Here is a 113,455-nt window from a genome sequence, read left to right as displayed (position 1 = left end):
GAGGCCTTTAGGGCCCGATCCGCAACCCATCGGAAACGCCATGTCGCCGCATTCGGACCGCACCCGCCTGATCGCCGCCGCAACACGTCGGGGGCAAGGGCGGCGGGGTGTGAACCCGCCCATCGAACGCGCCTCGACCATGCTCAGCGACACGGCCGGCGTCATGCGCGACGAGACAGGCGGTCCGAGCTATGGGCTCAGCGGCACCAGTGCGGCGCGCGATCTCCGACGGGCTCTGGCCGATCTGGAGGGGGCGAAGGACGCCTTTCTGGTCCCCTCCGGCCTGGCGGCCGTCACCGTTCCGCTCCTGGCCCTGCTGCGGCCGGGCGACGAGGTGATCACCACGGACGCCGTCTATGGCCCCACGCGCCGCTTCCTCAGCCGCTATCAGGCCGCACGCGGCGTCACGACTCGGTTCCTTCCTGCCGATGCAGATGCTTCCGCCATTGTCGCGGCCCTGGGCGACCAGACCCGACTGGTGTTGATGGAGTCGCCGTCGTCCCTGACGTTCGAAATGGTCGATGTCGTCGCCGTGGCCCGGGCCTGCCGCACGCGCGGCATCCTGACGGTTGTCGACAATACCTGGGCCGCCGGTCTGGCCTACCGCCCGCTGGCCCATGACGTGGATGTCAGCGTCCAGGCCGTCACCAAATATGTCGGCGGACACTCGGACGTGCTGATGGGCAGCATCGCCGCCAATGATCCCGCCTGCCTGCGCGCCATAGGCGACACGATCGAGGACCTGGGCTGGCATGTGTCGCCCGACGATGCCTGGCTGGCGCTGCGCGGCCTGCGGACCCTGCCGCTGCGCTATGCAGAACAGGCGCGGTCAGGCCTGATCGTCGCGGAATGGCTCCAAACGCGGCCCGAGGTTTCCCGCGTCCTCTACCCGCCCCTGCCCGGCTCGACCGGCCATGATCTGTGGCGGCGGGATTTCACAGGCGCGGCGTCCCTGATGGGCTTGGTCATGAAGGGCGGCGACAAGCCGGCGGGCGAGGCCTTCCTGAACGCCCTCACCTTGTTTGGGCTGGGCTATTCCTGGGGTGGGTTCGAAAGTCTGATCACCCACGAGACGCATCAGATGGCCTATCGCGACCACCCGCCCGTGCTGGAGGGCGAACTGATCCGCATTCATGTCGGACTGGAAGACCCCGCCGACCTGATCGTCGATCTGGAACGGGGCCTCGCCGCTTTCAACGCCGCACTCACGGTTCCTTAAGCGCCGTAAAGGACTGTGCGCCGGTGCGCGAACCGCCCGTTCAGATTCAGGATGATTCGCCGCCGCTGTGGGAACAGTGGGCGGCCGGCTTCGTCGTCTTCATGCTGACCGGCGCTCTGATCGCCCCCGTCATCGCCCCGACCCAGGTCGAGACGCCGATCCTGCGGTTCATCTGGTTGCCGGTCTACGCCGTCATCGCCGGCCTGATCGTGTTTCGCTTCGACAAGGTCATTCGGGCCTGGCCGGCCTGGCTGATGATGTTCGGCCTGGTCGCCCTGTGTTTCGTGTCGAAATACTGGTCCATCGACCCCGGCGTGACCGAGCGCCGCGTGATCGCCATGGCCATCAACAGCGCCTTCGCCATCTATCTGGGCGCCCGATTCCGCGACGACGCCCTACCGCGCGTCCTGATGTACACCGGCCTGGTGATGGCGATCGGCAGCCTTCTCATGGTGTTCGGCTATCCCAAGGTGGGCGTGCATCAGTTCGACAACGCCGGCCTTTGGCGCGGCCTCTGGTACGAGAAGAACCAGATGGGTCTGGTCATGGTGATCGGCGCCGTTTCGGCCGCCGCGACCCTGGCCGCCGATCATATCGCCGGGCGCAGCAACCGTTTCTGGGTTTGCCTGCTGACCTTGGGCCTCACCACGCTCCTGGTGCTCGCCACCCAATCGAAGACATCGCTGCTGTGCTGGGGCCTGGGCCTGGGCATGGTGGGGGGCTGGTGGACGCTGAAACAGGGCGGCGCGGTGATCACGGTCGCCGGGATCTGGTTGGGCGTCGTGACAGCGGCGGCAGCGACCTGGCTGTGGAACTCGGATTCGGCGGCGATCCTGGAAGCCCTGGGCAAGGACCCATCACTGACCGGCCGCACCCTGATCTGGGAAGCTTTAATGCGAAAGGTCGCCGAGCGTCCCTGGACCGGCTACGGCTTCAGCGCGTTCTGGGGCGTGGACTCCATCCCCGCACGCGAAATTCGCATCGAGACCCAGTGGCCCGTGCCGTCCGCGCACAACGGCTGGATCGACCTGCTGGTCCAGTTGGGCTGGCCCGGCGCGGTTGCTGTCGGCGCCGTCATGGGAATCTCTGCGATCCTGATCGTCGCGCGGCTGAACGGCCAGGGCGCGCGCGAAGGGTATTGGAGCATCGCCTATCTGACCGTGTTCACGGCATTGAGTCTGTCGGAGAGCGTCCTGCTGACCCACGCCAACCTGCCGTGGATCCTGATGCTGGCGATCATGGCCCGCGCCGTGACCTTCGATCCGGCCCCTGTTCGCGCGCCGCTTGCTCGACCGGCCTCACGGGCCTACCAGACCCGGTCCCGAATCGCCTCAGACTATGTGAATGGCCGCCGACCTCTTCGCTTTTGATGACGAACCCGAAGCTCGCAAACCCGAGCCTCCCAAACCCGTGGCCGTGAAACCGCCCGAGGCGCCGCCCGCGCCTGCGCCATCCCCTACCCCGACCGCAGCCGCTGCGCCGACGGCCGGCAGCGCCAACGCCTATTCGGCCTCCTCCATCGAGGTGCTGGAGGGGCTGGAGCCCGTCCGCAAACGCCCCGGCATGTATATCGGCGGCACCGACGAGCGCGCCCTGCACCACCTGTTCGCCGAAGTCCTGGACAACGCCATGGACGAGGCGGTGGCCAAACACGCCAAGCTGATCACCGTGGATCTGGACGCCGAGGGCTATCTGTCGGTGCGTGACGACGGCCGCGGCATCCCGGTCGATCCGCACCCCAAACACCCCGGCAAGTCGGCGCTGGAAGTGGTCATGACCGTCCTCCACTCAGGTGGCAAGTTCTCCGGCAAGGCCTATGAAACTTCAGGCGGTTTGCACGGCGTCGGCGTCTCGGTCGTCAATGCGCTCAGCGAAAGCGTCGAGGTCACCGTCTGGCGCGACGGCTTCGAATGGAAACAGGCCTTCAGCCGCGGCGCCGTCCTGGCCCCCATCCAGCAGATCGGCCCATCCAAGAAGCGCGGCACCCTGATCCGCTTCAAGCCCGACGACGAAATCTTCGGCATGGGCGCGGCCTTCAAACCCGCCCGTCTGTTCCGTATGGCCCGCTCCAAGGCCTATCTGTTCCGTGGCGTGGAGATCCGGTGGACCTGCGCGCCCGAGCGGATCACCGACGCCACCCCGACCCAGGCCAGCCTGCACTTCCCCGGTGGCCTGGCCGACGCCTTGGTCGACCGGATCGGCGAATTGGACACCGTCACCCCCACCTTCGCCGGCCGCGCCGAGCGCCAGGGCGAGGCGGGCGCCTTCGAATGGGCCGTCACCTGGTCGCCCATCGGCTTCGGCGAATCCGACGGCTTCATCCAGTCCTACTGCAACACCGTCTCCACCCCCGACGGCGGCACGCACGAGGCCGGCTTCCGCGCCGCTCTGGTCAAGGGTCTGAAATCCTACGGCGAACTGACCAACGAGAAGCGCGCCGCCATCATCACGGCCGAGGACGTCATCGCCAACGCCGGCGCCCTGATCAGCGTCTTCATCCGCAATCCCGAGTTCCAGGGCCAGACCAAGGACCGTCTATCCTCGCCCGAGGGCACGCGCATCGTGGAGCAACTGCTCCGTGACCCGCTGGACCACTGGCTGACCGAAAGCCCCAAACAGGCCAACGCCCTGCTTGGATTCGTCGTCGACCGCGCCGAGGACCGCCTGCGTCGCCGCAAGGACAAGGAGGTCCAGCGCGCCGCCGCCACCCGCAAGCTGCGCCTGCCGGGCAAGCTGTCGGATTGCAGCCGCCAGTCGGCCCAGGGGACCGAGCTCTTCATCGTCGAAGGCGATTCGGCCGGCGGCTCGGCCAAACAGGCGCGCGACCGCACGACCCAGGCCATCCTGCCCCTGCGCGGCAAGATCCTGAACGTCGCCTCGGCCACGGCGGACAAGCTGCGCCAGAACGTAGAACTGTCCGACCTGGCGCTCGCCATGGGCGTCCAGCCGGGCAATCGGTTCAATATCGACGACCTGCGCTACGAGCGGATCGTCATCATGACCGACGCCGACGTGGACGGCGCCCACATCGCGGCCCTCCTGATCACCTTCTTCTACCGCGTCATGCCCGAAACCATCCGCCAGGGTCGGGTCTTCATGGCCCTGCCGCCGCTCTATCGCATCAGCGCCGGCCCCTTGAGCGAATACGCCCGCGACGACGCCCACCGCGACGAGCTGATGGCCACCGTCTTCAAGGGCAAGAAGACCGAGATCGGCCGGTTCAAGGGCCTGGGCGAAATGATGGCCTCCCAGCTGAAGGAGACCACCATGGACCCCAAGAAGCGCACCCTGGCCCGGATCACCGTGCCGGACGCCGAGACCGACATTGAGGACCTGGTCGAACGCCTGATGGGCAAGCGCGCCGACGCCCGTTTCCAGTTCATTCAGGAAAACGCGCAGTTCGTGAAAGAAGAACTCGACGTCTGAGGCCTTCGCGGCTCTTCCACCGAACGACGCCGCCTGACAAAAGGGGGCATGCAGACGCCCGCCCCCTCCTCCGCCGTGCTCGATGAACTGAAGGCCGCGCTGGGTCCGGGCGGCTGGACCCAGGATCCCGACGTCATCGCCCCGTCGCTCACCGAATGGCGCAATCGCTGGACCGGCAATACGCCGATCCTGCTGACCCCGCGTTCAGTCGAGGAAACGGCGAAGGCCGTGACGATCTGCGCGCGCGAAGGCGTCGCCATCACACCTCATGGCGGAGGAACGGGCCTGGTCGGCGGCCAAATCCCCTTCGGCGAAGTTCTGCTCTCGACGCGCAAGATGCGAGCCGTCCGCGACGTGACCCCGCTGGACGACGCCATGACGGTCGAGGCCGGCCTGACCCTGTTCGAGGCGCAACAGGCGGCGACGGCGGCCGGCCGCTATTTCCCGCTCAGTCTGGCGGCCGAGGGGTCTGCCACCATCGGCGGCGTCATCTCCACCAACGCCGGCGGCACCCAGGTGCTCCGCTACGGCATGATGCGCGATCTGGTCCTGGGCATCGAGGCTGTCCTGCCCAACGGCGAAATCTTCCGCGGCCTGAAGCGGCTGCGCAAGGACAACACCGGCTATGACCTGAAACAGCTGCTGATCGGCGCCGAGGGCACGCTAGGCGTCGTCACCGCCGCCACCCTGAAACTGTTCCCGATCATGCGGTCGCGCGCCGTCGCCATCGTCGGCCTGGAGACGGCCGCCGCCTCGGTCGAACTGCTGGCCCGCGCCAAGGCCGAGACCGGCGGCGGGGTCGAGGCCTTCGAGCTGATGAAGCGTCTGGGCATGGCGCTGGTGCTCAAGAACATCCCCGACACCCGCGAACCTCTGGACTCGACGCCCGACTGGTATGTTCTCATCGAGATCGCCTCGGGCACGCCGGGCGGCGCCGAGGCCCAGATGGAGGCCTTGCTGGAAGTCGCCTTCGAGGAAGGCCTGATCACCGACGCCGCCATCGCCCAGAACGACGCCCAGCGCGCCGCTTTCTGGCGTCTGCGCGAAGAACATTCGGCGGCCCTGAAGCCCGAGGGCGGCGGCTGGAAACACGATGTCTCCGTCCCCATCAGCCGCATCGCCGAATTCATTGACGAAGCCTCGGCCGCCGTCGAACGCTTCCACCCCGGCGCCCGCATCTCGGTCTTCGGCCACGTCGGCGACGGTAATCTGCACTACGACATCCTGCCGGGCTTCGGTCAGGACATCCCCGCCTTCATCGGTCTCTGGAAGGAAGGCTCGCAAGTCGTTCACGACGTTGTCGGAACCTACGACGGCTCGATCTCGGCCGAACACGGCCTGGGCCGGCTCAAGACCGAAGAGGTCAAACGCTACAAATCCCCCGTTGAGATCGAAACCATGGCCGCCATCCGCCGCGCCATCGACCCCAAGCGGATCATGAACCCGGCCGTTCTGTTCTAACGCTCCCGTCTCCTCCCCGCTTTGCAGGGAGTGGGACCGCGTAGGGGCGAAGGGGGCCTCAAAGTCCCACAGGAGGCGCCTCGCCCTCTTTTCATCCTCGGCCTTGTGCCGAGGACCCACGGTAAGGCGGAATCGAACGTGAAAAGAAGGCGCATAACGCTTCGTGCGCCCCGCCTGTTGATCGCGCAGCGGACGGGTGGGTCCTCGGCACAAGGCCGAGGATGACGGGTGTAGAGAGACGTGAATCGCGCGCCAGCCATCACAATGATGCTAGTTCATTCCCAGCGATTTCAATCGCTTGCCGAATTATGTCCCCCTTCTCCCATTCCCCCTTGGAAACGCGCGTATTCTACACCCGTCCCGTCGCCCGGAGGGCTCGCTTGGCCTGCGACCTTGCGGCGGCGGGAGCGGATGGAACGGGAGCGGGTCTGAAACGGCTCGCGCCGGCGGCGAACGCCGTCGGAGCGTCGAGGGGGATACTCGATCGCACTCGGGACGGGGTTTCGCAGACCTCGCCGACCCGTCGCAGGCTTATGGGGTTAGGCGATAAGACCGCCACCACTCGACGCCCCGAGCTTGCAGGCCAACCTTCCGCGCGGAGCGTCATACCCTTCGTCGAAACGGTACTTACAAACTCACATTCCGGGCGAAGGCCCGGCGCTCCGCCCAGCCCTCCAATAACTTCGCAGCGAAAGCGCGAGGCCGAACACGCTTGTCCTAAATCCCGTTCTGCAAGACGCGCCCTATGTCCACGCCGATCTCATCGTCTCCGATCCACAAGCTCGCGCCTTGCGCAGGCGTCGCACCCCGTTCAAATCCTCGCCGAAGCGGCCTATGTCAGCGGCGCTGCAACGGAGCCGCCAATTGCTGATCGTTCTCTCTCCCGCCAAACGGCTCGACTTCACCGAGGCCGATCCAGCGCTTCCCGGCACTGAGCGTCGATTCGCCGAAGACACCGCCAGCCTGGCGACGACCGCGCGGCGTCAGACAAAGGCCGATCTTCGCCGCCTGATGGGCATTTCGGACGACCTGGCGACGCTGAACGTCGCCCGATTCAAGGCCTTCGATTCCGAATCGACCGATGGCGTCCAGGCCGCCTTCGCCTTCGCCGGCGACGTCTATGAGGGGCTGAAAGCGCGCGAACTCGACGCCAAGGCGCTCACCTATGCCCAGGATCATCTGCGCATCCTGTCGGGCTTCTACGGCCTGCTGCGTCCGCTGGACCGGATCCAGCCCTATCGCCTGGAGATGGGCACACGGCTGAAAACCCGGCGCGGATCCAGCCTCTACGACTTCTGGGGCGAGCGGATCTCCAAGCAGTTGAACGCCGATGCTGAAGGTCAGGCTGATCCGACGTTGGTGAACCTGGCCAGCCAGGAATATTTCGGCGCCGTGGACGCCAAGGCGCTTAAGCTGCCGATCGTCACGCCGCAGTTTCGCGAAGAGAAGAACGGCGAGAGCCGCATCATCTCCTTCTTTGCCAAGAAGGCGCGCGGCGCCATGGCGCGCTTCGCTATCGACGAGCGCGTGGAACGCGTCGTGGACCTGAAGGCTTTCGACCGCGACGGTTACAAGTTCGACAAGGCCGCATCCACCGAAAGCGAATGGATATTCATCAGATCGGGAAATTCTTGATCCCCGACCCGTCCTGACGCTAATCTCCCCACGACGAACCTAAGGGCGGACCCATGTCGCAACGGCCTAATGCATCCACGGACGCCGACGGCGAGACGCCGACGTTCCGCAACATTGGCGACCTGAAGGGCCAGGTTGCAATTGTGACCGGCTCGACCTCCGGCATCGGCCTGGCCCTGGCGCGAGCCGTAGCGGCGGGGGGTGGCGACGTCGTCCTGAACGGCCTGGGCGATCCGGCCGAGATCGAGCGCACGCGCGCCAAGTTGGAAGCCTCGTCTGGGGTCCGTGTCCACTATCATCCCGCCGACATGACGCGCGGCGAAGAGATTGCGGACATGGTCGCCTTCGCCCAAAGCGAGCTGGGCCGCCTGGACATTCTGGTCAACAACGCCGGCATCCAGCACGTCGAATCGGTCGAGAAATTCCCCACCGACCAGTGGGAGAAGATCATCGCCATCAACCTGTCGTCGGCCTTTTACGCCACGCGCGCCGCGATCCCGATCATGAAGGCGCAAGGGCACGGCCGGATCGTCAACATGGCCTCTGCCCACGGGCTGGTCGCCAGTCCGTTCAAGTCCGCCTATGTCGCAGCAAAGCACGGCGTCATCGGCTTCACCAAGACGGTGGCGCTGGAACTGGCGCGGGACAACATCACCTGCAACGCCATCTGCCCCGGCTTCGTAGAGACGCCGATCGTGACGAAACAAATCGCGGACCAGGCCCGCACCCGCAACATGACCGAGGAGCAGGTGCTGACCGACATCATCCTGGCCGCCCAGCCGACCAAGCGATTCGTGACCACGGACGAACTGACCGGCATTTTCCTCTATCTGGTCAGCGATCTCGGCGCCTCGGCGAACGGGGCCAGTTTCTCCATCGACGGCGGTTGGACCGCTCAATAATTTCAGACTGGGGCGACCATGGCGATCTTCAAACGCAAGACCGCCCAACCGGCGGAAGATCTGCCTGATCTCACGGGCCGTCGCCCCGTCTGTCTCGCTCTTCAGGGGGGCGGCGCGCACGGCGCCTTTCAGTGGGGCGTGCTGGATCGACTGCTGGAAGACGACCGACTGGATGTCCGTGCGGTGTCCGGCGTGTCGGCCGGCGCCATGAACGGCGCGGCGCTGGTGTCCGGCCTTGCGACCGGCGACGCCCGTGCAGCGCTGGACAAGCTGTGGCGCGAGGTGAACCAGTCTGGCGGCCGAAACGTCTTTGGCGACAGCGCGATGTGGAACGCCGCCCAGCCGCCCGACTGGATCAAGGACAACCCCTTCTGGCGCGCCGGCGAGACGTTGGCGATGTCCATGAGCCCCTATGAATTCAACCCGCTGAACCACAATCCTCTGAAACGGGTGCTGAAGGCGGCGGTCGATTTCGGTGCGGTCCAGGCCTCGGATATACGGCTGTTCGTCGCCGCCACCGCTGTCCGCCAAGGCAAGACCCGGCTTTTCGAGACGTCCGAGATCAACGCCGATGTCCTGATGGCTTCTGCCTGCCTGCCCCATCTGTTCCAGGCGGTCGAGATCGACGGCGAGCTCTATTGGGACGGTGGCTATCTGACCAATCCGCCGCTCTGGCCTCTGACCGGCGAGGATACACCGGATGACGTGCTGCTGGTGACGCTGAACCCCTTGGCGCGCGATGAGACGCCCCGCAGCGCCGGCGACATCGTGGATCGGCTGAACGAGATCGTCTTCAACGCCCCCCTGGTCGCCGAACTGCGCGCCATCGCCCTGGCCGGCGAGATGATCGCCCACGGCCAGCTGAAGGGCGGCGGATCAGGCCCCTATCGCCACGTCCGCCTGCACGCCATCGAGGCGGACGGCTGGCTGTCGGACCTGTCGCTGCGATCCAAGTTCAATACCGAATGGAGCTTTCTTAACGACCTGAAGGCGCGCGGTCGGGCCGCCGCCGACGATTGGTTGCAGACCTGTCTGGCAAGCGTCGGCCGCCAGTCCAGCGTCGATCTACAGGCCCGATTCGGCTAGCCGACGAAGCCGGCCGCCCGCCTCAGCCGATCATTGATGGCCTCGCCCAGTCCCGTCATCGGGATAGGCGAAACGGCGATCCCGACCGGCTCGGTCCGGTCCGCCTCGCGCAACAGCCGAAACAGATTGGCCGCCGCTTCCCGCAGGTCGCCAGACGGACTCAGACTCCAGCGCGGATCTCCGACGCCGGCGCCGAACCCCAGCAGGATTTCGCCGCTCTTCGCCTCATGCGCCTTGATCCTGACCGGGGCATTCGGTGCGTAATGCAGAGCCAACCGTCCAGGTGAGCGATGCCCCTCCCCGCTGTCCGCCAGCAGACCGACCAGAGCCTCGATCTCGGACCGGGTGACAGCGCCCGGCCGCAGCAGGGCGACACGTCCGCCCAGCACCGACACGACCGTGCTCTCCAACCCGACCTGGCAAGGGCCGCCATCGACCGCGGCGGCGACCGCGAAGCCGGTCTCGTCCACCGCATCGAAAAACGTCGTCGGGCTGGGCCTTCCCGAGCGATTGGCTGACGGCGCCACGACCGGACCACCGAACGCCGCCAACACCGCCCTCGCCATCGGATGGGCCGGCACGCGGATCGCCACGCTGTCCAACCCGGCGCGGGCCAGATCGCAGACGCGCGTAGCGTCCCGAACCGGCGTGACGAGCGTCAACGGACCGGGCCAGAAGGTCTCGGCCAAGGCGCGTGCCGCCGGACCGAATACTCCGATGGCAGCCGCCGCATCTGCATCGACGACGTGGGAAATCAGCGGGTTGAACCTCGGCCGTCCCTTGGCTGCGAAGATGGCCGCGACCGCTTGGGCATTGCCCGCATCGGCGCCCAGCCCATAGACCGTCTCGGTCGGCAGCAGGATCAAATCGCCGTTCGCCAGCGCCTGCGCCGCCTGATCCGGGGTCTCGCTCACGGTCGGCGAGGGATGATCGGGATCATCCGGTGCAGCACATTGTCCCGGTCGATGAACTGATGCTTCAGCGCCGCCAGAACATGCAGCGCGATCAGGACATACAGCCCCTTCACCGCCAGCCCATGCAGCCCCATCAGGCTGCGCGCCGCATCGCGCCCGCCGCCGATGGGCAGCAGCGGCCAGGCGAACAGGCCGAACCATTCGATCGCACGCCCGCCGGCCGAAGACGCCAGCCAGCCGGTCATGGGAATGAAGATGAGCGCCAGATAGAACAGCACATGGCTGACGCGTGCGCCGATGCGCTGCCAGCGCGGCAGACCGGAGGGCAAAGGAATGGCCGGATGGGCCAGCCGCCAGCCGATCCGCGCCAGGGTCAGCGTCAGGATCGTCAGGCCCAGCGACTTGTGCAGCATCACGAACTGGCCCGAAATCGGCCCTTCCGTATTCTCATGCGCCGTGATCAGCAGCACCTGGATCAGAACGGCCAGAGCGATACCCCAGTGAAACAGCAGGGAAACTGTCGAATATCGATTGCGGGGCTCGCCCATGTCTTCCCTTCCGTCACGGCACTACGTCACCTTGTACCTAGATGGGGCGCGTCGCCAAGACGCTTGCAGCGACCGGCCCCGACGCGGCACTTAGGCCGCAACGACGATTGAGGAAACCCATGACCTACCGCGCCCCCGTTCGAGACCTGGCCTTCACCCTGGAGGCGGTGGCCGGCATGGCCGATGTGGCGGCGACCGGCGCCTTTCCCGACTATGACGCCGATGTCGCTTTGGCCGTGCTGGAAGCGGCGGGCCAGTTCTCGGAAGAGGTCCTGGCGCCGTTGAACCGGATCGGCGACCAGAAGGGTTCGACCTACGCCAATGGCTCGGTCACCGCCGCGCCGGGCTTCGCCGACGCCTATCGCCAGTTCGCGGCCGGCGGCTGGACCGGCCTGTCCGCCTCGACCGAGGCCGGCGGTCAGGCCCTGCCCAAGGCGCTGGAACTGGCAGCATATGAAACCGTCCATGCCGCCAACATGGCGTTCGGCCTGTGTCCCATGCTGTCGCTGGCCTCCATCGAGGCTCTGGAACAGGTGGGAACGGAAGAGCAGAAGGCCAAATATCTGACCAAACTGGTCAGCGGCGAATGGACGGGCGCCATGGTCCTGACGGAGCCGGGCGCAGGCTCCGATCTTGGCTCTTTGATCACCACGGCGACGCCGAATGGCGACGGCACCTACGCCCTGAATGGCCAGAAAATCTACATCACCTGGGGCGATCACGACGCTACCGACAACATCGTCCATCTGGTGCTGGCCCGCCTGCCAGACGCACCCAAGGGGCCGAAAGGCATCAGCCTGTTCCTGACGCCCAAATTCGCGGTCAATGACGACGGGACCCTGGGGGACCGCAACGCCTTCCGCCCGGTCGGGGTCGAGCACAAGCTGGGCATCCACGCCTCGCCCACCTGCGTCATGAGCTATGAAGGCGCGACCGCCGAACTGGTTGGTCAACCGAACCAGGGTCTGGCCCATATGTTTGTGATGATGAACGCCGCCCGCCTGGCCGTCGGCGTCGAGGGCGTCGGCATCGCCGAACGCGCCTACCAGCACGCCCTCGCCTATGCGCTGGACCGCCGCCAGGGCCGTTCGGTCTGGACCGGCGAAGCCAACGCCCCGATCTTCGACCATCCCGACGTGCGCCGGATGTTGAGCGTGATGAAGGCCAAGATTTCGGCTGCCCGCGCCATCTGCCTGGCCACAGGTGTCGCCGCCGACCTGGCCAAGCACGCCGGGACCGAAGAGGAGCGTCGTCGCTGGAAGGGTCGCGAAGACCTGTTCACCCCCATCGCCAAGGCTTGGTCCACCGATGTCGGCTGCGAAGTTACCTCGATGGGGATCCAGGTCCACGGCGGCATGGGCTTCATCGAGGAGACCGGCGCGGCCCAATACTATCGCGACGCCCGCATTGCTCCGATCTACGAAGGCACCAATGGCATCCAGGCGATGGACCTGGTCGGGCGCAAGCTTTCGATGGACGGCGGCGAATCCGCCAAGGCGCTGATCGCTGACATGAAGGCGACCTTGGTCGATCTCGGCGGTCTCTACAGCGGCAAGCCGGTCGAACGGTTCGCGACGGCCATCGAGGCGGTTCAGGACGCCACCCTTTGGCTGCTGGATCAGAAGGCCGATCCAAATGCAGCGGCAGACGTCTTGGCGGCGGCCGACGCCTATCTGAAACTGCTGGGCGACGTCGTCGGCGGCTGGATGCTGTCCAAGGGCGCGCTGGCGGCCAAGGCGAAGCTGGATGCGCAGGACGGCGATCCGGCCTGGCTGCAAGGCAAGCTGGATCTCTACGAAGTCTATGCCGCCAATGTGCTGGGCCATGTCTCCAGCCGCCTGGCGGCCATCGGCCAAGGCGGCGAACTGCTGCAACGGATGACGGTGGACGCCTTGGCGGGCTGACGGGTCGCTGCTTTTCTTCATTTGACGTTCGCCGCCCGCCGCGCCCAAACTCGGCCCTTCGACTATCCAGGGGAGCGACCGATGAATCGTCGGCAATTGATAATGTCCACCGCTGCGACGGCGCTTGCCGCCTCGGCCTCCCCCGCGCTCGCCCGCCAGTCCACCGGATCTCCCATGCCTCAACCGCCCGTCGCCAAGAAGATTCCCGTCGTCACCGAGCAGCTGGGCCGCACCCGGACCGACGACTATCAGTGGATGAAGGACGATAACTGGCAGGCCGTGCTGCGCGATCCGACCCTGATCAAGGCCGAGGTCAAGGAGCATCTGACGGCCGAAAACGCCTATCGCGAGGCCATGATGGCCTCCACCCTGCCCCTGCAGCAGACGATGTTCACCGAGATGCGAGGCCGCATCAAAGAGGACGACAGCTCGGTTCCGGCCCCGGACGGCGGCTGGAACTACTACGTCGAATACCAGACGGGCGATCAGCATCCCCGTTACATGCGCGTCGAACGCCAGGGCACGTGGATGGTCGATGGTCAGCCGGTGACGAAAAACTTCGTCATGGCCCCCACGCCCCAACTGCTGCTGGACGCCAACGAACTGGCCCAGGGCAAGGCCTATTCCGAAGTCTCGGCCGCGAGCCACAGCCCGGATCACAGCCTGTTCGCCTATTCCGAGGATGCGCAGGGTTCCGAGGTCCACAAGATATACGTCAAGGATCTGGCGACCGGCGAAGTCCTGCCCGCCGTGATCGACAGCGCCACCGGCGACTTCGTCTTCTCTCCCGACAGCCAGTGGATCTTCTGGACCAATCGCGACGACAACGGCCGCCCCGACAAGATCTTCCGTCGCCCGGCTCGCGGCGGCGAAACCACCCTGGTCTATGAAGAGGCCGACGACGGCATGTTCATCGGCGTCGGACGCACGGCCGACGATCAATTCATCGTCATCGGCATCCAGAACCAGGAAACGTCCGAGGCGCGCTATATCCCCGCCGCCACGCCGATGGCCGAACCCGTGGTGCTGGAGCCGCGCGTGGTCGCCATTCGCTATGACGCCGATCACTGGGGCGACCGCTGGGTGATCCGCACCAACGCCGACGACGCCATCGACTTCAAGATCGTTCAGGCTCCGACGGCGACGCCGTCGAAGGCGAACTGGACCGACCTGGTCCCGCACACGCCCGGTCGTTTCATCGAAGGCCTGGATCTGACCAACGACCACCTGGCGCGCCAGGAACGCGCCGACGCCAACACGCGCATCATCATCCGCGACCGCGCCGGCGAGGAGCACGAGATCGCCGTCGACGAACCCGCCTTCGCCCTGTCGCTGGCCGGCGCATCCGAGTTCGAGACGACGAACACTCGCTACGCCTACAACTCGCCGTCAACTCCGACCCAGACCTTCGACTACGACATGGCGACGCGCGAGCGGACGCTGCGCAAGACGCAGGAGATTCCGTCTGGCCACAACATCGCGGACTATGTCGTCGAGCGGCTGAACGCCCCCGCTTCGGACGGACAACTGGTGCCAGTCACGGTGTTGCGTCGCAAATCGACGCCGGTCGATGGCTCCGCACCGCTGCTGCTCTATGGCTACGGCTCGTACGGAATCCCCATGCCGGCCAGCTTCTCGACCAATCGGCTCTCGCTGGTTGATCGTGGCTGGATCTACGCCATCGCCCACATTCGTGGCGGGTCCGACAAGGGCTGGGGCTGGTTCCTCGATGCGAGGAAGATGACGAAGAAGAACACTTTCACCGACTTCATCGCCGCCGCCGAACATCTGATCGACCGCAAATACGCCGCGACCGGAAACATCGTCGCCCAGGGCGGATCGGCGGGCGGCCTCTTGATGGGGGCCGTCAACAACATGCGGCCCGACCTGTGGGCCGGAATCATCGGTCAGGTGCCGTTCGTCGACGTCATCAACACGATGAGCGACACCTCACTGCCGCTGACGCCGCCGGAATGGCCTGAATGGGGCAATCCCATCGAGGATCCGGCGGCCTACGATTATATGCTCAGCTACAGTCCCTACGATCAGGTCGAGGCCAAGGCCTATCCGGCGGTGCTGGCCACCGGCGGCCTGTCTGATCCGCGGGTCACCTACTGGGAGCCGGAGAAGTGGGTCGCCAAGCTGCGACCCGCGACCACCTCGGGCAAGCCGGTGCTGCTGAAGATCAATATGGAAGCGGGTCATGGCGGCGCCGCCGGCCGGTTCGACTATCTGAAGGAAGTCGCCCACGACTACGCCTTCGCCGTCTGGGCCATCGACAAGGGCTGGGAGAAGGCGTGAGCGCACCGACGGTTCGCGACGCCCGTCCTGACGACATCGCCGCTATAACGGCCATCTATGCCGAGAGCGTCGCCAATGGTCGCGGCACCTTCGAGCTGGAGGCGCCTGACGAGATCGAAATGGCGTCCCGGCTAGCCGGGGTCGAAGCTCTCGGCCTGCCGCGACTTGTGGTCGAGATCGACGGCGCGGTCGCCGGCTACGCCTATGCCGGCCCGTTTCGAACCCGTCAGGCCTATCGCTACATGGTCGAGGACTCGATCTATGTCGCGCCCTGGGCCAGGGGACGCGGCGTCGCCGGCGCCCTTCTCGATGCGCTGATCGCGCGCTGCGAGGCGATGGGGCTTCGTCAGATGGTGGCGGTGATCGGCGATTCCGAGAACACAGGCTCCATCGCCCTGCATCGCACGCGCGGCTTCACCGACGCGGGCGTGTTCAAGGCGGCAGGATGGAAGCATGACGACTGGCGCGATGTCGTCTTCATGCAGCGGGCGCTGGGCCAAGGGGGTTCGGTCGCACCCGACGCGCCTGGTCTGCCGCTGGTGGACAAGAAGCCGACCCGTTGACGCATTGCGACGCATCGCCCCGACGCCTATCCTGACGCGGTGAAAATCCTTCAATCCCTGTTGCTGCTGATCGGCGCCCTGGCGGTGCTGGCGCTCGGCACGGTCGGCGCGTCCGCGTCGCCTGCCGCCGCGCCCTGTCATGAAACAGGCCAACCCATGCCGGAAGAGGCCCCCAGTCACGCCCCCAAGGCCATGAAGGCGATGATCTGCTGCGTCGCCTGCGTGGCGACGCCGACACTGGATCCCGCGCCCCTGTCCGGCTTGAAGGTTTCACCCGCGCGTCTCGCCGCCGTGTTGATCGACATGCCTGCTGGTCGGCTTTTGTCGCCCGAGCCCGGCCCGCCCCGCCTCCTGATCGTCTGACACCGCTCGCGCCTCTCGCAGGCGAAATCTGTCACGATCATTAGAGGAGGCCTTGAATGGCTATCCGTATCCTCGTCGGCGCCTGCGCCGGCGTATCCCTGCTCGCCCTGGCTCAGGCTGCGGCGGCGCAGGATCATTCCCAGCACGCTCAACCAACCACGACCGCACCGTCGGCGGACCCGCACGCCGGCCACGACATGCCCATGCCGATGTCAGATGCGACGCCAGTTGATCACGCCAACATGGGTCATGCGATGACCAGCCCCTATGGCCCATGGCCCATGAGCCGCGACGCCTCGGGCACCGGCTGGCAACCCGACGCCGGCGAACATGGCGGCATCCATACCGTCAGGGGCGACTGGATGGTGATGACCCATGCCATGCTGAACCTGGTCTACGACACCCAGTCCGGGCCACGCGGCGGCGACAAGACCTTCGTCGCCGGCATGCTGATGACCTCGGCGCGGCGCGATTTCGACGACGGTTCGACGCTGAACCTGCGCGCCATGCTCAGCCCCGATCCCCTGATGGGCAAGTCCGGCTATCCGCTGCTTCTGGCGGCGGGCGAGACGGCGGACGGGGTCAGTCCGCTGGTCGATCGCCAGCATCCGCACGACCTCTTCATGGAGCTGTCGGCCAGCTATTCGAAGCGCCTGTCGGACAAGGACAGCATCTATGGCTACATCGGCCTGCCTGGCGAGCCCGCCTTTGGCCCCCCCGCCTTCATGCACCGCATGAGCGCCATGGACAGTCCCGAGGCGCCGATCACCCACCACTGGCTGGACTCGACCCATATCATCTTCGGCGTGACGACCCTGGGCTGGGCGCATGATCGGTTCAAGATCGAGACCTCGGCCTTCAAGGGACGCGAACCGGACGAGGAACGTTGGGGCATCGATTCACCACGGCTGGACAGCTGGTCCGTGCGGGCGGCTTGGAATCCCACCGACGAATGGTCGCTCCAGGCCTCCTACGCCGATGTCTCCGTACCGGAACAGCTGGAGCCGGACGAGGACGAGACCAAATGGTCGGCCAGCGCCATCCATACCCGACGGCTAGGCGAGACCGGCTGGTGGTCCTCGACCTTGGCCTGGGGTCGAAAGACCAATGATCATGACGAGTCGAAAGACGGCTGGCTGCTGGAATCCGCCGTCCACCCGAACGATCGCTGGACCGTCTTCGCCCGCGCCGAACGAATCGAGACGGACGAATTGGTTCCCGGCGTCGGCGGCGGACACGGCCCGCTCTACACGGTTGGCAAGGCGTCGGTTGGCGTGGTGCGTGACTGGCGGATCGCCGAACACGTCCGGTTCGGTCTAGGCGGTCTCTATGCAATGAACCGTGTGCCGACAGCGCTGGAGCCGCTTTATGGCGGCGATCCTGACGGGGCGATGATCTTCATGCGGCTGAAGATCGACTGACGGCTCAGGCCTGCCCGGCTTCGGCCGGGCGGGCCGGCGGCTCGCCTCTATGCCGCACGGCCTCATAGCCGAGCAAAATCACGCCGAGGACGAACATCAGCCCGCCGGCGATCAGCACCAGGCGAACATGCCGGTGCAGGTGATAAAGCAACTCGCCGATCATCGACGGTCCCGCCACATCTCGGATCGTGTCAAATCGATCCGTTCCGTGCATCATACTGCAAAACGCAGACCTGCCCGAGTCCGTGAACGGCGTTCCCTCAGACGAGGCGGCTTTGCACCACGGCCGCGCCGATGAAGCTGGCGAACAGCGGGTGCGGCGCGAACGGACGACTCTTCAGCTCCGGGTGATATTGGACGCCGATGAACCAGGGATGGTCCGGGCGTTCGACCGTCTCGGGCAGGACGCCGTCGGGCGACAGTCCGGCGAAGACCAGGCCGGCCTTCTGCTCGATCGCCTCGCGATAGTTGATGTTGACTTCGTAGCGGTGGCGGTGACGCTCGCTGATGGCGGTGGAGCCATAGATCTCGGCGATCTTGGATCCGGCCGTCAGGGTCGAATCATAGGCGCCCAGGCGCATGGTGCCGCCCAGATCGCCGCCCTGCTGGCGCAGGACGCGCTGGTTGCCCTGCGTCCATTCGGTCATCAGGCCGACGACCGGCTCGACGGTCGGACCGAACTCGGTCGACGAGGCCTTGGGATAGCCGGCCAGGTTCCGGGCCGCCTCGATCACCGCCATCTGCATGCCGAAGCAGATGCCGAAATAGGGGATGTTGCGCTCGCGGGCGAAACGGGCCGCCTCAATCTTGCCTTCCGACCCACGCTCGCCGAAGCCGCCGGGCACCAGAACGGCGTGGGCGCCCTGCAGCCGCTCTTCGCAGGCCTCAGGGTCGCCTTCGAAGGTGTCGGCCTCGACCCAGTCGATGTTGACCTTGACGTTGTTGGCCACCCCGCCGTGATGCAGGGCCTCGATCAGGGACTTATAGGCGTCCTTGAGAACGGTATATTTGCCGACCACGGCGATGGTGACCTCGCCGTCTGGGTGCAGACGACGGCGCGCGATCTCCTGCCACATCGTCAGATCGGGTGCGGGCGCGTCGTCGATGCCGAAATGGGCAAGGACTTCGCGGTCCAACCCCTCGCGGTGATAGTCCAGCGGCACGGCGTAGATATCGGCCGAGTCCATCGCCTGAATGACGCCGCTTTCGCGTACATTGCAGAACAGGCCGATCTTGCGCTTCTCCTCGGCCGGGATCGGGAATTCGCAGCGGCACAACAGGATGTCGGGCTGGATGCCGATAGACCGCAGTTCCTTGACAGAGTGCTGCGTCGGCTTGGTCTTCATCTCGCCGGCGGTCTTGATAAAGGGCAGCAGCGTCAGGTGGACGAAGCACGACTGGCCGCGCGGCAGATCCTGGCCCAACTGGCGGATGGCTTCGAAGAACGGAAGCCCCTCGATGTCGCCGACGGTGCCGCCGATCTCGACCAGGACGAAATCGACCTCCTCGCCATCATCCGTAAGGGCCTTGGTCAGGCAGAAGGATTTGATCTGGTCGGTGACGTGGGGAATGACCTGGACGGTCGCGCCCAGATAGTCGCCACGACGTTCCTTCTCCAGGATGGTCGAATAGATCCGGCCTGTGGTGATGTTGTCGGACTTGGCCGCCGACACCCCGGTGAACCGCTCATAGTGGCCCAGATCCAGGTCGGTCTCGGCGCCGTCGTCGGTCACGAAGACCTCGCCGTGCTGGTACGGGCTCATCGTGCCCGGATCGACGTTCAGATAGGGGTCCAGCTTGCGCAGGCGGACCTTATAGCCGCGCGCCTGCAGAAGAGCGCCGAGAGCGGCGGAGGCGAGGCCTTTTCCTAGCGAGGAAACCACGCCGCCGGTGATGAACACATAGCGAGCCATGGGCGGACACCTTACTCCATGATTCGCGAACGGCGCATCGCCCGCTGCGAATCGAACTGTTGATCAAAAGAAGAAAGCGCGCCCTGCGGCGCGCTTTCGGGAAGTCGGATCGTTGGTCTGACCGTTACTGGGCGGGCTGCTGGGCCGGCGCCGTCGTCGCCGACGGCAGGCTGGCTTCCAGATCGTCCAGCGACGGAGCCGTAGGCTGGGCCGGAGCGGCGGGCTGTTGCTGGGCGGGCGCCTGCTGCTGCGTCTGCGGCGTGGTGGCCAGCGAGCCGACGGCGTCGGCGTCGATCACCGAGACCGAAGCGCGGTCCATGTTGCCGACGACGGTCAGGACGATGGTCAGGCCGAACAGCAGGAAGGCCAAGATCCAGGTCACCTTGGTCAGAAGGTTGCCTGCGCCGCGCGCCGTCATGAAGCCCGACGGTCCGCCGCCCATGCCCAGGGCGCCGCCCTCGGAACGTTGAAGCAGCACCACGCCCGTCAGGGACACGGCGATGATGATGATGGCGACGAGCAGAATGGTCTGGAGCATGGCGTCATTCATGTGGGCGCGGATCTGCGCCGATCAAGCGGCGGCCTCTATCATCGAAGCCGGCCCGGAGCAAACGTCAGGCGGCCGCTTTGACGATGGGCATGAAATCTTCGGCCTTCAGCGACGCCCCGCCCACTAGGGCGCCGCCGACTTCCGACGTGGCCAGAATGTCCCGGGCGTTCTCGGGCTTCACCGAACCGCCGTACAGGATTGGCGCGGTCCGCGCGCTCTCGCCCAACCGCTTGATCATGGCCGCACGGATGGCGGCATGGACCTCGGCGATCTGTTTCAGCGTCGGTGTCAGGCCGGTTCCGATGGCCCATACCGGCTCATAGGCCACGGCGAAGTCGCGCTCGGACAGGCCCATCGGCAATGAACCCTCGACATGGGCGGAAACCACGGCGATGGCGTCGCCTGCCTCGCGTTGCTCCAGCGTTTCACCGACGCAGACGATGGGCTCCAGCCCCGCAGCGATCGCCGCCTCGACCTTGGCTGCGACATCCGCATCGGTTTCGCCAAAGGCGGCGCGGCGCTCCGAATGTCCCAGAATCACGATGGTCGCCCCCGCATCGGCAAGCATTTCCGCCGACACCGATCCAGTGAAGGCGCCGACCGGCTTCTCATGGCAGTCCTGACCGCCCACGGCGACGCCGCTGCCCGCCAGCGCCGCACGCATCCGGTCGATCAGGGTGGCGGGCGGGCACAGGACGACCCTAGGGCCCTGCCCCGCTGTGCTGACGGCATCCCTTATCGATTCAGCCTGCGCCAGGGCGGCCGATAGGCCGTTCATCTTCCAATTGCCGACGATCAACTTCACGGATTGTTTCATGGCCGCCTGTCTAGAAGGCGAAAACCGCGAAGCCAAGGGGCCGCGCCGCAATCCGACACGAAGCCGTCCTTGCAGCAGCGTGCCCGGCCCGACTATACGCGACCACTGACGCCAACATCGGCCCCAATCTCGGCCAGTCTCGGGTTTTCGAATGCTCACCGCCTTCCGCGCCTTCTCTCGATCCAAATGGGCGGCCGCCCTACTTGTCCTGATCGCGATCAGCTTCGTGATCGTCGGCGCGCGGATGGACGTGTTCTCGAACCTGGGTCCCAAGCACGTCATCGATGCGGGCGACCGTTCGATGAACGAGCTGGAGTTCCGCACGGCCTTCGATCAGGTGCGTGAACGCCTGCAACAGCAGGTCGGCCGTCCTCTAACCAACGAGGAATTGGTCGCGGAGAACATCCATACCCGGTTCCTGACCGAGCAGACCCAGCAGCTGGGCTTCCTGAACTGGGCTTGGAAGGCGGGCATCCGCCCCGGCAAGGAACTGATCGTCAAGCAGATCCGCCAGATCCCGGCCTTCTTCAACTCGGTCACCGGCCAGTTCGACCAGCAGGCCTATGAGGCCGCCCTGGCCCAACAGAACCTGACACCGGCCATGCTGGAACAGGACCTGCGCGACCAATACGTCACCGAACATTTCGGCGCCGCCGTCTTCGCCGGCGCCCGCGTGCCGCGCATCTATGGCGCCCTGCTGGCCGGCTCGGCCTTCGAAAGCCGCGACGGTCGTTGGTTCGAGGTCACGTCTGCTATGGCGGGCCAGGTCCCTGCTCCCACCGACGCCCAGCTGAACGCCTTCATCCAGGAAAACGCCGAACGTCTGCGTGCGCCGGAGTTCCGCATGGTCTCCGTCGTCCTGTTCACGCCTGAAGCCTCGGCCGCGACGCCGATCACGGATGACCGCATCCGCGAGCGTTTCGAGTTCAAGAAGGACACTCTGGGCAAGCCCGAGACCCGCACCTTCGTCACTCTGACGGCGCCGAACCGCGAAACGGCCCAGAAAATCGCCGCCGCCCTGCGCGCCGGCCAGTCGCCGGCCGACGCCGGCCGCGCCAACAACGTCACGCCCGCGACCTTCGACGCCACGCCGCGCTCGGCCATCGGCGACGCCGCGACGGCCGGCGCCGTCTTCGGCCTGCAAGCCAACCAGGTTTCCGACCCGGTCCAGGCCGGCGTCGGCTTCGCGGTGGCCAAGGTCACCGCCATCCAGCCCGCTGCGCCTGCGACGCTGGAGAGCGCACGTGAAGAACTGATCCAGGAACTGCGCGCCGAAGACGTGAAGACCCAGACCTACGCCAAGGTCGAGAAATACGAAGCCGCTCGCACGGCCGGCAAGAACCTGGCCGACGCCGCCCGCGAAGCCGGCGGCCGCGTGGTCGATCTGCCGCCCTTCACCCGCGACGGCAAGCTGCCGAACGCGCAGGCGCTGAACGCCCCGCCGCAAATCTTCGAGACGGCCTGGGGTCTTACCAAGGGCGGCGAAAGCGACGTGATCGACGCCGGCCAGGGCCAGTATTTTGCCGTGCGCGTGAACGACATCCGTCCGTCGGCCCTGCCGACCTTGGCCGAGGTGCGCGAGCCCCTGACGGCCCAATGGATCCAGCGCGAGACGATGCGTCGTCTTTCGACCAAGGCGGAAGAACTGACCACCCGCGTCCGCAACGGCGAGGACATCGCCGCCGTCGCCCGCTCGGTCAATGCGCCCCTGACGGTCCGCACCGGCGTCGTCCGCAACCAGGCGACGCAGGACGCTCTGGGTCAGGGCGTGCTGCAAGGTCTGTTCGGCCAGTCCAAGGGCCAGGCCTTCTCGCAACCGGCGTCGCAGACCGCCTATGTCGTTGGTCGCGTGGACAACGTTCTTGCCGCCAGTCCCGCCGTGGCAGGGCCGCTGGCCGAACAGGTTCGTCCGCGCCTGACGCAGGAACTGGTCCAGGCCATGGTCGAGACGTCCTTCGCCGCCGGCGCCCAGCGCTCCAAGGCCAAGAACGACCCGGTTCAGGCCCGTTCGGCCCTGGGACTTTCGGCCGACGCGACGCCCGCCGCCCCGGCGCAATGACCGAGGCTTTATCGGGACAAGCCGACTTCGACGCCTTCGCCGCCGGCCTTTCCGCCGGTCGGCCGCAGGTGGTGGTGCGCCGGATCATCGACGACCTGGAAACGCCGGTCTCGGCCTATTTGAAACTCGGTCGCCATCGCCCCTACGCCTGTCTGCTGGAATCGGTCGAAGGGGGTGCGGTCAAGGGACGGTATTCGATCCTGACGCTGGATCCGGACGTCGTCTGGCGCTGTCGTTCGAATGCGGCGGAACTGTCGCGCGGGCCAGCCATCGCCGAGGGCCGGTTCACGGCTGAAGCCCTGCCCACGCTGCCATCGCTGCGCGCTCTGATCGCGGCATCGAAGTTCGACCTGCCCGATGGCCTGCCGCCCATGGCCGCCGGCCTGTTCGGTGTCTTCGGCTACGATATGGTTCGCCTGCTGGAGCCGCTGGGGGCGCCTAACCCCGATCCGTTGGATCTGCCAGACGCCGTTCTGACCCGTCCGTCGCTGGTCGCCATCTTCGATTCGGTGCGCCACGAGATCGTTCTGGTCTCCGCCGCCTATCCCGATGCCGGCATCGCCCCACGCGAGGCCTTCGACGCCGCCGTGGCGCGACTGGACGCCTTCGAGACAGCACTGCGCGAGCCCCTGCCCGTCCGCGCCGCGCCGCAGGAAACGTCGGCGCCGACATTCACCTCAGCCGTGGACGAAGCCGCGTTCGGCGAAATGGTCGCCAAGGCCAAGGACTACATCGGCGCGGGCGACATCTTCCAGGTCGTGCTCAGCCATCGGTTTTCGGCGCCCTGGACCGAGGATCCGTTCGCGTTCTATCGGTCCCTGCGTCGCCAGAACCCCTCGCCCTATCTGTTCTATTTGAATTTCGAGGGCTTCCAGCTGGCCGGTTCCAGCCCCGAGATTCTTGTGCGTCTGAAGGACGGCGAGGTCACCATCCGCCCGCTTGCAGGCACCCGCATGCGAGGCGCGACGCCCGAGGCGGACAAGGCGCTGGAAGTCGAACTGCTGGCCGATCCCAAGGAACGGGCCGAGCATCTGATGCTGCTGGACCTGGGCCGGAACGATGTCGGTAGGGTCGCAGCACCCGGCACGGTCGAGGTGACCGAGAGCTTCGTCGTCGAACGCTACAGCCAGGTCATGCACATCGTCTCCAACGTGCGCGGCAAGGCCGATCCGAAGCTGGACGCCGTCGACACCCTGCTGGCGGCCCTGCCCGCCGGCACCCTGTCGGGCGCGCCGAAGGTTCGGGCGATGGAGGTCATCGACGAGTTGGAAAGCGAGAAGCGTGGCGTCGGTTACGGCGGCGGCGTCGGCTATATCTCGGCCGGCGGCGAGGCGGACATCTGCATCACCCTGCGCACCGCCCTGTTCGCCGACGACCGGATTTTCGTCCAAGCCGGCGCCGGCGTGGTGGCCGACAGCGATCCTGCGGCCGAATACGCCGAAACCCAGCACAAGGCGCGCGCGCCGATGCGGGCGGCCGACGACGCCTGGCATTTCCGCACCGGCAATCGTTAGCGCGTAACGGTCATCGTCGGGTCGTCGAAGTGAACGCCAGAGCCGACGATGACGACGCCCGCCATCAGCACGGCCGCCGTCGCGGCGAATGCAGCAGCGCCGAGGGCGGCGACGGGGCTGGGCCTGGTCTCGACCACGACCAGCTTCGCCTTCGCGGCGGCGATCTTGGCGGCGATATCTTTTTCAGCGGCGAGTTTCACAGCCGCATTTATCTCCGGGTCGGGTTAAAATGCGCTTTACCGCCGCGCCCGCTTGGCGCGGACGCCCGTCAAGCCTAGAAGCCAAGCCATGATCCTCGTCGTCGATAACTACGACAGCTTCACCTACAATCTCGTCCACTACCTCGCGGAGTTGGGCGCGCCGACGCATGTGGTGCGCAACGACGACCTGACGGTGGACGAGGCGTGGGCGCTGAACCCCGCCGCCGTCCTGCTGTCGCCAGGCCCCTGTGCGCCGGACCAGGCCGGCATCTGCCTGCCGTTGATCGCGACCGCGCCGGCTTCGATGCCGATCCTTGGCGTCTGCCTGGGCCATCAGGCGATCGGCCAGGCCTTCGGCGGCGACGTGATCCGCGCCAAGACCCTGATGCACGGCAAGACCTCGCCGATCCTGCATGAAGGCAAAAGCGTCTTCGCCGGCCTGCCGTCGCCCTTCACCGCCACCCGCTATCATTCGCTGGCCGTGAAGCGCGAGACCCTGCCCGACTGTCTGGAGGTCACATCCTGGACCGCCGACGGCGAGATCATGGGCCTACAGCACCGCAGCCGGCCAATCCACAGCGTGCAGTTCCACCCGGAATCCATCGCCACCGAACACGGTCACGACATGCTGGCCAACTTCCTTGAGATCGCCGGCGTGAAGCGCCTCGCGGCCGCCTGACGGTGGGGGACGGATTCAAGCCGATCCTCGCCCGACTGGTCGAGGGCCATCCGCTGACATCGCAACAGGCGCATGACTTCTTCGCCGCCTGCCTGCGTGGCGAACCGACCCCGTCGCAAGTCGCCGCCGCCGTCACCGCCATGCGAATGCGCGGCGAGACGGTGGACGAAATCGCCGCCTTCGCCGGCGCCATGCGTGAGGCGGCGCTGACGCTGGATCATCCCTACGAGGTGATCGACACCTGCGGCACCGGCGGCGACGGCCAGCACACCTACAACATTTCCACGGCCGCCGCCCTCGTTCTGGCCGGCGCGGGCCTGAAGGTCGCCAAGCACGGCAACCGGGCGATGTCTTCGAAATCAGGGTCTTCCGACGTTCTGTCGATCCTGGGCGTGAACCTGATGGCGGATCAGGCTCAGCAGAGGAAGGCGCTGGACGAGGCCGGCATCTGCTTCCTGTTCGCCCCTGCCTATCACGGGGCCATGCGTCATGTCGGGCCGGTGCGGGCCGAGATCGGTTTCCGCACCGTCTTCAACCTGCTGGGGCCGCTTTCAAACCCGGCTTCTGCGAAACGCCAGGTCATGGGCGTCTATGACCCCCGCCTGCTGGAGCCCCTGGCCGAGGTGCTGGGCCGCCTTGGCGCGACGCGAGCTTGGACCGTGCACGGACAGGGCCTGGACGAACTGGCGACCTCTGGATCGACCGAAGTTGCGGAATGGAAGGACGGCGCAGTTCGTCGTTTCCAGGTCACGCCCGAGGACGCGGGCCTGCCCCGCGCCTCCATCGAAGACATCCGTGGCGGCGACGCCGAGGAGAACGCCGTCGCCCTGCGCGCGCTGCTTGCGGGAGCCGCCGGTCCCTACCGCGACATCGTGCTGCTGAACGCCGCCGCCGCCCTCGTGGTATCGGATCGGGCGGCCGACCTTGCCCAAGGCGCTGTCCTCGCCGCCGCCGCCATCGACGATGGCTGGGCCGCCCAGGCGCTGGAGCGTCTGGCCCGTATCACCTCCACGCCGCTGGAAAGCGAAGACCCCGCATGACCGACGTTCTGGACCGTATCGCCACCTACAAGCGCGAAGACGTCGCCGCCCGCATGGCCGCGACCTCGCAGGACGCGATCGAGGCGCTGGCCCGCACCGCTTCGGCTCCGCGTGGTTTCCGCGCCGCCCTTGAGCGCGTGGAAGAAGAGACCGGCCGTCCAGCCCTGATCGCCGAGATCAAGAAGGCCAGTCCGTCCAAGGGGCTGATCCGTCCCGACTTCGATCCGCCGGCCCTGGCCCGCGCCTACGAAGCTGGCGGCGCGGCATGCCTGTCGGTCTTGACCGACGGTCCCAGCTTCCAGGGCGACGACGCCTACCTGGGCCAGGCCAGAGATGCGGTCGCCCTACCCTGCTTGCGCAAGGATTTTCTAGTCGATCCCTGGCAGGTCGCCGAGAGCCGCGCCCTGGGCGCCGACTGCATCCTGATCATCCTGGCCATGGTCGATGACCGGCTGGCTGCCGAGCTGCTGTCCGAGGCCGAGCGCTTCGGCATGGACGCCCTGATCGAAACCCATGACGAGGCCGAAATGGCCCGCGCCTGTGCGCTCGGTGGCGACCTGGTCGGGGTCAACAATCGTTCGCTGCGTACCTTCGAGGTCGATCTGGAGGTCACCGAGCGCCTGTCGATGCTCAGCCCCGTCCGCGCCCTGCTGGTCGCCGAAAGCGGCATCTTCACGCCTGAGGACGTCGAGCGCGTCTCGGCCGCCCACGCCCAGGCCATTCTGGTCGGAGAGAGCCTGATGCGTCAGGCTGATGTCGAGGCGGCGACGCGGCAACTGCTGGCGGCCTGATCGCATTCCTTGAGTCACGCGGCGTCCCATGGGCGCTGTTAAGTTGACATTAGGAAGGAACACTTACAGAACATCGACAAATGTTCACGGCCCGTTCCGATTCGTCGGCGGGCGCATGAGGGCCTGGCGATGCTCACGCGCAAGCAGCACGAACTGCTGATGTTCATCCACGAACGAATCCAGGAGACGGGCGTCTCCCCGTCGTTCGACGAGATGAAGGAGGCGCTGGACCTGGCGTCCAAGTCGGGCATTCACCGGCTGATCACGGCGCTGGAGGAGCGCGGCTTCATCCGCCGCCTCGCCCACCGCGCCCGCGCCCTGGAAGTCACCAAACTGCCCGAACAGGCCACCGCCGGCGCACCGCGCGGCCGGGCCGGGTTCAAGCCTGACGTCATCGAAGGCGGCGGCGGCCGCGCCCTGGCGCCGCTTGCGGCAAACGACACCCGAGAACTGCCGCTGATGGGCAAGATCGCCGCCGGCACGCCGATCGACGCCATAGAGCACGAGACGGCGCGCTATCCGGTTCCCGAATCCATGCTGGGCTTGGGCGAACACTACCTGCTTGAGATCGAAGGCGATTCGATGATTGAGGCGGGCATTCTGAACGGCGACATGGTGGTCATCAAATCGACCGACAACGCCTCCTCGGGCGAGATCGTCGTGGCGCTGGTCGAAGGCGAACACGCGACGCTGAAGCGGCTTCGCAAGAAGGGCGCCTCCATCGCGCTGGAGCCCGCCAACCGCAACTACGAAACCAAGATCTACGGGTCGGACCAGGTCGCCGTTCAGGGCAAGCTGGTCGGCCTCATGCGCCGCTATCACTAACGTCCGGGTTCGGCTGGCGTGCCCAGGGGCGGTCGCCCCGCACGTCGGCCGTCCAGACGGCGCGCCATCGATCCGTTTCAGACGGACGGACACGCCATAACTCGACCGCGCCGCCTCTGGCGAAATCGACGCCGTCGAGCACCAGGCGATCCTGACAAGCGCTTGGTATCGATGTGAGGACCGCGCGCACGCTGATGACGGGCGCCGCGCGGCATAGGGCCGCCATCTGGCCTGGACCGGGAGACTTGCGTCCCCACCAGATCGCCACGGGTCCGGCCTGTTTAGCCCCTGGCCGACAAGAGAAGCGGTCGCAATCCCAGCCCGCCTCAGATCGATCCGTCATGGTCAGGCCGCGCCGTCGCGACCACAGATCGACGGCGAACTCTCGCACGCCGGGCCTGACGACAATCGCCTCCTTCTCGCGGTGAAACGCAGCATTTGTCCCCCCGTCTCCGATCCATAGATCCGGCGTCGGCGCGCGCGGCCAGACCAGCACGGCCGCCGCCAGCGGCAGGCCCAACCACCTCAGTCGTCCCTGCCACAGACAGACGAACAACACCCCCAGGAAGGCGATCGGCAGGACATAGTCTGGCGCACTGGCCACCGTCCGCACCGCCCCCGGCAGCCCCGCCGTCCAGGTTCCGATCGCCAGCATCAGATCGACACCCCATCCCGCGACCGCCAAGAAAGGCCCCCCCAGTCCCAGCGGCTCCAACGCCGCGCCGATGGCCAAGGCCGGCATCAGGATGAAGTCTGCGACTGGCGACGTGCCCAAGTTCGCCAACAGCCCATACATGGCCGTGCGATTGAAATGCTGCATGGCGAACGGCCCCGTCGCCAGCCCTGCCACGACGCTGGCCGCCACGGCCGCCGTCAGCCAGCCGGCGAACCGCTGGACCGCCAGGATCGGCCACGGGGCGAAAATCTCTCGCGTCCGCTTGGGCCAGGCCTCGACCAGGGCGACCAAGGCGGCGGTCGCCGCGAACGACATCTGGAAGCCCGGGGTGACGATGGCCTCCGGCTGGATCGCCAGAACTATGAAGGCCGCGACCGCCAGCCCGTGCATCGTCACCGCCTGCCGATCCAGCAGGATGGCCAGAAAGGCGATGGAGGCGGTGATGGCCGCTCGCTCGGCCGGCGGCGGGGCACCCGACACCACCAGATAGACACCCACCGCCGTCAGTCCGGCCACCGCCGCAACCTTCTTGCCGTGAACCCGCAGCGCCAGCCAAGGCCAAGCCGCCACGCCCAGCCGCACCGTGAAGAAAACGAAGCCGCCGACAATGGCCATGTGCAGCCCGGACACCGACAGGATGTGCGCCAGGCCGGAATCCCGCATGACGTCCATGTCTTCCTGACTGATCCAGGTTTCGTGGCTGGTGGTCATGGCGGCGGCGATTCCGCCCGTCCGCTCGCCCAGGCGCGCCACGATCCGCTCCGCCAAAGCGTAGCGCGCGCCGTTCACCGCCATCGCCAGTCTCAATCGCCACGGCGGAGGCGCCAGATCGGCCGCGCGCGTCTCGCCCAAGGCGAAGGCCACCCCGCCCATGCCCTGGAAGAAGGCATTGCGGCCGAAGTCATAGGCGCCGGGGCTGGCCGGCGCCGGTGGCGGATTGAGGATACCGAAAAGACGAACCGCCTCGCCTGGTTTGGGCGGTTCGCCTCGCACCGTGGCCCGCAAACGCACGGGCGTCTGTTCGGGCGTCAGCCCGCGTATCCAGACCGGCGCGATCACGATCCGCGCGCCCCTCTGGCCGGGACTGTCGACGTCCACGACCCAGGCCTCGATCACGGTCGGCTCGCTCATTGCGGGCGCGATGGGCGCGGCGACCATTTCGGTGCGGAACTTGGCGGCCGCCAAACCGCCGGCGACACAGGCCAGCATTAACAGAAGCCAGGTCAGACGCCGCGCCCATCCCCGCCGCCTCGCCACGATCCAGGCCGCAAAGGCGACAGCGGCGCCCAACAACAGCGGCCATAACGCCGGCTCGATCCGCAGGGCGAAATAGACCGCGGCGCCGGCGCCGAATGCAACCGGCGCCCACAACCGCCATCGCAGCGTCTGCGCCGCGACCTCCTCGCCCAACCACGCGCGCAATCGCGCGGTGGGGGTAGGCTTTGCCGCGTCGGGGCGTATAAGGGCCTCGCTTACGGACCCATCGCCTATGACCTCACCCTCCTCGACTGTCGTCACCCGCTTCGCCCCCTCGCCGACAGGCTATCTGCATATCGGCGGAGCGAGAACCGCTTTGTTCAACTGGCTGTACGCCAAGAGACACGCTGGGCGTTTCCTGATCCGGGTCGAGGACACCGACCGCGAACGCTCGACCGACGAGGCGGTGAAGGCCATCTTCGACGGTCTGAGCTGGCTGGAACTGTTCGCCGACGAAGAGCCGGTGTTCCAGTACAGCCGCGCCGACCGCCACCGCGAGGTGGTCGATCAACTGCTCGAAACCGGCCACGCCTACCGCGACTTCACCTCTGCTGAAGACACCGGCCGTCTGCGCGACGAAGCCAAGGCCGAGAAACGCACCTTCGAATCGCCCTGGCGCGACCGAGAGCCCACGGTCGATGATCTGGCCCTGCCCCACGTCGTGCGCTTCCGCCGCCCCAAGGCGACGACCGTCACTGTCGCCGACGAGGTTCAGGGTTCGGTCAGCTGGTCCACCGAAGATCTCGACGACCTGGTGCTGCTGCGCTCGGACGGCGCGCCGACCTATAATCTCGCCGTCGTCGTGGACGACCACGACATGGGCGTGACCCACGTCATTCGCGGCGATGACCATCTGAACAACGCCGCCCGTCAGAGCCTGATCTACGACGCCCTGGGCTGGACCCGTCCGACCTTCGCCCACATCCCTCTGATCCACGGTCCCGACGGCGCAAAACTGTCGAAACGGCACGGGGCCCAGGCGGTCCATGAATACGCCGAGATGGGGTATCTGCCCGAGGCCATGCGCAACTATCTGGCCCGGCTAGGCTGGGCCCACGGTGACGACGAACTGTTCAGCGACGCCCAAGCGGTGGAATGGTTCGACCTCGCCGGCATAGGCAAGGCCCCGGCCCGGCTGGACTTCGACAAACTGGCTCACGTCAATTCGCACTGGCTGCGTCTCGCCAACGACGAGCGGCTGGCCAAGCTGACGCTGGATGCGCACCTGCAAAAGGGCCACGTTCTTGCGGAGGCGGACGAGGCACGGCTTCAACGCGCCATGCCCTTCGTGAAGGACCGCGCCAAGACAGTGCTGGACCTGGCCGATCAGACCGCATTCGTGCTGAAGACTCGCCCGCTGGTTCTCGACGACAAGGGACTGGCCCTGCTGACCGGTGAGACGCTGGAGCGCCTCGGTCGCCTGCGTGACCGGCTGGCTCTGTTCCAGTCCTGGGACGTTTTCGCGCTGGAAGCCGAGCTCAAAGCTTTCGCCGAATCCGAGGGTGTGGGCTTCGGCAAGATCGGTCCGCCGATGCGCGCAGCCCTTACCGCAGGGTCAACATCACCCGATATTGCACGAACTTTGTCGGCTCTTGGGCGCGACGAAAGTCTCGGGCGCTTGGATGATGCGCTGCAACAGACTAAGTGATCACCCACAAACCAAAAAGCGGCCGACGCCTCCCCGCGCCTGGACGTGTGATGCAAAGGGGCATTCATGACTGAACAAGCCAAACCCGCCAGCTCGGCGACCCTGTCCTTCGAGGACAAGACGATCGAGTTGCCGGTCCTTTCGGGCTCCACCGGCCCGGACGTCATCGACATCCGCAAGCTCTATGCGGGAACGGGCGCCTTCACCTTCGATCCCGGCTTCACCTCGACGGCGGCCTGTGAATCGGCGCTGACCTATATCGACGGCGACGCCGGCGTGCTGCTGCACCGCGGCTATCCCATCGACCAGCTGGCGTCGAAGTCGAACTTCGTCGAGGTTTGCCACCTGCTGCTGCACGGCGAGCTGCCGACGGCCGAGCAGTTCGAGAAATTCGAAGACAGCATCACGATGCACACGATGCTGCACAGCCAGTTTGATCGCTTCTTCGAAGGCTTCCGCCGCGACGCCCACCCGATGGCGATCATGGTCGGCACCGTCGGCGCCCTGTCGGCCTTCTATCACGATAGCCTGGACATCCATGATCCGGTGCAGCGCGACATCTCGGCCATCCGCCTGATCGCCAAGATGCCGACGATCGCGGCTCGCGCATACAAATACCATATCGGCCAGCCGTTCGTGTCGCCGCGCAACGACCTGTCCTATGCAGAGAACTTCCTGCGCATGTGCTTCGCCGTGCCGGCCGAGGATTATCACGTCGATCCGGCCCTGGTGCGGGCCATGGATCGCATCTTCACCCTGCACGCCGACCACGAACAGAACGCATCCACCTCGACCGTCCGCCTGGCTGGTTCGTCGGGCGCCAATCCGTTCGCCTGTATCGCCGCCGGCATCGCCTGCCTGTGGGGCCCGTCGCACGGCGGCGCCAACGAAGAGGCGCTGACCATGCTCAAGCAGATCGGCACCCCGGACAAGATTCCGGAGTTCATCCAGGGTGTGAAGGATCGCAAATACAAGCTGATGGGCTTCGGCCACCGCGTGTACAAGAACTACGATCCGCGCGCCAAGGTCATGCAACAGTCGGCCTATGAAGTCCTGGCCGCCACGGGCCGCGAGAACGACCCGCTCTTCCTGGTCGCCAAGGAACTGGAGAAGGTCGCCCTGTCGGACGAATACTTCACCTCGCGCAAGCTGTTCCCGAACGTCGACTTCTATTCGGGCATCACCCTGTCGGCGATGGGCTTCCCGACCAGCATGTTCACCGTGCTGTTCGCCCTGGCCCGCACCGTAGGCTGGATCGCCCAGTGGCAGGAAATGATGGCGGATCCCTCGCAGAAGATCGGCCGCCCGCGTCAGCTCTACACGGGCCCGACCGAGCGCGATTACGTGCCGATCGAACAACGCGGCTGATCGACGGCTTCACGTCTGAAAATTCAGAACGCCGGGGAGCCATCCCCGGCGTTTTTCTTTGCCGTCAGACAAGCTTCAGATCGGCGAACCGCGCGGCCAGGTCGTCCAGATCGCGGTGCATGTGGGCCACGCCGATGGCGGCGGCGCCCAACGCCATGTCGTCACCCTCCACGGCCATGGACAGGGCCAGGCTCTGGTCGATCGGTCCCATCGGCGCGGCGGCCTTACCTTGGGAAAGGGCTTCCAGCCGCTCCACCGCACGCGCCGCGTCCTGTGACCAGGGATCCAGCCGCGCGCCTGCGCCTTCGGCCTGAAAACCACGCCCCAGGATGACGATGTCGCTGCGCACTCGCCAGAAAGCGCGCGCGAGCGCGGCGCGGTCAGCGGTCTCACGTTGAGGCCCGGGCAGATCGATGACGTTCTTGGCCGCCTGACCCAGCCCATCTAGCCGTCGTTTAAGATCGGCATGGCGTCGGGTGATCTCGGGCGCGCCCGCCGGATCACCCTTAGATACCAAAGCCAAAAGCGCCGCTGCTTCGCCCGCCGCCTCGCGCGCCTGCAACTTGAACGACTGATGGGCATGACGGGGGAACAGCGCCAGGATCGCCATCACACCCACGCCGCTGCCGACCAGGATTTCCATCACCCGATCCAGAGCCAGCGACGCCGGCCCTTCAGCGCCCGCCCCGCCGGCGATGACGATGGTCGCCGTCACGGGCGCGATCTTCAGCCAGGGGCGGCCGGCTCCGAAAAACGCCAGTAAGGCCGTGGATGCGGCGATGCTCAGGGCCATGCTTTCCATGCCGGGTGGACGCAGGAAGGCGAAGACCGCACCGGCCAACGCCCCCGTCACCGTGCCTATGGCCCGATCACGCGCGACGGTCAGCACCCCGCCCCCGACGCTGGCCTGGATGACGACGATGGCGGAGATCACGCTCCAGTAGGGATGCGGCAGGTTCAGCCATGTGGCGAGATAGAGGGCGGCCATGGCGCCGACCGCCATCTGCAACGCGGCCCGCACCTCGGCGGCGCGCCGAGGACTGAGGGCCCGCCCCATCGTCACGCCTTCCGTTTGGCGGCGATGACCTTCAACACGGCGTCCGCCACCAACTCCGACGGGTCCGCTCCGCCGCGCCCCATCAGATCCAGGGCCGCTGTCTGACGTTGCGCCTGTTCGGCCGCCATGGCCGGATCGGACAGCAACCGACCGACAGCCGCCGCCAGGATGGCAGGCGTCGCCTCGTGCTGGATGAACTCCGGCGCGATCCGGTCGTCAGCGGCGACGTTGAACAGAGTGATGTGTTTCGCCGTCACCATCCGCTTCATCAACTGATAGCTCAGCCCGTCGATCTTGTAGGCGATGACCATCGGCGCGCCGGCCAAGGCGAGTTCGGTGGAGACCGTGCCGCTGGTGGCCAAGGCGACCGTCGCGGCGCGCATGGCGTCGTACTTCTCGGCCTCGTCCACCAGATGCGCTCGGAACGGCCAGGCGGCGACCCGTCCCGCGACATCCTTCGCCACCGTCCCGGCGGCGACGGCGGCGATTTCCAGCGCCGGATCGATGGCCTTCAACTTGCCGATCGCCGCCTCATAGACCGGCGTCATTCGCGTGATTTCGCTGGGGCGGCTGCCCGGAAGCACCAGCAGCAGCTTGGCGTCGGCGGCGATGCCGCGTCGCGCGCGGAAGGCTTCACCGTCGGCGCCGGCCATGTCCACATGCAGGGCGGACGAGCCGACCACGGTCGTGGGCAGACCTTCCCGCTCGAACCAAGGGGCGTCGAAGCTGTAGAGCGCCAGAAGATGATCCACCGCCCCCGCCAGCGTCCTTGCCCGGCCCGGCCGGGACGCCCACACTTGCGGCCCGACGTATTTGATCAGAGGCACATCCGGCCGCGCGGCGCGGATGGCCTTGGCCACACGAATGGTGAAGCCCCAGCTGTCGATCAGGACCACGGCGTCGGGCTTTTCTCGCTCGGCCAGCGCCGCCGTCTCCTCGACGCGGCGCTTGACCTTGCCATAGGCGCGCAGGCCCTCGATCCAGCCCAGGATCGACAGTTCAGCGATATCGAACGGGCTGGTGATACCTTCGGCCGCCATCCGGGGACCGCCGACGCCGACGAAAGTGACGTCCGCACCCAGCCGCGCCTTCAGCGCCTTGGCCAGACCCGCGCCGAGTGCGTCGCCCGAGGCCTCGGCCGCCACCAGCATGATCTTCAGCGGGCTGCTCATCGCGCTTCGCCCCACACGAACAGGCCCAGCCGGTCCGCCGCCGCAATGATGGCCGCGCGGTCGATCAAGATCAGCCGCCCTGCCACCCCGCCGATCCCCGCCAGGCCCGCCGCCGCCGCCATCTCGACCGTGCGCGGTCCGATCACCGGCATGTCCACTCGCAGGTCCTGGATCGGCTTGGGCGCCTTGCCCAGCGCGCCCTTGCGGTCGCCCGCCGAGCCGCGCAGATCGGCCGGCAACCCTGCGACCCGGCTCAACATGGCGTCGGTTCCCTCCTGCGCCTCGACCGCCAGGACAAGGCCGTCACACACGACCGCGCCCTGCCCGATGTCCAGTTCACCTGATTTTTCCGCAACATGGAGCGCCTTCTTCAGGTCGGCCAGCTGCTCCGGCGTCGGCGACACTGTGCCCAGCGCCCCAGCAGCCAGCATTTCTCCGCCCAGGATGTCGTCGGCGCCTTCGACGGCGAAACCTTCTGCCTCGAACACCGACAGGATCTTGCGCAACAGGGCGTCGTCGCCCTTGGACGCCGCCGCCACGATGCCGGGCAGCAGGGTCGCGCCCTTGAAATCGGGCTTCAACGTCTTGAAGTCGGGTCGGTTGACGATGCCCGCCAGACAGACGGTCGTGCAGGCCTCGGCCTTCAGCGCCTTCAGGATCGCGCCGATCTGAGCCATGCCGAACTCGGCGCCGGGCCAGCTTGCCAGATGGGGATTGGCGAACCCGGCCAAGCGGATCAGGAAGACCGGCCGCCCCTCGGCGTCGCACCGCGCCGCCACGGCCGCCGGCAAGTCACCGCCGCCGGCGATCAGGCCCAGCTTGCCGAACCCAGTCATTCCGCGTTCGGCAGGCACAGCGGACGCCGCCCGCCGTCGCGGATGAAGGCGATGATCTCCATGATCTCCGGCAGGTCGGCATAGGCCTCGGCCACGCCGTCGATACGACCGGCGAACTCGCCCTGCCCTTCGAACAGGTCGCGATAGGCCGCCAACAACCGCCGCACCTGGTCCTTGCCATAGCCCTTGCGCTTCAGCCCGATCAGGTTCAGCCCGCGCAGCCGCGCATGATTGCCCCAGGCCGAGCCGTAGGGGATGACGTCGCGGGTCACGGCCGCCAGACCGCCGATGATCGCCCCCTGCCCCACGCGCCCATTCTGGTGCACGGCGCACAGGCCGCCCAGGAAGACCTTGTCGCCGATATGAGCATGGCCGCCCAGGGTGGCGTTATTGGCCATGACGGCATGGCTGCCGACCACGCAGTCGTGACCGACGTGGGCGCCGGTCATGAACAGGTTGTTCGAGCCGACCACGGTCACGCCTGTCCCCTGCGGCGTGCCCCGGTTGAAGGTGCTGTGCTCGCGGATCAGGTTGTTCTCGCCGATCTCCAACCGCACCGGCTCTCCCTTGTAGCCGTTGTGCTGCGGATCGCCGCCGATGACCGCGAACGGATGGATCACCGTCCCGGCGCCGACCGTCGTGTCCTGCTGAACCACCACATGGCTGACCAGACGCACGTTCTCGCCCAGCACCACGTTCGGCCCGACCGTGCACCAGGGCCCGACCTGGACCCCGTTTGCCAGGGTCGCGGTGGCGTCGATCAGGGCGGTCGGGTGGATGGTCATCAGGCGGCCGGCTCCGGCGCTGGAACAGGCACGGTCACGACCATGGCCATGAACTCCGCCTCGGCCGCCAGCTTGCCGTCGATGAAGGTCTCGCCGCGGAACTTGTAGGCGTCGCCGCGCGCCTTGATCACCTTGACCTCCATCCGCAACTGGTCGCCAGGCCGCGCCGGCTTCCTGAACCGCACGCCGTCGATGGACATGAACATGATGACCTTGTCGGCCACGGCGACGTCCAGGGTCTTGGACATCAGCAGGGCGCCCGTCTGGGCCATGGCCTCGACGATCAGCACGCCCGGCATGACGGGATCGATCGGGAAGTGGCCCGGGAAGAAGGGCTCGTTGTGGGTGACGTTCTTGATGCCGACGATGGAGGTCCGAGGCACGAAGGCCTCGGCCTTGTCCACCAGCAGGAAGGGATAGCGGTGCGGCAGCCGCCGCATCACCTCGGCGTAATCGATCTTGCCGTCTTCGCTCATCCCTATGATTCCTTCGGGGCCTTCTTTGAAGAGGCCTGTTTGGCGAGCCAGATGGTTTCGCGCAAGAACTGTCGGATCGGACGGGCCGGATAGCCGGACCAGGTCTCGCCCGCCGGAATGTCGGCGAGCACACCGGCCCCGGCCGCAACCCGAGCGCCCTCGCCGATGGTGATGTGGTCTCCGATGCCCGCCTTGCCGCCGAAGATGACGTTGTCACCGCTGGTCACCGAGCCCGAAATGCCCGTGTTGGCGGCCATCAGATTGTTGCGGCCGATGACACAGTTGTGGCCCACCATGACCAGATTATCGATCTTGGTGTTCTCGCCGATTACCGTGTCGTCGTAGGCGCCGCGATCAATGCAGGAGTTGGCGCCGACCGTGACCCCATCCTGCAGGATCACGCGACCCAGCTGTGGAATGTCCATGGCGCCGGCGGCGGTTCCGGTGGCGCCGAAGCCAGCCTCGCCGATCCGCGCTCCCGCATACAGTTTCACCCGGTCGCCGATCAGGGCGAAGCCGACCGTGACGTTCGAGCCGATGACGCAGTCTCGGCCGATCTGAACGCCGGGCGCGATGACGCTGTTGGCGCCGATGCGCGACCCACGTCCGATACGGATACCCTTTCCCAGGATCGCGCCCGGTTCGACCAAGACGCTGTCGTCCTCAGCCGCCTCGTCGGGCGTGATCGCCGCGTCGAGCGTGATTGGCCGATGCAGAAGAAGCGACGCCTTGGCCCAGGCGGCCTGAGGCGTTCGCGAGACGATCACGGCCGCGCCTTCTGGCGCCGCTTCGGTGGCCTCGGCCGGCACAATCACGCAGCCAGCTTTTGTCGCCGCCAGGGCCGAGGCGAACTTTCGGTCGCCCAGAAACGCGATCGCGCCCCCGTCCGCAGAGGACAGGGGCGCGACGGAAGCGATCATGCGGTCCCCGCCCCGCGTGACCTCGCCGCCGATCTGCGCCGCCAGTTCGGCGACGCTGAGGGGCGACAGGGTTTCGAAGAAGCGAGGATCCGGCATCGGCGGCTTAGTTGGCGGCCGCCGGTTGAGCTTGCGTCTGAGCCGGCACCGGCAGGCGGTTGAAGCTCAGGGTCGGCAGGGCGGTGTTCAGGCGCTGGATGGCCAGGTCGGTCACGTCCATGGCGGGGTTCATCATGAAGACGCTCTCACGGTCGAGCAGCAGACCGCAGCCCTTCTCTTGATACAGGGCGGTCAGGATCGGCGAGACAGCTTCGGTGATGGCCTGGCGCTGCATGCCCAGGGTGTAGCGCAGCTCGTTTTCGCGGGTGGATTCCAGCTGCTGGGCTTCCTGCGCACGCTGTTGCAGAGCCTGACGACGCTGTTGCAGTTGGTCGGCCGGCAGGCTGGAGCCCGACGTCTGAAGCTGCTGGGCCTCGGTCTGGATCTGCGTGGCGTAGGGTTGCAGTTCGCCCTGAACTTCCTGAGCCAGCTGCTGCATGCGGGCTTCCACGGCTTGGCCAGCCGACGACTGGGCCAACAGACGCGCGTTGTAATAGACGCAGACGCCGGGGATGACCGGGCCAGGGTTGGCGGGAGCCGCCTGTTGCGCCGAAGCGGCGGTGGCGAGAAGCGAAGCGGCGGCGGTCGCCGCGATGATCAGAGCTTTCATGGGGTTTCCTCGTGCGGTCGAAAAAGCCGCGATTAGAACTGGGTGGAGGTCGAGAAGCGGAAGGATTCCGTCTTGTCGTAGTCTTCCTTGGACAGCACCTTGGAGATGTCGAAGCGGATCGGCCCCATCGGCGATTTCCAGTGAATGCTGATGCCCGCCGACGCACGCAGCGACAACTCGTCGGCGATATTGGTGTTTTCAGTGCCCGTAGCCGTCAGCTTGTATCGGTCGTCGAGCACGCCCAGCGTACCCACATCGGCGAACAGCGAAGTCTTGATGCCATACTGTTCGGGCAGATAGTTCGGCAGCGTCAGCTCGACCGTGCCGACGGCGTAGAAGTTGCCGCCCAGCGAATCGGTCGTGTTCAGGTCGCGCGGACCCATACCGGCTGTCTCGAAGCCGCGGAAGCTGTTGCCGCCCTTGAAGAAGCGGTCGTTGATGCGGATCGGATCGCCGTTCCAGCCGCTGATATAGCCGGCCGAGCCTTGGACGCTGACGACCCAGGCCGGGGTGAAACCATAGTACCAGTTGGCGTCGGCCTCGGTCTTCACATAGTTCACGTCGCCGCCCAGACCCGCCAGATCCTGGCGCAACGAACCAGACCAGCCGCGCGTGGGACGGATTGGGTCATTGGTGTAGTTCATCTGCAGCGTATAGCCCGCCGACGAGTTGATGAAGCTGCCGATCTGATCGCACAGGGCCGAAGATCCTTGCCCTGCGCCGGTGCAGAATCCGGTCGGGACGATGATCTCGTCCGACTTCAGGAAGTAACGCGTGCTGAGCAGCATGTTGCCGTTCAGGGGGTAGGACAGACGCAGGCCCGCGCCGGTCGAACGATAGTCGTAGGACGAAAATTCGCTCAAATCGTAACGGGAGTGGAACAGGTCGAAGCCGGCCCGCAGGTCACGACCCAGGAATTTCGGCTCAGTGAAGCGGAAGTCCACCTGCTGGCGCAGCGAACCCCATTCCAGGCGCGCCACGACGTTCTGGCCGCGCCCCCGGAAGTTCCGCTCGGAGATACCCAGGTTGACGGTGAAGCTGTCGACCGAGCTGAAGCCCGCGCCGACTGACAGTTCGCCGGTGGGCTGTTCCTGGACGTTGACGTTGATGACCGAACGGTCTGGCGCGCTGCCGCGCGTTTCCTCGACCGTCACGTCCTTGAAGAAGCCCAGCGCGCGCAGATTGTTGCGCGACCGCTCCATCAGGGCGCGGTTAAAGGCGTCGCCTTCGGTCAGCAGCAGTTCGCGACGGATGACCGGGTCGATGGTGCGGGTGTTGCCCACCACATTGATGCGGTCGATGTAGACTCGCTGGCCTTCCGACACATTGAAGGTCACGTCCACCGTGTCCGTGTCTGGATTGGCCTTGTAGGTCGGGTTGATCTCGACGAAGGCGTAACCCGCCGAACCGGCTGCGAAGGTCAGGGCGTCGACCGCCTGCTCGATCTTGTCGCTCTCGTACAGATCGCCCGAGCGGATCGGGATCAGCCGTTGCAGGAAGTCTGCGTTCAGACGGTCGTTCTGGGTTACGACCTTGACCTCGCCGAAGTTGTACTTGTCGCCTTCGTTCAGCGTCAGCGACAGCTGGAACGCCTGATCGTCAGGCTGAAGTTCGGCGACCGATGACACGACACGGAAATCATAGAAGCCGCGGTTGGTGTAGAACTTCCGCAACTGCTCCTGATCGTATTCCAGACGGTTGGGGTCGTAGTTGTCGTTGTTCGAGAAGAACTTCCACCAGGTGGACTTCTCGGTGACCATCACGCCGCGCACGTCGCGATCCGAGAAGGCATCGTTGCCCAGCACGTTGATCGCGCTGATGCCGGTCTGCGGGCCTTCGTTGATCTCGAAGATGACATCGACGCGGTTCTGCTCAAGCTGAACCAGCTTGGGCGTCACGGTCGCGGAAATCCGGCCTTGCAGGCGATACAGTTCGACGATAGCGCCGACGTCTTCCTGCACCTTGGCGCGGGTATAGATGCCGCGCGGCGCCAGGGTCACTTCCTTGGTCAGCTTGTCCTGGGAAAGCGCCTTGTTCCCCTCGAACACCACCTGGTTGATGATCGGGTTCTCGACGATCTGAACGATCAGGTCGCCGTTCTGGATGCCCAGTTGAACGTCGGCGAACAGGCCGGTGCGCGACAGGGTGCGAACGGCCACGTCCAGCACCGAGGCGTCCACTGCGTCGCCGGGACGGATCGGCAGATAGGACAGGACCGTCGTCTGGTCGATCCGCTGGGCGCCTTGCACGATGATGCGGTTGATCGTGATCGTCTGCGGCGCAGCGATCTCGACGCGCGGATCGGCGTTTGCGGCAGGCGCTTGCGGCGTTGCCGTCTGAGCCGGCGCAGGGGTCGGCGTGGCGGGCGCCGTCGCGGGCGCGGTCTGGGCCAGCGCAGGCGCGCCGAGGCCGGCGGCGACGGCCAGAGCCAGCAGGCTGGAACGGGCGCTTAGTCGAACGGCGGCGCGAGAGGTCATGTCATTCATTCGGGAAACCATCGGGGGCTGGCGTCGGCTCACGAGACGAGCCCGCCGAGGAATTGGAAGAGGTTGAGCTTCTGTAGGTCGTTCCACGTCGCGAACAACATAAATCCCGCCAAAAGCGCAAGGCCTGCACGATAGCCCATCTCCTGGAACCGCGCCGACACAGGCTGCCTGGCCACGGCTTCGTAGCCGTAGAAAAGCAGATGCCCGCCGTCGAGGATCGGGATGGGAAGCAGGTTTAGAAAGCCGATTCCGATCGAAAGTATGGCGGCCAAGGTTGTCAGGGTCAGGATCAGGTTGATCGCGATGGCGCTCGGCGCCGGATTGGCCTCGACCGCAGCGGTCGTCAGCGACCCCGTCGCCTTGGCGATGCCCAACGGTCCGCTGAATTGATCGCCCGACTCGCGACCTGTCGCCAGACGCCCGAGATAGGTCAGGGTCGAACCGATCACGTCGCCGGTCTGGCGCACGCCCTCGACCACGGCGCCGACCGGGCCATAGCGGACATGGCGCACATCGCCGGCCGATGACCCCAGGCCCAGGCCGATGCGGCCGACCTTGACGCGTCCCGCGATAGGATCGTTCTCTTCACGGCGTTCGGGCGTCGCGACCAGTTCGACGGGCCGCCCAGCGCGCTCGACGGTGAAACGGACAGGATCGCCGGTGGACAGCATGACGGTGCGCGTCACCGCGCTGCCGTCCTTGATGGGCTTGCCGTTCACGTCGGTGATCAGGTCGCCGACCTGGAAGCCGGCGGCGGCTGCGGGCGATCCCGCCTGAACCTGAGCCACGCGGGCGGGGCGCAACGAAACGCCCACGGCCATGAAGACGACCGCAAAGATGGTGATGGCCAGGATGAAGTTGGCGATGGGCCCGGCCGCGACGATCAGCGCGCGCTGCCACACGGGCTTGAAGTGGAAATAGTCGCGCTCGGCGCCAGGACCGCGCTCGGCGACCACACGCTGGCGCAGTTCGTCCAGCCCCGCCTGGTCCGGCACGCTGGACGCGTCCAGATCGCCCGAGAACTTCACATAGCCGCCAAGCGGCAGCCAACCCAGCCGCCATTCGATGCCGTGGCGATCGGTGCGGCTGAACACGGCCTTGCCGAAGCCGACCGCGAAACGATCCACCTTCACGCCAAAGGCGCGCGCGACGAGGAAGTGACCCAGTTCATGGATGGTGACGATGAACGTCAGCACCAGCAGGAACGAGGCGATTGAGATCAGGACCTGACCCAGGACGCCCAGCATTCGAAAATCGTCTCCCCTGGCCTGCTATCAGGCCGCGTTCGCAAGACCGGCGATGACGGTTTCGGCCATTCGACGCGTTTCGGCATCGACCGAAAGGGCCGCGCCGCAGGCATCTCCAGAACCGAAAGCCATTCCCGCTTTCGTCGCACGCTCAAGGGTTTCGGCGACGACTGCGGCAATATTGAGAAAGGCCAGCTTGCGGTCAAGAAATGCGAAGGCCGCGACCTCATTCGCCGCATTGAACACGGCGGGCGTCGCGCCCCCCGCCTTCAACGCCTGACGGGCCAGGTCCAGGGCCGGAAAACGCACCAGATCGGGCGCCTCGAACGTCAGCCGCCCCAGGGCCGCAAGGTCAAGCTTGGGCGCAGGCCAGGCGATCCGGTCAGGCCAGGCCAGGGCGCAGGCGATGGGCGTGCGCATGTCCGGCGGCCCCATCTGGGCCAGCGTCGAACCATCCACATATTCCACAAGGCTGTGGATGATCGATTCGGGGTGCACCACTACGTCGATTCGATCCTGCGGCATGTCGAACAGATAGGCCGCCTCGATCATCTCCAGGCCCTTGTTGGCCATGGTGGCGCTATCGACCGAAATCTTGGCCCCCATGCTCCAGTTCGGATGGGCCACAGCCTGTTCGGGCGTGATGCCGGTCATCTGGTCGCGCGGGGTCTGTCGGAAAGGCCCGCCCGATGCGGTCAGGATCAACCTGGACACCCGCTCGGGCGCATCGGCCGGAAAGACCTGGAAGATGGCCGAATGCTCGGAATCGACCGGGATTAGCCGCCCCCCTGCCCGCTTGACCCGCTCGATCAGCGCAGGGCCGCAGCAGACCAGGCTTTCCTTGTTGGCAAGCGCCAGAGTCGCGCCGGTGGCCGCCGCCGCCCAGGCCGACTTCAGTCCCGCCGCACCCACGATGGCGGCCATGATCCAATCGACCGGCCGCGTCGCAGCCTCGACGATTGCGGCGTCGCCGGCGGCCACCGCGATGTCGGTTCCCGCCAAGGCGTCTCGCAACGCGTCCAGCCGCGCCGGATCGGCCGTGACCGCCACTTTCGGGCGCCAGCGTCGCGCCTGTTCGGCCAGTTTGGCGATATTCGCCCCGCCCGTCAGCGCCTCGACCTCGAAAGCGCCGGTGCCCGTGGCTTCGGCCTGAGCCATCAGGTCCAGGGTCGAGGCGCCGACCGAGCCGGTCGAGCCCAGCACCGTGACGTGACGCCGGATCACGCGCCGCGCTCCAGCAACAGGACGATCAACCGCCCGGCGGCCACGACGACGACCGCGAACATCAAACCATCGACTCGGTCAAGCAGCCCGCCATGGCCGGGAATGGTGTTGCCCGCGTCCTTAACCCCAAACCGCCGCTTCAGCGCCGATTCCCACAGGTCGCCGGCCATGGTCGCCAAGGCGCCCGCAAAGCCCAGCACCGCGCCCCACACGACCGTCAGCGCGCCCATGTCCAGCCATGCGGTCATGATCGCCCCCGCGATGGCGCCGGCGACGATACCGCCGATGAACCCGGACCAGGTCTTGTTGGGCGAAAATCGCGGCCACAGCTTGGGACCGCCGAACGTCGATCCCGCCAGATAGGCCAGGATGTCCGCCGACCAGGCCACAGCGAAGACCAGCACGGTCCAGTGCAGGCCGACGACGCTGTCGACATCGCGCAGCCAGATCAGAAGGACCGAGGGCCAGCCGAGGTAGAGCACGCCATAGGCTGCATCCAGCGCCTGCTGTCCGCGACTACGCGCGTAGACGCCCGCTGCGGCGGCGCCGAACACCAGCATGAGGAAGGCCACGGACATGGCGCCGAAATGGGCGCTGATCACCGCCGCAACGACGCCGAAACTAACGGCGCCGCCCATGACGCGGCGGGCGTGCGGCGCGCTCATCGACGCCCATTCGAAGGCCAGCACGATGCTGGCGACCGTCATCAGCGCCAGGAACCAGATGCCCCCAGCCCAGGTCGCGGCCACGGCGGCGGGCGCCAGCACGACGGCGGAAGCGGCCCGAAGGGCGATGTCGCGTCCCTTGACCGCCATCAGGCCGTCGCGCGCACGGGGGCGACCTCTCGACCGCCATAGCGACGGTCGCGTTGCCCAAAGGCGGCGATCGCCTCGGCAAGGGCCTTGGGCCCATAGTCGGGCCACAGGATGTCCTGGAATACCAGCTCGGCGTAGGCCGCTTCCCACAGCAGGAAGTTCGACAGGCGCTGCTCGCCGGACGTGCGCACGATCAGATCCAGCGGCGGCGCGCCTGCCGTGGCCAGGCCGGACGCAAGGACGGCCTCGGTGATCGGTTCGGCCGTCTCTCCCGCCAGAACCCGGTCCATGTGTCGCCGCGCAGCGTCCACCAGATCGGCCCGGCCGCCATAGTTGAAGGCGACCTGCAGCAGGAAGCGGTCGTTGTGCGCCGTCTGGGCCTCGGCCCTTTCGATGATGGCGGCGATATCGGCAGGCAGACCTTCGCGACGGCCCAGGATCTTCAGGCGCACACCCGCTTTCGCCAGACGCGCCAGATCGCTGGCAACATAGGTCCGCACCAGACCCATCAGGTCCGACACCTCGTCCTCGGGCCGGCTCCAGTTCTCGGTCGAGAAACCGAACACCGTCAGACACTCGATGCCCAGATCGGGCGCCGCCTGGATCGTCCGCTTCAGCGCCTGTACGCCCTCGCGATGGCCCAGGGCGCGCGGGAGGCCCCGCGCCTTCGCCCAGCGGCCGTTGCCGTCCATGATTATGGCGACATGACGCGGCCCATCAGGACGCGAGCCAGAAGGCGCGGCGCTGTCTGCCGTCATCTCTCGTGCGATCCCTTCAGGGCCAAGCCGTTTCGCCTAGACCTGCATGATCTCTTGTTCCTTGGTCTTCAAGGCCTCGTCGATGCGCTTGATGGCCGCGTCGGTTTCCTTCTGGACCTCGGCCTCCATCTTCTTCTGTTCGTCCTGACTGATCTCGCCGGCCTTCTCGGCCTTCTTCAGGTCGTCGTTGGCGTCGCGGCGGACGTTGCGGACCGAAATCTTCTGCTGCTCGGTGTATTTGCCGGCCAGCTTTACCAGATCCTTGCGGCGTTCCTCGGTCAGGGGCGGCACGGGGATGCGCAGCGTCTGGCCGTCGACGATGGGGTTCAGGCCCAGGTTGGCGTTGCGGATCGCCTTTTCGACGGCGACGACCATGCCCTTGTCCCAGACATTGACGCTGATCATCCGCGGCTCAGGCACGCTGATGGCGGCTACGGCACTCAGCGGCGAGGCCGAGCCATAGGCCTCGACCCGCACAGGCTCCAGCAGGCCCGCGTTGGCGCGTCCGGTGCGCAGGCCGCTGAACTCTTCCTTCAGGGCGGTGACCGACCGCTCCATGCGGTCGCGATAGGTCTTCAGTTCAGGCTTTGCCATGGTCTTGGTCTCTCTTGTCTTTCCTGGTCACGCAGACGTTCAAGCGACGTCCTGAATGACCGTGAACGTGCCTTCACCAGTCAGGGTCCGGCGCAGCGAGTTTTCTTCCCGAATGGAGAAGACCACGATCGGGATGCCCGTGTCGCGCATCATGGCGATGGCCGAGGCATCCATGACCCGCAGGTCCTTGGCCAGGACGTCCTGATAGGTCAGGGTTTCATAGCGGGTGGCGGTCGGGTCTTTCTTGGGGTCGGCGGTATAGACACCGTCCACGCTGGTGCCCTTCAGCAAGGCGTCGCAGCCCATTTCGGCGGCGCGCAGGGCCGCGCCCGAGTCCGTGGTGAAGAAGGGTGCGCCGACGCCGGCGGCGAAGATCACCACCCGTCCCTTTTCCAGATGACGCAGGGCGCGACGGCGGATGTAGGGTTCGGCGATGGCGGCCATGGGAATGGCGCTCTGTACGCGGGTCGAGACGCCGATCTTCTCCAGCGCCGACTGCATCGCCAGGGCGTTCATGATGGTCGCCAGCATGCCCATATAGTCGGCCTGTGAGCGCTCCATCCCCGCCGCCGCCTTCGACAGGCCGCGGAAGATGTTGCCGCCGCCGATGACCAGGCAGATCTCGACGCCTTCCGCCGCCACGTCCGCGACGGCCTTGGCGACCGCATCGACCGTCTTCATATCGACGCCGAACGACTGATCGCCCATCAGCACCTCGCCGGAAACCTTCAGCAGGACGCGTTTGTAGCGGAAGGTCGAGGTGGCGTCGGGCATGCGGGAAGGTCCGTTTGACTGCGGCGCCATTGAATCAGGCGGCTTCTTTATAGACGAAAGGCGCGCCGGCCATCAAAGCCGAACGCGCCCTTCTGATACAAAACCCTCACGAATGAGGGGAAGATTTCTTAGTTGCCGCCCATCATGGAGGCGACTTCCGACGCGAAGTCGGGGCCTTCGACCTTCTCGACGCCTTCACCCAGCGCCAGGCGGACGAAGCCGGCCAGGTGCAGGTTGGAGGAGCCCAGTTCCTTGGCCGAGTTGGCGACCAGTTGTTCGATGGTCACGTCCGGATCCATGACGAACGGCTGCTTGGACAGCACTACGTCCTTCTGGAACTTGTTGATCTGGCCTTCCACGATCTTGGCGATCATGGCTTCTGGGCGACCTTCTTCCTTGGCTTTTTCGGTCAGAACGGTGCGTTCCTTCTCGATGGCGGCGGGGTCCAGGTCGTCGGTGTTCAGCGACAGCGGGGCGGTCGCTGCAACGTGCATGGCGATCTTGCGGCCCAGTTCGCGCAGGGCAGTCTTGTCGCCCTCGCCTTCCAGAGCCACCAGCACGCCGATGCGGCCCACGCCCGGCGAAACCGCGTTGTGGACGTAGGTCGAGACGACGCCTTCCGACACCGACAGGCGGGCGGCGCGGCGCAACTGCATGTTCTCGCCGATGGTGGCGATCATGTTGGTCACTTCGTCCTGGACCGTCTTGCCGGCTTCCAGTTCGGCGCCGTGCAGGGCTTCGACCGAGTGATGGTCGAGACCCAGTTGGGCGAACGACTTGGCGGCGTTCTGGAACAGTTCGTTGCGGGCGACGAAGTCGGTTTCCGCGTTGAACTCGATGGCGGCGGCGACTTCGCCCTTGCCGTCTTCCTTGGACGCGACGGCGACCAGGCCTTCAGCGGCGACGCGGTCGGCCTTCTTGGCGGCCTTGGACAGGCCCTTGGCGCGCAGCCAGTCGATCGATGCTTCGATGTTGCCGTCGTTTTCGACCAGCGCCTTCTTGCAGTCCATCATGCCGACGCCCGAACGCTCGCGAAGTTCCTTCACGAGGGCGGCAGTGATCTCGGCCATGTTCTTCTCCTTGGGGGATTTCGTATGTGGGAACGGCCGGACTGACTTAGCCCGGCCGTGTGTCAGTTCGTCAGGCGGCGCTCACAAGCGCGAACACCGTCCTGCAGGCGATCAGCCCGCGGCCTTCTCGGTTTCGACAGCGTCGTTCGCTTCCGAAGTGGCGGCCTTGGCGGCTTCATCGGCGACAGCCGGTTCAGCGGGGGCCGGTTCAGCAGCGGCTTCCAGTTCGGCGGCGACCGATTCTGTACCAGCCGGAGCGGCGTCGGCTTCGACCGGGGTCGAGGCTTCACGCAGCATGGGCTCTTCGGGATTGATCGCAGCGCCCAGGTCAACGCCCGAGGCCGAAGCGCCGGCAGCCAGACCGTCCAGGACGGCGTCGGCGATCAGGTCGCAGTAGGTCTGGATGGCGCGGGCGGCGTCGTCGTTGCCGGGGACCGGATAGGTGATGCCGTCCGGATCCGAGTTGGTGTCCAGGATGGCGATGATCGGGATGTTCAGCTTGCGGGCTTCCTGGATCGCGATCGCTTCCTTGTTGGTGTCGATCACGAACATGATGTCCGGAATCGAACCCATGTCCTTGATGCCGCCCAGCGACAGTTCCAGCTTGTCCTTCTCGCGCTCCAGGTTCAGCAGCTCCTTCTTGACGCGGCCTTCGCCGCCGTTCTCAAGAATGCCTTCCAGCTCGCGCAAACGGGCGATCGAGCCCGAGACGGTGCGCCAGTTGGTCAGCGTGCCGCCGAGCCAACGGTTGTTCATGTAGTACTGGGCGCAGCGCTTGGCGGCTTCGGCGACCGGCTCGGCGGCCTGACGCTTGGTGCCGACGAACAGGACGCGACCGCCCTTGGCGGCGACTTCGCGCACGGCCACCAGAGCCTGGTGGAACAGCGGCATCGTCTGCGACAGGTCGATGATGTGGATGTTCGAGCGCGAGCCGAAGATGTAGCGGTCCATCTTCGGGTTCCAGCGGTGCGTCTGGTGGCCGAAGTGAGCGCCTGCTTCAAGCAGGGTGCGCATCGAGAATTCTGGCAAAGCCATGATCGTTCAGTCCTTTTTCCGATCAAACGTGGCGCGGAGGATTAAAGGTCTGACGACCCTCGGAATGGAGCGTATCGGGATGTCTCCCCGAAGCGCGCCTCACCCGCGTTGCGAAATGCGGGGGCGATGTAGGCCGGATGGGCCGCAATAGCAAGCTCTGCGGACATCAGCTCTCTGGCTGAGCCTCGATCCTCGCCTTCAGCCAATCCCATCGATCCTGATATTCGGAGAGGTGCTCACGCTTCTGCTTAGACACAGAGCTCATCGAATATGCGCCTTGTTCGGCAAAAGATGCGGTGGACGCTGACTTCTCGCCCAGCACGGCCAATGCCTCCTCATAGCTCATGATGAATGCCGTTGGGGCGATCATGACGCGCCAGACATAAATCATGGTGATGCCGCGCTCGGCGTATTTGGCGTTCAAGCTGAAAGCTTCGCCGGTGGCGCACTTCAGTTGCAGAGGCAACGCCTTGATGCCGCCGACACCGGCTTCCTTGAATGCGATAAGATCGATCCCGGAATCGACCACGGGCGTCGCCACCTCGATACCGTGAGCGAGAAGCCTGGAAACCACCCAACTTCTGCCTGCAAGCTCGACCTCGCGCGAATTGCGCCCGGCCATCAGGCGTCCTCCAGCATCACCACGCCCGGCGCGGACTTCAGCGCACCGCGCAGGGCGCCGTCCAGCCGGTAGCGGCCGGGCAGTTTGACCTCGACCTCCTGGCGGCCCTCCAATGAAGCGACCAGGGAGATTTCGCCACCCTTGCCGATCGCCCCGGAGCGGGCGCGCTCCAGCCGGGCCTTCAGCGCTTCGGCGTCCGCGCTGCGGGCCGAGACGTGGATGCGCAGGCCGATGTTGGCGTCGTCCAGAAGATTGTCCATGCGCGAGGCGTCGTCGCCGAAGAAGCGCACCTCCCCTTCCGACGACTTGGCGCGGACCCGCACCATGACCGAGGCGCCGGGCTCCAGCACCTCGCGGCATTTGCGCAGTTGCTCGGGCGGAAACAGGCATTCGAACTCGCCCGTCGGGTCCGAGAAGGTGACGAAGGCGAATTTCTCGCCGGTCCGGGCGCTGGCCCGCTCCTGCTTGCGACGCACGACCCCAGCCATCTGGAAGGCCTCATGACCGGACTCGGCCAGGGGAATGGCCTCTGCGACGAAGGTGACGCGCTTGCGCCGCAGGGCCGATGTCATCTCGTCCAGCGGGTGGCCGGACAGATAGAAGCCGACGGCCGACAGTTCATGATCAAGTCGTTCCGGCCCGACCCAAGGTTCGACGGTCTTCAGCCGCGGGCGGCCGACGTGGGCCTGGTCGCCGCCGAACAGGCTGACCTGGGACGAGGCGCGTTCGGCCGCTACGCTCTGGCAATAGGCCATCAGCACATCGGCCTGTTCCAGCAACTGACGCCGGTTGGGGTGGATGCTGTCGAAGGCGCCGCCCTTGGCGAGGCCTTCCAGCGCACGCTTGTTGACGCTGCGCGGATCGACGCGTTCCAGGAAGTCGAAGATGTCGGCGAAACGCCCGCCCGTCTCGCGCACCTCGATGACGTGTTTCATCGCCTCCAGTCCGACGTTGCGGATCGCGCCCAGGGCGTAGAGCACCGCCCCCTTGTCGTCGTCGAAGGCCACGTCGAAGTCGGCCGACGACCGGTTGATGTCGGGCGACAGCACCGGCACCTCGAAGCGCCGCGCGTCCTGATAGAAGACCGCCAGCTTGTCGGTGTTCGACAGGTCCAGGCTCATGGACGCGGCGAAGAACTCCACCGGCTGATTGGCCTTCAGCCACCCCGTCTGGAAGGAGATCAGCGCATAGGCGGCGGCGTGGGACTTGTTGAAGCCATAGCCCGCGAACTTGGCCACCAGATCGAAGATGGAGCCGGACTGCACCTCGGGCACCGTCTTATCCAACGCACCCGCGATGAAGCGCGCCCGCTGGAAGTCCATCTCCTCCTTCTTCTTCTTGCCCATGGCGCGACGCAGCAGGTCGGCCTCGCCCAGGCTGTAGCCGGCCAGGATCTGGGCGATCTTCATCACCTGTTCCTGGTAGATGATGACGCCGTAAGTCTCGGTCAGCACCTCCTTCAGGCTGGGGTGCAGATAATCGACCTCGGCCCGACCGAACTTGCGGTCGATATAGGTGTCGATCATCTCCATCGGACCCGGCCGATAGAGCGAAATCAGGGCGGTGATCTCTTCGATAGAGCCGCAACGCATCTTGCGCAGGGTGTCGCGCATGCCCTGGGATTCCAGCTGGAACACCCCGACAGTCTGCCCCGAGGCCATCAGCTCATAGGTGCGCGCATCGTCCAGCGGCAGGGTATTCCAGTCCTTCGCAGCCCCACGACGTTCCAGATAGGCGCGCGCCCGGTCCAGCACGGTCAGGGTCTTCAGGCCCAGGAAGTCGAACTTCACCAGACCCGCCGGCTCGACCCATTTCATGTTGAACTGGGACGCGGGGATGGTGGAGCGCGGGTCCTGATAGAGCGGCACCAGTTCTGTCAGCGGCCGGTCGCCGATGACGATGCCGGCGGCGTGGGTCGAGGCGTTGCGGTACAGCCCCTCCAGCTCCAGCGCCGTTTCCAGCAGGGTGCGAACCGCCGGCTCGGCGTCCCTCGCCTCTTTCAGACGCGGCTCAAGCTCGATGGCCTGGGCCAGGGTGACGGGCGCGGCCGGGTTGTTCGGCACCATCTTGCAGAGCCGGTCCACCTGACCCAGCGGCATCTGCAGAACCCGCCCGACGTCGCGCAGCACGGCGCGCGCCTGGAGCGTGCCGAAGGTGATGATCTGGGCCACCCGGTCTTTGCCGTAACGGTCCTGGACGTAGTCGATCACCTCCTCGCGCCGCTCCTGGCAGAAGTCGATGTCGAAATCGGGCATGGAGACCCGCTCGGGGTTCAGGAACCGTTCGAACAGCAGGCCGAACCGCAAAGGGTCCAGATCGGTGATCGTCAGCGACCAGGCGACCAAGGACCCGGCCCCGGAGCCCCGCCCCGGCCCCACGGGGATGCCGTGGGTCTTGGCCCATTTGATGAAGTCCGCAACGATCAGGAAGTAGCCCGGGAAACCCATCTGCTGGATGATCCCGACCTCCCATTCCAGACGGCTCCAGTATTCCGCCTCGGGAAAGGCCGGCGCGACCTCGGTCAGGCGGACCTTCAGCCCCTCGCGCGCCTGGTGCGCCAGTTCGTCAGCCTCTGAGCGCCCCGCCCCGGTGTCGAACCGCGGCAGGATCGGCGCGTGGGTCTCGACCAGGAAGGCGCAACGGCGCGCTATGTCGATGGTGTTGTCGCAGGCCTCGGGCAGGTCAGCGAAAAGTTCGCGCATGACGGCGGCCGGCTTGAACCAATGCTCGCCGGTGATGCGGCGACGATCCTCCTGGCCGGTGAAGGCGCCGTCGGCGATGCACAGAAGAGCGTCGTGCGACTTCGCCTGCGCCGCCTTGGCGTAATAGACGTCGTTGGTGGCCACCAAAGCCGTGTCGTTGGCGTATGCCCATTCGACCAGACCCGGCTCGGCCCGTTTCTCGTCATCCAGCCCGTGGCGTTGAAGCTCGACATAGAAGCGGTCGCCGAAGGCTGCCTTCATGGTCGCCAGGGTCGCTGCGCCTTCAGCCTTGTTGCCTTGGGCGAAGAGAGGATCGACCGGGCCATCCGGGCCGCCGGACAGAAGGATCAATCCTTCGGAACGCGCGACGACCTGTTCCCAGGACACGCCCGGCTCGGCCATCTCGCCCGCATCCAGATAGGCTGACGACGACAGCGCACACAGGTTCAGCCACCCGGCCGTATTTTGAGCCACCACAACCACGGTCGGAACCTTGGCCCAGCGGGCCTTGATCTGGCCGCCGATGCCGAACACCGGCAGGGCGCAGGCCACGAGAGGCTGGACGCCCGCCTCCTTGGCCGTCTGGCTGAACTCCAGCGCGCCGAACAGGTTGGCCCTATCCGCGACCCCGACAGCCGGCATGCCCGCATCGGCGGCCAGCTTGCCGACCTTGGCGGCCTTGATCGCGCCTTCGAGCAGCGAATAGGCCGAGCGGACCCGCAGATGGACGAAACCCTGACTGTTCACCGGCTCGCTCAATGCCTTCTCCGACCGCCGGCCCTGGATGGGCTGTCTATCCTGACCTGAGTCTCATATCGGGCGGCGATCAACCATCGCAAACCCGCTCTCGGGCGGATGGGCTGTGGATCACTGACTTCAGACGGTCATCGGCAAAAACACCGTCTAATCCGTCTAATTCGTCTGATCTCAGGCGCCGGTGACGTTGATCGCTACGGTCCAGACCATCAGCACGAAGCCGCCGCACGACGCCAGCGACAGCATATCTCTCATCAAACGCGGCATGACATTGTCTCCCACCAATCCGATATGTTCTGCTAATGTTCTATGTTGGCTTTTTGTTCTCGTCAACCATCGTGTTTGAAACCATTCGACCGACGCCGTCGTAGTGAGTGGAAACGGAGATCGACCGATGTCTAATCGCACCACGCTCGCCGCGCTCGCATCCCTGACCATCGGGGTGCTGGCGCTCGGCGCACCCCTGCCCCGCCCGGCCGAGGCCCAGACGACGCCGGCGCTTCAAACGGCCATCTTCGCGGGCGGCTGCTTCTGGTCGGAGGAAAAGGCGTTCGACGACCTGCCCGGCGTGCGTTCAGCGGTGTCCGGCTTCGTCGGCGGCCATACCGCCAATCCGACCTACGAACAGGTGGTGCGAGGCGGCACGGGTCACATGGAAGCCGTGCAGGTCACGTTCGATCCGCAGGTCGTCAGCTATCGCGCCCTGGTCGATCGCTACTGGCGCACCATCGATCCGACCGACCCGAACGGTCAGTTCTGTGATCAGGGCCCGTCCTATCGAGCCGCCGTCTTCGCCACGGGCGCCCAGCGCGCAGACGCCGTCGCCTCACGCGATGCGGCCATGCGGATCTTAAGAAAGAGCTTCACAACGCCGGTCGTCGGCGTTCAGCGGTTCTGGCGGGCGGGCGAGGAACATCAGGACTACGCCAAGCGACACGCCGCCAGCTATCAGGCCTATCGGGTCGGTTGCCGCCGCCCCGAACGCTTGCGGGCGATCTGGGGCGACGCCGCCGTCAGCTGATCAGTAGGCGTGGCTCAGTAGGCGTGACTCTCGGCCGCGCGCTCTTCCAGATGCCCGTCCTTCAGGGCGAAGACGCGGTCCATATGGCCGGCCAGCTCCATGTTGTGGGTCGCGATCAGGGCGGCGACGCCTGTATTCTTGGCCAGGTCGCGCAGCGCTTCGAACACCGATTGGCTGGTGGTTGGATCCAGATTGCCGGTCGGTTCGTCAGCCAGCAATAGCCGCGGGCCATTGGCGAGCGCACGGCCGATGGCGACCCGCTGCTGTTCCCCGCCTGACAACTGCGCCGGCTGATGCGTTAGCCGTTCGCCCAGGCCCAGGGCCGTCAGCGTGACCTCGGCGCGTTTGCGAGCCTCGTCTTGGGTCAGGCCCGCGATCCGCATCGGCAGGGCGACGTTGTCGCGCGCGTCGAACTCGGGCAGCAGATGGTGGAACTGATAGACGAAGCCGATCCGGCCCAGACGCAGGCGCGTGCGGGCGCGCTCGTCCAGATTTCCGACCTGTTCGCCGTCGATGGCGACCGTACCGCTGGTCGGTTTTTCCAACAGGCCCGCGGCGTGCAGCAGCGACGACTTGCCCGAGCCTGAAGGCCCGATCAGTCCGACCAGCTCGCCCGGAAACACGTCCAGATCGACGCCTTTCAGCACGGTCAGGCCGCCTTGCGCGGTGTCATAGGTGCGGGTCAGGCCGCGCACCGACAGGATGGGAGCCTTACTCATAGCGGAGCGCCTCCACAGGATCGATGCGAGACGCGGTCCAGGACGGCGGCAGGCTGGCGATACAGCTCATCAGCAGCGACCAGAAGGTCACCCAGGCCACGTCCGTCGGGTCCACCAGGGCTGGGATGGCGTCCAGCATATAGACGTCGGAATCGAACAGCTTGGTCTGCAGCACGAACTCCAGGAAATGCTGGATCGAGCCGATGTTCCAGCAGAACAGCAGCCCCAGCACCAAGCCGGCGATGGTTCCCGCTACGCCGATCATGGCCCCGGCCATGAAGAAGACCCGCAGGATGGACGACGGACTGGCGCCGATGGTGCGCAGGATGGCGATGTCGCGGCCCTTGTTCTTCACCAGCATGACGATGCCGGAGATGATGTTCATCGCGGCGATGGCGACGACCAGGCCCAGGATGATGCTCATGGCCACCCGCTCGACCTTCAGCGCGCCATAGAAGGCGGCGAGGCGCTCACGCCAGTCGCTGACGACCGCGCCGGGGCCGGCCGCATCTCGGATGGCGGCGGTCAGGGCGCCGACCTGATCGGGATCGTCGACCTTGATCTCGATGGCGTCCCACACGCCTTCCTTGCCGAAGAAGAGCTGTTGTTGTTCCAGCGGCATGAAGATGAAGGCGCGGTCATAGTCGGCGGCGCCCGAACGGAACAGGCCGCCGACGAAATAGGTCTTCTCAAGTCCGCCGAGATTGCCAAAAGCGCTGTCGGCGCCCGTCGGAGAATAAAGCGTGACCGGATCGCCGACCCGCAGCCCCATCGATGTCGCCAAGGCGGCGCCGACCAGGATGCGGTCGCCGCCGTAGGGCCCCTTGCCGAAGCCGGCGCGCTCCTGCGGCGTCAGGCTGTCGAACACATATTGGGTCTTGGCCAGATCTTCGGGACGGATGCCCTTGGCGATGGCGCCGGTCGTATAGCTGCCGACGCGGATCAGGCTCTGCGCCTCGTTCAGCGGACTGGCGCTGGCGACGCCGGGCACGGCCTGAATCCGTTTCAGCGCGGCTTCGCGATCTGGCGAGGTCAGGACGGCGCCCTGCACATACATGTGCCCGTTGAAGGCCAGCATCCGCCCTAGCAGCTCGCTGCGGAAGCCGGACATGATGCTCATGACGCTGATCAGCACGGCGACGGCCAGCATGATGCCGATGAAGCTGATCACCGCGATGGTGGCGACGCCGCCTTCCTTGCGCTTGGCGCGCAGGTAGCGGAGGGCCAGGCCGATCTCCCACGAGGAGAAGGCGCCGGAAGGACGGGACTGCAGGCTCAAGCGGTCAGCCTTTCGATGGCTTCGGCGAGCGGCACGGAAACCTTTTCGCCGGTGGCGCGACGCTTCAGTTCGACCACGCCGTCGGCCAGGCCCTTGGGACCGATGGTCAGTTGCCACGGCACGCCGATCAGGTCGGCGGTGGCGAACTTGCCGCCCGGACGCTCGTCGGTGTCGTCGTACAGCACGTCCTTGCCGAGTTTCTCCAGCTGGACCACCGCGTCTTCACAGGCGGCGGAGACCGCGGCGTCATTGGCGCGCAGATTGATCACGACCACGTCGAACGGGGCCACGGCGTCGGGCCAGATGATGCCGCCCGCATCGTGGCTGGCCTCGATGATGGCGCCCAGCAGGCGCGACACGCCGACGCCGTAGCTGCCCATGTGGACCTCGGCGTCCTGGCCGTCAGGTCCTGCGACCTTGGCCTTCATCGGCGCCGAGTATTTCGTGCCGAAATAGAAGATGTGGCCGACCTCGATGCCGCGCGCGGACAGACGGTCGCCCTCGGCGGTCTGAGCCTCGAACTGGGCCGCGTCGTGCATTTCCTCGGTCGCGGCGTAAAGCGCGGTGCGCTCATCGACGATGGATTGGAGATCATCCCAGTCCACGTCCGCGCCCGGCGCCGGCATTTCGACCAGGGCCTTGTCGCAGAAGACCGCGCTCTCGCCCGTCTCGGCCAGAACGATGAACTCGTGGCTCAGGTCGCCGCCGATGGGGCCGGTGTCGGCGCGCATCGGCACGGCCTTCAGACCCATTCGAGCGAAGGTGTTCAGATAGGCCACGAACATGCGGTTGTAGGCCTTGCGGGCCGAGGCCTCGTCCACGTCGAAGGAATAGGCGTCCTTCATCAGGAACTCGCGGCCGCGCATCACGCCGAAGCGGGGCCGGCGCTCGTCGCGGAACTTCCACTGGATGTGAAACAGGTTCAGCGGCAGCGACTTGTAGGACTTCACATAGGCCCGGAAGATGTCGGTGATCATCTCCTCATTGGTCGGCCCGTACAGCAGTTCGCGCTCGTGACGGTCGGTGATGCGCAGCATCTCGGGGCCGTAGGCGTCATATCGGCCGCTCTCGCGCCACAGGTCGGCCAGTTGCAGGGTCGGCATCAGCAGCTCGACCGCGCCTGCGCGCATCTGCTCCTCGCGCACGATCTGCTCGACCTTGCGCAGCACCCGCAGGCCCAGCGGCAGCCAGGCGTAGATGCCGGCGGCCTCCTGCTTGATCATGCCGGCGCGCAGCATCAGCTGATGCGAGACGATCTGGGCGTCCGAAGGGGCTTCCTTCAGCGTGGGCAGGAAAAAGCGCGACAGGCGCATGATGGGAATCCTAGGCGTAGAGACGGAACAAGGCTTTAGCCGCTGGACCGGGGCGAAAGCTAGGCCGGGTTGCGGTTTAGACGGCCGGGCCGTTGGCGAAGTTCGGCAAGGGCAGCCAACCGGTGAATATCAGCACCATGACGAAGATCCAGACCAGGGCCGACACCCAGGTGGTGGTCACGAACTTCTTCTTCAGGTTCGGGGTCGTGGGCGCGCCCCATTGCGTGCCGTCGGTCGGCGGCTCGTGCGTCTCGCTCGCCGTGCCCAGCGGCAGAACGGCGAACAGCACCGTCCACCAGGCGATGATGTAGATGCCGACCATGGTGAAGACGCCGATGGGCATGACGGACCTCTAGGGATGGGGCCGGCCGACGCCGTAGCGGGCGGCCAGATAGGGGGCGATGGCGTGATCCTGAAGGAAGCGACGGCCGGTCGTTGCGCTGACCTGCGCATCTGGCCAGTCGAGCGTATTGTCCAGGATCAGGATGGGGCAGCTTTGATGCGTCTCGCCGACCTGGTCGATGACCGGCTGACGCGGACGGGGATGATCGAGATAGACGACCTCCAGCGCATCCCGAAGCTGAGGATAGAAGGCCAGCACGCCCTCGATATAGGCGCCGGGCGGGCAGAACCACGGCCCGCCCTGGTCGTCGTGCCAGTCGGGGTTCAACAGGAAGAGTCGCTCAGCCATCAGTGGGATATATCCGAGTTGAGGAGATTGTCGCGACCGCTATTCGCATTCGGCCCCGAACCCCGGCGCACGCAGGGCCAGCAGGATCGACGAGCGGGCCTTCTGTGTAATCGCGTCCGATCCTTGCAGCACGCACCCGACCGCCGTGTTCGAGTTGGGCGCCAGCAGTCCATAGGTCAGGCCCTCGGCCGCCAGTCGCGCCTGCGCGCCCTTCAGCGTCTCGATGGCCGTGGCGACGCGGGCTGGATCGTTGGTGATGCGGGTCATCTCGTGCAGCGCCTCGCCCGAACTGGGGAAGTCATAGGCGTTCGGGTTGAACGGCGCGATCTCGGCGGACAGGCGTTCGGGGTGGGTATCGATGCCGAACTTGGCGTTTTGGCTGGCGGAAAAGGCGACGGCCGGCCCGCTATCTGGCACCACCAGGATGTAGGCGTGGCGCGGAAACAGCAGATACTGCGCCATGAACTTGGTCACCGGCACCAGGGGCATATCGTCCGGCCCCAGGGCGTGGGCGCCGACATAGACGCCGCTCGGCACGCTGCGCGCATCGATCCGGCCGTTCAGTTTCAGTATCCGATCCACCATCACATGGTCGAGCAGAAAGACGCCGTCCTCGGCCTCGCGCTCCAGGAAGGCGTGGATGGCGACGGTGTCGGGCGCCGGCCCCAGGTCGCGGCCATAGACGGTAGGAAAGGCCGTGGGCGACATGGGCGCACCGTCCGGCGGGCTGAACCACAGCACGCGAAGTTCGTGAACCGTGCGGGACAGCGGATCCTCGCCGCGGAACGTCGACAGGCTGAGCACCAGATTGACGGCGGCGAACAGGGCGACGAAGCCGACCATCCCCTGCCCCACGATAACCGCCCAGCGCCGCCAGCCGCGCAGCGGATGCCGGGCATGACGCACCCGCTCCAGCAGACGGCGCGCGCGCGTGGGTTTGTCAGACATGGGTTCCCCCGACCGTTCAGGCGCGCAGAAAATGCGCCCGAACAGTCAAGGTTGCATCAGACCCGCAGGACCACGGTCTCGACGATGGGACGACGATCCCAGATCTGCTGGCTGGCCTTCTTCAGCACGCGAGCCACAGCCTGTTCGATGACCATTTCGTCGTCCAGGGCGTCGCCCTTCAGACCCTTGATCACCTGCTCGACCCGCTCAGCCAGCTTGTCCAGCGCGTCGCCCAGGGGCGTGCCGGTGTCGCCCGGCAGGCCGACGCTGCGGATGTCGATGTCGCTGGCGATGCGGCCGCGCTTGTCCAGGGCGAAGCTGACGATCAGCACGCCATTGGTGGAGGCGTGGCGACGCTCCTTCAGGGCCTCGCCCTGTTCGGTCACCAGCATGCCGCCATCGACGTACAGGCGGCCGTTCGGCACCTCGTCGATGATCTTGGCCGGGCCAGGCGCCAGGCGGACCATGTCGCCGTTGCGCGGCGTCACGGTCTCCTTGATGCCGATGTCCTTGGCCAGGTTGGCGTGTTCCAGCAGGAAGCGGCGCACGCCGTGGGTCGGCACCGCGATCTGCGGCCGAACCCAGTCGTACATCTGCTTCAGTTCGTCACGGCACGGGTGGCCCGAGACGTGGATGCCGGGGTGATCCTTCTCCGTGTAGAGGCGCACGCCCCGGTCCGCGAGACGGTCCTGCAGATTGCCGATAGCCAGCTCGTTGCCGGGGATCTGGCGCGACGAGAAGATGCAGTGGTCGCCCAGACCCAGCTTCACGACCGGGTGGGTGCCGTCGGCGACGCGCGACAGGGCCGCACGGGCCTCGCCCTGGCTGCCGGTGCACAGATACAGGATCTGGTCGGCGGGCCAGACGCGGGCCTCTTCGTCCGACAGGAAGGGCTTCACATCCTGCAACATGCCGACGTGTTTGGCGGCCGCAGTGATCTTGTGCATCGAGCGACCGGCCAGCGACACGCGACGTCCGCAAGCCTCGGCGGCGCGGATGACGCTGTCCATACGGGCGACGTTGGAGGCGAAACAGCCCACGGCGACGCGGCCCTTGAGGCTGCCGATCAGTTTGGAGATGGCGACGGCCACATCGCCTTCGGACCCGGCGACGCCCGGCACGAAGACATTGGTCGAATCACAGACCATGGCCAGCACGCCCTCGTCGCCCAGGGCTCGGATGGCGGGAGCATCGGTCTTCTCGCCGATGATCGGTTGGTCGTCGATCTTCCAGTCGCCGGTGTGGAACACCATGCCCAGCGGGGTGTCGATGGCCAGGCCGCTCGGCTCGGCGATCGAGTGGCTCATGTTGACGAAGGTCACGCCGAACGAACCGACGTCCACGGTCCCGCCCAGCGGCACCTCGATCACCTCAACCTCGTCAAAGATGCCGCGCTCGCGCAGCTTGTCCTTGATCAGATAGGCGGTGAAGGGGGTGGCGTAGACCGGCGCCTTGATGCGCGGCCACAGCCAGCCCAGAGCGCCGATGTGGTCCTCGTGCGCGTGGGTCAGCATGATGCCCTTGATGTTTTCGCCTTCCAGAAAGGCGGGATCGGGCACGATCACATCCACGCCGGGCGTGGACAGGTCGCCGAAGGTGACGCCGACATCGACGATCAGCCATTCACGATTGTCCGCCGGACCGAAGCCATAGGCGTTGAGGTTCATACCGACTTCGTCGGAGCCGCCCAGAGGCAGGAAAACGAGTTCGTCTTGGTTTTGCTTTTTCATTCAATCAGTCAAATGGGCGTTACGACGCCAGATTTCGAGGAGGCCGCGAATAGTAAGGTCGGGATCGAAGTGATCGATGCTGTCGGTCGCGCCTTCGAACAGGCTGGCGACGCCGCCGGTGCCGATGACGGTCATGGGCCGCGCCCACTCCGCCTTGATGCGCTGGACCAGACCTTCGATCAACGAAATATAGCCCCAGAAGACGCCGGACTGCATGGCCTCGACCGTGCCCTTGCCGATGACGTGTTCGGGTTTCTGGATGGCGATGCGCGGCAGTTTGGCAGCCGCCTCATGCAATGCCTGAAGCGACAAATTGATTCCGGGGGCGATCAGCCCGCCTTCGAACGCGCCGTCGCTGGACACGATATCGAAGGTCGTCGCCGTGCCGCTATCGATCAGCAGCAGGTCGCCGGGATAGAGCAACGACGCTCCGACCGCGTTGACCAGCCGGTCGGCGCCGGCCTCGCTGGGCTTGGCGATCCGCACCTCGATGCCCAGTTCGGCGTTCTCGCCGATGACCAGGGGTTCGATGTTCAGATAGCGCCGGGCCAGATTGCGCAGGTTGAAGATCGATTGCGGCACGACGCTGGAGATGATGCAGCCGCTCAGGGCGTCGAACTCCAGCCCCTTCATGACCATCAGTTGGTTCAGCCAGACGGCATATTCGTCGGCCGTGCGGCTAGCCTCGGTCGCGGCGCGCCATTGCGCGATCCAGTCCGAGCCGTCGTGAACGGCGAACAGTGTATTGGTGTTGCCCTGTTCGATCGCCAGCAGCATCAGGCGGCCTTACCGAAAAACACGTCGCCGGCGGAGATGAGGCGCACCGAGCCGTCGGCCAGACGCAGGCGCAGGGCGCCGTCCGGCTCCACGCCCTCGGCCAGACCTTCCAGAGTCTCATTGTCCAGACGCGCAGTGCACGGGCCGTTCAGCCCGGTCAGGCGACTGGTCCAGGCGTCCAGCACCGGCTCGAAGCCCATCGTCTGCCAGCGGCCCCACCAGACGGCGAAGGTCTCGGCCAGAATCTCGGCGGCGGCCTCGATGGGCGGGACATAGGCCAGGTCGGCGCGCAGGCGCGCGGCGATGGACGTCGCGCCGCGCTCGGTGCCTTCCGGCGCATGGGCCAGGTTCACGCCGATGCCGACCGCCAGCCACAGATCACCGTTCGCATGCGCGCCGGACTCGACCAGGATCCCGGAGACCTTCGCCCCGTCCAGCAGGACGTCATTGGGCCATTTGATCGACACCAGGGCCGGCGAGACGAAGACGTCCAGCAGGTCGGCGACGGCCAGGGCCGCGACGAAGGTGGCCTGAGCCGCCTCGGCCGCCAACTTGGGCGTGGTGACCAGAAGGGTGGCGGCCAGATTGCCCTGATCGCTTTCCCACCTGCGTCCGCGACGGCCGCGACCGGCGGTCTGACGCCGCGCCACGATCCAGCGGGGTCCGGCCTCCCCGGCTTCGGCAAGGCGGCGCGCCTCGGCGTTGGTCGAGTCGATCTCGTCGAGGATGACCAGGGGGGCGGCCGTCAACGCCCTACCCGTTCCCGAAGCCGGCGCTCGCAACCTTGGTCAGCGGCTCCAGCCAGGTCAGACCGACGATCACCAGCGGGAAGGCGAAGGCGGCGCAGGCCCAGCCGATCCACTTGGCCTCGACCGGCGCGGCATCCGTCGCAATGTCGTCCACAGGCGCATCGAACCACATCAGCTTCAGGATGCGCAGATAGTAGAAGGCGGCGACGACCGAAGCGACCAGACCGGCGGCGGCGACAGGCCACAGGCCGGCGTCCGCAGCGGCGCCGAACACATAGTACTTGCCCCAGAAGCCCGAGAAAGGCGGCATGCCCAGAACCGACAGCGACAGGACGGTCAGCGCCACGGCCGTCAACGGACGATCCTTCTTCAGACCGGCGAGGTCGGCGATGCGGCGGATCGGACGGCCCGACTTGGACAGGCTGAGCAGGATGGCGAAGAAGCCCAGCTGGTCGATGACATACAGGGTCATGAACATCAGCATGGCCTGCAGGCCCTCGGCCGTGCCCGCCGCGATGCCCAGAAGCGCATAGCCGATGTTGGCGATCGACGAATAGGCCAGCAGGCGCTGGATGTCCTTCTGCGCCAGGCCGCCGAAGGCGCCGACGACGAAGCTGATCAGGGAAATGGCGATCAGGACCTGCGACCACTGGGCATGGGCGTCGCCGAAACCGTGTTCCAGCGCGCGGGCGATCAGGACCATGGCGGCGACCTTGGGGGCCGTGGCGAACAGGGCCACGACAGGCGTCGGCGCGCCCTCATAGACATCGGGCGTCCACATGTGGAACGGCGCGGCCGAAACCTTGAACGCCAAGCCGCAGATCAGGAAGACCAGGCCGAAGACCAAGCCAGGACCGGGGTTGTCTTGGGCGAAGGCGGCGATGTCCTCGAACCGCATCGAGCCGGCGAAGCCGTAGATCAGGCTGGAGCCGTAGAGCAGCAGGCCCGACGACAGGGCGCCAAGGACGAAATACTTCAGGCCCGCTTCGGACGCCTTGACGTCATTTCTGTGGAAGGCGGCCAGCACATAGAGGGCCAGCGAGTGCAGCTCGATGCCCACATACATGGAGATCAGGTCGCCCGAGGACGCCATCATCCCCATGCCGACCGAGGCCAGCACGATCAGGACCGGATATTCGAACTTGGCGATGCGCGTGCGCTTCATCCATCCGTCGCCCAGCACGACCGCCACGGCGGCGGACAGATAGATCAGGCTCTTGGCGTAGATGGCCAGCGGATCGGCGACATAGGCGCCATTGAAGGCGACGCCCCACGGGCCGACGATGGCAATGACCGACGCGGCGATCAGCAGCAGGACCGACAGGATTGAGACCAGACGGGCGCTCTTGTCGCCGATGAAGGCGCCGACCATCAGCAGGACCAGGGCGCCGACCGCGAGGGTGACTTCCGAGGCGGCGAGATGCAGGGCGGAGGACAAATCAGGCATTATGGTCTCACCCGCCGATCGCGGCGCGATAGGCGTTGGTCAGGGCCTCGACGGCAGGCCCGGTGTAATCGAGGACGGCGGCCGGATGGACCCCCAGCCAGATGGTGCCAACGATCAACGGCACGAACAGCAACAGTTCGCGCTTGTCGACGTCGGTGATGGTCTGAAGCTTCGGATTGGTGATCTCGCCGAACATCACGGCCCGGTACAGGGTCAGGGCGTAGACCGCCGAGAAGATCACGCCCGAGGCCGCGACCAGGGCCGCCCAGGTCGAGGCCTGATAGGCGCCCGTCATGGTCAGCACTTCACCGACGAAGCCCGAAGTGCCCGGCAGGCCGACGTTGGCCATGGTGAACATCAGGAAGATGGCCGCATACCAAGGCATCCGCGACGTCAGGCCGCCGTAGAAGGCGATCTCGCGGGTGTGCATCCGGTCGTAGACGACGCCGACGCACAAGAACAGCGCGCCCGAGATCAGACCGTGGCTGATCATCTGGAAGATGGCGCCCTGCATGCCGACGTCATTGCCCGAGAAAATGCCCAGGGTGACGAAGCCCATGTGGGCCACGGACGAATAGGCGATCAGCTTCTTGATGTCCGTCTGACGCCAGGCGACGAGTGAGGTGTAGACGATGGCGATCACCGACAGGGTGAAGACCAGCGGGCGGAACATCTCGGACGCGACCGGGAACATCGGCACGTTGAACAGGATGAAGCCGTAGCCGCCCAGCTTCAGCAGGATGCCGGCCAGGATGACCGAACCGGCCGTCGGCGCCTGAACGTGGGCGTCGGGCAGCCAGGTATGGACCGGCCACATCGGCATCTTGACCGCGAACGAGGCGAAGAAGGCCAGCCAAAGCAGCGGCTGAACCGCCGGGTCGAAGGCGTATTGCTTCAGTTCCGGGATGCTGGTGGTGCCGGCCTCATGGGCCATCCACAGCATGGCCAGCAGCATCAGGACGGACCCCAGCAGGGTGTAGAGGAAGAACTTGTAGGCGGCGTAGATCCGGTTCGCCCCGCCCCAGATGCCGATGATCAGGAACATCGGCACCAAGGTGCCTTCGAAGAAGATGTAGAACAGGAACAGGTCCAGCGACGTGAATACGCCGATGACCAGCGTCTCCAGCACCAGGAAGGCGATCATGTATTCGACGACGCGCGTCTCGATCGATTTCCAGCTGGCCAGGATGCAGATCGGCATCAGGAAGGCGGTCAGCAGCACGAACAGGATCGAAATCCCGTCCACGCCCAGGTGATAGCTGGCGCCCGCGAACCACGGGACCATCTCGACGAACTGATAGCCGGTGTTCGACGGATCGAATCCGGCGACCAGCCCGATCGAGACCGCCAGCGTGACCAGCGTCGTGACCAGGGCGATCCAGCGCGCGGCCGGAGCGGCGGCGTCGGCCGACTTGAAGGTCAGCCGGGCGACGAAGAGCGCCAGCGCCCCGATCAGGGGCAGGAATGTAACGATGCTCAGGATGTAGGGCACGAGATCAGGCTCCCCACGCGAGGATGGCGAAGGTGAGCAGACCGGCGACCCCCAGCAGCATCACGAAGGCATAGTGATAGACATAGCCGGACTGGATCTTGGCCAGTCGAGCGGCGGATTTCAGCGACACCCAGGCAGCGCCGTTCGGGCCGAGACCATCGATGATCTTCACGTCGAAGACCTTCCAGAAGAAATCGCCGATGGCCTTGAAGCCGCGCACGAAGACGAAGTCGTACAGCTCGTCGAAATACCACTTGTTGTAGAGGAAGCGGTAGATGACGCCGTTCCGCTCGGCCATGCGTCGGCCCATGCCTTCGCGAGCGACATAGATCCAGTAGGCGAAGGCCGTGCCGGTTAGGGTCAGGATCAGCGGCGACCACTTCACCCAGGTCGGAACCGAGTGACTGTCGTGCAGGACGTGGTTGTGTTCGCCGACGAAAATGGCTCCGCGCCAGAACTCGGCCTCGTGGTGGCCGATGAAGTGCGGCGCGAAGACGAAACCGGCGGCGACGGCGCCGACCGACAGCAGGATGAGCGGAACCAGCATCACCCACGGGCTTTCGTGCGGCTTCAGCGGACCATGATGACCGTGATCGTCGTGCGCGTGGTCATCATGCGCGTGAGCGTCTGTGACCGGCTCGGAATGCGTCTCCAACTGAGCGTGCGAGGCGTGGTCATCCCCGTGATGGGCATGGCCCTCTTCCTTCCACACAGGCTTGTTGTGGAAGGTCATGAAGACCAGGCGCCACGAATAGTAGGCCGTCAGACCGGCGGCGATGATGCCGACGAAGAAGGCGAACAGGCCGATCGCGCTGTGGCCGTTGGCAGCCGAGGCATAGGCGCTCTCGATGATCGAGTCCTTGGAATAGAAGCCGGCGAAGCCGCCGACGCCGGGGATGCCCAGGCCGGTAATGGCGATGGTGCCGATGGTCATCACCGCATAGGTGACCGGCAGCAGCTTCCACAGGCCACCCATCTTCCGCATGTCCTGCTCGTGATGCATGCCGTGGATCACCGAACCGGCGCCCAGGAACAGCAGGGCCTTGAAGAAGGCGTGCGTGAACAGGTGGAACATGGCGGCCTGATAGGCGCCGACGCCCGCTGCGAAGAACATGTAGCCCAGCTGCGAACAGGTCGAATAGGCGATGACCCGCTTGATGTCGTTCTGGGTCAGGCCGACCGTGGCGGCGAACAGGGCCGTGATCGCGCCGATGATGGCGATGATCTGGGAGGCGCCCGGCGCATACTCATAGATCGGCGACAGCAGGCAGACCATGTAGACGCCGGCGGTCACCATGGTGGCGGCGTGGATCAGCGCCGACACGGGCGTCGGGCCTTCCATCGCGTCGGGCAGCCAGGTGTGCAGGAAGAACTGGGCCGACTTGCCCATGGCGCCGATGAACAGCAGGAAGCCGGCCAGATCCAGGGCGGACCATTGGACGCCCAGGAACTCCCACGTCGTGTTCGCCTTGGTGGCGATCATCGGGAACAGTTCGGCGAACTCGATCGTGCCGTACATCCAGAAGATCGTCATGATCCCCAGGACGAAGCCGAAGTCGCCGACGCGGTTAACGACGAAGGCCTTGATGGCGGCTGCGCTGGCGGTCGGTTTCTTGAACCAGAAACCGATCAGCAGATAGGATGCCAGGCCCACGCCTTCCCAGCCGAAGAAGATCTGCATGAAGTCGGCGGCCGTCACCAGCGCCAGCATCATGAAGGTGAACAGCGACAGATAGGCAAAGAAGCGCGGCCGGCTGTCGTCCTCGGCCATGTAGCCCCAGGAATACAGGTGGACCAGCGACGAGACGCTGGTCACCACGATCAGCATGGTCGCCGACAGGGCGTCGATGCGGATCGACCAGGCCGACTGGAAATCGCCCACATTGATGAAGGGCGCCAGGCGAATGGTGAAGGGCTCCATATGGCCCCAGGTCCATTGCCCGAACACCGTCCAGGCGACGGCGCACGAGAAGAACAGCAGGCCGGTCGTTACGGCCTGCGACGGGATATTGCCGATCCGGCGTCCGAAGAAGCCGGCGACGGCCGCGCCCAGCAGCGGGGCGAAGATCCCGAGAATGACGAGGGTATGGAAAGTCACGCTCAACCCTTCATCACGGAGGCGTCGTCGACGGCGATGTCGCCGCGGTTACGGAAGAAGGTCACCAGGATGGCCAGGCCGACAGCGGCCTCAGCCGCAGCGACGGTCAGGACGAACATCGCCATGATTTGCCCGCTGATGTCGTTCAGATAGGTCGAGAAGGCGACGAAGTTTATGTTCACCGCCAGCAGGATCAGCTCGATCGACATCAGGATGATGATGACGTTCTTGCGGTTCACGAAGATGCCGAACACCCCGATGGTGAACAGGATCGCAGCGACCGTCAGATAGTGGGTCAGACCGATGTCCATCAGAGAAGCTCCTCGGCGCTGACGCCCTCGCCCGTCGCGGCAGGCTTGATCTCGACCGACTTGCGACGGTCGCGGTTCACCTGATCGCCGGGGTTCTGGCGTTTGATATTCGGCTTGTGGCGCAGCGTCAGGGTGATGGCGCCGATCATCGCGATCAGCAGCACGATCCCGGCCGCCTGGAAGAAGTAGACGTAGTCCGTGTAGAGCACGCGACCGATGGCCTCGACATTGGTGACGCTGGCGTCCGGAGCAACCGGGGCCGGCAGACCAGCAGCAGCCCCGCCCTGAACCACGGCGACCGAGACGATGATCATCTCGACCAGCAGTACGGCGGCGATGATCGCCCCCAGCGGCAGATAGCGCGCGTAACCTTCGCGCAGCTTGAGGAAGTCCACGTCCAGCATCATGACGACGAACAGGAACAGCACCGCGACCGCGCCGACATAGACGACGACCAGCAGCATCGCCAGGAACTCGGCGCCCAGCAGGACGAACAGACCGGCCGAGGAGAAGAAGGCCAGGATCAACCACAGCACGCTGTGCACGGGGTTGCGCGCGGTCACGACCAGAAGGCCGGAAACCGTGGCGACCGCCGCCAGCAGATAGAAGGCTATGCCTTGCAGCATGTCGGGACGAAGCCCCTTTCGTATCGGCCGCGACCCCGTTTCAGGAATCGCCGACCCGTTTGCGTGAGCGCCTTAGCGGTAAGGCGCGTCGAGTTCCAGATTCTTGGCGATCTGCCGTTCCCAGCGGTCGCCGTTATCGAGCAGGCGTTGCTTGTCGTAGAGCAGCTCCTCGCGCGTCTCGACGGCGAATTCGGAGTTGGGCCCCTCCACGATGGCGTCCACTGGGCAGGCCTCCTGGCAAAGGCCGCAGTAGATGCATTTGACCATGTCGATGTCGTAGCGGGTCGTGCGACGGCTGCCGTCGGCGCGCGGTTCGGCCTCGATGGTGATGGCCTGGGCCGGGCAGATGGCCTCGCACAGCTTGCAGGCGATGCAGCGTTCCTCGCCGTTGGCGTAGCGGCGCAGCACGTGTTCGCCGCGGAAGCGCGGCGACTGCGGGTTCCGCTCGAACGGATAGTTCACGGTCATCTTGGGCCGCGCCATATACTTCAGCGACAGACCGATGGCGCCGATGACGTCCAGCATCATCGCGCCCTTGGTCGCCTGGACGATACGGGTGAACATCAGGGCTTATCCTTGGGGGCGGGCGTCGTCTTGGGGGCGGTCTGGGAAGCGGTCTGGCTGGCGCGCCAGTCCTGTTCGATGCGGTCCTGGCGTTGCTGCCACTGATAGCTCGACTCGGGCATGCGCGTATTGTCGGGCGCGCAGGCGGCCGTCAGCGTCAGCAGGCCGAAAGCTATGACAAGACCCTTCATCACGACCCCACCACGAAGACGCGCCAGGCCGAGACGATCACGACCGCCACCAGCGAGGTCGGCAGGAAGATTTTCCAGCCCAGGCGCATCAGTTGGTCATAGCGATAGCGCGGCACGAAGGCCTTCACCATCGAGATGCAGACGAACCAGAAGACCGTCTTGGCCATGAAGGTCAGAAGATAGATCGTATAGGCGATCCAGGCCGGCAGGCTGTCTATCCAGGCCTGCGGTACGCCGGGGTTCCAGCCGCCGAAGAACAGCAGGCTGATCATCGCCGACATGAAGACGATGTTGACGTACTCGCCCATCATGAACAGCAGGTACGGGGTCGAGCTGTATTCGACCTGATAACCGGCGACCAGTTCGGACTCGGCCTCTGGCAGGTCGAATGGCGGACGGTTCGTCTCGGCCAGGGCCGAGATGAAGAAGATGATCGACATCGGGAACAGGATCACGACCAGCGGCCAGGTGTCGGCGCCGCCGCCGAAGCCGTACCAGTTCCAGAACATGCCCTTCTGGCTGTCGACGATGGCCGACAGGTTCATCGTGCCGGCCAGCAGGATCACATTGATGATGATCAGGCCCAGCGAGACTTCATAGGACACCATCTGCGCGGCGGAACGCAGCGAGCCCAGGAACGGATACTTCGAGTTCGAAGCCCAGCCGCCCATGATGATGCCGTACACGCCCAGCGACGACACCGCGAAAATGTACAGGATGCCGACGTTCAGGTCCGACACCACCCAGCCGGGGGCGAACGGAATGACGGCCCAGGCCATGAAGGCCAGGATCACGGTGATGATCGGGGCGATGATGAAGACCGCCTTGTCCGCGCCGGCCGGGATCACGACCTCCTTCAGCACGAACTTGATCATGTCCGCGAAGGACTGAAGCAGGCCGAAGGGACCGACGACGTTCGGACCCTTGCGCATCTGCACGCCCGCCCAGACCTTGCGGTCGGCCAGCAGCAGGAAGGCGACGGCGATCAGAACGCCGACCGTGATCAGCAGGACCTGACCGAGGGTGATCAGCGTCCAGCCCAGAGGCGTGGCCCAGAAGGAAACGGGGTCCATGGCTTACTCCGCCGCCATTGCGACCGGGGCGATCCGCAGGGCGGACAGCTCGGCCATCGTCGCGCTGGCGCGCGCTATCGGATTGGAAAGATAGGGGTCGGTGATCGCCGAGGCGAACACCCGGTCGCCCAGATCGCCCTTGGCGCCCAGAGCCGCAACGTCGAACGGCGCCGGCGCGGGCAGATAGTCGATCCGGCCGAAGGTCGGATGATCGCCCATCAGCTTGGCGCGCAGTTGCTCCAGCGTGTCGTAAGGCAGGGTCTGATCGACGCGAGCCGACAGGGCGCGGATGATGGCCCAGTCTTCCTTGGCCTCGCCCTTGGGGAAGACGACGCGTTCGGCCATCTGCACCCGACCCTCGGTATTCACATACAGGCCGGCCTTCTCGGTATAGGCCGCACCCGGCAGGATCACGTCGGCGCCGTGCGCGCCACGGTCGCCGTGGCTTCCCAGATAGACGCGGAAGGCGTTCGAACCGGTCGGATCGACCTCGTCGGCGCCCAGCAGGAACAGCAAGTCCAGCGCATCCGGCTTCAGCATCTCGGCGACCGTCAGGCCGCCTTCAGCCGGCACGAAGCCCATATCCAGACCGGCGACGCGCGATGCGGCGTGGTGCAGGACGTTGAAGCCGTTCCAGCTGTCGCTGACGACGCCGACCTTCTTGGCCAAGGCGCCCAGGGCGTTCAGGACGGCCGGGCCGCCCTGCCCGTTCAGCGCGCCGGAACCGACGATGATCGCCGGACGCTCGGCCTTGGTCAGGAAGTCCATCGCCGACTTGGGCAGCTTGCCCAGGGTCTGCGAACCGGCGCCCAGATAGGCGTAGTCGAAGGTCAGATCGGCCTGTTCGCCGATCAGGCCGATCTCGACGTCGCCCTTGATCCAGCTCTTGCGCAGACGCGCGTTCAGCAACGGCGCCTCAATGCGCGGGTTCACACCCACGATCAGGATGGCGTCAGCCTTTTCAATGCCTTCCAGGCCGGTGTTGAACAGCCAGCCCTCGCGCGGACCATAACCCAGGGCGGCGCCGTCCTGGCGGCAATCGGTGTTGTTCGAGCCCAGGGCGCGGAACAGATCCAGCGTCGCCTTCATCGACTCGGCGTCCTGCAGGTCGCCGGCGATCACGCCGATCCGATCGGCCGGGGCGGCCTTCAGCTTGGCGGCGACGGCGTCCAGCGCCTCGTTCCACGAGGCGGCGCGCAGCTTGCCGTTTTCGCGAATCCACGGGCGATCCAGACGACGCGCGGTCAGGCCGTCGACGACATAGCGGCTCTTGTCCGACAGCCACTCCTCGTTGATGCCCTCGTTCACGCGCGGCAAAACGCGCATCACTTCGGAGCCGCGGAAGTCGGCGCGGATGTTCGAACCAAGGGCGTCCATGACGTCGATGGTCTCGGTCTTCTTCAGTTCCCACGGACGATAGTGGTACTGCCACGGACGGTGCGTCAGGGCGCCGACGGGGCACAGGTCGTTGACGTTGCCCGACAGTTCCGAGGCGACCGACTTCTCCAGATAGGTCGTGATCTCGGCGTCCTCGCCGCGCGAGATCATGCCGATGTCCGGCACGCCGGCGACTTCGGTGATGAAGCGGACGCAGCGCGTGCACTGGATGCAGCGCGTCATGAAGGTCTTGATGGTCGGACCCATGACCTTTTCTTCGACCGCGCGCTTGTTCTCGGCATAGCGAGACCCGTCGCGGCCATAGCCCATGGCCTGGTCCTGCAGGTCGCACTCGCCGCCCTGGTCGCAGATCGGGCAATCCAGCGGGTGGTTGATGAGCAGGAACTCCATCACCCCTTCGCGGGCCTTCTTGACCATCGGCGTGTCGGTGAAAATCTCCTGACCTTCGGCGGCCGGAAGCGCGCAGGAGGCCTGCGGCTTCGGCGGTCCGGGCTTCACCTCGACCAGGCACATGCGGCAGTTGCCAGCGATGGACAGGCGTTCGTGGTAGCAGAAACGCGGAATTTCTTGTCCCGCGCGCTCGGCGACCTGGAGCACGGTCATGCCGGGCTCGAACTCGGTTTCGACGCCGTTGACCTTGGCGATAGGCATCAGCGGGCCTCTTGCTTGGCGGCGGGAGCCGCCATTTGTACATCTACGGACATCGGTTGACCGTCGCGGAACAGGCCCGCACCGTCGGCTTCCGCCCGGCATTCGAATTTCAGCACGCCGCCATCAACCGGCGCGCGCCACGACACTTCAGCCGCTTGTTCGCCGGTGGCCTTGAAGGTGACGGCGTCACCTTCTTGACCGAACATGCGGTTCACCACGTCACGACAAGCCGACTCTAGATCAGCAGGAGCCGCCGCTTTTGAAACCGGCGCAGCCTCGATCTCGGCCGCAGCCGAAGCCGTAGGCGCCGACGTCGCCTGAGGCGCAGCCTTCTCCCCATCGCCGCAAGCGGCGAGGGTCGGCAGGATCAGCAGCAGGGCGGCGGCGAGACGCATGGTCACTCCGCTGCGATCGCATGGCCGGCGAAGTTCGCGCGGCGGCTGCGGTAGTTGGCGATACGGTCTTCGATCTCGTGACGGAAGTGACGGATAAGGCCCTGCACAGGCCAGGCGGCGGCGTCGCCCAGGGCGCAGATGGTGTGGCCCTCGACCTGGCTGGCGACGTCCAGCAGCAGGTCGATCTCCGACGGATCGGCCTCGCCCACGGCCATACGCTCCAGCACGCGCCACATCCAGCCGGTGCCTTCGCGGCACGGCGTGCACTGGCCGCAGCTCTCGTGCTTGAAGAAGTAGCTGATGCGGGCGATCGCCTTCACGATGTCGGTCGACTCGTCCATGACGGTGACACCGGCCGTTCCCAGCGACGAGCGAACCTCGCGCATGGAGTCGAAATCCATCAGGACCGTCTCGGCCTGTTCGCGCGTGATGACCGGGCAGGACGCGCCGCCGGGGATGATGGCTTTCAGATTGCCCCAACCGCCGCGAACGCCGCCGCCGTGATCCTCGATCAGCTGACGCAGCGGGATCGACATGGCCTCTTCGACGACGCACGGCGTGTTCACGTGACCCGACAGGGACATCAGCTTGGTGCCGGTGTTGTTCGGGCGGCCGAAGCCGGCGAACCAGTCCGCGCCGCGACGCAGGATGGTGCCGACGACGGCGATGGACTCGACGTTGTTCACCGTGGTCGGGCAGCCGTATAGACCCGCGCCGGCCGGGAACGGCGGCTTCAGGCGCGGCTGGCCCTTCTTGCCTTCCAGCGATTCCAGCAGGGCGGTCTCTTCGCCGCAGATATAGGCGCCGGCGCCGTGGTGGATATAGACGTCGAAGTCCCAGCCGTGGACGTTGTCCTTGCCGATCAGCTTGCCTTCGTAGGCCTGCTTGACGGCGGTTTCCATCCGCTCGCGCTCCAGCACGTATTCACCGCGCAGGTAGATGTAGCAGGCATGGGCCTGCATCGCGAAGCTGGCGATCAGCGCGCCTTCGATCAGCAGGTGCGGATCATGACGCATGATCTCGCGGTCCTTGCAGGTCGCGGGCTCGGATTCGTCGGCGTTGATGACCAGGTAGTGAGGACGATCCTTCACCTCCTTGGGCATGAACGACCACTTCAGGCCCGTCGAGAAGCCCGCGCCGCCACGGCCGCGCAGACCCGAGGCCTTGACGTTGTTGATGATCCAGTCGCGGCCAAGGTCCAGCATGTCCTTGGTGGCGTTCCAGGCGCCGCGGTTCTTCGCCCCGTCCAGCGTCCAGTCCTGGAAGCCGTACAGATTGGTGAAGATGCGATCCTTGTCTTCGAGAATGCCGATCATGGCCCTCAGAGTCCTTCCGCCAGACGGCGTTTGTGGTGGCGCGTGCGCATCCAGATGGCCGCGATGACCATCACCCAGCCCGCCGCCAGCATGAAGTAGGAGAGATTGACCGCCCACGGCCCGACTGCGCCCTGACGCGACATCAGGATCAGAACGGCCGCGCCGACGACCATGGCCAGTCCGCCCGCCCGCAGCGGACGCCCGACGTTGCGCAGTTCCTTGCGATAGGCCGCGCGGCCTTCGTCGGTGCTCAGATCAGGCGGCGACATCAGGCCGGCGCCTTCTCGACCGGCGCCGGGTCGCTGTTCGGCAGCTTCTTGATCGGCTTGGCGGCCGAACCGTCATACAGCTTGGCGTCCAGCAGCGTCTTGGCGCCACCCGCCGGTTCCGACGTAATCCGACCGGCATAGGAGCCAGGCTTCGGTGTCTTGCCGGCGGCGAAATCGTCGATGATCTGGCCTATGGTATCGGGCGTCAGGTCTTCGAAATAGTAGTCGTTGATCTGGGCCATCGGGGCGTTCGAACAGGCGCCCAGGCACTCGACTTCCTGCCAGGTGAAGCGACCGTCGGCGGACAGGTGATCCTTGGGACCGATCTTTTCCTTGCAGACCTTCATCAGCTCATTGGCGCCGCGCAGCATGCACGGCGTGGTGCCGCACACCTGGATCAGCGCCGTCTTGCCGACCGGCTCCAGCATGAACATGGTGTAGAAGGTCGCGACCTCCAGCACCCGGATGAAGGGCATGCCCAGCAGTTCGCCGATGGCGCGGATGGCGGGTTCGGAGACCCAGCCCTCCTGCTTCTGCACCAGCCACAAGATCGGGATCACCGCCGACTGGCGACGGCTTTCCGGGTATTTCTTGATCCACCACTCGGCCTTGGCCGTCGTGTCGGCCGTAAAGGCGAACGAGGCCGGCTGTTCCTTGGCGAGACGACGAACGCTCATCGGTCCACTTCTCCGAAAACGATGTCGAGCGAGCCGAGGATGGCGGACACGTCGGCCAGCTGGTGACCGCGGTTCATCCAGTCCATCGCTTGCAGCGAGCGGAAGCCCGGCGCCGAAATCTTCACGCGATAGGGTTTGTTGGTGCCGTCCGACACCAGATAGATGCCGAACTCGCCCTTGGGCGCTTCGACCGAGGCGTAGACCTCGCCCTCAGGCGTCTTGAAGCCCTCGGTGTACAGTTTGAAGTGATGGATCAGGGATTCCATCGACCGCTTCATCTCGCCACGGCGCGGCGGAACGATCTTGTTGTCCTCGATCATGACCGGCTCGCCGGGGCAGTTGCGCAGCTTGTGGATGCACTGCTCCATGATCCGCACCGACTGCTTCATCTCTTCGATGCGCACCAGATAGCGGTCCCAGCAGTCGCCGTTCTTGCCGACGACCACGTCGAACTCCAGCTCGGCATAGCACTCGTAGGGCTGCGACTTGCGCAGGTCCCAGGCGATGTTCGAGCCACGCAGCATCACGCCGGTGAAGCCCCACTCCAGGGCCTGCTGCTTGGACACCACGCCGATATCGACGTTGCGTTGCTTGAAGATGCGGTTCTCGGTGACCAGGCTTTCGATGTCCTTCAGCGCCGGCGGGAACTCGTGGCACCAGCGGCCGATGTCATCGATCAGGTCCATCGGCAGGTCCTGGTGGACGCCGCCCGGACGGAAATAGTTGGCGTGCAGACGGGCGCCGCAGGCGCGCTCGTAGAACACCATCAGCTTTTCGCGCTCCTCGAAGCCCCAGAGCGGCGGCGTCAGGGCGCCGACGTCCATGGCCTGGGTCGTCACGTTCAGCATGTGCGACAGGATGCGGCCGATTTCCGAATACAGAACGCGGATCAGCTGCGCCCGGTACGGCACCTCAATGCCCAGCAGCTTCTCGATGGCCAGGCAGAAGGCATGCTCCTGGTTCATCGGCGCGACGTAGTCGAGACGATCCAGATACGGCACGTTCTGAAGATAGGTGCGCGCCTCCATCAGCTTCTCGGTGCCGCGGTGCAGCAGGCCGATGTGCGGATCGACGCGTTCGACGATCTCGCCGTCCAGCTCCAGCACCAGGCGCAGCACGCCGTGCGCGGCCGGGTGTTGCGGACCAAAGTTGATGGTGAACTTGCGGTCTTCCATGTCACGCGCGTGGGCGGTGCGCGTGTCGAGTTCGTCCTCGAACACATCGACACCCAAGGGCGGCAGGGTTGGGTTTCCGTCAGCCATTACGCCTGGCCTCCCGCCTTCTCGTCGCCCGGCAGGACCGGCGCGGGGTATTCGGCGCCTTCCCAGGGCGACAGGAAGTCGAACGTGCGGAACTCTTGCGTCAGCTTGACCGGTTCATAGACCACGCGGCGCTGTTCCTCGTCGTAGCGGACCTCGACATAGCCCGTCATTGGGAAGTCCTTGCGGAGCGGATGGCCTTCGAAGCCGTAGTCCGTCAGCAGGCGACGCATGTCCGGGTGGCCCGAGAACAGCATGCCGTACATGTCGTAGGCTTCACGCTCAAACCAGTTGGCGGCCGGATAGGCCGAGATGACCGACGGCACCGGTTGGGTCTCGTCGGTCGACACCTTGACGCGCAGGCGCGCGTTCCGGGTCATCGACAGCAGGTGATAGACGACCTCGAACCGCTCCTTGCGATCCGGATAGTCCACGCCACACAGGTCCAGCAGTTGCTGGAAGCCGAACTGATCGCGCAGCGCCGTCAGCACCTCGACGATCCGCTCGCGCGGCGTGACCAGCGTCAGCTCGCCATAGGCGATCTGCGCCTCGACACCCAGCGCACCGACCATCTCGGCGCCCAGCGGCGTCAGGGCGGTTTCCTGTTGGGCTTGAACAGCCAGAGACGTCATCGGTCGATGGTCCCCGTGCGACGGATCTTCTTCTGCAGTTGCAGCAGGCCGTAAAGCAGCGCCTCGGCCGTCGGCGGGCAGCCGGGCACATAGACGTCCACCGGCACGACGCGGTCGCAACCGCGCACGACGCTGTAACTATAGTGGTAGTAGCCGCCGCCGTTGGCGCAGCTGCCCATCGACACGACGTAGCGCGGGTCGGGCATCTGGTCGTAGACCTTGCGGATGGCCGGGGCCATCTTGTTGGTCAGGGTGCCGGCGACGATCATCAGGTCCGATTGGCGCGGACTGGCGCGGGGCGCCATGCCGAAGCGCTCGACGTCGAAGCGCGGCATCGACATCTGGATCATCTCGACGGCGCAGCAGGCCAGGCCGAAGGTCATCCACATCAGCGAGCCGGTGCGCGCCCAGTTGATGACGTCGTCGGCGGCGGCGACAAGATAGCCCCGCTCGCCGAGTTCCATGTTCACGGCCTCGAAGAACTTGTCGTGGAGCTTGGGATCATAGCCCTCAACGGTCGAGCGCGCGGCGGAACCGGCCGGAACCAGCGGCGAGCCGGAAGCCGTGACCAGGGTCGGCGGCGTGGAAGCGGCGACTACTCCCATTCCAGGGCTCCCTTCTTCCACTCGTAGATAAAGCCGATGGTCAGCACGCCCAGGAAGACCATCATCGACCAGAAGGCGAAGATCATGCCGCCGTGCGACAGGTCGAACATCGACACCGCCCACGGGAACAGGAAGGCCACTTCCAGGTCGAAGATGATGAACAGGATCGACACCAGATAGAAGCGGATGTCGAACTTCATGCGCGCATCGTCGAAGGCGTTGAACCCGCACTCATAGGCCGAAAGCTTTTCGGAATCCGGATTCTTCGGCGCCAGCAGAAGCGGCAGCGCGATGAACAGGATGCTGATCAGGCCGGCGACGCCCGCGAAGATGACCACCGGAAGATATTCGAGAAGGAATGCGTTCATTCGAAGAACCTCGTCCGCCGGGGAGAGGCGGGATTCGGCGCTTCTTAGACCCAAGAACGTCGCCGTTCAAACCCCTGCGGACATTGGCTTTTCATTGAGAATGGATCGCAAGTCTCTGCGCCATATGTCGCAGGTCCGACGCTTGCGCGGCTGGCGTCCGCAAAGCCCTATTGCGGGCCTGATCGTGTAACCGAAAGTCATCCGAATGAGCGCAGCCAGCCGCGCCCTGAACGCCGTGGAGCGGATCGGGAATCGCCTGCCCGATCCCGTCTTCCTGTTCCTGTGGCTGATCGGCGGACTGATCGTCCTCAGCATGGTCGGCGCGGGCCTGGGATGGTCCGCCGTCAATCCGGTGACTGGCGATCAACTGGTCGCCAAGAGCCTGCTGTCGCCTGAGAACCTGGGCCAGCTGATCATCGGCATGCCGCGCACCCTGGCCGACTTCCCGCCGCTGGGGATCGTCATCACCATCATCTACGGCGCATCGGTCGCCGAGCGGACGGGCCTGTTCGCTACCGCTATTCGCGGCGCCCTGCTGAACGCGCCGCGCGCCATACTGACGCCGATCGTCGTCATCACCGGCATGGTGTCCCACCACGCGTCGGACGCGTCCTATGTGGTCGTCATTCCCCTGGCGGCCGTGATCTTCGCGGCTGCGGGCCGCAATCCGCTGGCCGGCCTCGCCGCCGGTTTCGCCGCCGTCTCGGGCGGATACGCCGGCAATCTGTTTCCTGGGGCCAGCGATGCGCTGATCCTGGGCATCACCGAGCCGGCCGCTCAACTGATCGACCCGTCCTATTCGGTAAACATCGCCGGCAACTGGTTCTTCATCGTGGGCGTGGTGTTCGTCTTCACCCCCATCGTCTGGTTCCTGACAGATCGCGTGATCGAACCGCGCCTGGGCGTCTGGAAGCCGGCCGAGGGCGTCGCCGCGCCCAACGCCTCGGAAAAACAGCCGCTGACCGCCGCTGAGAAACGCGGCCTGCGGTTCGCCGGCCTGGCGGTTCTGGGCATGATCGCCCTGTGGGCAACGCTGACCTTCCTGCCTGGCTCGCCGTTCGTCGATCCCGAGGTCGACCCGGAGCAGAAGTTCAATCCGCTCTACAAATCCCTGGTCGCCTTCTTCGCCATCACCTTCTTCGTCACTGGCGGGGCCTATGGCGCCGGGTCGGGCACGATCAAGTCGCACCGCGACATGGTGGCGATGATGCGCGACGGCATCGCCCAGCTGGCGCCCTATATCGTGCTGGCCTTCTTCGCCGCCCACTTCGTGGCCATGTTCAACTGGTCGGGCCTGGGACCGATCCTGGCGGTGAACGCCGCGGCCGGACTGAAGACCCTGGCCCTGCCCGCCCCGCTGCTGCTGATCTGCGTCGTCTTCGTCTCGTGCTTCTTCGATCTGTTCATCGGCTCGGCCTCGGCCAAATGGTCGGCCTTGGCGCCCATCGTCGTGCCCATGTTCATGCTGCTGGGCATTTCGCCGGAGATGACGACCGCTGCCTATCGGATGGGCGATTCGGTCACAAACATCGCCACGCCCCTGATGAGCTACTTCCCGCTGATCCTGACCTTCGCCCAGCGCTGGGATCCACGATTCGGCCTTGGATCGCTGATGGCGACCATGCTGCCCTATGCCGGCGCCTTCCTGGTCGCAGGTCTGGCCATGGTGGCGGCCTGGGTCGCCTTCGACCTGCCGCTGGGGCCAGGGGTCGGCGTCCACTATGAGCCGCCAGCCCCGGCCGTGGCCGCTCAGGAGCCGACGAGCGGCGGCCTGGCGGGCCCGCACAGCCCGCCCCAGGCGGCGATCGTCACGCCGTCCACAGCCCCGTCGCGTTGAGGGTCGTGTTTCTCCGAAAAGGTCGCTTGACGCGATGTGTCAGCCCGCCTAAACGACGCCCCTCGCCGGGGCGCACAGCCGCTTCGGCCGGGAAACGCGGGTGTAGCTCAGTTGGTTAGAGTGCCGGCCTGTCACGCCGGAGGTCGCGGGTTCGAGCCCCGTCACTCGCGCCACTCTCTCTAGAAATAGAAGAGTGGCGCACACCGCCTTCCCAAAAAGCTTTCGAAACAGCTTAAAAGTTTCGACCTGATACGCGGGTGTAGCTCAGTTGGTTAGAGTGCCGGCCTGTCACGCCGGAGGTCGCGGGTTCGAGCCCCGTCACTCGCGCCACTTCTTTTCCAGACATTGCAAAAAGAAGTGGCGCGCCCCCGTATCCCGGAGACGCGCCTCATCCGATCGCTGATCGCCGTGCGTCTGCACGACCCCGTCAATGCAGCGGCAGCGCCGTATCCGGGTTCACGAAGGCCGCCTCGCCCGTCAGTTCGCCATAGACCATGCACAGGTCCTCGAACACGCGGTTCCAGGCGAACTGGCTGACCGCCTTCTCGCGCGCCGCCCGACCAATGGCTTCGATGTCGCGCGCGAACAGGGCCTCGACCGCCTGGGCATAGTCGTCGGCGTCGGCGCTAACGGCCAACTGACCTACGGTCTCGTCCACCGTCTCGGCGACTCCGCCTGCGTTGACCCCCACCACGGGCCGCCCGCACGCCATGGCCTCCAGCACGATCAGGCCGAACGGCTCCTTGTCATTGGCGTGAACGAAGGCGTCGCAGCTGGCGATGATCTTGGCAACGGCCTTGGGGTCGCTTTCATAGGGCATGGAGATGACGCGATCCTCTTCGGGCATCCCGGCGCCCGCGCCGACCAGCACCAGATAGTAGGGCGCGCCCAGCTTCTGAACCGCCTCGATCAGCACATCGACGTTCTTCTCCTTGGCCGGTCGGCCGGCGAAACACAGCAACCGCGCATCCTCGCCCAGGCCCAGCTTGTTCAGCAGCCATTGGCGGTCCCGGCGTTCCGGCCGGAAGGTGTCGATCTCCACGCCCAGCGGCCGGATGACGATATTGTCGACACCCGCCTCTTCCAATCGCCGCGCGATGAACCGGCTGGGCGACACCACCCGGTCGAACTGCGAGAACAATTTGGCCCAGCGTTTCTCGACCGGCTTCTTGGCCCATTCGCCGAAGTGCAACGCCGCAAGCCCCGCCGGATCGGAGTGGCAGAAGCCGACGACCGGGCATCCGACCCTCTGGCCCGCCTCCAGCGCACCCTGCCCCGGCGTGTAAGGATCGCCGGCCTCGATGATCGAAGGCTTCATCGCCGCCACCCAGGCGCTCCACCGCTTGACCGAGCTGGGCCAGCGATAGCCGTCCCCGAACGGCAGCTTGGTCGCTCGCAGTTGCACGATGCCGTCGGCCCGCGCCTTGTGCCGCGCGCCGGGCACGATCAGCGAATGGCTGACTCCGGGCCGGTTCGATTCGATCCACGCCTTCTTGGACAGGATGTAGCGTTTCACCCCGCCCGAACGCGGTGCATAAAGCATGGTGGTGTCCACCAGGCGCGGCCGCTCGTCCATCGCCGCCGCCCTCAAGGCCCTCAGCGTGTCGGCGACCTCGACGTCCAGCCCCGGAATCAGTCGGAGTTCGCTTTCCTGAACGTCGAGGTCTGTCATGCTCATGGGGTGTTCTCGCCTGGTCTGGGCTGTCGAACGCCGAAGGGGTTCGTTGGATGCGTCGCCGGCACGCGGCCTTTAGACCTTGCGACGGCCGTAAACCCCGTCGCGGCAAAGCTCAAGAGCGACGCGCCGCAAAACCTTCCGTATCCACCGCAACGCTCGAAAACCACAGAACACGGGTCCATTTACAGGCAGGGTCGCAAACTGCTGCGGCCTTGTATTCGCCTCAAATTCGATAAACTTGGAAGGCTGGCGCGGACCCTGCTAAGGGATCGGCTGTACCGTGATGCGTGACCACCAGGGGTTTCTACCGAATGCGTATTCTGCTCGCGACCGCCGTAGCGATCGCTCCCTTGATGGCCGCCGCCGGGGCCCAGGCCGAGATCGTCATCTCGACCGCCCGCACGACGCCGATCCAGACTTCCAATGCGACCGGCACAGCCGCCGATAACATTCGCATCGCCAGCGGCGGCAGCGTCGCCGTCGCTTCGGGCGCGGCCGTCACCTTGAACTCGAACAACACGGTCGATCTGGACAGCGGCAGCTCGATCACCATGGACAAGTCGGCCGACGGATCGACCGGCATCCTGGTCAACGGCGGCAACACGGGCTCAGTCACCGTCGGCGGCACGATCACCGTCAACGACACGCTGGAAACGGCCGATATCAAGGACACGGACAGCGACGGCGACCTGGATGGTCCCTTCGCCACCGGGACCAACCGGTATGGCGTCCGCGTCACGGGCGCCTCGCCCTTCACCGGCAACATTCTGGTCGAAGGCACCGGGGCGATCGCCGTCGAGGGCAACAACTCCTACGGCCTGTCTGTCGAATCGGCGCTGAACGGCAGACTGCAAAGCCTGGGCACGGTGCGTGTCACCGGAAATGACAGTACGGCCATCCGCACGACTGGCCCCATCTCCGGCAACGTCGATCTCGCCGGCTCCATAACGGCGCTCGGCGCCAATGCGTCGGGCGTATCCATCGAAGGCGACGTGGGCGGCGCGCTCAAAATCCACTCTTCGGTCGTCGCCACGGGCTACCGCTACACGACCCCGCCGCCTGCGCGTCCGACGACGGGAACGTTCGACAACGCCACGACCCTGTTCCTCGACGAGTTGGACGCGGATGACTTGCTGCAAGGCGGCCCAGCCGTCCGCGTGGGCGCCAATGTCGCCGGCGGCGTGCTGCTGGACAGGGCTCTGGCCTATTCCGCTGCGGGTATCGAAGGCGACGATGACGGCGACACCATCAAGAACGGTGACGAGGATGACGACGGCGACGGCGTCAAGAACCGCGACGATACCGATCGTGACGGCGACGGCATCCCCGACGCCAGCGAAACGGCGGCTTCGATCACCTCGCTGGGCGGCGCGCCCGCCCTGCTGATCGGCTCCACCACCAATGCCGTGACCCTCGGCGCCGTGGGCACCGGCGATGCGGCCTATGGCCTGATCAACCGGGGCACCATCCTCGGTTCCGGCCTCTATTCAGGTGTCGAATCCCGCGCGGTTCAGCTGGGCGTCACGGGCGGCCAGGCCGTCAACGTGGTCGGCGGCGTCCGCAACGAAGGCGGCATCTCCTCGACCGCCGTCGACGCCAACGCCACCGGCGTCTGGATCGGATCGGGCGTCACCGCCCCCACGATCAACAACTCGGGCAATATCCAGGCCGTCGCATCGGGCACAGGCGCTCAGACCGCCACGGGCATTCTGATCGGCGCCGGCGCGAACGTCGGCTCACTGACCAACACGGGCAACCTGGTAGCCTCGTTCGGCGGCAACCATGGCTCGGCCACGGTCATTCGCGATCAGTCGGGTTCGCTGACCCAACTCAACAACGCCGGCTCGATCATCGGCTCGCTGACACCCAGCACCACGGACACGACCCCTGTCGATGGGACGGTGACCGCAATCGACCTGTCGGCCAACACGACGGGCGTCACCCTGCGTCAGTTCGGCATTCCCGCCGCCACGGGCAGCACGGCGGTCGATACCGACAAGGACGGCGTGCCGGACTCCAGCGAGCCCGCCATCATCGGCGCGATCAAGCTCGGCTCAGGCGCCGATACGCTCAACATCGAAAACGGCGTCGTCTCGGGCGACATCGACTTCGGCGCCGGCGCCGACCGCCTGAACATCACCGGCGGCGCTGTCGTGTCCGGCGCGATCAGGAACGCCGACGGCCTGCTGGACATCAACGTGTCCAAGGGCACTCTGGCCGCCACCCAGACCGGCGCCACGGCCATCTCCAACCTGAACATCGGCGCGGAAGGCACGCTGCTGGTCAATCTGGATCCGGCCAACAATACCGCAGGCGGCTTCAACGTCAGCGGCAATGCGACCCTGGCGACCGGGTCAACCCTCGGCGTTCGCTTCGCGTCCCTCATTGATGGACCAGAACGGTTCAACATCATCACCGCCGGCACGCTGAACGTGGGCCAGATCAACCAGACCCTACTGTCCGATAACTCGCCCTATCTTTACGTTGTTGAAGGCGGCGTTGCGGGCAACACCGTCTACGTCGATGCGCGTCGCCGCAGCGCTTCGGAAGCCGGCCTCATCCCGGTCGAAGCCTCCGCCTACGACGCCGTCTATGGCGCGCTGGGGTCCAACGAAACGCTTCGCAACCTCTTCCTGTCACAGACCTCGCGCGACGGCTTCATCGACGCCTATGAGCAGATGCTGCCCGACCACTCCGGCGGTCCGCTGATGTCGCTGTCGGCCGGTGTCGATGCCGTAACCCGCGCCCTGACGGGCCGCAACGCCGTCGCCGCACCCGGCGAAACCAGCGCCTGGGTGCAGGAGATCAACTTCTACGCCGACAAGGACAAGACCGATTCCTACGGCTTCCGCTCGGAAGGCTTCGGCGTCGCGGGCGGCGTGGAGAAGGGCTCCAGCCTGGGAGCCTTCGGCATTTCGGCCGCCTTCACCTCGTCCGACATCAAGGACCCCGAGGCCGAGGCGGAAGAGGTCCTGTCGGCCAACCTGCTGGAGTTGGGTCTCTACTGGCGCGCCCAGGGCCAGTACTGGACGACCTGGGCGCGTGCGGCCGGCGGCTATGCCTCCTTCACCGCCGACCGTTCCCTGGTCGCCAGCGGCGTCTATCTGAACAACAAGTCCGACTGGCACGGCTGGACGGCGGCGGTCGCCGGCGGCGCCTCCTATGAACGCAACTTTGGTCGCCTGAACGTTCGCCCTGAAATCTACGGCGAGTATTTCAGCCTGTCCGAGGGCGCCCGCAGCGAGACCGGCGGCGGCGACGGCTTCGACCTCGATATCGATTCGCGCGACAGCCACATCTTCTCGGCGGTTGCGGCGATGAACATCGGCTACGGCTTCGGCCGTAACGGCTGGGTGCGTCCCGAACTGCGCGTCGGCTATCGCCAGAACATCTCGGTGGACGCCGGCGAGACCATCGCCCGCTTCGCCAGCGGCGGCCCCGACTTCATCCTGTCGCCGGATGCCGTCGAGGGCGGCGGGCCGATCCTGGGCTTCCGCCTGAACTTCGGCAACGAACTGGGCATGCTGTCGGTGACCGGCGACGCCGAACTGCTGGAAGACTACGTCCGCTACTCGCTGCTGCTGCGAGCCAGCTTCCGCTTCTGATCCAGGCGAACGCCAGAAACACGAAAGGCCGCCGGAGCGATCCGGCGGCCTTTTTGTTTGGTAGGCGGCGACGGGTTCGAACCGCCGACCCTCTCGGTGTAAACGAGATGCTCTGACCAGCTGAGCTAGCCGCCCCCCATGCAGAGCCGGGCTTATGCCCTTTGGGCTTCAGCCGTTCAAGGCGCTTTTCAAACCTTCCCCAGCACGAAAGCGCGCGGTGCGTGACGCGGGGCGGGCCACGGCGGCTCCTGTCCGAGGATTGCGGGCGACGCCGGCCTTGCGCTCGACCGCAACAAAGCTGCCGAACCCGATCAGCTTGACGTCTCGACCATCCGACAGGGCTTCGGCCACGCCGTCGGTGAATGCTTCCAGCGCCGATTTCGCCTGGTCGCGGCTGATGTTCGCCGCACTGGCCATTCGGCCGATCAGTTCCGCTTTTGTCATCTGTTCCCCAAGCGATCACTAAAGGGCAGATCGACGGTTGCGTCAAAAACGAAAACGCCGCCGGCTTGCTCACCGGCGGCGCTCCCTACTCAACTTGACGTTAGTGGCTGACGGCGACCGTCGGCCCGTCGAGAGACGGAACCGGCGCCGGCAGCGGCTCAGACGCCTCGTCCCATTCCACAGGCGTCAGCGCGCCGACCAGCGCCCACTTCAGCGCCTCGTCCGCCGTGGAGATCGGCACGATCTCCAGCGCCGACTTCACATTGTCCGGCACCTCGGCGAGATCTTTCTCGTTCTCCTGCGGAATCAGCACGGTCTTGACGCCGGAGCGCAGGCCGCGAGCAGCTTCTCCTTCAGGCCGCCGATGGCGGTAACTCGGCCGCGCAAGGTGATCTCGCCGGTCATGGCGATGTCCTTGCGGATCGGCACGCCCGTCAGGACCGAGACCATGGCCACGGTCATGGCGACGCCGGCGGACGGGCCGTCCTTGGGCGTGGCGCCGTCAGGCACGTGGACGTGGATGTCGGTCTTCTCGAACACCGGCGGCTTGACGCCGAAGTCGAGCGCCCGCGATCGGACGTAGGAGGCGGCGGCGGAGATCGATTCCTTCATCACCTCCTTCAGATTGCCGGTCACGGTCATGCGGCCGCGGCCGGGCATCTTGATCGCCTCGATGGTCAGGATGTCGCCGCCGAACTCGGTCCAGGCCAGGCCGGTGACGATGCCGACCTGATCCTCCTCGTCCGTCTCGCCGTAACGGAACTTCTTCACACCCGCGTATTCGGCCAGCTTGGCGTCATCCACGGTGATCGACTTGGCGCCTGTCTTGGCCATCTCGCGAACGGCCTTGCGGGCCAGTCCGCCCAGGGCGCGTTCCAGCGACCGCACGCCGGCTTCGCGGGTGTAGTAGCGGATCAGGTCGCGGATCGTGTTTTCCGGCACGATCAGCTCATCGGCCTTCAGACCATGGTCCGTCAGCTGTTTGGGCAGGACGTGACGCTTGGCGATCTCGACCTTCTCGTCCTCGGTGTAGCCCGACACCCGGATGATCTCCATCCGGTCCATCAGCGGCTGCGGCATGTTCAGGCTGTTCGCGGTCGTCACGAACATCACCTGAGACAGGTCGTAATCCACCTCCAGATAATGGTCGCCGAAGGTCGAGTTCTGGGCCGGGTCCAGCACCTCCAGCAGGGCCGAGGAGGGATCGCCGCGCCAGTCGGACCCCAGTTTGTCGATCTCGTCCAGCAGGACGAAGGCGTTGGTGGTCTTGGCCTTCTTCATCGACTGGATGATCTTGCCGGGCATGGAGCCGATATAGGTCCGGCGGTGACCGCGGATCTCGCTTTCGTCGCGCACGCCGCCCAGCGACATACGGACATATTCACGCCCGGTCGCCTTGGCGATGGACTTGGCCAGCGAGGTCTTGCCGACGCCGGGAGGGCCGACGAGGCACAGGATCGGCCCCTTCAGGCTGCCCGTGCGGGCCTGGACGGCCAGATACTCGACGATCCGCTCCTTGACCTTCTCCAGGCCGAAGTGGTCCTCCTCAAGGATTTCCTCGGCCTTGGCCAGGTCGATCGGCTTCTGCTTGGCCTTGCCCCACGGCACGGACAGCAGCCAGTCTAGGTAGTTGCGAACCACGGTCGATTCGGCCGACATCGGGCTCATGTTGCGCAACTTCTTGACCTCGGCCTCAGCCTTGGTGCGGGCTTCCTTGGACAGGCGCGTCTTACGGATGCGCTTCTCCAGATCCATGATCTCGTCGCGCGCGTCGTCGGTCTCGCCCAGCTCGCGCTGGATCGCCTTCATCTGCTCGTTCAGGTAATATTCGCGCTGGGTCTTCTCCATCTGGCGCTTCACGCGCGAGCGGATCTTCTTCTCGACCTGCAGGACCGAGATTTCGCCCTCCATCAGGCCATAGACCTTCTCCAGCCGCTTGGGCACGTCGAAGGTTTCCAGCAGGCCCTGCTTGTCGGCGATCTTGACCGACAGATGGGCGGCAACCGAGTCGGCCAGCTTGGAGGCGTCGGTGATCTGGGGGATGGAGCTGAGGGCCTCGGGCGGCACCTTCTTGTTCAGCTTCACATAGTTTTCGAACTGCTCGACCACGGCGCGAAGCATGGCCTCGGCCTGCGAGGCGTCGCCCGGCTCGTCCTCGATCTCGACGGCCTCGGCTTCGAAATACTCTTCACGATCGGTGAAGCGGGTCAGGCGCGCGCGGCCCTTGCCCTCGACCAGCACCTTCACCGTGCCGTCGGGCAGCTTCAGCAACTGCAGCACGGTGGCCAGTACGCCGATGGGATAGATGGCGTCGGGCGACGGATCGTCGTCGACGCTGTTCTTCTGGGTCGCCAGCAGGATCTGCTTTTCACCCTTCATGATTTCGTCCAGCGCCTTCACGGACTTCTCGCGGCCCACGAAGAGCGGCACGACCATGTGCGGGAAGACGACGATATCTCTCAGCGGCAGGACGGGCAGGATCTTTGGTTCAGTCATGATGCGTACTCCTGGGCCATTGATCATCTCCGGCCCGCCGCCACGGTCCGCCGGGCAAGAGGCCCGACCGGCGCATGACGGCCCGTCGATTCCGACGGCGTTCGGATGAGTATGTGGTTTGAAAGACCCGCGGTTCAAGCGTGACCGATGAACGGCCCACATCTGCGTGGTCGCACGGCCCGCGATCACGCCGCTTTACGCCCGCATTATGCGTCTGGGCGCTTTCGACATGGCGGCTTTACGGGGTTCGAGCGTCTGGTTGCGGTCCAAGGAGATGACCCATGAGCCGTTCACATCTGCTGGCGGAATCGCTGAAACGCCCCGCCCCAAAGCCGACCTCCGTCCAGATGGCGATGACCTTCATCGGCGCCCTGTTCGGCGCGCCGATTTCCCGGGGGCCGTCGCGATGATGCAGGGCCATGTCGAAGGCGGGGCCGCAGACCCCTTTCCACCCCGACGATACAGGGTCGTGCCCCGCGCAAGCGGCTGGGCGGTGGCGGTCAACAAGGCCACGACCCGCCCCCTGCCCGACCGCGCCGCCGCCGAACGCCTGGCTGCACGATTGCAGGCCGAGGCCGACCGCCTGAACCGCGATCAGCACAGGCGCACGCAATGATCGCGGCGGCTCCCCCATCGCCGCCGGCCATCGAGACCCTGACGATCCAGCCCGTCGGCGCCCGCTGGCGCGTCACCTCCAGCGACGGTCTGTTCGAAGGCGTCTTCACCGACGCCAAGAGCGCCGTTCAATGCGCCAGGGCCGAGGCGGAAGCCCATCCCGGTCACACCCTGGTGCTGGCGGACATCCGTCTGACGGCCTGACACGTCGAATCGAAAACGAAAAAGGCCGGAGCGATCTCTCGCTCCGGCCTTCGTCTGTATCGCCTTGGCGGCCCGATCAGGCGGCGCCATCGGCCTTTTTCTTCGACACTTCGGAATAGATCAGCAGGGGCTGAGCCTTGCCTTCGATGACCTCGGCGTTGACCACGACCTCTTCAACGCCTTCGAAGGTCGGCAGCTCGAACATGGTCTCCAGCAGGATGCCTTCCAGGATCGAACGCAGGCCGCGCGCGCCAGTCTTGCGGGTGATGGCCTTCTTGGCGACGGCGATCAGGGCGTCGTCGGTGAAGCTTAGTTCGACATTCTCCATCTCGAACAGGCGCTTGTACTGTTTGACCAGAGCGTTCTTCGGCTCGGTCAGAATGGTGACCAGGGCCGTTTCGTCCAGGTCTTCCAGCGTCGCCAGAACGGGCAGACGGCCGATGAACTCGGGGATCAGGCCGAAACGCATCAAATCGTCCGGCTCGACGCCCTTCAGGATGTCGCCGGTGCGACGCTCGTCGATTTCCTTGACCTTGGCGCCGAAACCGATCGAGGCGCCAGCCCCGCGCGCCGCGATCACCTTCTCCAAGCCGGCGAAGGCGCCGCCGACGATGAAGAGGATGTTGGCGGTGTCGACCTGCAGGAACTCCTGCTGCGGATGCTTGCGACCGCCCTGCGGGGGCACGGAGGCGACGGTGCCTTCCATGATCTTCAGCAGGGCCTGCTGCACGCCTTCGCCCGACACGTCGCGGGTGATCGAGGGGTTGTCCGACTTGCGCGAAATCTTGTCGATTTCATCGATGTAGACGATGCCGCGCTGGGCCCGTTCGACATTGTAGTCCGAGGCCTGGAGCAGCTTCAGGATGATGTTCTCGACATCTTCGCCCACATAACCGGCTTCGGTCAGGGTCGTGGCGTCGGCCATGGTGAACGGCACGTCGATGATGCGCGCCAGCGTCTGGGCCAGCAGCGTCTTGCCCGAGCCGGTCGGCCCGATCAGCATGATGTTCGACTTGGCCAGTTCGACGTCGTTGTTCTTCGTCGCGTGGTTCAGACGCTTGTAATGGTTGTGAACGGCGACGGAGAGCACCTTCTTGGCGTGCGACTGGCCGATGACGTAGTCGTCCAGCACGTCGCGGATTTCCTTGGGCGTTGGAACGCCGTCGGTCGTCTTCTTGAACCCGATCTTGTGCTCTTCACGGATGATGTCCATGCACAGTTCGACGCATTCATCGCAGATGAAGACGGTCGGGCCCGCGATGAGTTTGCGGACCTCGTGCTGGCTCTTTCCGCAGAACGAGCAGTACAGAGTGCTTTTGGCGTCAGTGCCGGCTGCTTTGGTCATAGACCCTTATCTCACTCCCGCGGGGCGGACCGAAATGGCCCGAAACGCGCTTCCCTCACATTGATTCCAGTACTCTGGCTGCGAAGGTCTTCAAAAAATGACAATCACCCATCCCACGTGCGACGACAACCCCGAAGGCGGCAAGGGATTGTTGCAGTGCGTGGATGGATCAGTGTCGGCGGGGATCAAGGCGAATGTCTGACATGGGGATCGTGCAGGATTTGCGCCAGTCCGAGGCTGCGGGGCGACCCATCGTCGCGTTCGATTTCGACGGCACGCTGACGATTCGCGACAGTTTCACCGAATTCCTGCGCTGGCGCGCTGGACCGGGGGCCTGGGCGCTGGGTTTGGTCAAGCTGGCGCCCGCCGTTGCCGCCTATGCGCGGGATCGCGACCGGGGCCGGATCAAGGCGGCGTCGGTGAAGGAGTTCCTGCAAGGTGTCGATCGTCAGACGTTGGAAGCCGAGGCCGAGCAGTTCGCGCAGGAAGTCTGGCCCAGATTCATGCGGCCCGATGCGCTTGCGGTCTGGAACGACTGGGGCCAGCGCGGCGCCCATCGCGTGATCGTGACCGCCTCCCCCACCACGACAGTCGCGCCTTTTGCCCGAAAGTTGGGCGCGGAAGCTCTGCTGGGCACCGAGTTCGTATTCGACACCGACGACCGAATCACAGGCGCCTTTGCGGGTCCGAACTGTCGGGGTGAAGAGAAGGTGCGACGGCTCAAGGCGGCCTATGGCGACGACATGACGCTGGTCGCCGCCTATGGCGACACATCGGGCGACACGGAAATGCTGGCGATGGCCCAGGAGCCGGGCTTCAGGGTGTTTCGCCAGAAGCCGTGACCGCCGTCAGTTGCCGTCGGCGTCCACGTCGAACACCACGGCCTTGCCCCGCGACGCCGGATCCCAGCCCGCCGCGATTGCCGAGGTGATGGCGGTGCACACCGCATCGACATTGACCCGCTGCTTCTCGACATCCGGCCGGCCATTGGGTCGCAGGGGCGGCGGGAACTGCACGATGGCTTCGCGCTTGAAATCAACATGGCGCAGGGACACGGCCATGCCTTCCCAGACATTGCCGCCCTTGGGCTGGGGCTGGCGACGAAGCTCCCACTCATAGGTTTCGCCGTCGACTTCGACCGTGCCGCTTGGATCTCGTGTGAACTGCATGGCCGCCTGATAGCACAAATGAAAAAAGGCGCACCGGCATCGGTGCGCCTTTTCCGTTCGATCTTGGATCAGAGTTTAGTTGCCGGGCGTCTTCACGCCGTCGGCGTCGGCCTGTTCGCGCCGGTCATAGACGTGGTCCACGATGCCCCAGGCCTTGGCTTCCTCGGCCGACATGAAGTGGTCGCGGTCCAGTGTCTTCTCGACTTCCTCGTACGTCCGGCCGGTGTGGTGGACGTAGATCTCGTTCAGACGCTTCTTGGTGTAGCGGATGTCGGCGGCGTGCAGTTCGATGTCCGACGCCTGGCCACGGAACCCGCCCGACGGCTGGTGAACCATGATGCGCGCGTTCGGCAGAGCGATGCGCTGGCCCGCAGCGCCCGCCGTCAGAATCAGCGAGCCGGCCGAGGCGGCCATGCCCATCACCACGGTCGAGACCGGGCTCTTGATGTATTGCATGGTGTCGTAGATCGCGAGTGCCGAGGACACCTGTCCGCCGGGGCTGTTGATATACATGCTGATTTCCTTCTTCGGGTTCTCCGATTCCAGGAACAGCAGCTGGGCGCAGATCAGCGACGCCATGCCGTCCTCGAACGGTCCCGTCAGGAAGATGATCCGCTCGCGCAGCAGGCGCGAGAAGATGTCGAAGGAGCGCTCGCCACGGCTGGATTGCTCCACCACCATCGGCACCAGGTTCATGTTCATCAGTTCGATCGGATCGCGCATATAACCTTCTCGGGAATGCTGGGAACGCGCGACTCAAAGACCGCACGTCTTGTTACTCTGCATATCGGTCATGAAGGCCGCCTTACAAGGCCGGGGCCAGACATGAAAAAGGCGGAGGCCCTGCGACCTCCGCCTTTATATCATTTGGAAGCTAGGGCGATCAGCCCTCGTCTTCGTCTTCCTTCAGCAGCTCTTCCTTCGTGATCGGCTTGTCTGTCACGTCGGCGACACCCACGATCAGGTCGACGACCTTCTCTTCGTAGATGGGCGCGCGCATCTGGGCGGCGGCGTTGGGGTTCTGGCGGTAGAAGTTCAGGACGGCCTGTTCCTGGCCCGGATAGTTGCGGGCTTCCTGCAGGATGGCGGCGTTCAGCTCCTGGTCGGTGACCTGGACGTTGTTGGCGCGACCGATCTCGGCCAGCACCAGGCCCAGGCGGACGCGGCGCTCGGCGATCTTGCGGTATTCGGCCTTCAGGTCTTCGTCCGACTTGGCGGCGTCTTCTTCAGGCAGGCGGCCGGCGGTCTTGTCAGCCTCGACCTGTTGCCAGATGCCGTCGAACTCGGCGTCCACCATCTTCGGCGGCAGCGGGAAGTCGTGGGCTTCGTCCAGTTGGTCCAGCAGGGCGCGCTTCAGCTTGAAGCGGGCGGCGCCGGCGTATTGCTGGTTCAGGTTCTGGCTCAGCAGTTCCTTCAGCTTGTCCAGCGATTCCAGACCGATACGAGTGGCGAACTCTTCGTCGATCTTGGCTTCGGCTTCGGCCTTGATGGCCTTCACCTTGACGTCGAATGTCGCCAGCTTACCGGCCAGGTGCGCGGCCTGGTATTCTGCGGGGAAGGTGACCTCGATGGTCTTCTCTTCGCCGACCTTGGCGCCCGTCAGCTGCTCTTCGAAGCCAGGGATGAAGCGGCCCGAGCCGATCACCAGATCCGCGTCCTCGGCGGCGCCGCCTTCGAAGGGCTCTCCGTCCAGCTTGCCCAGGAAGTCGATCGTCAGCTGGTCGCCCTCGGCGGCCTTGACGGTCTTGCCCTTCTTGTCTTCGTAGGTCTTGGCCTGACCGGCCAGCTCCGTCAGAGCCTCTTCCAGATCAGCATCCGACGCTTCATAGGTCGGGCGTTCCAGCTTCAGGGTCTTGGGATCGACCGGGGTGAAGTCCGGCATGATTTCCAGGGCCATTTCGTAGGACAGGTCTTCCTGACCGGCGATGACCTTGTCCATGTCGGATGTCAGCTTCATCTCGGCCGGGGCGGCCGGACGGACCTTGGCCTCGTCCAGAGCCTTCTGGCTGGATTCGTTCAGCTCGGCGTTGATGATCTCGCCCATGAACTCACGGCCGAAGGTCTTCTTGACGTGGGCGACCGGCACCTTGCCCGGACGGAAGCCCTTCAGCTTCACCTGCGGGGCGACTTCCTTGACGCGGGCTTCGAGCTTGGCGTTCAGCTCCGCGACGGGAATGGTGACCGCGATCACGCGGCTGAGGCCTTCGTTCGACTTTTCGACGACTTGCATGGCGGAGATTCTGACGCTCTGTGGCGCATGGGCCTTAAGGACGGCCGGCGCGGAATGGATAAAGCAAGAAGGCCGCCCCGTTGGGAGCGGCGCCTCGAAGCCCGCCCTTATGTCGAGAAGGGCCCCAAAGGTCAACGCGGGCGTGGTCGCGACCGGTGGTTTCGCGGCTCAGGCAGGGTTATGTTGGCGATATGAGCCAACCCGTCTCCCCCATCGGCGTCTTCGTCACGCCCGTCACCCCGCTTCAGCAGAACTGCACCACCGTCTGGTGCACCGCCACCAACACGGCGGCCGTGATCGATCCTGGCGGATCGGTGGACGTCGTTCTGGGGGAGGTTCAGCGGCGCGGCCTGACGCTGGATCAGATCTGGATCACCCACGGCCATCTGGATCACGCGGGCGGTGCGGCCGAGATGCAGGAGAAGACCGGCGTCCAGATCACCGGCCCTCAGAAGGCCGATCAGTACTGGATCGACCGAATCGTCGAGAGTGGACGGATGTATGGCCTACCCGACGCCCGCCCCTTCACGCCTGACCGCTGGCTGGAGGACGGCGACACGGTGTCGCTGGGCGAGACGATTTGGGAAGTGCGCCACTGTCCCGGCCATACGCCGGGCCACGTCATTTTCTTCAATCGCGCGGCGCGCTTTGCTCAGGTCGGGGACGTGTTGTTCAAGGGATCGGTCGGCCGCACCGACTTCCCCATGAGCGATCCGCCAGCCTTGATCCGCTCGGTGATCGAAAAGCTGTGGCCGCTGGGCGACGACGTGACCTTCGTGCCGGGGCATGGGCCAATCTCGACCTTTGGAGAAGAACGCCGCACCAATCCGTTCGTCTCCGACGCCGCAATGCGACAGGCCCCGATCCAGCGTGAGCCGACGGGGCCTGCCTAAGCGCTCAGCCTAAATCAGCGGCGCAGGATCATGCCGATGATCACGCCGATGCCCAGCGCATAGAGGGTGGCCTTCATCGGGCTGTCCTGAATGTCTTCCTGAACACGATGCACCCGCCCCGAAATCTTTTCGCGGACCAGGCCCACGTCTTCGCGCACGGCCTGGCGGATGGAGGCGGTTTCGCCGAACGTCCGGCGTTCGCCACCGGCAAGAATGGCGTCGGCTTCGCGGTCCAGACGCTGCGTCAGATCATCGTCGTCCAGAACGATGTCGTCGGACGAAGGCGAGGTGATGGGGGTGTTGGTCATGTCGATCTCCGGGTTCGCACAACAAACCGACCGGGCGACCGGTGGTTCCTTTGAACGTCCAGCGCGGGGTGGCGTTGGTTCGGGGCAAGGAGATCATCATGACCTACATCGAACCCACCCCCACGACGCCTCAGCCTGAAATCCAGCCCGAGACCACGCCTCAACCTGAAATCCAGCCGTCCGACACGCCCGACGAAGTTCCGCCCATGGAACCCGGCGGTGGCGATGAAGGTGATTCTCGTCCTTACGACGCGGCTTGAAGTCAAACCACGAAGACGTTCAGGGGTGTGACAGTAAAACAGGGTTCCGAACGGAACCGTCACCGAGTCACAGGGTTCACTTCAGCAAGCGCAACGGCAGCACTGAAAGGACCCCGATGGACAGCCAGCCCACACGACCCTCCGGCGTTTCCAAGCGAGGTTTCGCCTCCATGGACCCCGAACGTCAGCGCGAAATCGCGCGCAAAGGGGGCGCCAGCGTCCCCAGCGAAAAGAGAAGCTTCTCTCAGGATCGCAGCCTCGCCGCACAGGCCGGCCGCAAGGGTGGAGAAGCATCGCACGGAACCAAGAAAGACGCGGACGCCGCAGACGGCGAGTAACCCGCTGAGACCTCTAAAATAGGGCGGCCCGTCGATCGACGGGCCGCCCTTTTTCTTTGCGCCTTGGGCGTCGCGCCGTGCGACGCCCATAGCCAGTTCAGGCCCTAAGCAGAGCCAGAGCCACGCTAGGTTCAGGCGACATGTCGATGCGAACTAAGGACCAGCTCGACGCCTTCGCCATGGCTTCGACGGTATCGGATGTGAACTTGCGCGAGCTTTCGGTGTGGATCGTCTCGCCGCTCATGAAGCGGAACGTCTTATCGCCGATACGGGCCGTCGTCGGCGTAACGGCCTGCAAGTGCATTTCCATCCGCGACGCCTCGGGATTCCACACCGCGCGGTGCGTGAAGGCGTCCAGATCGAAATCTGCGTCCAGATCGGCATTAGCGCGAACCAGCAGATTTCGGTTGAAGGCCGCAGTGACACCTTGGCTATCGTCATAGGCGGCCACCAGGATCGCCGGATCCTTCACGAGATCCACGCCGAGAATGAACAGCGCGCCCTCCCCCAGCATCCTTCGCGCCGCCGTCAGGAATCGCTCGGCCTCGTCAGGATGCAGATTGCCGATGGTCGAACCGGGGAAGAATCCGATGCGACGCCCGCGCGGCAGGTCATCCGGCAGGGGCGCCAGATGTTCGAAGTCACCCAGCACCGGCTGAACCTTCAGGCCCGGATAGTCCGCCCGAATCCGTGTCGCGGCGTCCAGCAGCGCCGTCTCGCTGATATCCAGCGGCACATAGGCGCCCAGGTCAGGCAAAGCATCCAGCAGGATACGGGTCTTTTCGCTGGCCCCGGATCCGAACTCCACCAGCACGGCGTCCGGTCCGAAATCGGCGGTCAGGGCCGCCGCGCTTTCACGCAGCAGGGCCGTCTCCTGCCGCGTCGGATAGTATTCCGGCAGGGCAGTGATCTCTTCGAACAGGCGCGACCCTTCGGCGTCATAAAACCATTTGGGCGGCACGGCCTTCTGATCGCGCGACAGGCCCTCGACCATGTCGCGCCGGAATCCTGCGGTCTGCGCATCGTCCGTCGGCGCGACGGCCCTTTGCGGGGCGTCTTCGGCTAGTCTCAGACCCATGAAGGCCCACCTCTGTTGGGGATAGTAGAAGTTCCGATACGTCACGCGGGCATGATCGGACGGCGTGGCGAAGGCGCCGCCGCGCAGCACCATCTGATTGGCCATGAACTTGCCGTTGTATTCGGCGGCCGTGCCAGGCGTCGGCTGGAAGCCGGGGTAAGGCGCATAAGCGCTGGACGTCCACTGCCAGACCTCGCCCGACAGGTTCGAGAAACCCTCGGGCGCAGTCGTCGCCGCATGTTCCCATTCCGCCTCGGACGGCAATCGCTTGCCGGCCCATCGCGCATAGGCGTCGGCCTCATAGAAGCTGATGTGGCGAACGGGCGCAGCCGGATCGAGCGCCCCGCGCCCCGTCAGGCTCATAACCGTCCAGTCACCGTCGTCACGGCGCCAGTACAGCGGCGCGGTCCAGCCCTCGGCCTTCACCGTCGCCCAGCCGTCAGACAGCCACAGGTCAGGTCGGCTGTAACCCCCGGCCTCGATGAACCCGATCCACTCGCCATTTGTCACCAGATCGGCGGCTAGGGCGAACGGCTCCAGCCAGACGCGGTGCGACGGGCCCTCGTTGTCGAAGGCGAAGCCGGCGCCGCCATGACCGATCGACACCAGACCGGCGTCGAACGCGACCATCCCGCCTCGCGTCGCCTGAACCGGCGCACCGCGCGGCTCGACATCATAGGCCGCCGGGTCCAGCGGCGAGCGCGACATCAGGTTCAGCATATCCATCAGGAACAGCTCCTGATGCTGCTGGTCGTGATGCAGGCCCAGTTCGAACAGATACCGCTGCTGACCGCTCGACGGCCCCTGCGCCAACCAGGCGGCCATGCGCCGGTCGATCTCGCGGCGATAGGCCAGCACCTCGTCCACAGATGGGCGGGTCATCAACCCGCGCTGACCGCGCGGCACCCGCTCGCCCAGCGCCTCGTAGTAGGAGTTGAACAACTGCTGAAAACGGGGATCGACGGGCCGGTATTCCGGGTCCGCCGACAGGATCATCGCCTCGAAGAACCAGCTGGTGTGGCCCAGGTGCCATTTACCAGGGCTGCAATCGACCATCGATTGGGCCGACAAGTCTTCTGAAGACAGACCCTTGGCCAGTTCGGCCATAGCAACCCGAACGGCCCTGAACCGCGCCACATCGGACGCCACCCGCGTATCGGGCTCGAAGCGAGCATTCATGTCAGCCGTTCCGTCGCCCCACGACCCTGACCGCGCGTCTCGTCGTTCATGAACACCGAACGTCAGCCGAAGGTCAGGGTTCCCAAGGGTTTGGGCTTATAAACCAGCCGTATTCAAAGTACCGGTCGCCCGCCGTGTCTTGCATATTCCAACCGCGCAATGGTGCGGTTGTGAACCTCGTCCGGGCCGTCGGCGATGCGCAGAGTGCGCACTCCGGCATAAAGCTCGGCCAAGGGCGTATCGCCTGAGACGCCTGCCCCACCGAACGCCTGAATGGCGTCGTCGATGACCTGAAGCGCCATCTTCGGCGCCGCGACCTTGATCTGAGCGATCTCCGAGCGGGCATTCTTGGCCCCCGCCTGATCCATCATCCATGCGGCCTTCAGCACCAGCAGGCGGCACATCTCGATATTGGTGCGCGCCTCGGCGACCCGCTGTTCCCACACCGAATGTTCGGCCAGCTGCTTCTTGAACGCCGTCCGGTTCAGCAACCGCACGACCATCAGCTCCAGCGCCCGTTCCGCCGCCCCGATCACCCGCATACAGTGGTGGATACGGCCCGGACCAAGCCGCCCCTGGGCGATCTCGAACCCCCTGCCCTCGCCGGCGATCAGGTTTTCGACCGGCACACGGACGTTATCGAGCACCACCTCGGCGTGGCCGATGGGGCGTTCGTCATAGCCGAAGACCGTCAGCATCCGCTCGACCCGGAAGCCGGGCGTGTCGACGGGCACGATCACCTGCGACTGCTGGGCGTGGGCGGCGGCGTCGAAGTCGGTCTTGCCCATGACGATGGTCATGGCGACGTTCGGATGGCCCATATTGGTCGACCACCATTTGCGGCCGTTGATGACATAGTGGTCGCCGTCACGCTCGATCCGGGTCTGGATATTGGTGGCGTCGGACGAGGCCACCTCGGGTTCGGTCATCAGGAAGGCTGAGCGGATCTGGCCGGCCATCAGCGGCTTCAGCCAACGCTCCTGCTGGGCCGCATCCCCGTACATGTGCAGGACTTCCATATTCCCGGTGTCGGGGGCGTTGCAGTTGAACACCTCCGCCGACCACAGGTGGGCGCCCATCATCTCGGCCAGAGGCGCATAATCGAGGTTGGTCAACCCCGCGCCGTGTTCGCCCGGCAGGAACATGTTCCACAGCCCGGCGTCGCGCGCAGCGGCCTTCATCGCTTCCATGACCGGCGGCTGGCGGGTCGAGTCCTCGCGCACCTGGGCGAAATACTCAGCCTCACGCGGGATCACCTGTTCGTCCAGGAAGCGGCGGACCCGGGCGTGCCAATCCAGGGCCCGGTCGGAATGTCTGAAGTCCATGGCGTTATCCTCTTTCCCGTTCGCGCCTCTGGCGGGCGCTCGATACGAAAACGGCGCGGCCCCGATCAGGAGCCGCGCCGCCATAACTGGTCGTTCAGACCGGCATCAGCGCTTCAGCAGCGGAGCCAGCTTCTGGGCGATCATCATGTCGCCGGCGATCTTCAGCTTGCCCTGCATGAAGGCCATCATCGGGTCCAGCTTGCCTTCCGACAGGGCCATGAAGTCATCCCATTTCATCGAGACGGTGGCGTCGGCGGGTTTGTCTTCGTTCGTCACCGTGTTCGGCACCGAGGCGCCGTCGATGAAGATCTTGCCCTGGTCGCCCAGGTCGAGCTTGACGGTCTTGCCGAGGCCGGAGTTGTCGCCGACGGCGCCGCGGATGTGTTCGGTGACTTGTGCGAGATCGGGCATTGGGGGCGTCTCCCTAAAAGGACGTTGTGAACTACGGGTTAGCCCGCATCGGCGAAGGCGCCAAGATCACGTCGGGTAAAGCTCGCATCACTTCTCCGGATCGCCGTCCCAAAACCGCCGTTTCATCGCTGGCTCAACGTCCAACGACCGGCGGCGGCCTGCGCGCCTGCGTCGCCTGTTCGAAGGCGTAACCCAGCGACAGGATGCGTGCGTCGTCCCACTTCCCACCAAGGAAGCTCAAGCCCACCGGCATCCCCCGATCAAAGCCCATCGGCACGGTCAGGTGCGGATAGCCGGCGACGGCGGCCAACTGACTGGCCGAGCCCTCCATGTCGTCTTCGTCCTTGGGGTCGTTGGTCCAGGCCCGCGATGTGGTGGGCGCGATCAGGGCGACCAAGGCATTGTCGCGCATCAGCCGGTCGATCCCCTCCGGTCCCGCCAGCCGCAGCGAAGTCGCGCGCGCCTCCAGATAATCAGCCGCCGTCAGATCGCCCATCGCCTGAGCGCGCTCGAAGGTGTCCTGGCCGAACAAGACCGTCTCGCGCGGCTCGGCGGCGTTGAAGGCGATCACGTCGGCCAGGGTGCGGGTGCGGACCTGTTCCGGGTCGGTTGAGGCTAGATAGGCGTTCAGGTCGTGCTTCAGCTCGTACAGCAGCACCTTGAACTCGGCCGCTCCGATGACCCGACCGTCCGGCCCCTCAGGCAGATCGACCAGAACGGCGCCTGCATCGCGCAGGGCCTGCAGATTCTGTTCGAACACCGCCTGCGTCTGCGGCGAATAGCCCTTCACGAACCGCATCACCCCGATCCGCGCGCCGCGCAACGATCCGGCGTCCAGCCCTGCGGCATAGTCCACCTTACGCGCGTCGGCCTCGACCGTGGCGGGATCGGCCGGATCGGACCCAGCAATGACCGTCAGCACCTTGGCGGCATCCCGCACCGTCGTCGCCATCGGCCCGGCCGTGTCCTGGGAATGGCTGATCGGCACGATGTGGGTCCGCGACACCAGACCGACCGTGGGCTTGAACCCGACCACGCCGTTGACCGAGGCCGGACAGGTGATCGACCCGTCCGTCTCGGTCCCGATCGCGACCGGCGTCAGTCCCAGCGCCACCGCCGCCCCGCTGCCGGACGACGATCCGCAGGGCGTGCGCGCGGGATCATAGGGGTTCAGCGTCTGCCCCCCGACCGCGCTCCAACCGCTGATCGAGTCCGACGCCCTGATATTGGCCCATTCCGACAGATTGGTCTTGCCGACGATCACCGCCCCGGCGGCCCTCAATCGGGCGACGAGAGGCGCATCGCGACCCGGCGCATTGTCCGCCAAAGCCAGCGAACCGGCCGTGGTCGGCATGTCCGCCGTCTCGATATTGTCCTTCAGCAGGATCGGCATTTCCGCGATGTCCGAAGACCCGGCGCTTGACCACGGACCTTCGCTCCAGCGGATGACGGATCGATAAGACTCATCAACCCGCTTCCCATTCGAAACGAACAAAAATGCGGGCGGGTAGGCATACTGAGGATGCCGGTTCTCGACGACTTCAGGGCGGGCGGGCGCAACCTCCCGCCCGACCACATCAGCCCCGGTCGCGCAGCCCGCAAGGGCCAGCACGACCGCAGCCGCCAGGATCAGTCGGCGGCCGGCTCGGCCCGCTTGCCGATCGTGCGGTCCAGGAAATCGAGATAGGTGCGCCATTGTTGCAGTTGCCTCGGTTCGCCGCGGACGCCGTGCCGCTGGCCGGGATAGAGCATCATCTCGAACGGCACGCTCTTGGCCTGCAGCGCATCGATGACGCGGGTGGCGTTGCCGAAGATGACATTGTCGTCGGCCATGCCGTGCAGGATCAGCAGGCGGCCGGTCAGATCATCCAGGCGCGGCAGGACGTCGGTGGCGGCATATCCTTCCGGATTGGCCTGGGGCGTGGACATGTAGCGTTCGGTGTAGTGGGTGTCGTACAGGCTCCACTCGGTCGGGGCGGCGCCGGCCAGAGCCGAGGCCAGCCCGGCCTCGGGCTCGGTCACGGCCAGCAGGCTGAGGAAGCCGCCGAAGCTCCACCCCATCATGGCGATCCGGTCCGCATCGACATACGGCAGGGTCTTCAACCATTTGGCGGCTAAAGTCTGATCCTCGACCGCAGGAATGCCCAGGCGGCGATAGATGCTGGTCTCGAACGCTTGCGACCTATCCCCCTCGCCGCGATTGTCCACGCGGAAGACGATGTATCCCGCCTCGGTCAGCAACTGATTGGTCAGCGGCTGCCAGCTCTTCTGCACGCCCGCCCCTGTGCCCGGCCCGCCATAGACCTGCATCACCACCGGATACTTCTTCGATGGATCGAAGTCGGGCGGCGTGGTCATGCGCCAAACCAGAGTCTGGCCTTGGCTCTGCATCGTGCCGAACTCGGGCGCCCGCAGCCGCGAGACGTAGGGCGCGAACGAGTGGGCGGCATCGAGCTTGTTCTCCTCGATCCAGCGCACGCGCGTTCCGTCGATCCGGTACAGGGCCGATTGCGTCGGCGTCGCCGGGTCGGAATAATTGCCGACATAGGCCGTCGCCGGCCCGTTGACCGACACGCTCCACCAGCCGCCGCCCGGCGTCACCGCGACGGGATCGACCGTGCGGTTCAGACTGGCGCGGAACATTTGCTGTTCGATCGGCAGTTCCTTGCCGTCGCGCATCGAGGCGGTGAAATAGACGTCGCCGGTCTGTTCGTTGACGCCGTCCAGATTCTTGACCGGATAGTCTCCGCGCGTGATCGCCCGCAGCCGCCGGCCGTTGCGGTCATACAGATACAGGTGCCGCCAGCCCGAGTCCTCGTTGGACCAGATGAACCGGCCGTCGGCCAGCACGCGGAAGTCGTTGTTCAGATCGACCCAGGCCTCAGCCTTCTGGCTCAGGATCACGCGCGACGCGCCCGTGGTCGGATCGACGCTCAGCAGGTCCAGAGTCTTTTGGTCGCGCGACTGGCGCTGAACGTACAGGGTCTTGCCGTCGCCGGCCCAATCGACCCGCGCCAGATAGATGTCGGTGTTGGACCCCAGGTCCACCTTGACCCTCCCGCCGCTTTGCAGGTCGCGGACATACAGCTCGACCACCGCATTGGGTCGGCCAGCGCGGGGATAGCGCTGCTCGACCATAGTCGCGCCCGCGCCGGTGATCTCGAAGCGCGGCACGATATCGACCGGGCTTTCGTCCACACGCGTCATGGCGATGTAACGTTCATCCGGGCTCCACCAGTATCCGGTGTCGCGGTCCATCTCTTCCTGGGCGATGAACTCGGCCGTGGCCCAGGTGATCAGGCCCGCGCCGTCATCGGTGATCGGCGTCTCCTTGCCGCTGGCCAGATCATAGACGACCAGGTTCTGATCCCGGACATAGGAGACATAGCTGCCCTTGGGCGAGACCTTGGCGTCGATCTCGTCAGCGGGCGTCTCGGTCAGGCGGCGCACCTTGCCGTCGGCCCGGTTGGCCAGGAAGATGTCGCCTTCCAGCGGCGCCAGGATATAGCGCCCCTGCTGATCCCACGAATATTCGACCACGCCGCGCGCGCTGATCCGCATCCGCTCGCGCCGGGCCTTTTCGGCCTCCGACAGCTCGCCCGCGTCGGGAACCAGGGCCCGCGCGTCGATCAGCTTGTACGGTTCGCCCTCGCCCGTCGGCGCGGCCCACAGATCCTGAACGTCCACATTGTCCTCGCGCGAGCGCAGGAAGGCGACCAGCTGGCCGTCCGGCGACAGGCTGACCCCCTTGGCCACCGGACCATTCAGGCTGGGGCTGGAAAACACCCGTTCGGGCGTCAGGATGTTGGAGGGCGTCTCCTGGGCGAGTGCGGAACCGGCCGACAGAAGGATGGTCGAGGCGAGAAGAACTGTGCGCATGGGGCCGGACGCTAGCGGCGCTTCTGCAAGCCGTCACGAGGAAAAGTGGTCGCCGGACGAAAGGCTTTTTCTTCCCTGCGAGGGGTTCTCAGCTTAGAGAGACCGCACCATGACCGACGCCGCCCTCTCCCCCGCTCCGACCAAGGCTCCTGGCAAAGCCAGCCCGTTCAACGAACTGGAGGTTTTGTGGGTCCGCCACTGGACCGACAGCCTGTTCAGCTTCGGCGTGAAACGGCCCGACGATTTCCGCTTCCGCTCGGGCGAGTTCGTGATGATCGGCCTGCCGGGCCAAGATGGCGGCAAGCCCGTCCTGCGCGCCTATTCGATCGCCAGCCCCTGCTGGGCCGAGGAGCTGGAGTTCTTCTCCATCAAGGTCGCCGACGGCCCCCTGACCTCTCGCCTGCAAAAGATCGTCGCCGGCGACACCGTCCTGATGGGCAAGAAGCCGACCGGCACCCTGGTGCTGGACGCCCTGACCGGCGGCGAGCGCCTTTTCCTGATCGGCACCGGCACCGGCCTGGCCCCCTGGCTCAGCGTCGCGCGTGATCCCGACACCTATGCCCGCTTCGGCCATGTCTATGTGATCCACACGGTCCGCAGCGTCGCCGACCTGGCCTATCGCGACTTCTTCACCCGCGAGATCCACGACGATCCGCTGATCGGCGAAGAGGCGAAGGCGCAGCTGACCTATTACCCCACCGTCACGCGCGAGGATTTCGAAACGCCCGGCCGGATCACCGACCGCATCAAGTCCGGCGACTTCTTCCGCGACCTGGGCCTGCCCGAAGGCTTCGACCCCACCCGCGACCGCGCCATGCTGTGTGGCTCCATGGCCATGATCAAGGAAGCCGGCGAGCTGCTGGAGACTTACGGGCTGAAGGAAGGCTCCAACGCCGAACCCGCCGACTACGTGCTGGAACGCGCCTTCGTCGGTTGAACGTCATGGCTTGAGCGGCTAACCCCACGGCCATGCACCACCCTGCCCCCGTCGCTGTTCAAGTCGCCGTCGACGCCCGCGTCGATCCCGCCGAATGCCAGTCGATGGCCGACGTCCGCCAGGGCGTCGACGCCCTTGACCGCGCCCTGGTAGCCCTGCTGGCCGAACGCCAGCGCTACATGGACGCCGCCGCCCGCATCAAGCCCGACCGCGACGCCGTCTTCGACCAGGCCCGCATCGACGACGTTGTCGCCAAGGTCTTGGTCTCGGCCGAGGCCCACAACCTGTCGCCCCACATCGCCGAACCCGTCTGGCGCCTGCTCATCGACCGCTGCATCGCCCACGAGTTCGCGACCTACGACCGGACTCGCAGCTAGGGCGGCGAAATGTTAGCTTCCGGTCATGGCTCGACCGGAACCCTCCATCTTCAGCGACCATGACGCCGAGGCGGATGCGCGTTCGTTGGCGGATGCGGAGGCCGACATCGCGGCCGGCCGCGTGGTCTCGCACAAAGATGTCGTCGAGTGGCTTAAGACCTGGGGGACGCCGCAAGAAGGTCCGCCTCCGGCCAAATGGAACATCAATGGCTGAGGTCATCTGGACGGCGAAAGCTATTCGGAACATCGAAGCCATCCGAACCTACATCGCTCAGTTCAGTCCGCTGGCCAGCCAGCGCATGGCCCTGCGCCTCATGCTGGGCGGCGACAGCTTGGCCGAACATCCTGAAAGAGGCGCGCCCATCCCCGGCGGTCGTCGTCAACTAACCCACATCTCTCCCTACCTGCTTAGGTACCAAGTCGTCGGTGGCCGCGTCTTCATTCTGGACGTCCGGCATGCTGCGGAAAACGCACCCTAGCTTCGGGCTCGCTCGCCTCAGCCATCCTGTTTCCAGATACGCTGAACTTTGAAATCAACACGTTAAGCGGCAGTAGCGTCAATCGACCTAGCGCCTCTTCCGGCGGCCCTATAATGCGCGCCGGTCTTTGACATCGCTGCGCGCCGCCTGCCGAAATTGCACCTTCTTGCACTTTGCACGCCTTTTCCGAGTGCAGTGCAATTTCGGACAGCCAGACGCCTATCCCTTCAGGCCGCGCAGCATCAGTTCGTGCCGATAGGCCGCGACATCGGCCAGCGCCCCGTCCAGCGCATCGCGGACCCGCTCCAGCGCCGGTGCAGCCAGCGTCTGGTCCGCCGCTTCCGCCTCGGCGCAGATCGCCGCCAGGTCTCGCGCGCCGATACCCGCCGCCGCGCCCCGGATCGTGTGGACCCCGTCGCGCCAGCCCTCGGCCTTGGGATCCAGCATGACGGACCACAGGCCGGCCTGGTTGACGAACAGGCCCAGCACCTCCTCGTTGGTGGCGTCGTCCCCGCCCGTCATGCCGTTCAGCACGGCGAAATCGACCGCACCCGTCAGATCGCGCAACGCCATCAGGCCGCCGTCTCCTCGCCCTTGGCCAGGCGCGAGTTCTTGGACGACCACAGCAGATAAATGGCGATCCCGATCACATTCCAGACCAGGAATCCGATCTGCGTCACCGGCTTCAGGCTCAGGAAAAAGATGATGCAGCCGATCACGCTGACCGCGCCGACCAGCGGCCACAGCGGCGCCTTGAACACCCGCTTGCGGCCCGGCTCGCGGATCCGCAGCACGATCAGGCACACCCCGACCGAGCAGAAGGCCGCCAGCGTCCCGGCATTGGCCAACGACGCCAGTTCGTCCAGCGGCAACAGACCCGCCAGGATCGCCACCACCACGGCGGTGAACACGGTCACCACCGCCGGCACGCCCCGGCTCGACACCTTGGCCAGGCGACGCGGCAACAGGCCGTCGCGCGCCATCCCCAGGAAGATGCGGCTTTGACCGAACAGGAAGGCCAGCAGCACGGTCGGAAGCGCGATCACCGCCGCCGCCGCGATCCACTGGGCCGCCGTCCCCTGCCCCATCTCACGCAGGATCAGCGCCAAGGGCTCGGGGCTGTCGGCGAAGCTCGCCACCGGCCGCGCGCCGATCGCTGCAGCCGCCACGACCAGATACAGCGCCGTGCAGATCAGCATGGAGCCGACGATGCCGATGGCCAGGTCGCGCTCGGGCTTCTTGGTCTCTTCCGCCGCCGTCGAAATGGCGTCGAACCCGTAGAAGGCGAAGAAGATGATCGCCGCCGCCGCCATCACCCCGGTCTGGACGAAGGGCGCGCCGAAGCCGTTGGGCATGAAGGGCGTGAAATGCTCGGACTTGAACGCCGGCAGGGCGATGGCCACGAACACCACCAGCGCCGCGATCTTGATCAGCACCAGAACCGCGTTCAGCGTCGCGCTCTCCTTGGTGCCCAGCAGCAGCAGGCCCGTCACCACCCCGATGATGGCCACAGCCGGCAGGTTGATGATCCCGCCTGCGTGCGGCCCCGCGACAAGCGCCAGCGGCAGGTCGATCCCCAGCCCGCTCAGGAAGCCGACGGCATAGCCGGACCAGCCCACTGCCACGGCCGAGACCACCAGCGAATATTCCAGGATCAGGCTCCACCCCACGACCCAGGCGATCATCTCGCCCAGAACGGCATAGGAGTAGGTATAGGCGCTGCCCGCCGTCGGCATCATGGTCGACAGTTCGGCATAGGCCAGGGCCGCACAGGCGCACACAATACCCGCCAAGCCAAAGCTGATCAGCACCGCCGGCCCCGCCAGCCCGGCCCCCACGCCGATCAGCGTCAGGATGCCGGTGCCGACGATGGCGCCCACGCCCAGAGCCAGCAGATGCGGCCAGCTCAGCGTCGGCTTCAGCCGCGGTCCGTCGTGCGGCGCCAGCATGGTGTCGATCGATCGACGCCGGTTCCAGAATGCCATGATGCTCGCTCCCCCGCCGCTTGCCGCGGCTGATTCCAAGGGGACCATACCCCGCCGAAGAAAGTTTGCGAAAGCGCTTGCCAACCCCCGAACCGCTGGGTAGTAGGAGCGCCCTTCGGCAAGGCCTCTCGCCCCCGAAGACGCAGACGATCGGTCGGGTGATTAGCTCAGTTGGTAGAGCAGCTGACTCTTAATCAGCGGGTCGTAGGTTCGAACCCTACATCACCCACCATCGTCTTTCCTTGTTTCCCAACAGCTTGAGCCTCTTGGATTTCGCGCAGCGCGGCTTAAATGCCGATGCCCTCTGCTGAACGGAATCCACCCATGGCCGACTACGACTACGACCTCTTCGTCATCGGCGCCGGTTCGGGCGGGGTGCGGGCGGCGCGGCTGACGGCGCTGGATGGCAAGAAGGTCGCGGTCGCCGAAGAGTATCGGGTCGGCGGCACCTGCGTCATCCGGGGGTGCGTGCCCAAGAAGTTCATGGTCATGGCGTCGGAAGTCAGCCACGCGCTGGAGATCGCCGAGGGCTACGGCTGGTCCTTCGACAACGCGAAGTTCGACTGGCCTAAATTCCTTGAGGCCAAGGACGTCGAGATCGCGCGCCTGTCGGGCATCTACGCCGCCAACCTGGGCAAGGCCGGGGTCGAACTGGTCCACGGTCGCGCCGTCCTGAAGGACGCCCATACGGTCGAGATCGCCAAGTCTTCGGGGGGCAAGAACCGCACCATCACCGCCGAGAAGATCCTGATCGCCACGGGCGGGCGGCCGTGGAAGCCGGAAGACATGCCCGGCATCGAACACGCCATCACCTCGGAAGAAGCCTTCCACCTGCCCGAACTGCCCAAACGCATCCTGATCGCGGGTGGCGGCTATATCGCGGTGGAGTTCGCGGGCATCTTCGCGGGCTTGGGTGTCGAGACAACCCTGATCTATCGCGGCCCCAACATCCTGCGCGGCTTCGACGACGACGTGCGCGCGCACCTGGCCGGCGAGATCGAGAAGCGCGGCATCAAGGTCATTTTGGGCTGCCAGCACGAGAAGATCGAGAAGACCGCCACTGGCCTGGTCAACCATCTGGAAAACGGCATGAAGCTGGAAACCGACGTGGTCATGTTCGCCACCGGCCGCATTCCCCACGTCAAGGATTTGGGGCTGGAAGCCGCCGGCGTCGAGTTGAATGACGAGGGCGCGATCAAGGTCGATCCCTATTCGAAGACCACGGCCGATAATATCTGGGCCATTGGCGACGTCACCGACCGGATGAACCTGACGCCCGTCGCCATCCGCGAGGCGGTCGCCTTCCACCAGACCGTCTATCGCGACAACCCCCAACACTTCGACTACGAGGCCGTGGCCACCGCCGTCTTCAGCCAGCCGCCAGTCGGCGTCGTGGGCCTCAGCGAGGCCGAGGCGCGCCGGTCATGCTCCAACGGCGTGGACGTCTACGTCACCCGCTTCCGCCCGATGAAATACGCCTTCACCGGCTCGGACGAGCGGGTGCTGATGAAGCTGGTCGTCGACGCCGACAGCCAGCGCGTGGTCGGCGTCCACATCGTCGGCCCCGAAAGCCCTGAGATGATCCAGCTGGCCGCCATCGCCGTGAAGGCTGGCCTGACCAAGGCCCAATGGGACGCCACCTGCGCCGTCCATCCGACCATGGCAGAGGAACTGGTCACCCTGAAGGAGAAGCAGTCCGGCGCCACCTCGGCCGGCTGACGCCCTTACGGACGGGGCCTGTCGCGGAACCGTTCCAGCAGGTCCAGCCGTGCACTGAACGGAACCGGCGTCACGGTCGGCCCGGCGTTGCCGAAGTTCATCAGCAAGGTATCCCCTGCCCTGGCGAGCGGCCACTCGATCCGGCCCACGCCATTGGGATCGCCCGAGCGCGCGAAGGCGGTCCAGTAACCGATCATGGCCTCCGACGCCTTGCGATCCCGATCCTCGACCGGATACGGCAGGGTGGTCAGCGTGCCGAACACATACGGCCGCTCGATCGCGTGAGTGGCCCCGCCGTGCGGCTCGGGGTTCTGCCGCGACGAGATGTCGAACCGATAGAGCCAGGCCGGATGACCGGCCTTGTTGTGCAGCCGCGCCAGCATCCGCGCCGGTTCCGAGAACACCAGGTCCGTGATGGCCAGCTTGTCGAACGCGTCCAGACCGCCATAGGCCTGGACCGCGTCGGCCCGCTCCAGCCAGGTCATGTCGTCGTCGACCTGGCCATAGCCGTTGCGGTCCGTGGGCCGCATCCACCAGAACTCGGCGCTGTTCGTGCCGATGATCAGAGGAACCGGCGCCTGCCGCCCCGCTTTGAACGCCGCCTCGACGGTGGACGGAACGATCCGTCCATCGACCAAGGTGAGGTCGCCGTTGGCGAACACCGGCGGCGGCGTCAGGAACATGTCGGCCGGCGCGGCCCGCAGATCGGCGGCCGTCCTCAGACCCGCGCCGAATGACCAGACCTCGCCTCGTTCCCGCGCCGACGGGGCGCCGTGCGGCCCCTTCTTGTCCAGCGGCGTCTGCAACTCGCGTCCCAGGCCCGACTGCACCACGGCCCGGTCGAAAAGGCCCCGCGCCGGCGGCGAGATCATCAGCCGCGTCACGATGGCGCCGCCCGCCGACTCGCCGAAGATGGTGACGTTCTCCGGATCGCCGCCGAAGTCCGCGATATTGGCGCGCACCCATTTCAGCGCCGCCGTCACATCCATCAGGCCATAGTTGCCCGCCGCCTCGCCCGCCGGCCGCTCGGCCGCCAGTGCGGGATGATCGAAGAAGCCCAGCCGCCCCAGTCGATAGTTCATCGTCACCACGACGATGCCGCGCTTGGCCAGGGTCGTGCCGTCATACAGCGGCGCCGTGCCCGACCCGTTCACCAGCCCGCCGCCGTGAATCCACACCATGACCGGCGCCGGCTGGCGTGTGCCCACCGGCCGCCAGACGTTCAGGTTCAGGCAGTCCTCACTCATCGGCAAAGGCCCGACCCCCGGATCACCGCTGGGCGGCGCCTGGATGCACAGGGGCCCATAGGCGCCGGCGTCACGCTGCCCCTGCCAGGTCGGCGCGGCGCCCGGCGGCCGCCAGCGCCGCTCGGCCGTCGGCGGCGCGGCGTAGGGAATGTTCTTGAACGCGGCCACGTCGGCATCGGCGCGTCCGATCAGGACGCCTTGCTGAATGCGGACGGTGGGCTGGTCGGCTGCGGGCGCCATCATGAGCGTGAGGGTGGCGAAGACGCCGGCGATTGTCATCCCCGCTGATTAGCAAATCCTGAGATCGCGCCAATGACCTTGCGATCACAGTTCACGACATCTCGCGGTAGAACCGTTTTGAAGATCGTGCGTTATCGTCAAGCTGGACGGGGTAGGCGTTGAACGACACGGTGAAAACAAGCGACCTGACCGTCGATCTGGGCGCGGCCTTCGAGGGCTCGCCCAACTCCTATATGCTGATTACGCCTGATCTGCGCATCGCCGAGGTCAATCAGGCCTATATGGACGTCACGGGCGTCAAGCGCAGTGAGGTGCTGGGACAACCCCTGTTCTCGACCTTCGACTCCGGCCCTGGAACCGAGGCGCCGGAAAATGTTCGCCAGGTCCGCGCCTCTCTGGAAAAGGCGCGCGACACCCGACAACGCGACCACCTGGCCGTCGTGCGCTATTCGATGCCCCATACCCTGCCGGACGGCAGCCAGGTGTTCGTGGAACGAATCTGGAGCGCCACCCACACGCCGATCCTGAACGATGCGGGACAGGTGGTGATGCTGCTCCAGCACACCACGGACGTCACGGACCTCTCCCCCGCCATACGGCCGGACGAGCCGACCACTGCGCTGGACGCCATCATCGGCGGCTCGGTTCTGCGCCGCGCCCAGTCGGTCCAGGAGGACAATCGCCGCCTTGAGACCGAACGCAATCGTCTGGTCGAAATGTTCATGCAGGCGCCGGGTTTCGTCGCCATCCTGTCTGGCCCGGAACATCAGTTCCAAATGCACAATGACGCCTACAGCCAGCTGATCGGTCATCGCGACATCGCAGGCAAGCCGGTCCGTGAGGCCCTGCCGGAACTGGTGGGTCAGGGTTTCTACGACTTCCTCGACGGCGTCTTCGCGACCGGCGAGCCCTACGAAGGCCGCGAGAGCGTGGCCCAGTTGCAGCGCACGCCCGACGGGCCCTTGGAAACCGTCTATCTGAACTTCATCTACCAACCGATCCGCGATGACGCGGGCGCAGTCGTCGGCATCTTCGTTCAGGGCCACGAAATCACCGATAACGTCCTGGCCGCCCAACGCCAGAAGCTGATGATCGACGAGCTGAACCACCGGGTGAAGAACACCCTGGCCACGGTCCAGTCGATCGCCATCCAGACCGCGCGTTCCAACACCGATCCCGCAGGCTTCGCCGAGACCTTTCAGTCCCGGATCATGGCCCTGTCGCACACCCACAACCTGCTGACGCAAAGCCATTGGGAAGGCGCCGACCTGCGCGCCATCCTGGAGCACGAGACCGAGGCTTACGGCCACACCCGAATCAGCCTGAACGGCCCTCCGGTGTCGCTGGAGCCCGCCATCGTGCTGTCTCTGGGCATGATCTTCCACGAACTGGCTACCAACGCCGCCAAATATGGCGCGCTCCACACGCCGGAAGGCCGCATCCTGATCGACTGGGCTCTGGCCGATCAGAGGGCGCGCAAGCTCAAGCTCAGTTGGCGCGAGATGGGTGGTCCGAAAGTTACGGCACCGGACAGAAGAGGGTTCGGTAGCCGCTTGATTGAACGAAACATTCGCCATGATCTGGCGGGCGAGATCGATCTGGTCTACGCCCCCGATGGATTGATCGCGGAACTGACGGTTCCGCTCGACAGGACGGCTTCACGATGACCCAACCCCTGACCGGCCGCCGTGTCCTGATCGTCGAAGACGAATCCCTCGTCGCCATGCTACTGGAGACGATCCTGGAAGACATGGAGTGCATTCCCGTCGGTCCGGCGTCCAACATCGACGATGGCGAGACCCTGGCCCGCGACACGGCCGACCTCGACGCCGCCCTACTGGACGTCAACGTCGCCGGCCGCCAGGTCTTCCCCGTCGCCGAAGTCCTCAAAGCGCGCGGCGTGCCCTTCGTCTTTTCGACCGGCTATGGCGAAGGCGGTCTGCCCGAAGAATGGCGCGGCCAACCCACCATTCAGAAGCCCTTCACCGAAGCCGCCATCCGCGACGCCCTGATGAAGGCCATGGGCGTCGCCCAGGCCTGAGGCCTAGCTCGGCATACGCCGCGGCGCGAACCAGCCGACGTCGGTGCGGTAGATGCTTCCCGCCGCGGTCAGAATGTCCAACGTGTGCTGAAGACTTTTGGTTACGCCCTGCGCGCCCTTCGGAACGTCGAAAAGCGACTTGAGATCGTCAGCGCCCAAAGGGCGACCGACGCCGCGCAACACCTCCAGAACGCTCATGATCCGGCCAATCTCATCCGAGGGTAGAGGAGGACGAGAGACATCCTGTTCGACATGCGCCGACGGAAGGAATTTTCGCAGCTTGGGTAGCCTGGTCTTTTGGAACTCGGGACGAAGGAAAAGGATTCGCCCCTCATCTTCCTCCAGAGCACGCCTCTGATTGAGCGCCACCAGGTGTGAAACGATAGCCGCGTCACCGATATCGGACGCCCATCCGTAGGCTTGGAACACCAGTCGATCCAGACGCTGGCCGGCATCCAGCAGCAGGTCCACGCATCCGACTTGGCGGACGGTTCGTTCGGCCTCACTCAGCGCAACCCCCGCAGACGTCTTTTCCATCACGTTGTAGAGCGTCGTCATCGCCATGCCGGGGTTGCAGGCAAGGACATGGGCTCTCAGATCGTCCAGACCCTCGGCGACGGTGGAGATTTCCTGGCGCGCCAGACTGCTTATGTCAGGAAACGCAAACCGATCGAAACATAAGCCTTTTGAATAGACGGGACGATCCTCAAGCCGTCCTCCGACCGCGAGCGCCCACGCCCTGTGTATTCTGGACGAAAGGACGCCCAGAACGAACGGGTCGTCGGACGCAATGCAGACCAGACGATTGTCCGGCAATATCGAGGCATCGAGAAATCGGAACCATCTGTGTTTGGATGTCTCCACCGTGACGATAAAGCGCGGCAGCCCCTTCAAGGCATCGCGAAGATCTCGTCTTGGCTCGCCGAAAATCCACCAGCTATCGCGATAGGAAGGCCGGTTGTTGACATCCCTGTCCGGCTTCACCGTCTCCATCAAATGCTGCATGAAGCCGGGATGCTGTCGTTTTGCGTCCTCTTGCGACCAGCCGAACAGATCGATGACCTGAAGATCGCGCGACCGCTCTGTCAGATCCTTGCCGTTTCGATAATGTCTGAGCGGGATGATATGACGATCCACGGATAAGCTCGCCAACGTCTCAGCCTTGTCCGAAGAGACCTGGAAGCCCTCCCCCATCAGTTGCACGCCGCGATGCGCCAGCAGGCGGTTGGCCTTGAGCACAACCGCGCGATCAATCCCGCGCCCGATCGTCAGATCGCTTCCTATATCGCCTCTGGTTTCAGTATAGACTAAGCCGTCTACGCTTTCCTGAACGACCTGCAACAGGCGCCCGCGACCATCAGGCGCCCCGGCCTCTGCGACCGTCATCGCGACCCTGACGGCTGCAGCTGCCTCGCCCTTGAT

General features: G+C 65.6%; 105 protein-coding genes, 4 tRNA genes and 1 pseudogene (1 of these 110 only partly in view). 40 read left to right on the top strand and 70 right to left on the bottom strand.

Annotated elements, in window-relative coordinates; all coding sequences use genetic code 11:
- The first annotated feature begins 40 nt into the window (after positions 1-40).
- The 7 genes from metC (at position 41) to ACQY72_RS01595 (ending at position 9,729) form a co-directional block, all read left to right on the top strand.
- Positions 41-1,219, top strand: coding sequence for a cystathionine beta-lyase (gene metC / locus ACQY72_RS01625; protein ID WP_428155263.1), 1,179 nt, complete (start codon positions 41-43; stop codon positions 1,217-1,219).
- Positions 1,220-1,242: 23 nt separating this feature from the next.
- Positions 1,243-2,589: an O-antigen ligase family protein gene (locus ACQY72_RS01620; protein ID WP_428155261.1), complete on the top strand. Its 1,347-nt coding sequence runs from the start codon at positions 1,243-1,245 to the stop codon at positions 2,587-2,589.
- A complete protein-coding gene (locus ACQY72_RS01615; RefSeq protein ID WP_428155260.1) occupies positions 2,564-4,645 on the top strand; it encodes a DNA topoisomerase IV subunit B in 2,082 nt (693 codons plus the stop codon). Before ACQY72_RS01620 ends, ACQY72_RS01615 begins: the two co-directional genes overlap by 26 nt.
- A 48-nt stretch (positions 4,646-4,693) precedes the next feature.
- Positions 4,694-6,106 (top strand): FAD-binding oxidoreductase, encoded by a 1,413-nt coding sequence (locus ACQY72_RS01610; RefSeq protein WP_428155259.1) that lies wholly within the window; start codon positions 4,694-4,696, stop codon positions 6,104-6,106.
- A gap of 864 nt (positions 6,107-6,970) precedes the next feature.
- Positions 6,971-7,741 (top strand): peroxide stress protein YaaA, encoded by a 771-nt coding sequence (yaaA, locus tag ACQY72_RS01605; protein ID WP_428155257.1) that lies wholly within the window; start codon positions 6,971-6,973, stop codon positions 7,739-7,741.
- Between the two features lie 53 nt (positions 7,742-7,794).
- Positions 7,795-8,643, top strand: coding sequence for a 3-hydroxybutyrate dehydrogenase (locus ACQY72_RS01600; protein ID WP_428155255.1), 849 nt, complete (start codon positions 7,795-7,797; stop codon positions 8,641-8,643).
- Between the two features lie 18 nt (positions 8,644-8,661).
- Positions 8,662-9,729, top strand: a complete 1,068-nt coding sequence (locus ACQY72_RS01595; protein ID WP_428155253.1) for a patatin-like phospholipase family protein — start codon at positions 8,662-8,664, stop codon at positions 9,727-9,729.
- On the opposite strand, the gene ACQY72_RS01590 is transcribed toward ACQY72_RS01595, so the two are convergent.
- Together ACQY72_RS01590 and ACQY72_RS01585 are read right to left on the bottom strand one after the other, a co-directional pair.
- Entirely contained in the window at positions 9,726-10,643 is a 918-nt protein-coding gene (locus ACQY72_RS01590) for an L-threonylcarbamoyladenylate synthase (protein ID WP_428155252.1), read from the bottom strand. The two genes, ACQY72_RS01595 and ACQY72_RS01590, sit on opposite strands and share 4 nt — an antisense overlap.
- Positions 10,640-11,191 (bottom strand): cytochrome b, encoded by a 552-nt coding sequence (locus tag ACQY72_RS01585; protein ID WP_428155251.1) that lies wholly within the window; start codon positions 11,189-11,191, stop codon positions 10,640-10,642. Before ACQY72_RS01585 ends, ACQY72_RS01590 begins: the two co-directional genes overlap by 4 nt.
- Before the next feature lie 119 nt (positions 11,192-11,310).
- Here ACQY72_RS01585 and ACQY72_RS01580 point away from each other — a divergent pair, with 119 nt between their 5' ends.
- The 5 genes from ACQY72_RS01580 to ACQY72_RS01560 all read left to right on the top strand — a co-directional run bounded on the left by ACQY72_RS01580 (position 11,311) and on the right by ACQY72_RS01560 (position 17,743).
- A complete protein-coding gene (locus tag ACQY72_RS01580) occupies positions 11,311-13,095 on the top strand; it encodes an acyl-CoA dehydrogenase (RefSeq protein WP_428155249.1) in 1,785 nt (594 codons plus the stop codon).
- Between the two features lie 81 nt (positions 13,096-13,176).
- Positions 13,177-15,396, top strand: a complete 2,220-nt coding sequence (locus ACQY72_RS01575) for a S9 family peptidase (protein WP_428155247.1) — start codon at positions 13,177-13,179, stop codon at positions 15,394-15,396.
- Complete coding sequence (locus ACQY72_RS01570; protein WP_428155245.1) at positions 15,393-15,959, top strand: N-acetyltransferase family protein; 567 nt, start codon at positions 15,393-15,395, stop codon at positions 15,957-15,959. The genes ACQY72_RS01575 and ACQY72_RS01570 overlap by 4 nt, the downstream gene beginning before the upstream one ends.
- Positions 15,960-15,998: 39 nt before the next feature.
- Positions 15,999-16,322: a hypothetical protein gene (locus ACQY72_RS01565; RefSeq protein ID WP_428155244.1), complete on the top strand. Its 324-nt coding sequence runs from the start codon at positions 15,999-16,001 to the stop codon at positions 16,320-16,322.
- Between the two features lie 56 nt (positions 16,323-16,378).
- Positions 16,379-17,743, top strand: a complete 1,365-nt coding sequence (locus ACQY72_RS01560) for a hypothetical protein (RefSeq protein ID WP_428155242.1) — start codon at positions 16,379-16,381, stop codon at positions 17,741-17,743.
- Positions 17,744-17,747: 4 nt separating this feature from the next.
- Here the strand turns inward: ACQY72_RS01560 and ACQY72_RS01555 are convergent, their stop codons facing one another.
- The 4 genes from ACQY72_RS01555 to tpiA form a co-directional block, all read right to left on the bottom strand.
- A complete protein-coding gene (locus tag ACQY72_RS01555) occupies positions 17,748-17,906 on the bottom strand; it encodes a hypothetical protein (RefSeq protein ID WP_428155240.1) in 159 nt (52 codons plus the stop codon).
- Positions 17,907-18,003: 97 nt separating this feature from the next.
- Positions 18,004-19,656, bottom strand: a complete 1,653-nt coding sequence (locus ACQY72_RS01550) for a CTP synthase (protein ID WP_428155238.1) — start codon at positions 19,654-19,656, stop codon at positions 18,004-18,006.
- A gap of 124 nt (positions 19,657-19,780) precedes the next feature.
- Positions 19,781-20,206, bottom strand: a complete 426-nt coding sequence (gene secG / locus ACQY72_RS01545; RefSeq protein ID WP_346495273.1) for a preprotein translocase subunit SecG — start codon at positions 20,204-20,206, stop codon at positions 19,781-19,783.
- A gap of 64 nt (positions 20,207-20,270) precedes the next feature.
- The gene (gene tpiA, locus ACQY72_RS01540; RefSeq protein WP_428155236.1) at positions 20,271-21,023 is read right to left on the bottom strand and encodes a triose-phosphate isomerase; all 753 of its coding nucleotides are present in this window, start codon (positions 21,021-21,023) and stop codon (positions 20,271-20,273) included.
- Between the two features lie 151 nt (positions 21,024-21,174).
- Between tpiA and ACQY72_RS01535 the strand changes: the two genes are divergently transcribed.
- Together ACQY72_RS01535 and trpE are read left to right on the top strand one after the other, a co-directional pair.
- Positions 21,175-23,082 (top strand): SurA N-terminal domain-containing protein, encoded by a 1,908-nt coding sequence (locus tag ACQY72_RS01535; RefSeq protein ID WP_428155234.1) that lies wholly within the window; start codon positions 21,175-21,177, stop codon positions 23,080-23,082.
- Positions 23,079-24,596, top strand: coding sequence for an anthranilate synthase component I (trpE, locus tag ACQY72_RS01530; protein WP_428155233.1), 1,518 nt, complete (start codon positions 23,079-23,081; stop codon positions 24,594-24,596). The genes ACQY72_RS01535 and trpE overlap by 4 nt, the downstream gene beginning before the upstream one ends.
- On the opposite strand, the gene ACQY72_RS01525 is transcribed toward trpE, so the two are convergent.
- On the bottom strand, positions 24,593-24,796 hold the full coding sequence (locus tag ACQY72_RS01525; RefSeq protein WP_428155231.1) for a peptidoglycan-binding protein: 204 nt from the start codon (positions 24,794-24,796) through the stop codon (positions 24,593-24,595). The genes trpE and ACQY72_RS01525 overlap by 4 nt on opposite strands.
- A gap of 88 nt (positions 24,797-24,884) precedes the next feature.
- Here ACQY72_RS01525 and ACQY72_RS01520 point away from each other — a divergent pair, with 88 nt between their 5' ends.
- The 4 genes from ACQY72_RS01520 (at position 24,885) to lexA (ending at position 28,131) form a co-directional block, all read left to right on the top strand.
- A complete protein-coding gene (locus ACQY72_RS01520) occupies positions 24,885-25,475 on the top strand; it encodes an anthranilate synthase component II (protein WP_428155229.1) in 591 nt (196 codons plus the stop codon).
- Positions 25,476-25,477: 2 nt separating this feature from the next.
- On the top strand, positions 25,478-26,515 hold the full coding sequence (trpD, locus tag ACQY72_RS01515) for an anthranilate phosphoribosyltransferase (protein ID WP_428155228.1): 1,038 nt from the start codon (positions 25,478-25,480) through the stop codon (positions 26,513-26,515).
- Entirely contained in the window at positions 26,512-27,306 is a 795-nt protein-coding gene (gene trpC / locus ACQY72_RS01510; protein ID WP_428155227.1) for an indole-3-glycerol phosphate synthase TrpC, read from the top strand. Before trpD ends, trpC begins: the two co-directional genes overlap by 4 nt.
- Positions 27,307-27,435: 129 nt before the next feature.
- Entirely contained in the window at positions 27,436-28,131 is a 696-nt protein-coding gene (lexA, locus tag ACQY72_RS01505) for a transcriptional repressor LexA (protein ID WP_428155226.1), read from the top strand.
- Here lexA and ACQY72_RS01500 read toward each other — a convergent pair.
- Entirely contained in the window at positions 28,112-30,229 is a 2,118-nt protein-coding gene (locus tag ACQY72_RS01500; RefSeq protein ID WP_428155224.1) for a ComEC/Rec2 family competence protein, read from the bottom strand. The two genes, lexA and ACQY72_RS01500, sit on opposite strands and share 20 nt — an antisense overlap.
- Before the next feature lie 67 nt (positions 30,230-30,296).
- Between ACQY72_RS01500 and gltX the strand changes: the two genes are divergently transcribed.
- Positions 30,297-31,712 (top strand): glutamate--tRNA ligase, encoded by a 1,416-nt coding sequence (gene gltX / locus ACQY72_RS01495; RefSeq protein WP_428155222.1) that lies wholly within the window; start codon positions 30,297-30,299, stop codon positions 31,710-31,712.
- Between the two features lie 66 nt (positions 31,713-31,778).
- The gene (gene gltA / locus ACQY72_RS01490; RefSeq protein WP_428155220.1) at positions 31,779-33,080 is read left to right on the top strand and encodes a citrate synthase; all 1,302 of its coding nucleotides are present in this window, start codon (positions 31,779-31,781) and stop codon (positions 33,078-33,080) included.
- A 64-nt stretch (positions 33,081-33,144) separates the two neighbouring features.
- Here gltA and ACQY72_RS01485 read toward each other — a convergent pair whose 3' ends face one another.
- The 18 genes from ACQY72_RS01485 to dnaE form a co-directional block, all read right to left on the bottom strand.
- The gene (locus ACQY72_RS01485) at positions 33,145-34,137 is read right to left on the bottom strand and encodes an FUSC family protein (RefSeq protein ID WP_428155218.1); all 993 of its coding nucleotides are present in this window, start codon (positions 34,135-34,137) and stop codon (positions 33,145-33,147) included.
- 2 nt (positions 34,138-34,139) lie between these two features.
- Positions 34,140-35,309 (bottom strand): lipid-A-disaccharide synthase, encoded by a 1,170-nt coding sequence (gene lpxB / locus ACQY72_RS01480; RefSeq protein ID WP_428155216.1) that lies wholly within the window; start codon positions 35,307-35,309, stop codon positions 34,140-34,142.
- Entirely contained in the window at positions 35,306-36,145 is an 840-nt protein-coding gene (gene lpxI / locus ACQY72_RS01475; RefSeq protein ID WP_428155214.1) for a UDP-2,3-diacylglucosamine diphosphatase, read from the bottom strand. The genes lpxB and lpxI overlap by 4 nt, the downstream gene beginning before the upstream one ends.
- Positions 36,142-36,930, bottom strand: coding sequence for an acyl-ACP--UDP-N-acetylglucosamine O-acyltransferase (gene lpxA, locus ACQY72_RS01470; RefSeq protein ID WP_428155212.1), 789 nt, complete (start codon positions 36,928-36,930; stop codon positions 36,142-36,144). Before lpxA ends, lpxI begins: the two co-directional genes overlap by 4 nt.
- Positions 36,930-37,406, bottom strand: a complete 477-nt coding sequence (gene fabZ, locus ACQY72_RS01465; protein ID WP_159851170.1) for a 3-hydroxyacyl-ACP dehydratase FabZ — start codon at positions 37,404-37,406, stop codon at positions 36,930-36,932. The genes lpxA and fabZ overlap by 1 nt, the downstream gene beginning before the upstream one ends.
- Before the next feature lie 2 nt (positions 37,407-37,408).
- Entirely contained in the window at positions 37,409-38,422 is a 1,014-nt protein-coding gene (lpxD, locus tag ACQY72_RS01460) for a UDP-3-O-(3-hydroxymyristoyl)glucosamine N-acyltransferase (RefSeq protein ID WP_428155211.1), read from the bottom strand.
- Between the two features lie 7 nt (positions 38,423-38,429).
- Entirely contained in the window at positions 38,430-39,032 is a 603-nt protein-coding gene (locus ACQY72_RS01455) for an OmpH family outer membrane protein (protein WP_428155209.1), read from the bottom strand.
- A gap of 32 nt (positions 39,033-39,064) precedes the next feature.
- The gene (bamA, locus tag ACQY72_RS01450; protein WP_428155207.1) at positions 39,065-41,518 is read right to left on the bottom strand and encodes an outer membrane protein assembly factor BamA; all 2,454 of its coding nucleotides are present in this window, start codon (positions 41,516-41,518) and stop codon (positions 39,065-39,067) included.
- 29 nt (positions 41,519-41,547) lie between these two features.
- Complete coding sequence (locus ACQY72_RS01445) at positions 41,548-42,765, bottom strand: M50 family metallopeptidase (protein ID WP_428155205.1); 1,218 nt, start codon at positions 42,763-42,765, stop codon at positions 41,548-41,550.
- Between the two features lie 27 nt (positions 42,766-42,792).
- Positions 42,793-43,989 carry a 1-deoxy-D-xylulose-5-phosphate reductoisomerase gene (gene dxr / locus ACQY72_RS01440; RefSeq protein ID WP_428155203.1) on the bottom strand — a complete coding sequence of 399 codons (1,197 nt, stop codon included), beginning with the start codon at positions 43,987-43,989 and terminating at the stop codon, positions 42,793-42,795.
- Positions 43,986-44,804, bottom strand: coding sequence for a phosphatidate cytidylyltransferase (locus ACQY72_RS01435; RefSeq protein WP_428155201.1), 819 nt, complete (start codon positions 44,802-44,804; stop codon positions 43,986-43,988). The genes dxr and ACQY72_RS01435 overlap by 4 nt, the downstream gene beginning before the upstream one ends.
- A complete protein-coding gene (gene uppS / locus ACQY72_RS01430; RefSeq protein WP_428155199.1) occupies positions 44,804-45,562 on the bottom strand; it encodes a polyprenyl diphosphate synthase in 759 nt (252 codons plus the stop codon). The genes ACQY72_RS01435 and uppS overlap by 1 nt, the downstream gene beginning before the upstream one ends.
- Positions 45,563-45,598: 36 nt before the next feature.
- Complete coding sequence (frr, locus tag ACQY72_RS01425; protein ID WP_428155198.1) at positions 45,599-46,156, bottom strand: ribosome recycling factor; 558 nt, start codon at positions 46,154-46,156, stop codon at positions 45,599-45,601.
- A gap of 39 nt (positions 46,157-46,195) precedes the next feature.
- Positions 46,196-46,930 carry a UMP kinase gene (gene pyrH, locus ACQY72_RS01420; protein WP_135195905.1) on the bottom strand — a complete coding sequence of 245 codons (735 nt, stop codon included), beginning with the start codon at positions 46,928-46,930 and terminating at the stop codon, positions 46,196-46,198.
- A 128-nt stretch (positions 46,931-47,058) separates the two neighbouring features.
- Complete coding sequence (gene tsf, locus ACQY72_RS01415; protein WP_135195904.1) at positions 47,059-48,000, bottom strand: translation elongation factor Ts; 942 nt, start codon at positions 47,998-48,000, stop codon at positions 47,059-47,061.
- 111 nt (positions 48,001-48,111) lie between these two features.
- Complete coding sequence (gene rpsB, locus ACQY72_RS01410; protein ID WP_372693838.1) at positions 48,112-49,035, bottom strand: 30S ribosomal protein S2; 924 nt, start codon at positions 49,033-49,035, stop codon at positions 48,112-48,114.
- A 166-nt stretch (positions 49,036-49,201) separates the two neighbouring features.
- Entirely contained in the window at positions 49,202-49,657 is a 456-nt protein-coding gene (locus ACQY72_RS01405; RefSeq protein WP_428155196.1) for a hypothetical protein, read from the bottom strand.
- Positions 49,657-53,118 carry a DNA polymerase III subunit alpha gene (dnaE, locus tag ACQY72_RS01400; RefSeq protein ID WP_428155194.1) on the bottom strand — a complete coding sequence of 1,154 codons (3,462 nt, stop codon included), beginning with the start codon at positions 53,116-53,118 and terminating at the stop codon, positions 49,657-49,659. Before dnaE ends, ACQY72_RS01405 begins: the two co-directional genes overlap by 1 nt.
- 391 nt (positions 53,119-53,509) lie before the next feature.
- Here dnaE and msrA point away from each other — a divergent pair, with 391 nt between their 5' ends.
- Entirely contained in the window at positions 53,510-54,136 is a 627-nt protein-coding gene (msrA, locus tag ACQY72_RS01395) for a peptide-methionine (S)-S-oxide reductase MsrA (protein WP_428155192.1), read from the top strand.
- A 14-nt stretch (positions 54,137-54,150) separates the two neighbouring features.
- Here msrA and ACQY72_RS01390 read toward each other — a convergent pair whose 3' ends face one another.
- The 26 genes from ACQY72_RS01390 to ACQY72_RS01265 form a co-directional block, all read right to left on the bottom strand.
- Entirely contained in the window at positions 54,151-54,855 is a 705-nt protein-coding gene (locus ACQY72_RS01390; protein WP_428155190.1) for an ABC transporter ATP-binding protein, read from the bottom strand.
- Complete coding sequence (locus tag ACQY72_RS01385) at positions 54,848-56,134, bottom strand: lipoprotein-releasing ABC transporter permease subunit (RefSeq protein WP_428155188.1); 1,287 nt, start codon at positions 56,132-56,134, stop codon at positions 54,848-54,850. Before ACQY72_RS01385 ends, ACQY72_RS01390 begins: the two co-directional genes overlap by 8 nt.
- Complete coding sequence (gene proS / locus ACQY72_RS01380; RefSeq protein WP_428155186.1) at positions 56,131-57,447, bottom strand: proline--tRNA ligase; 1,317 nt, start codon at positions 57,445-57,447, stop codon at positions 56,131-56,133. The genes ACQY72_RS01385 and proS overlap by 4 nt, the downstream gene beginning before the upstream one ends.
- A 76-nt stretch (positions 57,448-57,523) precedes the next feature.
- The gene (locus tag ACQY72_RS01375) at positions 57,524-57,790 is read right to left on the bottom strand and encodes a DUF1467 family protein (RefSeq protein WP_428155184.1); all 267 of its coding nucleotides are present in this window, start codon (positions 57,788-57,790) and stop codon (positions 57,524-57,526) included.
- Positions 57,791-57,799: 9 nt separating this feature from the next.
- Entirely contained in the window at positions 57,800-58,138 is a 339-nt protein-coding gene (locus ACQY72_RS01370) for a DUF3088 family protein (protein WP_428155182.1), read from the bottom strand.
- 39 nt (positions 58,139-58,177) lie between these two features.
- Positions 58,178-59,086, bottom strand: a complete 909-nt coding sequence (locus tag ACQY72_RS01365) for a hypothetical protein (RefSeq protein WP_428155181.1) — start codon at positions 59,084-59,086, stop codon at positions 58,178-58,180.
- A gap of 56 nt (positions 59,087-59,142) precedes the next feature.
- Positions 59,143-60,816 (bottom strand): ribonuclease J, encoded by a 1,674-nt coding sequence (locus tag ACQY72_RS01360; protein WP_428155179.1) that lies wholly within the window; start codon positions 60,814-60,816, stop codon positions 59,143-59,145.
- A complete protein-coding gene (locus ACQY72_RS01355) occupies positions 60,817-61,596 on the bottom strand; it encodes a type III pantothenate kinase (protein WP_428156733.1) in 780 nt (259 codons plus the stop codon).
- Complete coding sequence (locus tag ACQY72_RS01350; protein ID WP_428155178.1) at positions 61,593-62,342, bottom strand: biotin--[acetyl-CoA-carboxylase] ligase; 750 nt, start codon at positions 62,340-62,342, stop codon at positions 61,593-61,595. The genes ACQY72_RS01355 and ACQY72_RS01350 overlap by 4 nt, the downstream gene beginning before the upstream one ends.
- A gap of 4 nt (positions 62,343-62,346) precedes the next feature.
- Positions 62,347-63,789, bottom strand: coding sequence for an NADH-quinone oxidoreductase subunit NuoN (nuoN, locus tag ACQY72_RS01345; protein ID WP_428155176.1), 1,443 nt, complete (start codon positions 63,787-63,789; stop codon positions 62,347-62,349).
- 7 nt (positions 63,790-63,796) lie between these two features.
- Complete coding sequence (locus ACQY72_RS01340; protein WP_428155175.1) at positions 63,797-65,281, bottom strand: NADH-quinone oxidoreductase subunit M; 1,485 nt, start codon at positions 65,279-65,281, stop codon at positions 63,797-63,799.
- 4 nt (positions 65,282-65,285) lie between these two features.
- Positions 65,286-67,379, bottom strand: coding sequence for an NADH-quinone oxidoreductase subunit L (nuoL, locus tag ACQY72_RS01335; protein ID WP_428155173.1), 2,094 nt, complete (start codon positions 67,377-67,379; stop codon positions 65,286-65,288).
- 2 nt (positions 67,380-67,381) lie between these two features.
- Positions 67,382-67,690 carry an NADH-quinone oxidoreductase subunit NuoK gene (gene nuoK, locus ACQY72_RS01330; protein WP_135195887.1) on the bottom strand — a complete coding sequence of 103 codons (309 nt, stop codon included), beginning with the start codon at positions 67,688-67,690 and terminating at the stop codon, positions 67,382-67,384.
- A complete protein-coding gene (locus ACQY72_RS01325) occupies positions 67,690-68,316 on the bottom strand; it encodes an NADH-quinone oxidoreductase subunit J (protein WP_428155172.1) in 627 nt (208 codons plus the stop codon). The genes nuoK and ACQY72_RS01325 overlap by 1 nt, the downstream gene beginning before the upstream one ends.
- Positions 68,317-68,388: 72 nt before the next feature.
- Positions 68,389-68,880 (bottom strand): NADH-quinone oxidoreductase subunit NuoI, encoded by a 492-nt coding sequence (gene nuoI, locus ACQY72_RS01320; protein WP_159851118.1) that lies wholly within the window; start codon positions 68,878-68,880, stop codon positions 68,389-68,391.
- On the bottom strand, positions 68,880-69,071 hold the full coding sequence (locus tag ACQY72_RS01315) for a hypothetical protein (protein WP_428155171.1): 192 nt from the start codon (positions 69,069-69,071) through the stop codon (positions 68,880-68,882). Before ACQY72_RS01315 ends, nuoI begins: the two co-directional genes overlap by 1 nt.
- Positions 69,071-70,144, bottom strand: a complete 1,074-nt coding sequence (gene nuoH, locus ACQY72_RS01310) for an NADH-quinone oxidoreductase subunit NuoH (protein WP_428155170.1) — start codon at positions 70,142-70,144, stop codon at positions 69,071-69,073. Before nuoH ends, ACQY72_RS01315 begins: the two co-directional genes overlap by 1 nt.
- Positions 70,145-70,147: 3 nt before the next feature.
- Positions 70,148-72,193, bottom strand: a complete 2,046-nt coding sequence (gene nuoG, locus ACQY72_RS01305) for an NADH-quinone oxidoreductase subunit NuoG (RefSeq protein WP_428155169.1) — start codon at positions 72,191-72,193, stop codon at positions 70,148-70,150.
- The gene (locus ACQY72_RS01300; protein ID WP_428155167.1) at positions 72,193-72,588 is read right to left on the bottom strand and encodes a hypothetical protein; all 396 of its coding nucleotides are present in this window, start codon (positions 72,586-72,588) and stop codon (positions 72,193-72,195) included. The genes nuoG and ACQY72_RS01300 overlap by 1 nt, the downstream gene beginning before the upstream one ends.
- Before the next feature lie 2 nt (positions 72,589-72,590).
- On the bottom strand, positions 72,591-73,904 hold the full coding sequence (gene nuoF, locus ACQY72_RS01295) for an NADH-quinone oxidoreductase subunit NuoF (protein ID WP_428155165.1): 1,314 nt from the start codon (positions 73,902-73,904) through the stop codon (positions 72,591-72,593).
- 5 nt (positions 73,905-73,909) lie between these two features.
- A complete protein-coding gene (locus ACQY72_RS01290) occupies positions 73,910-74,173 on the bottom strand; it encodes a hypothetical protein (RefSeq protein ID WP_346495316.1) in 264 nt (87 codons plus the stop codon).
- Positions 74,173-74,850: an NADH-quinone oxidoreductase subunit NuoE gene (gene nuoE / locus ACQY72_RS01285; protein WP_428155163.1), complete on the bottom strand. Its 678-nt coding sequence runs from the start codon at positions 74,848-74,850 to the stop codon at positions 74,173-74,175. Before nuoE ends, ACQY72_RS01290 begins: the two co-directional genes overlap by 1 nt.
- Complete coding sequence (locus ACQY72_RS01280; protein ID WP_346495527.1) at positions 74,847-76,025, bottom strand: NADH-quinone oxidoreductase subunit D; 1,179 nt, start codon at positions 76,023-76,025, stop codon at positions 74,847-74,849. Before ACQY72_RS01280 ends, nuoE begins: the two co-directional genes overlap by 4 nt.
- 86 nt (positions 76,026-76,111) lie before the next feature.
- Positions 76,112-76,741 (bottom strand): NADH-quinone oxidoreductase subunit C, encoded by a 630-nt coding sequence (locus ACQY72_RS01275; RefSeq protein ID WP_428155162.1) that lies wholly within the window; start codon positions 76,739-76,741, stop codon positions 76,112-76,114.
- Complete coding sequence (locus ACQY72_RS01270; RefSeq protein ID WP_428155160.1) at positions 76,738-77,367, bottom strand: NuoB/complex I 20 kDa subunit family protein; 630 nt, start codon at positions 77,365-77,367, stop codon at positions 76,738-76,740. Before ACQY72_RS01270 ends, ACQY72_RS01275 begins: the two co-directional genes overlap by 4 nt.
- Positions 77,337-77,714 carry an NADH-quinone oxidoreductase subunit A gene (locus ACQY72_RS01265; protein ID WP_409715304.1) on the bottom strand — a complete coding sequence of 126 codons (378 nt, stop codon included), beginning with the start codon at positions 77,712-77,714 and terminating at the stop codon, positions 77,337-77,339. Before ACQY72_RS01265 ends, ACQY72_RS01270 begins: the two co-directional genes overlap by 31 nt.
- Before the next feature lie 205 nt (positions 77,715-77,919).
- Between ACQY72_RS01265 and ACQY72_RS01260 the strand changes: the two genes are divergently transcribed.
- From ACQY72_RS01260 to ACQY72_RS01250, 3 genes are all read left to right on the top strand, one after another.
- A complete protein-coding gene (locus ACQY72_RS01260) occupies positions 77,920-79,551 on the top strand; it encodes an AbgT family transporter (protein ID WP_428155159.1) in 1,632 nt (543 codons plus the stop codon).
- Positions 79,552-79,647: 96 nt separating this feature from the next.
- Positions 79,648-79,724 (top strand) — tRNA-Asp (locus tag ACQY72_RS01255).
- An 80-nt stretch (positions 79,725-79,804) separates the two neighbouring features.
- Positions 79,805-79,881 (top strand) — tRNA-Asp (locus ACQY72_RS01250).
- 97 nt (positions 79,882-79,978) lie between these two features.
- Here the strand turns inward: ACQY72_RS01250 and ACQY72_RS01245 are convergent.
- Positions 79,979-81,229, bottom strand: coding sequence for a glycosyltransferase (locus ACQY72_RS01245; protein WP_428155158.1), 1,251 nt, complete (start codon positions 81,227-81,229; stop codon positions 79,979-79,981).
- Between the two features lie 311 nt (positions 81,230-81,540).
- Between ACQY72_RS01245 and ACQY72_RS01240 the strand changes: the two genes are divergently transcribed.
- Positions 81,541-84,834, top strand: a complete 3,294-nt coding sequence (locus ACQY72_RS01240) for an autotransporter outer membrane beta-barrel domain-containing protein (protein WP_428155157.1) — start codon at positions 81,541-81,543, stop codon at positions 84,832-84,834.
- A 58-nt stretch (positions 84,835-84,892) separates the two neighbouring features.
- Here the strand turns inward: ACQY72_RS01240 and ACQY72_RS01235 are convergent.
- The 3 genes and pseudogenes from ACQY72_RS01235 to lon all read right to left on the bottom strand — a co-directional run bounded on the left by ACQY72_RS01235 (position 84,893) and on the right by lon (position 87,774).
- Positions 84,893-84,969, bottom strand: a tRNA-Val gene (locus ACQY72_RS01235).
- A gap of 33 nt (positions 84,970-85,002) precedes the next feature.
- Positions 85,003-85,278: an HU family DNA-binding protein gene (locus ACQY72_RS01230; RefSeq protein WP_346495323.1), complete on the bottom strand. Its 276-nt coding sequence runs from the start codon at positions 85,276-85,278 to the stop codon at positions 85,003-85,005.
- Positions 85,279-85,378: 100 nt separating this feature from the next.
- Positions 85,379-87,774: pseudogene (gene lon, locus ACQY72_RS01225) on the bottom strand (endopeptidase La).
- Between the two features lie 281 nt (positions 87,775-88,055).
- Between lon and ACQY72_RS01220 the strand changes: the two are divergent.
- The 3 genes from ACQY72_RS01220 to ACQY72_RS01210 are packed head-to-tail and all read left to right on the top strand — an operon-like array spanning position 88,056 to position 88,593.
- A complete protein-coding gene (locus ACQY72_RS01220) occupies positions 88,056-88,184 on the top strand; it encodes a hypothetical protein (protein ID WP_346495325.1) in 129 nt (42 codons plus the stop codon).
- 59 nt (positions 88,185-88,243) lie between these two features.
- Positions 88,244-88,390 carry a hypothetical protein gene (locus ACQY72_RS01215; RefSeq protein ID WP_428155155.1) on the top strand — a complete coding sequence of 49 codons (147 nt, stop codon included), beginning with the start codon at positions 88,244-88,246 and terminating at the stop codon, positions 88,388-88,390.
- Positions 88,387-88,593 (top strand): hypothetical protein, encoded by a 207-nt coding sequence (locus ACQY72_RS01210; RefSeq protein ID WP_428155154.1) that lies wholly within the window; start codon positions 88,387-88,389, stop codon positions 88,591-88,593. Before ACQY72_RS01215 ends, ACQY72_RS01210 begins: the two co-directional genes overlap by 4 nt.
- 76 nt (positions 88,594-88,669) lie before the next feature.
- Here ACQY72_RS01210 and clpX read toward each other — a convergent pair whose 3' ends face one another.
- Positions 88,670-89,938, bottom strand: a complete 1,269-nt coding sequence (gene clpX, locus ACQY72_RS01205) for an ATP-dependent Clp protease ATP-binding subunit ClpX (protein WP_428155153.1) — start codon at positions 89,936-89,938, stop codon at positions 88,670-88,672.
- Between the two features lie 194 nt (positions 89,939-90,132).
- Here clpX and ACQY72_RS01200 point away from each other — a divergent pair, with 194 nt between their 5' ends.
- Positions 90,133-90,780: an HAD-IB family hydrolase gene (locus tag ACQY72_RS01200; RefSeq protein WP_428155152.1), complete on the top strand. Its 648-nt coding sequence runs from the start codon at positions 90,133-90,135 to the stop codon at positions 90,778-90,780.
- Between the two features lie 6 nt (positions 90,781-90,786).
- Here the strand turns inward: ACQY72_RS01200 and ACQY72_RS01195 are convergent, their stop codons facing one another.
- The 3 genes from ACQY72_RS01195 to tig all read right to left on the bottom strand — a co-directional run bounded on the left by ACQY72_RS01195 (position 90,787) and on the right by tig (position 93,337).
- Complete coding sequence (locus ACQY72_RS01195; RefSeq protein WP_428155150.1) at positions 90,787-91,107, bottom strand: hypothetical protein; 321 nt, start codon at positions 91,105-91,107, stop codon at positions 90,787-90,789.
- Positions 91,108-91,182: 75 nt separating this feature from the next.
- Positions 91,183-91,830: an ATP-dependent Clp protease proteolytic subunit gene (locus ACQY72_RS01190; protein ID WP_135195868.1), complete on the bottom strand. Its 648-nt coding sequence runs from the start codon at positions 91,828-91,830 to the stop codon at positions 91,183-91,185.
- Between the two features lie 160 nt (positions 91,831-91,990).
- Positions 91,991-93,337, bottom strand: coding sequence for a trigger factor (tig, locus tag ACQY72_RS01185; protein ID WP_428155148.1), 1,347 nt, complete (start codon positions 93,335-93,337; stop codon positions 91,991-91,993).
- A 191-nt stretch (positions 93,338-93,528) separates the two neighbouring features.
- On the opposite strand from tig, the gene ACQY72_RS01180 reads away from it, so the two are divergent.
- A complete protein-coding gene (locus ACQY72_RS01180; protein WP_428155147.1) occupies positions 93,529-94,230 on the top strand; it encodes an MBL fold metallo-hydrolase in 702 nt (233 codons plus the stop codon).
- A 14-nt stretch (positions 94,231-94,244) separates the two neighbouring features.
- On the opposite strand, the gene ACQY72_RS01175 is transcribed toward ACQY72_RS01180, so the two are convergent.
- Positions 94,245-94,538, bottom strand: coding sequence for a hypothetical protein (locus tag ACQY72_RS01175; protein WP_428155145.1), 294 nt, complete (start codon positions 94,536-94,538; stop codon positions 94,245-94,247).
- A 98-nt stretch (positions 94,539-94,636) separates the two neighbouring features.
- Here ACQY72_RS01175 and ACQY72_RS01170 point away from each other — a divergent pair, with 98 nt between their 5' ends.
- Both ACQY72_RS01170 and ACQY72_RS01165 read left to right on the top strand, forming a co-directional pair.
- Positions 94,637-94,798 (top strand): hypothetical protein, encoded by a 162-nt coding sequence (locus ACQY72_RS01170; RefSeq protein WP_372694997.1) that lies wholly within the window; start codon positions 94,637-94,639, stop codon positions 94,796-94,798.
- A gap of 116 nt (positions 94,799-94,914) precedes the next feature.
- A complete protein-coding gene (locus ACQY72_RS01165; RefSeq protein WP_346495335.1) occupies positions 94,915-95,136 on the top strand; it encodes a general stress protein in 222 nt (73 codons plus the stop codon).
- A 97-nt stretch (positions 95,137-95,233) separates the two neighbouring features.
- Here ACQY72_RS01165 and egtB read toward each other — a convergent pair whose 3' ends face one another.
- The 5 genes from egtB to ACQY72_RS01140 form a co-directional block, all read right to left on the bottom strand.
- Positions 95,234-97,393, bottom strand: a complete 2,160-nt coding sequence (egtB, locus tag ACQY72_RS01160; RefSeq protein WP_428155143.1) for an ergothioneine biosynthesis protein EgtB — start codon at positions 97,391-97,393, stop codon at positions 95,234-95,236.
- A 113-nt stretch (positions 97,394-97,506) separates the two neighbouring features.
- Entirely contained in the window at positions 97,507-98,718 is a 1,212-nt protein-coding gene (locus ACQY72_RS01155) for an acyl-CoA dehydrogenase family protein (RefSeq protein WP_428155142.1), read from the bottom strand.
- Positions 98,719-98,823: 105 nt separating this feature from the next.
- Positions 98,824-99,129 (bottom strand): SCP2 sterol-binding domain-containing protein, encoded by a 306-nt coding sequence (locus tag ACQY72_RS01150; protein WP_372695003.1) that lies wholly within the window; start codon positions 99,127-99,129, stop codon positions 98,824-98,826.
- A 133-nt stretch (positions 99,130-99,262) separates the two neighbouring features.
- The gene (locus ACQY72_RS01145; RefSeq protein ID WP_428156732.1) at positions 99,263-100,576 is read right to left on the bottom strand and encodes an amidase; all 1,314 of its coding nucleotides are present in this window, start codon (positions 100,574-100,576) and stop codon (positions 99,263-99,265) included.
- 182 nt (positions 100,577-100,758) lie between these two features.
- On the bottom strand, positions 100,759-103,008 hold the full coding sequence (locus tag ACQY72_RS01140; protein WP_428155140.1) for a S9 family peptidase: 2,250 nt from the start codon (positions 103,006-103,008) through the stop codon (positions 100,759-100,761).
- Positions 103,009-103,117: 109 nt separating this feature from the next.
- On the opposite strand from ACQY72_RS01140, the gene ACQY72_RS01135 reads away from it, so the two are divergent.
- Genes ACQY72_RS01135 through ACQY72_RS01120 form a run of 4 tightly spaced genes read left to right on the top strand, consistent with a single transcriptional unit; the run spans position 103,118 to position 104,801 of the window.
- Positions 103,118-103,945 carry a ferredoxin--NADP reductase gene (locus tag ACQY72_RS01135; protein ID WP_428155138.1) on the top strand — a complete coding sequence of 276 codons (828 nt, stop codon included), beginning with the start codon at positions 103,118-103,120 and terminating at the stop codon, positions 103,943-103,945.
- A gap of 32 nt (positions 103,946-103,977) precedes the next feature.
- Complete coding sequence (locus tag ACQY72_RS01130) at positions 103,978-104,322, top strand: chorismate mutase (RefSeq protein WP_428155136.1); 345 nt, start codon at positions 103,978-103,980, stop codon at positions 104,320-104,322.
- Between the two features lie 25 nt (positions 104,323-104,347).
- Positions 104,348-104,536: an antitoxin gene (locus ACQY72_RS01125; protein WP_428155135.1), complete on the top strand. Its 189-nt coding sequence runs from the start codon at positions 104,348-104,350 to the stop codon at positions 104,534-104,536.
- Positions 104,529-104,801 (top strand): type II toxin-antitoxin system RelE/ParE family toxin, encoded by a 273-nt coding sequence (locus ACQY72_RS01120; protein ID WP_428155133.1) that lies wholly within the window; start codon positions 104,529-104,531, stop codon positions 104,799-104,801. The genes ACQY72_RS01125 and ACQY72_RS01120 overlap by 8 nt, the downstream gene beginning before the upstream one ends.
- Before the next feature lie 219 nt (positions 104,802-105,020).
- Here the strand turns inward: ACQY72_RS01120 and ACQY72_RS01115 are convergent, their stop codons facing one another.
- Together ACQY72_RS01115 and ACQY72_RS01110 are read right to left on the bottom strand one after the other, a co-directional pair.
- On the bottom strand, positions 105,021-105,374 hold the full coding sequence (locus ACQY72_RS01115; RefSeq protein ID WP_428155131.1) for an Hpt domain-containing protein: 354 nt from the start codon (positions 105,372-105,374) through the stop codon (positions 105,021-105,023).
- Positions 105,374-106,786, bottom strand: coding sequence for an amino acid permease (locus ACQY72_RS01110; protein ID WP_428155129.1), 1,413 nt, complete (start codon positions 106,784-106,786; stop codon positions 105,374-105,376). The genes ACQY72_RS01115 and ACQY72_RS01110 overlap by 1 nt, the downstream gene beginning before the upstream one ends.
- A gap of 156 nt (positions 106,787-106,942) precedes the next feature.
- Here ACQY72_RS01110 and ACQY72_RS01105 point away from each other — a divergent pair.
- Both ACQY72_RS01105 and gor read left to right on the top strand, forming a co-directional pair.
- Positions 106,943-107,018 (top strand) — tRNA-Lys (locus ACQY72_RS01105).
- Positions 107,019-107,110: 92 nt separating this feature from the next.
- Complete coding sequence (gor, locus tag ACQY72_RS01100) at positions 107,111-108,505, top strand: glutathione-disulfide reductase (RefSeq protein ID WP_428155127.1); 1,395 nt, start codon at positions 107,111-107,113, stop codon at positions 108,503-108,505.
- A 5-nt stretch (positions 108,506-108,510) separates the two neighbouring features.
- On the opposite strand, the gene ACQY72_RS01095 is transcribed toward gor, so the two are convergent.
- Entirely contained in the window at positions 108,511-110,031 is a 1,521-nt protein-coding gene (locus ACQY72_RS01095; RefSeq protein WP_428155125.1) for a carboxylesterase/lipase family protein, read from the bottom strand.
- Positions 110,032-110,150: 119 nt separating this feature from the next.
- On the opposite strand from ACQY72_RS01095, the gene ACQY72_RS01090 reads away from it, so the two are divergent.
- Together ACQY72_RS01090 and ACQY72_RS01085 are read left to right on the top strand one after the other, a co-directional pair.
- Positions 110,151-111,659, top strand: a complete 1,509-nt coding sequence (locus tag ACQY72_RS01090) for an HWE histidine kinase domain-containing protein (RefSeq protein WP_428155123.1) — start codon at positions 110,151-110,153, stop codon at positions 111,657-111,659.
- The gene (locus ACQY72_RS01085) at positions 111,656-112,033 is read left to right on the top strand and encodes a response regulator (protein WP_428155121.1); all 378 of its coding nucleotides are present in this window, start codon (positions 111,656-111,658) and stop codon (positions 112,031-112,033) included. The genes ACQY72_RS01090 and ACQY72_RS01085 overlap by 4 nt, the downstream gene beginning before the upstream one ends.
- A gap of 3 nt (positions 112,034-112,036) precedes the next feature.
- On the opposite strand, the gene ACQY72_RS01080 is transcribed toward ACQY72_RS01085, so the two are convergent.
- Positions 112,037-113,455, bottom strand: partial view of a class I SAM-dependent DNA methyltransferase gene (locus ACQY72_RS01080; protein ID WP_428155119.1) — the 3' end only. Its footprint extends 2,004 nt past the window's final position; the window shows 1,419 of its 3,423 coding nt (coding positions 2,005-3,423); its start codon lies off the right edge, out of view; the stop codon is at positions 112,037-112,039.

This window comes from Brevundimonas sp., assembly GCF_965279155.1.
In the GTDB taxonomy this organism is placed as follows: Bacteria; Pseudomonadota; Alphaproteobacteria; order Caulobacterales; family Caulobacteraceae; genus Brevundimonas.
This window is presented reverse-complemented; position numbering and strand designations above follow the sequence as displayed.

What these genes read in the sequence shown, in the direction of transcription:
- metC (WP_428155263.1), top strand. Translation starts at nt 41, where the DNA reads ATGTCGCCGCATTCGGACCGCACCCGCCTGATCGCCGCCGCAACACGT.
- ACQY72_RS01615 (WP_428155260.1), top strand. Translation starts at nt 2,564, where the DNA reads ATGGCCGCCGACCTCTTCGCTTTTGATGACGAACCCGAAGCTCGCAAA.
- ACQY72_RS01610 (WP_428155259.1), top strand. Translation starts at nt 4,694, where the DNA reads ATGCAGACGCCCGCCCCCTCCTCCGCCGTGCTCGATGAACTGAAGGCC.
- ACQY72_RS01600 (WP_428155255.1), top strand. Translation starts at nt 7,795, where the DNA reads ATGTCGCAACGGCCTAATGCATCCACGGACGCCGACGGCGAGACGCCG.
- ACQY72_RS01595 (WP_428155253.1), top strand. Translation starts at nt 8,662, where the DNA reads ATGGCGATCTTCAAACGCAAGACCGCCCAACCGGCGGAAGATCTGCCT.
- ACQY72_RS01585 (WP_428155251.1), bottom strand. Translation starts at nt 11,191, where the DNA reads ATGGGCGAGCCCCGCAATCGATATTCGACAGTTTCCCTGCTGTTTCAC.
- ACQY72_RS01580 (WP_428155249.1), top strand. Translation starts at nt 11,311, where the DNA reads ATGACCTACCGCGCCCCCGTTCGAGACCTGGCCTTCACCCTGGAGGCG.
- ACQY72_RS01575 (WP_428155247.1), top strand. Translation starts at nt 13,177, where the DNA reads ATGAATCGTCGGCAATTGATAATGTCCACCGCTGCGACGGCGCTTGCC.
- ACQY72_RS01560 (WP_428155242.1), top strand. Translation starts at nt 16,379, where the DNA reads ATGGCTATCCGTATCCTCGTCGGCGCCTGCGCCGGCGTATCCCTGCTC.
- ACQY72_RS01555 (WP_428155240.1), bottom strand. Translation starts at nt 17,906, where the DNA reads ATGATCGGCGAGTTGCTTTATCACCTGCACCGGCATGTTCGCCTGGTG.
- ACQY72_RS01550 (WP_428155238.1), bottom strand. Translation starts at nt 19,656, where the DNA reads ATGGCTCGCTATGTGTTCATCACCGGCGGCGTGGTTTCCTCGCTAGGA.
- secG (WP_346495273.1), bottom strand. Translation starts at nt 20,206, where the DNA reads ATGAATGACGCCATGCTCCAGACCATTCTGCTCGTCGCCATCATCATC.
- tpiA (WP_428155236.1), bottom strand. Translation starts at nt 21,023, where the DNA reads ATGAAACAATCCGTGAAGTTGATCGTCGGCAATTGGAAGATGAACGGC.
- ACQY72_RS01535 (WP_428155234.1), top strand. Translation starts at nt 21,175, where the DNA reads ATGCTCACCGCCTTCCGCGCCTTCTCTCGATCCAAATGGGCGGCCGCC.
- trpE (WP_428155233.1), top strand. Translation starts at nt 23,079, where the DNA reads ATGACCGAGGCTTTATCGGGACAAGCCGACTTCGACGCCTTCGCCGCC.
- ACQY72_RS01520 (WP_428155229.1), top strand. Translation starts at nt 24,885, where the DNA reads ATGATCCTCGTCGTCGATAACTACGACAGCTTCACCTACAATCTCGTC.
- trpC (WP_428155227.1), top strand. Translation starts at nt 26,512, where the DNA reads ATGACCGACGTTCTGGACCGTATCGCCACCTACAAGCGCGAAGACGTC.
- lexA (WP_428155226.1), top strand. Translation starts at nt 27,436, where the DNA reads ATGCTCACGCGCAAGCAGCACGAACTGCTGATGTTCATCCACGAACGA.
- gltX (WP_428155222.1), top strand. Translation starts at nt 30,297, where the DNA reads ATGACCTCACCCTCCTCGACTGTCGTCACCCGCTTCGCCCCCTCGCCG.
- gltA (WP_428155220.1), top strand. Translation starts at nt 31,779, where the DNA reads ATGACTGAACAAGCCAAACCCGCCAGCTCGGCGACCCTGTCCTTCGAG.
- ACQY72_RS01485 (WP_428155218.1), bottom strand. Translation starts at nt 34,137, where the DNA reads ATGGGGCGGGCCCTCAGTCCTCGGCGCGCCGCCGAGGTGCGGGCCGCG.
- lpxB (WP_428155216.1), bottom strand. Translation starts at nt 35,309, where the DNA reads ATGAGCAGCCCGCTGAAGATCATGCTGGTGGCGGCCGAGGCCTCGGGC.
- lpxI (WP_428155214.1), bottom strand. Translation starts at nt 36,145, where the DNA reads ATGACTGGGTTCGGCAAGCTGGGCCTGATCGCCGGCGGCGGTGACTTG.
- lpxA (WP_428155212.1), bottom strand. Translation starts at nt 36,930, where the DNA reads ATGACCATCCACCCGACCGCCCTGATCGACGCCACCGCGACCCTGGCA.
- fabZ (WP_159851170.1), bottom strand. Translation starts at nt 37,406, where the DNA reads ATGAGCGAAGACGGCAAGATCGATTACGCCGAGGTGATGCGGCGGCTG.
- lpxD (WP_428155211.1), bottom strand. Translation starts at nt 38,422, where the DNA reads ATGCCGGATCCTCGCTTCTTCGAAACCCTGTCGCCCCTCAGCGTCGCC.
- ACQY72_RS01455 (WP_428155209.1), bottom strand. Translation starts at nt 39,032, where the DNA reads ATGAAAGCTCTGATCATCGCGGCGACCGCCGCCGCTTCGCTTCTCGCC.
- bamA (WP_428155207.1), bottom strand. Translation starts at nt 41,518, where the DNA reads ATGAATGACATGACCTCTCGCGCCGCCGTTCGACTAAGCGCCCGTTCC.
- ACQY72_RS01445 (WP_428155205.1), bottom strand. Translation starts at nt 42,765, where the DNA reads ATGCTGGGCGTCCTGGGTCAGGTCCTGATCTCAATCGCCTCGTTCCTG.
- ACQY72_RS01435 (WP_428155201.1), bottom strand. Translation starts at nt 44,804, where the DNA reads ATGGCGGTCAAGGGACGCGACATCGCCCTTCGGGCCGCTTCCGCCGTC.
- uppS (WP_428155199.1), bottom strand. Translation starts at nt 45,562, where the DNA reads ATGACGGCAGACAGCGCCGCGCCTTCTGGCTCGCGTCCTGATGGGCCG.
- frr (WP_428155198.1), bottom strand. Translation starts at nt 46,156, where the DNA reads ATGGCAAAGCCTGAACTGAAGACCTATCGCGACCGCATGGAGCGGTCG.
- pyrH (WP_135195905.1), bottom strand. Translation starts at nt 46,930, where the DNA reads ATGCCCGACGCCACCTCGACCTTCCGCTACAAACGCGTCCTGCTGAAG.
- tsf (WP_135195904.1), bottom strand. Translation starts at nt 48,000, where the DNA reads ATGGCCGAGATCACTGCCGCCCTCGTGAAGGAACTTCGCGAGCGTTCG.
- rpsB (WP_372693838.1), bottom strand. Translation starts at nt 49,035, where the DNA reads ATGGCTTTGCCAGAATTCTCGATGCGCACCCTGCTTGAAGCAGGCGCT.
- ACQY72_RS01405 (WP_428155196.1), bottom strand. Translation starts at nt 49,657, where the DNA reads ATGGCCGGGCGCAATTCGCGCGAGGTCGAGCTTGCAGGCAGAAGTTGG.
- msrA (WP_428155192.1), top strand. Translation starts at nt 53,510, where the DNA reads ATGTCTAATCGCACCACGCTCGCCGCGCTCGCATCCCTGACCATCGGG.
- ACQY72_RS01390 (WP_428155190.1), bottom strand. Translation starts at nt 54,855, where the DNA reads ATGAGTAAGGCTCCCATCCTGTCGGTGCGCGGCCTGACCCGCACCTAT.
- proS (WP_428155186.1), bottom strand. Translation starts at nt 57,447, where the DNA reads ATGCGCCTGTCGCGCTTTTTCCTGCCCACGCTGAAGGAAGCCCCTTCG.
- ACQY72_RS01375 (WP_428155184.1), bottom strand. Translation starts at nt 57,790, where the DNA reads ATGCCCATCGGCGTCTTCACCATGGTCGGCATCTACATCATCGCCTGG.
- ACQY72_RS01370 (WP_428155182.1), bottom strand. Translation starts at nt 58,138, where the DNA reads ATGGCTGAGCGACTCTTCCTGTTGAACCCCGACTGGCACGACGACCAG.
- ACQY72_RS01365 (WP_428155181.1), bottom strand. Translation starts at nt 59,086, where the DNA reads ATGTCTGACAAACCCACGCGCGCGCGCCGTCTGCTGGAGCGGGTGCGT.
- ACQY72_RS01360 (WP_428155179.1), bottom strand. Translation starts at nt 60,816, where the DNA reads ATGAAAAAGCAAAACCAAGACGAACTCGTTTTCCTGCCTCTGGGCGGC.
- nuoN (WP_428155176.1), bottom strand. Translation starts at nt 63,789, where the DNA reads ATGCCTGATTTGTCCTCCGCCCTGCATCTCGCCGCCTCGGAAGTCACC.
- nuoK (WP_135195887.1), bottom strand. Translation starts at nt 67,690, where the DNA reads ATGGACATCGGTCTGACCCACTATCTGACGGTCGCTGCGATCCTGTTC.
- ACQY72_RS01325 (WP_428155172.1), bottom strand. Translation starts at nt 68,316, where the DNA reads ATGCTGCAAGGCATAGCCTTCTATCTGCTGGCGGCGGTCGCCACGGTT.
- nuoI (WP_159851118.1), bottom strand. Translation starts at nt 68,880, where the DNA reads ATGTTCACCCGTATCGTCCAGGCGACCAAGGGCGCGATGATGCTGGAC.
- ACQY72_RS01315 (WP_428155171.1), bottom strand. Translation starts at nt 69,071, where the DNA reads ATGAAGGGTCTTGTCATAGCTTTCGGCCTGCTGACGCTGACGGCCGCC.
- nuoH (WP_428155170.1), bottom strand. Translation starts at nt 70,144, where the DNA reads ATGGACCCCGTTTCCTTCTGGGCCACGCCTCTGGGCTGGACGCTGATC.
- nuoG (WP_428155169.1), bottom strand. Translation starts at nt 72,193, where the DNA reads ATGCCTATCGCCAAGGTCAACGGCGTCGAAACCGAGTTCGAGCCCGGC.
- ACQY72_RS01300 (WP_428155167.1), bottom strand. Translation starts at nt 72,588, where the DNA reads ATGCGTCTCGCCGCCGCCCTGCTGCTGATCCTGCCGACCCTCGCCGCT.
- nuoF (WP_428155165.1), bottom strand. Translation starts at nt 73,904, where the DNA reads ATGATCGGCATTCTCGAAGACAAGGATCGCATCTTCACCAATCTGTAC.
- ACQY72_RS01290 (WP_346495316.1), bottom strand. Translation starts at nt 74,173, where the DNA reads ATGTCGCCGCCTGATCTGAGCACCGACGAAGGCCGCGCGGCCTATCGC.
- nuoE (WP_428155163.1), bottom strand. Translation starts at nt 74,850, where the DNA reads ATGAGCGTTCGTCGTCTCGCCAAGGAACAGCCGGCCTCGTTCGCCTTT.
- ACQY72_RS01280 (WP_346495527.1), bottom strand. Translation starts at nt 76,025, where the DNA reads ATGGAAGACCGCAAGTTCACCATCAACTTTGGTCCGCAACACCCGGCC.
- ACQY72_RS01275 (WP_428155162.1), bottom strand. Translation starts at nt 76,741, where the DNA reads ATGACGTCTCTGGCTGTTCAAGCCCAACAGGAAACCGCCCTGACGCCG.
- ACQY72_RS01265 (WP_409715304.1), bottom strand. Translation starts at nt 77,714, where the DNA reads ATGAACGCATTCCTTCTCGAATATCTTCCGGTGGTCATCTTCGCGGGC.
- ACQY72_RS01260 (WP_428155159.1), top strand. Translation starts at nt 77,920, where the DNA reads ATGAGCGCAGCCAGCCGCGCCCTGAACGCCGTGGAGCGGATCGGGAAT.
- ACQY72_RS01245 (WP_428155158.1), bottom strand. Translation starts at nt 81,229, where the DNA reads ATGAGCATGACAGACCTCGACGTTCAGGAAAGCGAACTCCGACTGATT.
- ACQY72_RS01240 (WP_428155157.1), top strand. Translation starts at nt 81,541, where the DNA reads ATGCGTATTCTGCTCGCGACCGCCGTAGCGATCGCTCCCTTGATGGCC.
- ACQY72_RS01230 (WP_346495323.1), bottom strand. Translation starts at nt 85,278, where the DNA reads ATGACAAAAGCGGAACTGATCGGCCGAATGGCCAGTGCGGCGAACATC.
- ACQY72_RS01220 (WP_346495325.1), top strand. Translation starts at nt 88,056, where the DNA reads ATGAGCCGTTCACATCTGCTGGCGGAATCGCTGAAACGCCCCGCCCCA.
- ACQY72_RS01210 (WP_428155154.1), top strand. Translation starts at nt 88,387, where the DNA reads ATGATCGCGGCGGCTCCCCCATCGCCGCCGGCCATCGAGACCCTGACG.
- clpX (WP_428155153.1), bottom strand. Translation starts at nt 89,938, where the DNA reads ATGACCAAAGCAGCCGGCACTGACGCCAAAAGCACTCTGTACTGCTCG.
- ACQY72_RS01200 (WP_428155152.1), top strand. Translation starts at nt 90,133, where the DNA reads ATGTCTGACATGGGGATCGTGCAGGATTTGCGCCAGTCCGAGGCTGCG.
- ACQY72_RS01195 (WP_428155150.1), bottom strand. Translation starts at nt 91,107, where the DNA reads ATGCAGTTCACACGAGATCCAAGCGGCACGGTCGAAGTCGACGGCGAA.
- ACQY72_RS01190 (WP_135195868.1), bottom strand. Translation starts at nt 91,830, where the DNA reads ATGCGCGATCCGATCGAACTGATGAACATGAACCTGGTGCCGATGGTG.
- tig (WP_428155148.1), bottom strand. Translation starts at nt 93,337, where the DNA reads ATGCAAGTCGTCGAAAAGTCGAACGAAGGCCTCAGCCGCGTGATCGCG.
- ACQY72_RS01180 (WP_428155147.1), top strand. Translation starts at nt 93,529, where the DNA reads ATGAGCCAACCCGTCTCCCCCATCGGCGTCTTCGTCACGCCCGTCACC.
- ACQY72_RS01175 (WP_428155145.1), bottom strand. Translation starts at nt 94,538, where the DNA reads ATGACCAACACCCCCATCACCTCGCCTTCGTCCGACGACATCGTTCTG.
- ACQY72_RS01170 (WP_372694997.1), top strand. Translation starts at nt 94,637, where the DNA reads ATGACCTACATCGAACCCACCCCCACGACGCCTCAGCCTGAAATCCAG.
- ACQY72_RS01165 (WP_346495335.1), top strand. Translation starts at nt 94,915, where the DNA reads ATGGACAGCCAGCCCACACGACCCTCCGGCGTTTCCAAGCGAGGTTTC.
- egtB (WP_428155143.1), bottom strand. Translation starts at nt 97,393, where the DNA reads ATGAATGCTCGCTTCGAGCCCGATACGCGGGTGGCGTCCGATGTGGCG.
- ACQY72_RS01155 (WP_428155142.1), bottom strand. Translation starts at nt 98,718, where the DNA reads ATGGACTTCAGACATTCCGACCGGGCCCTGGATTGGCACGCCCGGGTC.
- ACQY72_RS01150 (WP_372695003.1), bottom strand. Translation starts at nt 99,129, where the DNA reads ATGCCCGATCTCGCACAAGTCACCGAACACATCCGCGGCGCCGTCGGC.
- ACQY72_RS01140 (WP_428155140.1), bottom strand. Translation starts at nt 103,008, where the DNA reads ATGCGCACAGTTCTTCTCGCCTCGACCATCCTTCTGTCGGCCGGTTCC.
- ACQY72_RS01135 (WP_428155138.1), top strand. Translation starts at nt 103,118, where the DNA reads ATGACCGACGCCGCCCTCTCCCCCGCTCCGACCAAGGCTCCTGGCAAA.
- ACQY72_RS01130 (WP_428155136.1), top strand. Translation starts at nt 103,978, where the DNA reads ATGCACCACCCTGCCCCCGTCGCTGTTCAAGTCGCCGTCGACGCCCGC.
- ACQY72_RS01125 (WP_428155135.1), top strand. Translation starts at nt 104,348, where the DNA reads ATGGCTCGACCGGAACCCTCCATCTTCAGCGACCATGACGCCGAGGCG.
- ACQY72_RS01120 (WP_428155133.1), top strand. Translation starts at nt 104,529, where the DNA reads ATGGCTGAGGTCATCTGGACGGCGAAAGCTATTCGGAACATCGAAGCC.
- ACQY72_RS01115 (WP_428155131.1), bottom strand. Translation starts at nt 105,374, where the DNA reads ATGGCGTTGCGCGATCTGACGGGTGCGGTCGATTTCGCCGTGCTGAAC.
- ACQY72_RS01110 (WP_428155129.1), bottom strand. Translation starts at nt 106,786, where the DNA reads ATGGCATTCTGGAACCGGCGTCGATCGATCGACACCATGCTGGCGCCG.
- gor (WP_428155127.1), top strand. Translation starts at nt 107,111, where the DNA reads ATGGCCGACTACGACTACGACCTCTTCGTCATCGGCGCCGGTTCGGGC.
- ACQY72_RS01095 (WP_428155125.1), bottom strand. Translation starts at nt 110,031, where the DNA reads ATGACAATCGCCGGCGTCTTCGCCACCCTCACGCTCATGATGGCGCCC.
- ACQY72_RS01085 (WP_428155121.1), top strand. Translation starts at nt 111,656, where the DNA reads ATGACCCAACCCCTGACCGGCCGCCGTGTCCTGATCGTCGAAGACGAA.